We start from the raw sequence: 115,343 nt of genomic DNA, 5'->3' as shown, positions 1-115,343 counted from the left end.
GCTTGACGTAGTAGCCGCCGGCCAGCTCGCCACCGAGATCGTTTCGGGCTCCGCCGGCCAGCACCTGGGCGCCTTCCTGCCGACCGATATCGAGATAGGCGAGGATCTTTTCGAGCTGTTCGCCGGAGGCCTGAGCGCCGATCATCGTCGCCGGATCGAGCGGGTTGCCCTGCTTGATCGCCTCGACGCGCTTGACGGCCTTCTCCATGAAGCGTTCGTAAATCGATTCCTGCACCAGTGCGCGGCTCGGGCATGTGCAGACTTCGCCCTGGTTGAGCGCGAACATCGCAAAGCCTTCCAGCGCTTTGTCGAGGAAGGCGTCATCTTCGGCCATGACGTCGTCAAAGAAGATGTTGGGCGACTTGCCGCCGAGCTCCAGCGTCACCGGGATGAGGTTCTGGCTGGCGTACTGCATGATCAACCGGCCGGTGGTCGTCTCGCCGGTAAACGCGATCTTGGCGATGCGTGGGCTTGTCGCCAGCGGCTTGCCCGCTTCCAGGCCGAAACCGTTGACGATGTTGAGAACGCCCGGCGGCAGCAGGTCGCCGACGAGTTCGGCCCAGACGAGTATCGAAGCCGGCGTCTGTTCGGCCGGTTTGAGCACGACGCAGTTGCCGGCGGCCAGCGCCGGCGCCAGCTTCCATGCCGCCATCAGGATCGGGAAGTTCCACGGGATGATCTGGCCGACGACGCCGAGCGGTTCGTGGAAATGATAGGCGACGGTGTCGTGATCGATCTCGCCGATCGAGCCTTCCTGGGCGCGGATGCAGGAAGCGAAGTAGCGGAAGTGGTCGATCGCCAGCGGAATGTCCGCCGCCATCGTCTCGCGGATCGGCTTGCCGTTGTCCCAGGTCTCCGCGCGTGCGAGCAGTTCCAGATTGTCTTCCATGACCTGGGCGATCTTCATCAGGATGTTGGAGCGCTCGGTCGTGGACGTCCGCGCCCATTTGTCCTTCGCGGCATGGGCCGCGTCGAGCGCGGCATTGATGTCGCTTTCGTCCGAGCGCGCGACCTCGCACAGTTTCCCGCCCGTCACCGGCGTGATGTTCTCGAAATACCTGCCACCGATCGGCGCGCGCCATTGCCCGCCTATGAAGTTGCCGTAGGTGAGCTTGAACGGCGACTCGACGATCTTCTGATGCAGCATGTGATCCTCCCTTGATCATGTCCCGCCTGCAGCGGATGTGGGAAGTCTGCTTGCGTTTCCGTCGCCCGAACAGCCGGGCAGTTCATGCGGGCCGCCCATCCTGTCGCAGGTTTGAAACAGTTCTGCGGGGCAATGCAGGGCGCGGGCCGGTCGAAGGCGAAGCGCTCTGGCGGGCAAGGTGCGGATGCGCGCACCGTTGCGAGAATGGCGCGCCGGCGGCTGCCGAGCGCGTCAAATGCCCGCTGCACATTAACATCGGCGAAGATGACCGCTACTCTGTCGTCAGTCGCCACCACATACGAACAGTCAAGGCCGGAACAAGGTCGCAGCCGGCCTGACAAAACTCTTGCGCCCGCGCTTCCAGCCGACAATCGGCTCGGCCAGTCCACCGAACACTTCTGCTTCATCAACGCCGTCCATGACGACCAGATCGGCCGATGCGCCTGGGGCAATGCCGTAGCCTTCAAGTCTCATCAGGCGGGCGGCGCTTTCGGTGATCATGTCGAAGCAAGCAGGAAAGCCTTCAGGCCCAATGTGCGATACGTTGGCGTAGAGGTTCGCCATGCGAAGAAGCGAACCGTCGCCATAGGGCGTGAACGGATTGAGGATGTTGTTGCTGGCAACCGAGACCGTGACGCCTCTTTCCGCCAGCAGATGGATCGGGGCGATGCCTCGCGGGGCGCGAAACGCCGCTTCGCGTCCGTTAAGATAGAGATCGGTGGATGGAAGTGCCGTGACCGCCACGCCAGCCTCTGCGAGGCGAGCGATTTGTCTCGTCAGAGTTTCACCATCCATGGCGGCCAGTTTCGTGGCGTGACCCACCGTCACGCGGTTCTGCCACCCGGCCCATTCAGTGAGATTGCAGATGTCGCTGAGATGGGACCAGCTCGGGTCGAGGTCGAAATCGAGGTGGAAGTCGAGATCCACATCATGCGCCACAGCCATCGCGAACAGTTTCTTCATGTGCAGCTGTGGATCGCTGTCCGTGTAAGGGCAGCCGCCGAGAAGGTCCGCCCCTTGCGCCAGCGCCTGCTCCAAGAGTTCCTCCGTCCCGGCATCATTGATGAGGCCTTCCTGCGGGAACACGCAGATCGACAGGTCGAGAGCAAAGGCATAGTCCCGCTTCAACCGCTTCATCGCCTCGAAGCTGCGCAGCCCGACCCTCGGGTCCACCTCGACATGCGTGCGCATGTGCATGGTGCCCTTTGCGATCGCCATCTCCAGCGTGCGGGCGCCACGGGCGTAGACATCGTCCACCGTATAGTCCGCCTTCATACGGGAGACGGCGGCGATCGCGCCCTTCAGCCCTCCCCCGGTATTGCCGCAGCGGCAGAGCAGGCAGGATTTGTCGAGATGCACATGGGTATCGACGAAACCGGGCAGGACCAAACGGCCCCCGATCGCCTCATCGCGCCGGCCCGCGCCCGCCGCTATCTTCCCGATCGCCGAGATCCGCCCGTCGTTTACGCCGATGTCCTGCAGTGAGGCGTGGCCCCGGATACGGGCGTCGCGGAAGACGAGATCGAAGGAATCTGAAGATGACATATTGCAACTCGATGCATGATTTGCGTAACAATAGATGTATGCACTTTTAGGGTAATATTCGCAACAGAATTGGGGATTTCCATGGATGAGACCACGCAGCGCGATCTGCAGGCGGTGAAGGAATATCTCGACGCCTCGATGACGCCCGATCCGGTCCGCGCCGCAACCTATGTTGCGCCGAGCTTCATCTGCCGCTTCACCGGCAATCGCGTCTTCGACAAGCCGAGCGGTCCGACCAGCTTCAATGCAGCCCGCTACAAGTGGGTGAAGAAGCGGATCGAGCGCTATGACGTCGTCCCGGGGAAGACGGAGACGATCGTCTACAGTCTCGGCTATCTCTATGGCGAATGGCCGGATGGTACGCCCTTCGACAACAATCGCTATATCGACCGCTTCACGGTGCGCGACGGACTGATCCTCGATACGGACGTGTGGAACGACAGCGCCGAGTGGATACTCGATCCGTCCGTGGCGCGATAAAACGGAAGCGAAGGGCCCTTGGGCCCCTCACTCCGCATAGGGTGCCAGGATATCCATGAGGTCGCGCGGCTTGGCGCCCGAGCTTTGCAGGAGGGCGCGGGAGGCGACGGCCTCCAGATGTTCCACCATCATCGCCTCCGCCTTCTCGGCCGGGCCGGTGCGGATGGCCTCGATCAAATCCAGATGTTCGCTGACGGCGCAGTCCGATGAATGGGGGCGGCCGAAAGCGGCCAGCGACAGGCCGGCGCGATAGCAAATCTCGGTCACATAACGGATCAGGATCGGCTTGCCGGTCATCTCGGCAAGAAGGACGTGGAATTCGGTCGCAAGTCGGATAGAGGCGCCTTCAGGCCCGTGCCGCGCGCCATGTTCGGCATCGACGACCGCTTTTAACTGCCTGGCCTGCGCATCGGTCAGCTTTCCGGCCAGCCGGCGCACGACCTGCCTTTCGAGATCCAGGCGGATGTCGAAAATATCGCGCGCATCCTCGAATGACGGTGTGGCGACCACTGCGATGCGGTTGCGCCTGAGATCGACAAGCCCCTCGGCGGCCAGTTGGCCCAGCGCATGGCGGGCGATGGTGCGGCTGACGCCGAAACGCTCGCCGAGCGAATCCTCCGGCAGGCGGTCGCCGGGCAGAAGTGCGCGTTCGATGATGGCGCGGCGCAGTGCCGTGCAGATCCCGGCGACACGATCGCCCTCACTTCTCGCCGAACGCTTCTCTCCTGCCATAACCGCACCTTTCGTCTGTCATCTCGATAAGCGACGCGCGGATAAAATTCAACTCGCCCGATTGCTGCATTTGAGTGCAATTCGGCCGAAATATGCTCAAAACAAATGCATGCAATAAATGCATTCACTTTTAATCTCGTGATTCTCCGGCAGATATCGACATATGTTTGCATAGTACAGAACATGGCATGCCTATTGCATGCACTTTGTGAGACCTCTTATCATGGTGACTTGATGCAGACCGACCTTCGCCAGACGACTTCCGCCCCTTCCCCGCCCGCCGTGGAGCTGTCACAGGCCGCCGTGTCATTCGGCCGGCAGGACAAGGCTGTCGTCGCGCTGCAGGAGACCAGCCTTCGAATCGCCAATGGAGAATTCGTCGCGCTCGTGGGCCCTTCGGGCTGCGGCAAGTCGACGATCATGCGGCTGGCTGCCGGCCTGCTGCAGCCGACCAAAGGCGCGGTGATCGTCGGAGGGCGGGAGGTCAGCGCCAAGGCGCTGCGCATCGGCATGGCCTTCCAGAACCCGACCATGCTTCCCTGGCTGACGATCGAGCGCAACGTCATGCTGCCGCTCAGGATCGTAAAACCTTTCCGCTCTGAGTACCGCGCCAAGAAGAATGGTGCGTTCCGCGACCGTGTGCGTGCGCTGCTTGCCGATGTCGGGCTCGACAAGTTCGCCAACCATTACCCGTGGCAGCTTTCCGGCGGCATGCTGCAGCGCGCCAATCTCTGCCGTGCGCTCGCGCACGAACCGAGCCTGCTTCTGCTTGACGAGCCTTTTGGTGCGCTCGACCAGTTCACCCGCGAGGAACTCTGGGGGACGATGCAGTCGCTCTGGATGAAGCGCAGGCCGACGGTTCTTCTGATCACCCATGATCTGAAGGAGGCCGGTTTCCTTGCCTCCCGCATCTGCGTCATGAGTGCGCGGCCGGGCCGCATCATCGATGATAGCGCCGTCGATTTTCCCCGTCCCCGCACCGTCGAGATGACCTTCGAGCACGATTTCGTCACGCTGAACCAGCGCCTGCGCGAACTGATCATCGATGCCCGGTCCGATACCGCGATCCAGGGAGCCTGACCCATGAGCTACGAATTGCGCCGCCGCCTCTGGGCCGCAGCCCTCATTGTCGCCTTCTTCGGCCTGTGGGAAATCCTCTGCCTCGCGCTGCAGGCCTCCGATCTTGTCCTGCCGCGCCCCAGCCAGGTCTTCGACACGCTGGTCGACCGTTTCCCCGTCCTCGTGCCGCATATCATCCAGACTCTCTGGACGACGATGGTAGGCTTTGTACTCGGCGTTGCCGTCGGCGTCGTCATCGGCGCGGCGATCGGCGTGTCGCGCACGGCCTATGATACGGCCTATCCGCTGCTGATCGGCTTTTCGTCCATTCCCAAGGTGGCGGTCGTGCCGATCTTCGTTCTCTGGTTCGGCTCCGGCTCGGTGCCAGCGATCCTGACCGCGCTCGCCATGTGCTTCTTCCCGATCGTCGTCAATATCGCGACCGGGCTCGCGACCACGGAGCCGGAACTCGAGGACGTGCTGAAATCGCTCGGCGCCAGCAAGCTCGACATTCTCTGGAATGTCGGTCTCCCGCGCACCATGCCCTTCTTCTTCGCTTCGCTGAAGATCGCCGTCACCTTCGCCTTCGTCGGCTCGGTGCTGTCGGAAACGGTCGCCTCGAACCGCGGCATCGGCAACGTCATGATGTCGGCTTCGTCCAATTTCGATGTGCCGCTGGTCTTTGCCGGTCTCTTCATCCTCGCCCTTTTGGGCGTGCTTCTCTACGTCGCCTTCTCGCTGATCGAGACGCGCGTCACCGGCTGGGCCACCCGCCGCCAGGATTTCACTGCCGCCTGACAATCAACGCCAAACCGAACGGAGCCAGACATGCTGAAGAAACTACTAACGACGCTCACCGTTAGCCTTTGCCTGGGCGGCACCGCCCTGGCTGATACGGATATCAAGTTCACCCTCGGCTGGAAGACGCAAGGCTCGGATGCCCCCTTCCTGCTCGCCATGCAGAAGGGCTATTTCAAGGAAGAAGGCCTCAACGTCACGATCGACCAGGGCGAAGGCTCGGCCGCCACCGTCACCCGCATCATGTCGGGCGTCTACGATGCAGGCTTCGGCGACATCAACGCCATCATCCAGAATGCCGCCACCCGCCCGGACGAAGTGCCGGTCATGGTCTACCAGCTGTGGAGCAAGCCGCCCTTCGCCATCGTCAGCAAGAAGGAAACCAACATCACCAAGCCGGCCGATCTGGAAGGCAAGAAGCTCGGCGGCGCGCAGGGCACGCCCACCACCCGCCTCGTCACCGTGCTCGGCGCGATCAACAAGGTCGACATGACCAAGGTCGCGATCGAGAACATGGGACCGAACCTGCAGGAACCGATGCTGATCAAGGGCGATATCGACGGCGCACTTGTCTTCAACATCACCAGCTGGTTCAACCTCATCAACAACCGCCAGGATCCGGCCAAGGACTACAACTGGCTTTCCTTCGGCGATTACGGTCTGGATCTCTATGCCAACGGCATGATGGTGTCGCAGAAGCTCGTCAAGGAAAACCCGAAGGCCGTCGAAGGACTGGTACGCGCCGTCAACAAGGCCGCCAAGGAAATCGCCGGCAATTCCAAGGCCGGGATCGACGCCGTCATGGCCTATGACAATCTCGCCAAGGAAGAGCTCGAGCTGGCGCGCATGAAATTCTCCTACGAGAACCTGATCGTCTCGCCGGAAACCGACAAGCTCGGCCTCGGCGATGTCGATGACGCCCGCCTCGCCCGCTCGATCGATATCGTCGCCGAAGGCTATCAGCTTCCGTCCAAGCCGAAGGTGGAGCAGATCTTCACGCGTCAGTTCCTGCCGCCGCTGGCCGAGCGCAAGCTCGACTACAAGATCGACTGATCGGCGGAGATGCGCAACCCTGGCCGGATATTTCCGGCCGGACTTTGAAGAGAGAAATGTCATGTCGCCACATGTGCCGCAACCTGCCCTCCCGGGAATGGTCACCAGTCCACACCCCTTGGCGAGCGAAGCCGGCGCAGCGGTGCTCAGGCGCGGCGGCAACGCTATTGAGGCTGCCGTCGCGGTCGCCGCGACACTCGCGGTGGTCATGCCACATTTTTGCGGTCTGGGCGGCGATGCTGTGTGGCTCGTCGCCGATAGAGAAGGCCTCCGCCGGTCCTTCCTCGGGATAGGACAGGCCGCGGAGGTCCTTCCCGATTTCGAGACGGCTATCCCGCTGCGCGGCCCCTCTTCCATGCTCACCACCGCCTGCGCGGTGGACAGTTGGGGGCATGCTTTGGCTTTCGGGCAGCAGCATTGGCAGGGGCGCGAGCTGTTCTCTGATCTTCTCGCTCCCGCTATCGCTTTGGCGGAAAATGGATACCGGCCGAGCCGCTCGCAGGATTTCTGGCTCGAATTCAGACGCGCCGAGATAGCCGGCTGGCCGGGATTCGCATCCGCATTTGATTATCCCGCAAGCAAGGGCATCTTTACGCAGAGCTCGCTTGCGCAAACGCTTCGCCATATCGCCGAGCATGGCCACCGGTCCTTCTACGAGGGAGAGCTGGCGAGACGCCTCGGCGGTGCAATGGCCTCGGTGGGGTCGCCGCTCACAGCTGCCGACCTGCGGCTGACCCGCACGCGCGATGCCGAACCCGTGTCGCAGGACTATCGCGGCGTAACGCTGCTCGCGCCCCCGCCCCCGACCCAGGGGATCTCGACACTTATGATCCTTGGCATTCTGTCCCGGCTGGATTTGGCGGCACTACCGCCGTTAAGCGCAGCGAGATACCATCTGCTGGTAGAAGCCGTGAAACAGGCATTCCTCGATCGCGAACACATCTCCGACCCGGATTTCGCCGGCGGCAACGCCCACGGCTTTCTCGACCCGATGCGGCTTGAGGAAAAGGCCCAGGCCATCGACCGCGAGCGGGCGCTCGCCTGGCCGCATCCTTACCGGCATGGCGACACGGTCTTCTTTGCAGCAACCGACGAGCAGGGACGCTGCGCAAGCGTGCTTCAGAGCACCTATTTCGACTGGGGCAGCGGCGTGGTCGTCGGCGATACCGGGATCATCTGGCAGAACCGTGGTGCCGCGTTTTCGGTCGCGCCCGGCCATCCGAACGCCATCCGGTCGGGGAAGCGGCCGTTCTACACCCTTAACCCCGGCATTGCGTTCAAGGACGGATCGCCCCACCTGCTCTACGGAACTCAGGGGGCCGATGGCCAGCCGCAGACATTGTCGCTGCTGCTCACGGGCCTGCTCGACTACGGCATGACGCCCGCCCAGGCTCTGGCCCAGCCTCGCTTTCTGCTTGGGCGCACCTTCTCCGACAGTCACGACAGCCTGAAGGTCGAGCAGTCGCTTGGCGAATACACCATCGCGGAACTCGCTGCACGCGGGCATGACGTCTTCTCGCTTCCGGCACTTTCGCCGATTTTCGGCCAGGCGGGGATCATCTGCTTTCAGGAGAAAGGAAAGATCGTTGGCGCCCACGATCCGCGTGGTGAAGGCGTCGCCATTTCTGTATAGGCCGATGTCACGTTGTTCCAGGGAAGCCAGATGCCGGCTTTTGGCGGTGAACTCATGTAATTGCAGCCGGCACGGCTCTCGACTGCCCCATTGGGCGGAGCCGGTGAATGTGAGTGGCGAGGGCTGAGTAGCTCTGGTGCGGCGGCACCATGCCCCTTTAATGTTCAGGGCGTCAAATGAGGAACGAGCAACCGGGCCGAGATGGGGCGACGCTCGCAGCGCGGTCAGTGCAGGTCGAGCTTCTTCAGCTTCCGATGCAGGGTGGCCCGGCTCATCCCAAGGGCCTGCGCGGCGCGGGAGATGTTGCCGTTGGTCCGCGACAGCGCACGCACGAGCGCCGCCTTTTCCGCTTCGGCCAGCTCTTCGCCGGCCGCGGCAGTTCCCTCCTGCAGGGCATCGGCGGCCGCCACGCCGGCGGCAATCCGGCGGTCGTCGAGCTTGAGCGCCAGACGCGCGGCGCGGGTTGCGCCGACCACCAGGTCGTGCCGGTCGACGGCAAGAAGAGCGGCAGCCGTATTCGCTCCGGTGGGTAGCATGATGAAGCGCGCGCCGGAGAACGCGCTGCGGAAAAGGTTCACCTCGATGCGCGTTGCCGCATCGCGAACCGCCTGCGACAGGATCGACAGCGTCATCTCGTCGACGTCGTCGCGGCAGGTGGAAATGTCGAGTGCTGCGGCAAGCTGGCCGCGATGGTCGCGGATGGGCGCCGTCGCGCAGCAAAGCCCGATATTGGAGGAGAGGAAATGCTGGTGTCGGAAAACCGTAACCGGTCGATCGTCGGCAAGCGCGGTCCCGATGCCGTTAGTCCCCACGCTGGCCTCGGTCCAGATCGATCCGGTCCAGAGGCCGAGGTTCTGGAATTCCCTGTCGTCGCCGCGTGCGCCGCGACGCTCGAGCGCCACGCCGCTGCGATCTGTCAGAAGTACGCAGTAGCCGGCCTTTCCGAGCAGGGCGAAAAGCCGGTCGAGTTCATCGACGGCAATGGCAACCAGTTGTCCGGATTCTGCCTGGGCCAGTTCGAATTCGCGGGATGTAAGGCGCAGGGGCGTGCGGTCCTCCTCCGGTGCAAGTCGATGCACCGTCATGCAGCGCTGCCATGAGGCGACGATCGGCGAACTCGCGGCAGCCGATCCCTGAAGCGCAGACGTATAGACGTGCTCCACATGCGCAGAGTGTCCCGGCATTGGCTCCTCCCTGAACCGGGGCGGATTGTGGCGCAATCGGAATTCCGACGCAACAACTGCCCGTCGATCATCTGCCGGGCATCGGCGATAACTGTCGCAACATTGCGACAGTCGGGCCACGAGCATCCGGGCGCGTTGGCCCGTCAGTCCGTGGCGCGACGCCTATCGGCGCGGACCGCCGCGTTCCTTCACCATGTTGACCAGCCGGGTGAAGACGGCGTCGGTCTGGCGTACGCCGTCGTGCTCGTATTCGTTCGTTACCCAGGTCTCGACATTGCCGACATGCCGCGCCGTCTCCAGCGACAGGCCAGCATCGACATACATGTCGTCGAAATAGACGGCAGCGGCGACGGGCACCTCGTTGGCTGCCAGTCGTTCGGGATCGTAGAGGCGGCCAAATCGCGGGCGGGCCGCAAGGGCCTCGGCTGCGGCCTGGAACGGGCGCAGCGAGCGGATTTCGGAGAACATCCACGGATACATCATCTCGCCGGTCAGGAGCAGCGGCCGGCACGTGTCGGCGAAGGCTGGATGTTCGGCGCGGATGCGCTCGGCTGCCCAGCCGGTTGCGCCGTCGCCCTGGCCGTAGATGCTTTCCTGCAGGACGGCGAAGAGCGGGTTGGCGTCATAGGCGGTGAGCGTCATCACCGAGGCGAGAAAATGGTCGGAAAGCCGGTCTTCTGACGGGCCGGAGAAAGCCTCGTCCATCAGCCAGTGAATGCTCTCGAAGCCGGGCGCCATGCCGAGGTCTATGCCGATCGTCTGCAGCCGGCGCACCGTCAGCCGGTCGCCATCCGGAAGGCGGACGTCGTTTGCCGCGATGAAGTCGGCAATACGGCCGATCCGCTCCCGGTCGTGCGGATAGCGGAGGTAGTAACGCGCATTCTTCTCCGCCACACGCGGATAGGTGAGGCGATAGATGTCGTCGGCCGTTGCCTGCAAGCCCGAAAGCCCGCCGGTGACATAACAGGCTGCAAGACCTTCCGGCGCGTTGGAAAGGTAGGTCAGCGTGAGGAAGCCGCCGTAGCTTTGGCCGAGCGTCTCCCATTTCACGTCGCCGAACACCGTCTTTCGCAGGTGTTCGCAGTCCGCGACGATGCTGTCGGCGCGGAAGTGGCAGAGGTAGTCGGCCGCGTCCATTCCGCTTTCAAAGCCTGCCATGGTGGCGCTCTCGATGCGCGTGCTGCGGCCCGTGCCGCGCTGATCGATGAGCACGACCCGATGGGTCTTGAGGGCGTGCGCGAGCCAGCCCGGCCCGCCGCCGGCAGGCCTGGGAGACTTGCCGCCCGGCCCGCCCTGCAGGAACAGAAGCAAAGGCAACGTCTCGCCTGCCTTCGTCGGGTCGCACACCTCGCGGGCAAAGACCTCGATCGTCGCCCCTCCCGGGTCCGACCAGTCGAGCGGGACCGTGACGAGGTGGTCGCGAATGAACATTCTTGGAATTGTATAGTGGCGGACGGACAAGGGCGGCTCCTCGATCTGTTCGTGCGCCGGAAGCCAGACGCCGGCGGACTTTCAGACGGCTCTATCCCACAGCCAGGCGGGCGCTGTCACCGGCTTTGCCATCAAATGTTGATGCAGGCTGTACGGGGATGGGCTCCGGCGAGCGGTTCGTAGTGCGTGCGCAGCGTCCGCTCGTCCCGCTTCACTATGTGCAAGGCGTCGCCGCGCTCCGTCAGCGCGGTTAGCTCACGCAGGACGAGCGCATGGGAGATGCCGAGAAGGCGGGAGAACGTGCGGCTGTCGTTGGCAATCCCGAGTTCCAATGCGGTAAGGATCGCCGCCTGTATGGGGGTCCGCTGCGTATCCTGCCCCCGCTTCTGTTCGACGAGAGCGAGAAAGGCCTCCGCATCGTGGTGATGACCGCTCACGCGGCCTCACGTTTGCGGAAGGAGACCATGATCGACTTTGAAGTCGGCGTGTCGCTCTCTTCCCCGGCGCTGCCGAGCGGTACGAGTACGTTCAGCTCGGGATAATAACCGGCGATGCTGCCGCGCGGAATGTCGTAGGGCACGAAGCGGAAGTCGCGGGCCACCCGCTCGATGCCGTCGTCATGGTCCCCGACGACGTCGACGCGCTCGCCCGCCGAGGCGTTCAGGGCTTTCAGGTCGTCCGGATGGATGAAGATCACCTGCCGCTCGCCATAGACGCCGCGATAGCGATCGTCGAGGCCGTAGACGGTCGTGTTGTACTGGTCGTGCGAGCGGAAGGTCTGCAGGGCAAACCGCCCCTGCCCCTTTCGCGCCCGCTGGTGCACCGTTTCCTGTGGCAAAGGCCCGGAGGCAAAAGACGCCTTGCCCGCCGGTGTATTCCATTCCCTGTGCGCTGCAGCGTTGCGCAGGTGAAAGCCGCGTGGCTTGCGCAGACGCGCGTTATAGGCTTCGAAGCCCGGTATCGTCGCCTCGATCAGATCGCGGATGCGGTCGTAGTCTTCCGCCAGTTCGCGCCAGTCGACCACTCCGCTGCCGACCGTCGCTTCGGCGATGCCCGCGATGATGCCGACCTCGGAAAGAAGATGCGGCGAGGCCGGGCGATTGATGCCGGCCGAACCATGCACCATGCTCATCGAATCCTCGACGCTGATCAGCTGGGAATTTCCGGCCGAGTTTATGTCCATCTCGGTGCGGCCGAGGCACGGCAGGATGAAGGAGACCTCGCCCGGCATCAGATGCGAATGGTTTGGCTTGGTTGCGATGTGGACTGTCAGCTTCAGCTGGCGCAGCGCCCTCTCGACGAGGGCGCTGTCGGGTGTGGCGCGGGCGAAATTGCCGCCGAGGCCGATGAAGGCCTGCGCCGACCCGTCGAGCATGGCGCCGATGGCGGCAAGCACATTATGCCCGTCGGCGCGGGGTACTGCGAAGCCGAACCTCTTTTCCAGTGCGTCGAGAAACGCGGCGGGTGGCTTCTCGTTGATGCCGACGGTACGGTCGCCCTGCACGTTGGAGTGGCCGCGAACGGGGCAGAGGCCGGCGCCTGGCTTGCCGATATTGCCGCGCAGGAGCATGAAGTTGGTGATCTCGCGGATCGTGGCGACGGAATGAATGTGCTGGGTGACGCCCATCGCCCAGGTGCAGATCACCCGCTCGGCGTTCATGTAGACGTCCGCCGCCTGTTCGATTTCCTGCCGGGTCAGCCCCGACTGATCCTCGATCTCGGCCCAGCCGGTCGCTTCCACGGCGCTGCGGTAGTCGGCCAGCCCTATGCAGTGTTCGGCGAGGAAGTCGTGGTCCAGCACGGGCGGAAGACCGGCGGCGACTGCCGTGTCCTCGGCCGCGAACACCACCTTGGCCATGCCGCGAACCGCGGCCATGTCGCCGCCGAGCTGCGGCTGAAGGTAATGGCTGGCAATGTCGGTAGAGCCGCCGCGCAGCATCTCGATCTTGTCCTGCGGATCGGAAAAGCGTTCGAGACCGCGTTCGCGGATGGGGTTGAAGACGACGACGCGCGCACCGCGCCTGGCCGCTCGGCGCAGGTCTCCGAGCATGCGCGGATGGTTGGTGCCCGGATTCTGGCCGATCACGAAGATCGCATCCGCCTTTTCAAAGTCCTCCAGCAACACGGTGCCCTTGCCGACGCCGATGGCCTGGCGCAGCGCCACCCCGCTTGCCTCGTGGCACATGTTGGAGCAATCGGGAAAATTGTTGGTGCCGTAAATGCGCACGAACAGCTGATAGAGATAGGCCGCCTCGTTGCTCGCCCGTCCGGAGGTGTAGAATTCCGCGCGGTCGGGGCTGTCCAGCCGCTTCAGGATACTGCCGATCTCGGCGAAGGCTTCTTCCCAGGCAACCGGCAGGTAGCGGTCGCTTGCCGGGTCGTAACGCATGGGATGCGTGAGGCGACCGTTTGCCTCGAGCTCGTAGTCGGTCAGCTGACGCAGCGCCGAGACGGTGCTGGTCGCGAAGAAGTCCGGTGTGGCGCGCTTCTCGGTCGATTCCCAGGCGACGGCCTTTACGCCGTTTTCGCAGAACTCGAAGGAAGAACCGTGTTCGGGGTCACCCCACGCGCAGCCGGGGCAATCGAACCCGTCGGGCTGGTTCGCCTTGAGCATGGTGCGCGCGCCGGACAGCGGCGTACCGCTTTCAAGCAGCCGCTTGCCGCAGCTCTTCAATGCACCCCAGCCGCCAGCGGCCGATGACTTCTTGCCGATAAATCCTGTGTCCATTCCTCCTGTATTGACGATCGCCAAATTAGGTCAAGCGGGCTGACCTAATCGCATGATAGGAATGTTCTATCAATTTCATGCGTTGCCGGGTTCGAAACCGACAGAGGATGCCGTTGTTCGCGCAGTCAACCAGGCGCACGGCACCAGGACTTCGCCACGCGTCGAGGCAGCCCAGGAGGGATCGTCAGGCCAGCGAACGCAGGATGATGCAGACGCAGACGGTCGTGAAGATGATCGGCAGAGCATAGCGGATCTGCGCGCGGACTTCCGCGGTAAGGCAGGGGTTTGTGCGCGCGCCGGGCAACTTTTCGTGGGTCATCAGCAGGTCGACCAGCAGCACGAAGATCAGGTAGAAATAACCGAGCGAGATCATGAAGGCGATCGGCGAATTGACCGACATGCTGCCGGGGAAGCTGCCTTCGAACGTGAAACTGAGCGCGGCCAAAGCCAGCAGAGCGCTATAGGTAATGCCGATCGTGTCGGAAAAGGTCGTTCGCGAGGCCCAGAGAATGAAGAGCGACACCGTCAGCACGGCGACGAATGGCACGAAGATCCTGAGAAAATAGCGCGGCCAGGCGCGTTCGACGACGATCTTTGCGCTGGCCCGAACGAAGGGGCGGGCGTTCCAGCCGTAGAACGTTTCCATCGCAGAACGCATCGATGTCGCCGTCCAGTCCGAAGCGGTCAGGGCTGCGGCGAAAGTGGAGAGTTCGCGGTCGCGGTCGTCGACGACGAAGACGACCTCGTCGGCCGGATACGCCTCCGATACAAAGGGAAAGACAAGTGTCTGCCGATCGAAGGGAAAGGCGGAGAGATCGCTGATAATGCGGAAATCCGCTTCCAGGTGACGGATCAGGACGACTGCCCCGTCCGAGAAGACAGACAGCGATGTCGTCTCGTTGCGCGGGTCGTTGATCAGGTTTTCGATCAGCAGCCGTGGCGTCCAGATCGTCTTGAGCACGCGCCTGGCCTCGTCGCCGGTGAAATCCCGGCGGCTTGAGCCGGTGGCGATCGGATCGAAGCGCTGCGTCCGGTCGTGCCAGCGTGCGGTGTACTCCAGCGACGCTGAGATCTCGCCGGCGGTTTCGGAGATCTTGACGACATCGAGCAGCCGCACGGCGAGATTGACCCGTATCGGCAGGGCAGCCCCTTGAGGCAGATCGGCAGCCTGCACAAGCGCCGCCGACCACAGGGCAACAAGGAAGGCCGCGCCCGGCAAGATGATGGCCAGCAGGGGACGAATGGCCCACGTCACCGGCGGTTCTCCGCGCGGAGGCTGAGAGCGGGTGGCGGCTTTCCAGCTCCTGCGGCATCCCGAACGGCCTGCTGAAGCTCGCGGAACTCCGGAACACTGGAGAGGCCGTCGGCTTGGTCCAAGCCCTCTCCGTCACGAAGCTGAGCTGTCAGCCGCTGCAGCGGTCGAAGCAAGAGCCCGCGGAGGACTGCCATAACGGTGGAGAAGACGACGAGAAAGCCGACGACGCAGACTGCGGCAATTGTGACAAGCGAGCGCGACAGATGGCCTTCCAGCTCGGTCAGGTCCCGGGTGACGACGATCGTGCCGATCATGCGGCCGCTGAAGTCGAGAAGGGGCCGGCCCATCATGCCAAGCGTCTGTCCGCCGATCTCGACCTTTTCGAGATAGGAATCCCGCGACAGGCGGACCTGCCCGCCGTCGCGCAGGCGCTGGAAGAGCCCGGTATCGGTGGCGGCCTCCATCTTCAGTCCGGTCTCGGCGCTCGCCGTTCCGTCCTCGGAGACGCCCGCCGACGCATCGAGGAACAGCGCGAAGTCGGCTCCGGTCGCAGCCTTTGCCAGTTCGGTGAGCGATTTCAGGTCGACGCCGACCTCGACGGTGCCCACGAGCTGCTCACCATCCATGAGGGCGGAGACCGCGCGCAGGCTGAGGCCGCGGACACCGAGCTCCAGTCCCTTGCGCAGCCGGCGATCGTGATTGACGGCGACGATCATGGGCCGGAAGCGGGAGAGATCCTGCCCGAAATTGTCTGGCTCCCAGACGCGCAGAAACGACTTCATGTCGGCAGTGTGAAAATGCAGCACCTCGACGCCTGCAAGGTTGCCGAGAAGCTCGAGCGTGGGACGGCTTTTCGCCACAAGGCTTTCACGATCCCCTGCCCTCATCAGCGATGCGACCTCCGGATCGCGGGCAATCGTCTCGGCCTGGGTCGCCGAGAGCGTGGCGGCCTGATCCATCGCTGTCGCAAGGACGAGTGCCGTCACCTCGATCTCCCGCGTCTGAGCGTCGGAGAGCAAGGCGCGCTCGTCGCGCTGCAGGGCCCATCCGCCAATGGCAAGCGTCAGGGCGATCAGGGCGGCCGCGGCAAGGGAGAGCGATTTGTCGAGGGTCATGCGGTGTTCCGGCGAAGCTGGCGGAACGCGCCGCCAATTCAAGGGACCATAGGCACGGCCGATCGGCGGGTAAACGCGCCCGGATTTGGCCTGCGTCTCAATTCGTTGGCATTCCGTCTCAATTGCAAGCCTGCCCGTTCCCGCCGATCGACACGGGGCGGCACGCGCGAATAGAGATTGCCAGACCCTCGCCGCACCTGCCTTTCCGCACAGAGGAATGCAATGAAGATCCGTCTTGCAGCCGTAACGATCGCGCTTGCCCATTCGCTGCCGGCCCTGGCCGGGAATCCGGTGCTCTACGAGAAGCCGGCGGCTTCGATCGCCGAGTGCCACGAGACCCTGGCGCAGGTCGCCCCGGATTGGCGCGAAAATGCAAACTTCAAGATCAAGCCCATGACGGATGGCCGCGAACAGGTCTTCCATTGCCTGCCCGACGGCGTTGCGGAATGGATTTGCAATCCCAAGGCCGGCAGGATCAATGTCGCCGTGCTGATCGGGGGAACGGTTGCGGCATGCAGGGCGGTGACGCCGGGTGTCCCGGTAACGATCACAACGTCGATGGTGCCGGGCTGAAGACCGGCGCCCGCCGCTTCAGGTCGTGCCGATCGCCGTGATCCAGTGGCGGAGCAGGCTGCCGCCCTCTTCAATGCCGTTTGGCGCAGCTTCCGGCGGCAGCATCGCGGCCATCGTCCGCGCGTCACTGGGCGTCATCCCGTAGCGCGCCTTGAAGGCGCGGATGAAGGCGGACATGTCAAAGAATCCGTGCGCATAGGCGATTTCGGCAATCGTCCGGACCTCGATGCGCCGGGAGGTCAAGGAGCGAAAAACCCGGACGAGGCGGCGATTGCGAATGTGGCGGGCCACCCCTTCCAGCGGTTCGAACAGGCGGTAGAGCGCTGCCCGGGAAAGGCCCATTTCGCGGCAAATCAGGTCGGGGCCGAGGTCGGCGCGGCCGAGGTTGTCGTCGATGTAGCGGCAGACGCGGACGAGAACGGAGGCCGATATGCTACGCTGCACGTCTTCCCGGCTGGCGGTTGAGAGCGCGAGGCTCGCCAGCAACTGGCCGGTGGCCTGCGCCACCATTTCCGTCTCGCCGGCGCCGATGCTGTGGCGTTCGCGCCACGTCGTGGCGAGATGCGATGCAAACAGGCGCGCCGCGGTGGTGTCTGCCATGAGCACCCTGTCGTGCAGGCGATCAAGATCGACCTCGCTGTCGGATATCAGCGCGCGAGGCACTGCGACCGTGACGTTGCGGCAGTGCTGGGTCGTGGTGGCGATGGTCCGCGTGAGGTCGCTGATGAAGATGTCGCCCGGCCGCGAAACGATCTCGCGCCCGCCGACAATACGCACGTCGGAACCTTCGGTGATCATCTGCACGAGGACGAGTTCCAGCCCCGTCTGCGCGACCTTGCGCTCGTTCCGCTCGTATCGGTAATGCGCGCCGGTCATGCCGGCGAGGCCGAGGATCATCCGACCGATCTGGGCGCTGTGGAACTGCACATCGAAGGTCGCGGTCTCCGCCTGGTCGGTCATCCAGGCGTCGAACACCGGAGCGCAAGCGTACTCAAATACCGCGAAGGACGCCCCGCCCTGGGCCGCCCCCGCGGTAATCGCAATCTCGGGTGGTTGGATATGCTGTTGCATGGATGGAAGCGCGGTGCGGATGATCGCACTACCGTTAACGCATAAAGCTTAACAAGCGAAGCGACATTCGGCAGACGCCGCGCGAAAACAGCGCCTTACGCCAATTCCTTGCCCGACGCGCGAAAAGGCCCGCCTGTGGAGGCGGGCCTTCTTGCTGGCCCTTCGGCCGGTCTTCCCTGGGAGGAATTATTCTGCTGGTTGCAGCGAGGGAACAGGGGTCTGCTCTTCCGCCGGCCGTCCTGCCAGCGCCTCGTTGAGCTTTTCCACGTCCAGTTCGTTTTCCCAGCGAGCCACGACGATGGTGGCGACGGCGTTGCCGACGAAGTTCGTCAGCGCGCGGCACTCCGACATGAACCGGTCGATGCCGAGGATCAGCGCCATGCCTGCGACCGGAACGGACGGCACGACGGAAAGCGTCGCAGCGAGCGTGATGAAACCGGCGCCGGTGATGCCGGCAGCACCCTTGGAACTCAGCATCGCGACGAGCAGCAGCAGGATCTGGTCGCCGATCGACAGGTCGATGCCGACAGCCTGCGCGATGAAGAGCGCTGCGAGGGTCATGTAGATGTTGGTGCCGTCGAGGTTGAACGAGTAGCCGGTGGGGATCACGAGGCCGACGACCGAGCGCTTGCAGCCGGCGCGCTCCATCTTCTGCATCAGCCCTGGCAGGGCGGCCTCCGACGACGAGGTGCCGAGCACGAGCAAAAGCTCTTCCTTGATGTAGCGGATGAGCGCCACGACGGAGAAGCCGTTGTAGCGGGCGACTGCTCCGAGCACGACGAACACGAACAGCAGCGAGGTGATGTAGAAGGTGGCGATCAGGAACGCCAGATTGGCGACCGAACCGATCCCGTACTTGCCGATGGTGAAGGCCATCGCGCCGAAGGCGCCGATCGGTGCAGCCTTCATCAGGATCGCCACGAGCCGGAAGATCGGCGCGGTCAGCGCGTGGAGGAAATCGACGACCGGCTTGCCGTGGTCGCCCACCATTCCGAGCGCGATGCCGAACAGGACGGAGAAGAACAGCACCTGCAGGATATCGCCATCGGCGAACGCGCCGACGATCGTCTGCGGGATGACGTTCATCAGGAAGCCGGTGATCGTCGATTCATGCGCCTTGGCGGCGTAGCTCGATACCGCATTGGCATCTAGCGTCGCCGGATCGATGTTCATGCCGGCGCCGGGCTGGACGACGTTTGCCACTACCATGCCGACCACAAGGGCGAGCGTGGAAAACGTCAGGAAGTAGATCATCGCCTTGCCGGCTACGCGGCCGACCTTCTTCAGGTCGGACATGCCGGCGATGCCGGTCGCGACCGTGAGGAAGATCACCGGAGCGATAATCATCTTCACCAGCTTGATGAAGGCGTCGCCGAGCGGCTTCAGGCTGGCGCCGAATTCCGGATAGTAGTGGCCGACCAGCATGCCGGCGATGATCGCGACGATGACCTGGAAATAGAGGTGCCGGTAGAAAGGCAGCGGCGCGCGCGGTGCCTCTGATGCAGATGCAATGTTCATGATGTCCTCCTTCGTGCCCTCACCACTATTGGCTCTTCCCGGGGCGGATGGCTGGTATGGTCGGGAGGTCAGCAAACGGCGTGCCAGAATGCGAAATGTTGCAATAAGACGTTGAATATAAACAATTTCAGCGATTGCTTGTTATGACGCTCTAGGTGATAATGTGCGAAAGTCCGCACAAATCATCTTGAGAAATGTGCGGATTTGTGCTCAGAATGGCGGATGATCGAGGCCATCTCATCCATGTTCGCCGGGTCGCGCCGGTGGATCAGGCGGACGTGGCTGCTCTTTGCGTTGATTGCGCTCGTTCTCTTCCTCGCGACGGTGCATTTCGCGGGGATCTATGGGCGGGCTTCAGCCCTGTCCTCGCTGGAGGCGCAGGGGCGTGCCGAGGCGAACCTTAAGATCTCCCTGCTTCGCGCCGTGCTCGAGCGCCCGCGCGCGCTGCCCTTCGTGCTGTCGCTTGACCGCGACGTGCAGGAAACCCTGGCGTCCGGCGATGCGACCAGCCGGCAGGCGCTGGACCGGAAGCTCGAGGATCTGGTGGTCGGGACCAGCGCGTCGGTGCTCTACGTCATCGACACGACGGGCGTTGCCATTGCCGCCAGCAACTGGCGCGAGCCGACGAGCTTCGTCGGCATCGACTATTCCTTCCGCGAGTACTTTTCCAAGGCGATGAAGGACGGTACGGCGGAGCATTTCGCCCTCGGCAACATCAGCAAGCGCCCCGGGCTCTACATTTCCCATCGCGTCGGCCCGGCCGAGGCGCCACTCGGCGTCGTCGTCGTCAAGATGGAGTTCGACCAGCTGGAAAGCGCCTGGCGCGACACGCAGCGCCCCTCCTACGTCACCGACGCAAACAATGTGGTGCTGATTACGAGCATTCCATCCTGGCGTTTCATGACGACGATGCCGCTGCCGCCGGAGAGGCTGGCGGCCATTCGCCGAAGCCTGCAGTTCGGCGAGGCGCCATTGGTGCCCCTGCCCTTCGCGCAGGTCGAGCGGCTCGGAGACGGAACCAGCGTGGTGCGCACAGTGCTTCCGGGGAGCAAGGCGGAGGATTACCTTCGGCTCGTCGCCCCGGTGGCTTCCACGCCGTGGCAGTTCGAGTATCTGGCGCCGATCGACGCGGCGGTTGCGGCGGCCGAGCGGGAGGCACGGCTTGCCGCCCTCCTCGGGCTTGGCGGACTGCTTCTTGCGGCAGCGATTTGGCTGCGCCGGCGAGAGGGGCTGATTGCGGCACGCGTGCGCGAGCAGCGGGCGCGCGAAGATCTCGAACGGCGTGTGATCGAGCGCACCGCCGATCTCAGCCTTGCACGCGATCGGCTGCAGGCGGAGATTTCCGGTCACCGCGCCACCGAGGCCCAGTTGCAGACGGTGCAGCAGGATCTCGTCCATGCCAACCGGCTGGCGATCCTAGGGCAGGTCGCTGCCGGCGTTGCCCACGAGATCAACCAGCCGGTCGCGACCATCCGCGCCTATGCCGACAATTCGAAGGTCTTCCTGGAGCGGCAACAGACCGTCCCGGCGATCGAAAACCTCGAACTGATCGCCGGTCTGACGGAGCGGATCGGTGCGATAACCGCCGACCTCAAGGCGCTGGCGCGCAAGGGCCGCGCGGAGGCCGCGCCCGTTGCGCTGGCGGACGTTATCGACGGCGCGGTGATGCTTCTGCGCAGCCGCTTCACCGGACGCCTGGAGCGGCTCGCAATCGAAATGCCGCCGCCTGGTCTGGAGGTGATGGGAAACCGGCTGAGGCTCGAGCAGGTCTTCATCAATCTCTTCCAGAACGCGCTGGAGGCGGTTGAGGACCGGCCGGACGGGCGCGTCGGCGTCACCGTCTGTCAGGCGGACGGCGAAGTCGTGGTCGCCGTCGAAGACAATGGTCCCGGCATTGCGACGGAAATCCTCGATGTTCTTTTCGAGCCCTTCAACACCTCCAAGGAGAAAGGCCTCGGCCTCGGCCTCGTCATCTCCAAGGACATCATTGCCGACTATGGCGGGCGCATCGAGGTGGAGAGCGGGGCAGACGGAGCGCGCTTCCGCGTACATTTGCGAAAGGCTGGAAAATGAGCGCCTCAACACCGGTGATGCTCGTCGACGACGACCGCGACCTGCTGCGGGCGACCGCGCAGACGCTGCAGCTCTCAGGCTTCGACGTCGTGCCGCTGTCGTCCGCGGCAAAGGCGTTGCCGGCGATCGACGCAGGCTTCGAGGGGGTGGTGGTCTCCGACATCCGCATGCCCGGCATGGACGGTCTGGAGTTCTACAAGCGCATCCGGGCCATCGACGAGGAGATCCCTGTGATCCTGGTGACGGGCCACGGCGATATCCCGATGGCCGTGAACGCCATCCGCGACGGCGTCTATGATTTCATCGCCAAGCCTTTTCCGGCCGAGCAATTGAACCAGTGCGTCCGACGTGCGGCGGAAAAGCGGCGGCTGGTCATGGAGAACCGTCGCCTGCGCGAGGCTGCGAATGCTGCCGGTGACGATCTTCCGTTGATCGGCCAGACCCCGGCGATGGAGCGCCTTCGCCAGACCCTGAGGCAGATCGCCGAGACCGATGTCGACGTGCTCGTGACCGGAGAAACGGGCAGCGGCAAGGAGGTCGTCGCCCGCCTGCTGCATGACTGGAGCCACCGGTCGGGCGGCAATTTCGTGGCACTGAACTGCGGGGCGCTGCCGGAACAGATCATCGAAAGCGAGCTCTTCGGCCACGAGCCCGGCGCCTTTACCGGCGCCCAGAAGAAGCGCGTCGGGCGGATCGAGCATTCGAGCGGGGGAACGCTGTTTTTGGACGAGATAGAAAGCATGCCGCTTTCCGCCCAGGTGCAGATGCTGCGGGTTCTCGAAATGCGCGAAGTCACGCCGCTCGGTACCAACGAGGTCCGGCCGGTGAACCTGCGCGTCGTCGCTGCCGCCAAGGTCGATCTCGGCGATCCGTCGCAGCGCCGGACATTTCGCGAAGACCTCTATTACCGTCTCAACGTGGTCGCCGTCACCATTCCGCCATTGCGGGAGCGGCGGGAGGACGTCCCGTTGCTATTCAGCTATTTCGCCGAGCGCGCGGCACGGCGCTTCGGGCGTGCGGTGCCAAAGCTGTCGCCGGCGACGGCGAGGCATCTGGCCGAGCACGCCTGGCCCGGCAATGTGAGGGAGCTTTCGCATTTCGCCGAGCGTGTCGTCCTGGGCCTCGAGCCTGCGGCTACCGCAGCGAATGTGCCGGCCTCCGGCGATGGGCCGCCCGAAACCCTTCCCGAACGGCTCGAAAGTTACGAGGCGAAGATCATTCGCGAGACGCTGCGCTCGTTCGAAGGCAACGTACAGCAGACCGTCGCCGCCCTCGGCATTCCGCGCAAGACGTTTTACGACAAGCTCCAGCGCCACGGGATCGTTCGCAGCGACTTCGCCGGCAAGGCGCCGTGAGAACGCCGCGGACATGCTGGCTGAACGCTGTGTTCACCGCGGCAGGCATTCTTTTGCCGTGCTGCGCAGGCGCGCGCTCTTGCAATAGGTGGCTGTCTGGACCTATGTTGGAGACGTTCTCAGGGCGGGGTGCAATTCCCCACCGGCGGTATCGGGAGAAATTCCGGAGCCCGCGAGCGCTTCCGGTCCACAGCCGGAAGGTCAGCAGATCCGGTGAGAGGCCGGAGCCGACGGTATAGTCCGGATGGAAGAGAGCAACGCGGCAGGCGCTTTCCGTGTGAAGGCTGCCGATGCTTGTTCGCCCAAGGGATTTTCGCTCGCTTGCGAGCGGTACAAAACGGCCAGTTCGCTGGCGGACCCTTGAAAGGCTACGGAAATGACGCTTTCGAAAATTGAAGATGCGATCGCAGCAATCGGCCGCGGCGAGATGGTTGTGGTCGTGGATGACGAGGACCGGGAGAACGAAGGCGATATCGTCATCGCCTCGCAGACCGTAACCCCCGCCTCGATCGCCTTCATGATGAACCATGCGCGCGGGCTGATCTGCGTGTCGATGGAAGGCGCGCGGCTTGATGCGCTCGATATCCCGTTGATGGTTCCCAACAATACCGATTCCCACAAGACGGCGTTCACGGTGTCGGTCGACTACCTTCCGACCACGACGACCGGCATTTCCGCCGCCGAGCGTGCGGCGACCGTCCGCGCGCTCGTGGACGAGGCGTCGAAGCCGGAAGATTTCGCGCGACCGGGCCATATCTTCCCGCTGCGGGCCAATCCACACGGCGTGCTCGGCCGGCCGGGCCACACCGAGGCTGCCGTCGATCTCGCCCGCCTGGCGGGACTTGCGCCTTCCGGGGTGATCTGCGAGATCGCCAACGACGACGGTACCATGGCGCGCCTGCCACAGCTGAAGGCGTTCGCCGAAAAGCACAACCTTCTTCTCGTATCGATCGAGGACCTGATCTCCTATCGCCGGCGGATCGAAGCCGCTGAGGTCGAGATCCGCTCCGTGGCCTGAGGGACGCTGATCCGAAGCTCCGCCCGCCGGCACGTTTCGGCGGGTGACACCAGCTTTTCACGGCCGCAGCACCATTTCGGCGCCGAGAAGCGCGAGCCCGAGCAGGAAGAACAGGCGGAACGTTTGCGGGCTGACCCTGTCGCGGACGCGCTGGCCGACCCACATGCCGGCCAGCGCGGGAACCACGGACAGCAGCGACAGCACCAGATTGTCGGCACGAAATGCGCCCCGCCAGATGAGTGCAGCAGCCAGAGCAACGGTCGACACGGTGAAGGACAGGCCGAGCGTCTGGACGAGCTCGTCCTTCTCGAGTTCGAGCGACTGGAGATAGGGCACGGCCGGGATCACGAAGACGCCCGTCGCACCCGCGACGAGGCCGGTCGCAAGACCGGCGGCCGGCGAGAGCCACCTCTCCAACATCGGCGGTACTCGGATCTGACGAGCCAGCAGCGTATAACCCGCATAGATGACGAGTACGCCGCCCAGCGCCTTCGTGGTGGCGTCCGTATCGCCGCTCGCCAGCATCGCGGATCCGGCCAATGTGCCTGCGACGATCGCCACCATCATGCTGCGGAAGCGGCGAACCAACGGGCCGAGGCCCGGGCCGGTTGCCAACTGCCAGACATTGGTGACGAAAGAGGGAACCAGCAGCAGTCCGGCGGCGGCAAGCGGGGAGATCAGCGCTCCGAGCAGTCCCATCGCCACGGTGGGCAGCCCCATGCCGGTGACGCGCTTCACGAAGCCCGCGGCCGCGAACGTGATGAAGGCGACAGCAGGGAGAATGAGCGGATCGACGGTCATGCGTCGTGGATAGTGCATTCCGGGCGCCACGCAATGCGGAAGAATCGCAGCTAGCCTTCGGCTGGTCCGAAGGCTAGGCGTGCGTTATGCTGCCGCCCATGCGCTTCGACCTGATTGACCTCAAGCTGTTTCTCGCCGTGGTGGACGCCGGCAGCATTACCCGTGGCGCGGTGGACTGCGGCCTTTCGCTGTCTGCCGCCAGCGAACGCCTGAGAGACCTGGAAGCCGATGGCGGCGTAGCACTACTGGAGCGCGGGCGGCGCGGCGTGACGCCGACAAGGGCGGGCGAGGCGCTTGCCCATCACGCCCGCCTTATCCACCGTCAATTGGGGCAGATGCGGGGCGAACTTGCCGAACACGCGGCAAGCGTGCGTACGACGGTCCGGCTGCATGCCAACACGGCGGCGGTGGCGGAACTGCTGCCGCCGCGCCTCGCGCCCTGGATGGCGGCGCATCCGCGGGTCGATGTGGAACTGAAGGAGCGGCAAAGCAACGAGATTGCCCGTGCGGTGCGGGCGGGCCTTGCGGAGATCGGCATCCTCTCCGATGCCGTCGACACGTCGGGTCTCACGCTGCGGCCGTTCGCCGTCGACCGGCTGGTCGTGGTCGCAGCGCCGGACGATCCTTGCACTGCAGAAAAGGCTCTTTCCTTCTCGCGGATCATCGATCGGCATTTTGTCGGTCTTGCCAGCGGCGCGCTGCAGGATCACATCGAACTGCAGGCTGCCAAGGCGGGATACAGGCTTAGGATGCGCCTGCGCGTGGCCAATTTCGAGGGCATTTGCCGCATGGCGGCGGCAGGCGTCGGGGTTGGCATCGTCCCGGAGACGGCCGCGCGCCGGCATCGCGGAACACCGAAGCTGGCAATCGTCCGGCTCACGGACGATTGGGCGGTCCGCCGGCTTGCGATCTGCACCCTGTCGCAGGAGGAACCGGCTGCCCCCGCCCTGGATCTCGTGGAGCATCTCGCAGCCTTTCCACCCTCTTCGCGCGGCAGATAGTCAAATCGGCAGCCGAGCTGGAGGGGGTTAACTGAACAATCTCGTCCCCTCACTGGGTCCCAGACATTGCGGCGTCTGACGCTGCGGTGCAGCGACGATTGTCTCTTGCCATGTTGAGTGAATTGCGTATCACTAAACATATTGCTCAACATGGCGGAGTGAGGGCCGTGCCGGGCATGGAGGTGCAGGGAGTTTTCCGAAGGGCGGCGTGGGGCTTCCTTTCGAATCTGGGAGGATTTCATGAAAACGATGTGCAGACCCCTTCTTGGGGCAACGATGGCGCTTGGCCTTTCGACGGCCTTGCCGAGTCTGGCGCAGGCCGACGAACTGACGCTCTGCTGGGCGGCCTGGGACCCGGCCAATGCGCTGGTCGAACTGTCGAAGGACTTCACCGCGCAGACCGGCACGCAGATGAAGTTCGAGTTCGTGCCCTGGCCGAATTTCGCCGACCGCATCCTCAACGAGCTGAATTCCGGCGGCAAGCTCTGCGATCTCCTGATCGGCGACAGCCAGTGGATCGGGGGCTCGGCCGAGAACGGCTACTACGTCAAGCTCAACGACTTCTTCGACAAGGAAGGCATCAAGATGAGCGACTTCGCCGAAGCCGCCGTCAATGCCTATTCGACCTGGCCGAAGGGAACGCCGAACTACTGGGCGCTGCCGGCCATGGGCGATGCAAACGCCTGGTTCTACCGCAAGGACTGGTTCAGCAAGCCGGAGATCCAGGCCGAGTTCAAGGCCGCGACCGGCCGCGACCTGGCGGCGCCGACCACCTGGGATGAGTTGCTGGAAACGGCCAAGTTCTTCAACGGCAAGGAGATCGACGGCAAGAAGGTGTATGGCGCGGCGATCTTCACCGAGCGGGCCTCGGAAGGCATCACCATGGGTGCGACGCAGGCGCTCTATCCCTACGGATTCAAGTACGAGAACACGCCCGGCAAGTACGACATGGACGGCGCGGTGAACTCGGAGGGCGCGATCAAGGGACTGGAGGCCTACAAGGAACTCTACAAGTGCTGCACACCTCCTGGCTACACCGACGCCTATATGGGCGAGACGCTCGACGCGTTCAAATCCGGCCAGGCGGCGATGGCGATGAACTGGTTCGCCTTCTTCCCCGGCCTTGCCAAGGATGAGAACGTCGGCGGCGACAAGATCGGCTTCTTCGTCAACCCGAAGGAGGCGACCGCGGCCTCGACGCTCGGCGGACAGGGCATCTCGGTCGTCGCCAACACCGACAACATGGACGGTGCGCTGGCCTACATCAAATGGTTTGCCCAGCCGGACGTGCAGAAGAAGTGGTGGCAGCTCGGCGGCTATGCGGTGCACAACGACGTGCTGAACGATCCCTCCTTCAAGGACAGCCAGCCCTTTGCGGCCGACTTCCTAGTTGCCATGAACCAGGTGCAGGACTTCTGGCAGGAGCCGGCTTACGCCATCCTGCTTCAGTCGGCGCAGAAGCGGTTCCACGACTATGTCGTGGCCGACCAGGGCACCGCCAAGGAGGCGCTCGACGGGCTGGTCAAGGACTGGACCGAGATCTTCGAGGACGAAGGGAAACTCTGATTTCCTCCCGGTGGGCCGCCCGGCGCCGTCCGGGCGGCCCCGCCGCAAGCGACCTCCCCGAGCTTCAAGGTAAAGTCCGTGATCAATTCCGATACGACCATTCTGGAGAAGGAGCCGGAACGGGCCGCGGCGTCGACGCCCGTGTCGCTCGCCCGGCGCATCGGCGGCCTCTCCGATCGGGCCATCGCCTGGCTTTTCATCACGCCCACGATCGCGCTGCTTCTGGCCATCAACATCTTTCCGTTGATCTGGGCGATCCGTCTCTCTTTCACCAACTACCGTGCCAACCGGCCGAACGCCGTGCTGGAGAACGTCGGCCTGCAGAACTACCAGCGGGTGCTGACTGATTCAGACATCTGGATCGCGATGCAGACGACCGCCCATTTCGTTTTCTGGACGATCCTGCTGCAGACGCTGATCGGTTTTTCGCTGGCCTACCTGATCGACCGCAAGTTCCGCGGCCATGCCTTCTGGACGACCGTCATCCTGATCCCGATGATGCTGTCGCCGGCCGTGGTCGGCAACTTCTGGCGGTTCCTCTACCAGCCGCAGATCGGCCTCTTTAACTATATCGTCTCCTACATCACCGGCGTGCCGCCGTCCTCGTTCGAGATGCTCGGCTCCGTGTCGCTGGCGCCCTGGTCGATCATCATCGTCGATACCTGGATGTGGACGCCCTATGTGATGCTGATCTGCCTGGCGGGTCTTCGCTCCATCCCCGACTACATCTACGAGGCGGCGGAGGTGGACCGGGCGTCGGCCTGGCGTCAGTTCTGGTCGATCACCATCCCCATGGCGCTGCCCTTCATCATGCTGGCGGTGCTCTTCCGCGGCATCGAGAACTTCAAGATGTTCGACATGGTGATGCTGCTCACCGGCGGCGGGCCTGGTTCGACCACGGAAGTCGCCTCGATCACGCTCAAGCGCGAGGCCTTCGAGAGCTGGCGGACGGGGCGTGCCTCGGCCTTTGCCATCATCCTCTTCGTCGCCGTCTTCGGGCTCGCCAACATCTACGTCAAGGCACTGAACAGGGTGAAGCAGAGATGAGCAACGCCACTTCAGCCCATTCCGTCGTCGAGCCGAGTGCAACGACCAAGCGTATCGCCGGCATCATCGTCGTGGTCTATGCGATCGTCACCATGGTGCCGCTGGCCTGGATCTTCATGACCAGCTTCAAGTCGCCGCCGGATTCGATCAGCTACCCGCCGAAGCTCGTCTTCACGCCGACGCTGGAAGGCTACTGCAATCTCTTCACCACCCGCACCCGCCAGACGGCGGAATACATCGAGTCCTTGGGGCCGCCGCAGTCGACCTGCGACGAGATCACCCGCAGCCGCAACATGGTCATCGCCGGCCCCTCGAACTACTGGCCGCGCTTCACCAATTCCATGGTGATCGCCTTCGGCTCGACCTTCCTCGCCGTCTTTCTCGGCACGCTCGCGGCCTACGGCTTTTCGCGCTTCCGCGTGCCGCTCGCCGACGACCTCCTGTTCTTCATCCTGTCGACGCGGATGATGCCGCCGATCGCCGTCGCCATCCCCATCTACCTGATGTACCGCGAACTCGGCCTGTCGGACACAGCGCTCGGCATGATCCTGCTCTACACGGCGGTCAACGTCTCGCTCGCCGTCTGGCTGCTCAAGGGCTTCATGGACGAGATCCCGCGCGAGTACGAGGAGGCGGCGATGATCGACGGCTACACGCGCCTGCAGGCCTTCCGCAAGGTGGTGCTGCCGCAGGCGACGACCGGAATCGCCGCCACCGCCATCTTCTGCCTGATCTTCGCCTGGAACGAGTATGCCTTCGCGGTGCTTTTGACGTCAGGCTCGGCGCAGACCGCGCCCCCCTTCATCCCGACCATCATCGGCGAGGGCGGCATGGACTGGCCCGCGGTCGCCGCCGGCACGACGATCTTCCTCGTCCCGATCCTCGTCTTCACCATCCTGCTGCGAAAACAGCTTCTGCGCGGCATCACCTTCGGAGCGGTGCGCAAATGACAGTAGAGACCTCGCCACTGCCCAAGAAGAAGCGTCCCTTCTTCCTTCGTCGCGGGCCGATGGAGAATATCGCCACCGCGCTGATCGCGCTCGGATTCTTGATGCTGTTCCAGCCGTTCGCGCTGGTGCTCTACACCTGGTCGCTGGTGACGCTTCTCGCCGGCACCCTCATGTTCATCGTCGTCTCGAAGTTTCCGGAGTAGGCAATGGCGGAGATCAGAGTTGAAAACCTGCGCAAGCAGTTCGGCGATTTCGCCGCGGTAGAGGATTCCACCTTCACCGTGCAGGACGGGGAGTTCCTGGCGCTGCTCGGGCCGTCGGGTTGCGGCAAGACGACGACGCTGCGCATGATCGCCGGGCTGGAACTGCCGACCAGCGGCAAGATCCTGCTGGATGGCGAGGACGTCACGTTCAATCGGGCAAGTGCCCGCGACATCGCCTTCGTCTTCCAGCTTTTCGCGCTCTATCCGCATATGAACGTGCGCAAGAACATCGGCTTTCCGCTGCTCTCGCAGGGCGTACCGAAGGCGGAGATCAAAAAGCGGGTGGAGGAGACGGCAAGGCTCCTGCAAATCGGTCACATCCTCGACCGATCCGTCTCGGGCCTTGCCGGCGGTGACCGCCAGCGCGTCGCGCTCGGCCGCGCGATCGTGCGCCGGCCGAAGTGCTTCCTGATGGACGAGCCGCTCGGCACGCTGGATGCGGAATTCCGCGAGGTGATGGTTCACGAACTGCGCGAACTGCATAACCGCATCCATGCCACCACCGTCTACGTCACCCACGACCAGCACGAGGCGATGGCCATGGCCGACAAGATCGCCGTCATGAACCACGGCATCATCGAACAATACGGCACGCCGCAGGAAATCTACGCCCGCCCGGCCTCGATGTATGTTGCCGACTTCATCGGCTCGCCGCCGATGAACTTCCTTCGCTTCCATTCCGGCCTGGAAAACGGTTCCACCAGCGTGACGGTCGGCGAAGTCCCGGTTCGCGTGCCGCAGGTGCATGTGGTGCGGGAGCCGGGCGAGCTTGCGCTCGGGGTTCGACCCGAGCACGTCCGCTTCAGTGAAGCGGCCCCCTTGCGCGGCGCCATCTACGGCAGCGAGTACCTCGGCACCAACCAGATCGTCTCGGTCGAGACGGCGCAAGGCGTGTTGAAGGCGCGCGTGCCAGCAGACCGGGATTTCGCGATTGGCGAGAATGTCGGGCTCGAGCTCGACAGCGAGAAGCTGTCGCTCTTCGATTGCGCCTCCGGCAAGGCCGTCCCCTCTTCTCTCTATGCGGAGGCCCGTCATGGCTGAGATCACGCTCGCCGGCATCAGCAAGGCCTTCGGCGAAACACAGGCCGTCTCGAACGTCAACCTGACGGTGCGCGACGGGGAGTTCGTCGTGCTGCTCGGACCGACCGGTGCCGGCAAGACCACCACGCTGCGCCTGATCGCCGGGCTGGAGAAGCCGGACAGCGGGCGGGTGACCATTGCCGGCCGCGACGTGGTCGGCGAAGCTCCGGCGAGCCGCGACGTCGCCTTCGTGTTCCAGCAGTACTCGCTCTATCCGCACCTGACGGTCTACGAAAACCTCGCCTTCCCGCTGCGCTCGCCCGCGCGGCGGCTGCCGGCCACCGAAATCGACGGACGTGTTCGCGAGGTGGCGAAGATGGTGCGCATCGACCACAAGCTGGAAAACCGCTCGACACGCCTTTCGGGCGGCGAGATGCAGCGTGTGGCGATCGGCCGGGCGCTGGTGCGCAAGCCGGCGATCTATCTGATGGACGAACCGCTGTCCTCGCTCGACGCCAAGCTGCGCGGTGAGCTGCGGCTGGAGCTCAAGCGGATCCAGAGCGAGCTCGGCTCGACGCTGCTCTACGTCACCCACGACCAGATCGAGGCGATGACGATGGCGGACCGGATCGGCATCCTGGCAGAGGGCAGGCTGGTGCAGATGGGCACGCCGCGCGAGATTTACAGCAACCCCGCCAATCTGCATGTCGCCGCCCGCCTCGGCCAGCCGCACATCAACCTGATTCCGGAAGGCCTCCTGCCGGGGGGCAGCGCGCCGGCCGGCACTAAAACCATCGGCGCGCGCACCGAGCATCTGGAGATCGCGCGTTCCGAGCGCGGCAATGCCGAGATCGACTGGATCGAACATCTGGGCGACCAGAACCATCTGCATATCAAGGTCGGCCAACACAGGCTGGTAACGCTGGCCGACCCCTATCTTGCCATCGGTCGGGGCGACCGGATTGATCTGAAACTTCGCAACCCGCTCTATTTCGATGCCGGCGGACAGCGGCTGACGTGACATCGGACGACGCCGCGGCAAGCCCGGCGTCGTCTGCGAACCGAACCTTCCGCACGGCCAGCCGTTGAAGGCCGTGCAACGAACGACAGGACGGATGGTCAGGATGAAGCATTTCTTCAACCGCAGGGAAGACATCGTCACCGAGGCGCTCGACGGTCTGCTGCTCTCGACGCCGGAAGGGCAACTGGCGCGCCTCGACACCTATCCCGCAATCAAGGTGATCGTCCGCGCCGACTGGGACAAGTCGAAGGTCGCCGTCATCTCCGGCGGCGGCGCCGGCCATGAGCCCTCCCACGCCGGCTTTGTCGGTAAAGGCATGCTGACGGCTGCGGTCTCCGGCGAGATCTTCGCCTCGCCCAGCGTCGATGCGGTCCTGACGGCGATCCGCGCCGTGACGGGCGCCCCCGGCTGCCTGCTGGTGGTGAAGAACTACACTGGAGACAGGCTGAACTTCGGCCTGGCCGCGGAAAAAGCGCGCGCCGAAGGTTTCAGGGTCGAGATGGTGATCGTCGCCGACGACATCGCCCTTCCCGACCTGCCGCAGCCCCGCGGTGTCGCGGGCACCCTGTTCATCCACAAGATCGCCGGTCACATGGCCGAAGCCGGCGAAGAACTGGACGCGATAGCCGTGGCTACACGGGCGGCCGCCGCCGACATCGTCTCGCTTGGCATGTCGCTCTCGACCTGCTCCATCCCGGGGCAGGCGCACGAGGACCGGCTCGGCCCGAACGAAGGCGAGCTCGGCCTGGGCATTCATGGCGAGCCGGGCGCGGAGCGGATCGCGCTGCAGCAAGCGGCGGCGATCGTCGCCACGATGGTACAACGGCTTGACGGGATGATGCCGGCTGGCCGGCGCCACGCGCTTCTGATCAACAATCTCGGCGCCGTGCCGCCGCTGGAAATGGGCCTGATCGCCAAGGCCGTGCTCGATTCGTCGCTGGCCGACCGGGTCGATCTGATCCTCGGCCCGGCTCCGCTGATGACCGCGCTCAACATGAATGGGTTCTCGCTGTCTCTGATTGCGCTCGACGAGGCCCGCGCGGCGGCTTTGACGGCGCCCGTTGCACCTCGCGCATGGGTGGAGCCCGTGCGACGGCATGCGCTTTCCGTGCTGCCGGCGCCAAAGGCGGTCACCGCTGTTCCTGCAGGCTCGAATGGGCGGAGCGAGGTTACCGGAGATGCCGCCGCCGCCCGGGTCGTCGAAGCGATCTGCAACAGGCTGATTTCGCTGGAGGCGGATCTCAACCGGCTCGACGCGCGCACCGGGGACGGCGACACCGGATCGACGGTCGCGACCGGCGCCCGCAGCGTGCTTGCGCTCTTGCCGAAGCTGCCACTTGACGACCCAGCCGCGACCTGCGGCGCGATCGGCGATACCCTGGGCACCAGCATGGGCGGCTCCAGCGGGGTGCTGCTGTCGATCCTGTTCACGGCTGCGGGAAAGAAGCTGGCCGATGGCGGCGACTTCGCGCAGGCGCTCTCGGCCGGGCTGGAACGGGTGACCTTCTACGGCGGCGCCGTGCCGGGCGACCGCACCATGGTCGATGCGCTGGCGCCGGCGGTCCGGGCGCTGGCGAGCGAGGGTCTTGCGGCTGCCGCTCAGGCGGCGCGGCAGGGGGCCGCCGCCACCGGGTCCATGATGCGGGCCAAGGCGGGTCGTTCCGCCTATCTCGCCGCGCGCGATCTGGAGGGCGTGCCGGATCCGGGTGCGGAAGCCGTGGCCGCGGCTTTCGAGGCAGCTGCAGGGGCGCACGTCTGACAGGTGGAGGGATGAGTGCACGGGGATCGTTCGACACTTGCCGGCCTGATAGAGGCGTGCCGCGAGGCGATCGCCGCGAATGCCGAGCACCTGTGCGCGCTCGATCGGGCAATTGGCGACGGTGATCACGGCACGAACATGAAAAGAGGCTGCGAGGCCGTCTATGCGGAGCGGGACGAGCTTGATGCGCTGCCGCTGGCGCGCGCGCTGGAACGGATCGGAATGACGCTGGTGATGACGGTGGGCGGAGCCGCCGGCCCGCTCTACGGAACGCTGCTGATCGAGATGGGCCGCAGGATGGAGGGCGGGCGCGCCTGCGACATGCTGGTGCATGCGCTGCCGGCGGCCGTGGACGCGGTCGCGCGACGCGGCCGGTCGCAGGCGGGCGAAAAAACCTTGCTCGACGTGCTTTACGCGGTTCAGTCAGAGGTACTAAAGCAGGAGCCGCCGGCGCGGATTGCGGCAGCCGCCGGCATGGCGGCGCGGGGCACGATCGCGATGAAGGCCATGCGCGGGCGTGCCGCCTTCCTGGGCGACAGGTCGATCGGACATATGGATCCCGGGGCCTGCAGTTGTGCACTTTTGACGGATACGATCTGTCGCTACATCGGGGAGACCCAATTCGCATGAAGGTCAATGGTGCACATGTCGGCATCGTCATCGTGTCGCATTCGCCGCTCATCGCGCGCGGCACGGCGGACATGGTGCGCCAGATGGTCGGCGACAGCGTGCCGCTCGCATGGTGCGGCGGCAACGCCGACGGCGGCCTCGGCACCAATGTCGGGGATATCGTGGAGGCGATCTCCGCGGCCTGGTCGGAAGCGGGCGTGGCGGTCTTCGTCGATCTCGGCGGGGCCGAAACGAACAGCGAAATGGCGATCGAAATGCTTGAGCCGGCGCGGGCGCGGCGCGTGCTCATCTGCAATGCGCCGCTGGTGGAAGGCGCTGTGATGGCCGCTGCCGAGGCCTCCGGCGGCGCGGCTCTCGCCCGCGTCGTCGCGACGGCGGAGGAGCTTTCTCCATGACGCGGCGCGTGAGCCAACCGGAGGGTTCGTTGCCTACGAACCGTGCCGTCTGCGCGCGGGTCGAGGTGACCCACGACATCGGCCTTCACGCCAGGCCGTCGGTCGCCTTCACGCGTCTGGCCAAGTCTTTTCCCTGCGCGATCGGTGTCGAAGTCAACGAAGACGGCGTGTGGCTGAACGGCAAGAGCATCGTCAAAATCATGGGCGCCCGCATCCGCAAGGGCTTCGTCCTTTCCATCAAGGCGGACGGTGCCGGGGCAGACGAGGCGGTGCGGGCGCTATGCGCCCTCGTCGAGCGCAATTTCGACGAGGAGAAGCCGCATGCCCGAAGCGCTTAGGCTGGCCGGGCGTGGAGCCTCGCCGGGACGGGCTCGTGGTCCTGCCCATGTAGCTGCCGCCGTTGCGCCGAGCGGAGGGCAGGGCGAGGTTCCGACCGACCGCGACGTCGAGAGGCTGGCCGATGCCGTCAACGGCACGATCGACCGGCTGCGCGCACTCGCCGAGACCGCAGACTTGCAGAGCGGTGCCATTCTGGAATTCCAGATCGAGATGCTGCGCGATCCGGCGATCGTCAGGCCGAGCTTCGCGCGCATCCGCGTGGGCGAGAGTGCTTCGCGTGCCTGGGTGGCGTCGATGGACGAATATGTCCATGGCTTCGAGGCGTCGGAGGACGAACACATCCGGGCCAGAAGCAGCGACATGCTGGACATTCGCAACCAGGTGCTTGACATGCTGCTCGGTCAGGTGCCCGCGGACTTTCCGAAAGGCTCGGTATTCGTCGGCCGCGATATGGCGCCCAGCCAGTTTCTGGCGCACGACTGGTCTGCAGGCGGAGCCATCGTCCTTTCCGGCGGCAGTACGGCCAGTCATGTGGCGATGCTGGCACGAAGCCGCGGCGTGCCGATGGTGGTCGGGCTGGGCGAGTTTGCCATCGAAGACGGGACGAGACTTTTTGTCGATGGTGAGGAAGGCCTGGTCGAGCGCGACGAAGGAACGTTGCGACTCGCCGCCAACGAGAACGCGGCCGCCATCGGCGCTCCGGCCCCGCCGCCTCGTGAGCACGCACCGACCGAACCGGGGCGGACGGCGGACGGCGTGCTCGTCCAGGTGATGGCGAATATCGGCCATCCATCCGAACTGCGTGGGCTTTCGCCCTCGGCCTGCGATGGCATCGGGCTCTTCCGCACCGAGTATCTGGTGACGTCGCCCCGCGATTTCGACGACGAAGACCGGCAGGCACGCTACTATTCCGAGGTTTTGGCTTGGGCCGCGGGGGCGCCGGTAACGATCCGCCTCTTCGATTTCGGCGGCGACAAACCGCTTCCGCGCGCCTCCGTGGACCCGGCATCCTATCTCGGCCTACGCGGCATCAGGCTGCTGCTGGCCCGGCCCGACATATTGCGGGTGCAGGTGCGCGCCCTGATGCGCGCCGCCCCTTATGGCAATCTTCAGGTACTGGCGCCGATGGTGACGTCGCCTGATGAGCTCGCGCAGACCATGGAGATTTTCGCCGATGAAGCCGAAGATCTGGCGATGCGGGGCACCGCGCATGGCATGCCGCCGCTCGGCATCATGCTGGAAGTGCCGGCTGCGGCGCTGATGCCGGAGACTTTTGCCGACGCTGCGTTCTTCTCCTTCGGGACCAACGATCTCGCGCAGTATCTCACAGCCGCGGCACGTGGCGAGGCAGCCGTTTCCCACCTGCACGAGGCCTCCACTGCAGCGACGATGCGGTTCCTCTCGCATACCGTTCCCGCAGCGCTGGCAACCGGCAAGCCGGTCGGGCTGTGCGGTGACCTGGCGACGGAGCCGAGCCTGCTGCCAGAGCTGCTGTCGTTCGGCTTCCGCGCGTTTTCGATGCCGCCGACGCGCATGGCGCTTGTGCGCGAGACGCTTGCGCGCATGAACGCGGATGGCAGCAAGGCCGGGAGCTGAGATGGCACGCGAGACAAGCGACGATGCAACGGTCGCCTACAAGGCGATCCTGGCTGATATCATCGACAGCCGGCCTTCCGGCACGCGCCAGCGGCTGGCCGCCGCCTTGGGCAAGCACCGCAGCTTCGTCACGCAGATCACCAGTCCCGGCTACCCGACCCCCCTGCCCGCCCGCCACCTGGCGACAATCTTCCGGGTTTGCCACATGAGCCCGCCGGAGCAGGAACGATTTCTGACGGCCTACGAGCAGGCGCACCCCGGCAAGCTGCCCGAAGTCGCCGCCACCGACGGCTTGCGCACATTGTCGCTGATGGTGCCGGATCTGGGGGACGAACGGAAGAACAGGCAATTCGACGAGGCGGTGTCGGAGTTCATCGCAAGGCTTGGCGGCCTGCTTTAGGCGAGCGCCGGCCGGCGGACGGCTGCCGCTTGAGGTGGAGGGCGGGCTTGATCTAGGATCGTGCCTGCGCGGAGGAGGAGCATGAAGAAGTTCATGAACCGGGCGGACCAGATCGTTGCCGAGAGCCTGGAGGGTTTCGTGCGGGCTCACGACGACGTGCTGACGTTCGGCAACGGCAGCCGCAATGTCCGCCGCCGCCAGTTGCAACCCGGGAAGGTTGCCGTCATTTCCGGAGGCGGTGCCGGACATGAGCCGATGCATGCGGGGCTGGTGGGGCACGGCATGCTCGATGCGGCCTGCGTCGGCCATGTCTTCACCTCGCCGACGCCGAACCAGATCCTCGACGCGATCGCGGAATGCGATACCGGTGCGGGGGTGCTGCTGATCGTCAAGAACTACGATGGCGACGTGATGAACTTCGACATGGCGGCCGAAATGGCGATCGAAGCCGGCCACCGCATCGAGACGGTCATCGTCAATGACGACATCGCGGCCTATGAGGCGGCGCGCAGTTCGGGACGGCGCGGCGTCGCGGGCACGCTGATCGTCGAGAAGACGGTGGGGGCAGCGGCCGAGGCCGGGCACTCGCTTGAGGAGTTGAAGGCGCTCGGGGCGCGGACGGTCGCTGCGACGCGCAGCATGGGGGTCGCGCTCAGGGGGGCGACGGTGCCGGAATCCGCCCGCCAGACCTTTTCGCTCGGGCCGGACGAGATGGAGCTGGGTGTCGGCATTCACGGCGAACCGGGTCGGTCGCGGATCGCGTTTCGGGACGCGGATGCGATTGCGGCACTGATATGTGAAGAGCTCTTCGCCGAACTCGCGGCTCCGCGAGACAGCCGGACGCTGCTCTTCGTCAACGGCTTCGGTGGCACGCCGGTTTCCGAACTCTATCTGATGTATGGCGCCGTTCGAAAGCTGGTGGAGGCGCGGGGCCTTGTCGTTGCGCGATCGTTGGTCGGCACCTATGTGACGTCGCTCGACATGGCCGGACTTTCCGTGACGTTGTCGGTCCTGGACGCCGATCGCCTGAATTTCTGGGATGCGCCGGTGGCCGCGCCGGCGCTTCGCTGGGGGTGTTGAACCCGTCGGGGCGGTCGCCGGCTACTTGTTGTAGAGCGAGCGTGACCGCTCCAGGTGCTTCAGGATGGCAGCCTCGGCGCCGTCCGCATCGTTGGCGGCGAGGCGAGCGAGAATCTCCTCGTGCTCGACCAGCGTGAATTTCTCCTTGCCGGTCCAGATCAGCATGTCTGTGTGATATTCCCTCAGCCAGGCCAGCATCGCTTCACTGACGGCGATGAAGATGGGATTGCCGGAAATCTGCGCTATGCGTGTGTGGAACTGCATATCGGCGGAGATGAAGGCTTCGGCGTCTCCGAGCGACGCGCGCTGTTGCTCGATGATGGCGTGCAGTTCGGCGATGTCGCTCTGCTTCGCCCGCTGCGCCGCTTCCCGCGCCATGCCGCGTTCGAAGAAGATGCGCGCGCTTTTCAGGTGCTCGAGGCTGTCGGTCGATTGCGACAACATGATCTTGGCGGTCAGATCAACCTGGCGGAAGATCGATCGCGCGGTGACCTTCTGCACCTTGGCGCGCTCGCCGTGCGAGATGTTGACGAGCCCCATGTTGGCAAGCGACTGCATGGCCTCGCGGATGGCAGGCCTGCCGACGCCGAAGCGCTCCATGAGAACCCGCTCCGAAGGCATTTCGTCACCGGGCTTCAACTCGCCGGAAGTGATCATACGCTCCAGTCGGTCGAACACTTCGTCGGAAAGCTTCCGACGAACAATCGGTTCGCTGACCTGGATCATGGCGTCTCGCTGTCTCAATCTTGCCTCCCCTGCGGCGCCGCCCGTCATAAGTGCGGAGGCGCTGCAACACATTCGATGTGCGCCTGACTGTCCCTGAATCGACATCGACCTTGAGGGGCCAAGCGCTAGCACTTTCGCAGACGGACGGCAAAGGACAGCGGTGGATATCCGGCCGCCCGGAAATTTTCCGTTGCAGAAATTGGAATACTCATTATACCAGATCACGAGTTGACGCCATGGCAAAGTGACGTGGCGAGGAGGAGCAACGGCAATTTCATGATTACGCTGACCTACCGCATCGAGACGCCCGGCAGTGTCGCGGCGATGGCGGACAAGATCGCCAGCGACCAGTCGACCGGTACATTCGTGCCTGTCCCCGGAGAGACCGAGGAGCTGAAGCAGCGTGTCGCGGCACGCGTTCTGGCGATCCGGCCGCTGGAGGAGACGTATGCGCCGACATGGCCGGAAGTGGCCCCCGGCGTGAAGCTGAACCGGGCCGATGTCGATATCGCCTTTCCTCTGGACGCGATCGGAACGGATCTCGCCGCCCTGATGACGATCGCCGTAGGCGGCGTCTATTCAATCAAGGGCATGACCGGCATCCGTGTCGTGGACATGAAGCTGCCGGAAGCCTTTCGCGGTGCCCATCCCGGGCCGCAGTTCGGGATCGAGGGGAGCCGGCGTCTGGCGGGCGTCGAGAAGCGCCCGATCATCGGAACCATCGTCAAGCCCGCCCTCGGGCTGCGTCCGCACGAGACTGCCGAACTCGTGGGCGAATTGATCGAGTCCGGCGTCGACTTCATCAAGGACGACGAGAAGCTGATGAGTCCCGCCTATTCGCCACTTGCCGAGCGTGTGGCGGCGATCATGCCCCGTATCCTTGATCACGAGCAAAAGACGGGCAAGAAGGTGATGTACGCTTTCGGCATCTCGCATGCCGACCCCGACGAGATGATGCGCAATCACGATCTCGTCTTGAAGGCGGGTGGAAATTGCGCCGTCGTCAACATCAATTCGATCGGCTTCGGCGGCATGAGCTTTCTGAGAAAGCGATCGGGCCTTGTGCTGCACGCTCACCGCAACGGCTGGGACGTGCTCACGAGGGCTCCCGGCGCTGGCATGGACTTCAAGGTCTATCAGCAGTTCTGGCGCCTCCTCGGCGTTGACCAGTTCCAGATCAACGGCATCCGGATCAAGTACTGGGAGCCGGACGAAAGTTTCGTCGAATCGTTCAAGGCGGTCAGCGCGCCGCTCTTCGATTCCTCCGATTGTCCCTTGCCGGTCGCTGGTTCCGGCCAGTGGGGCGGGCAGGCGCCGGAGACCTACCAGCGGACAGGCCGCACGACGGATCTGCTCTACCTCTGTGGCGGCGGCATCGTCAGCCATCCGGGCGGACCGGCGGCCGGCGTACGCGCGGTGCAGCAGGCCTGGCAGGCCGCGGTGACGGACATCCCGCTTGAAGAATATGCGAAGGACCACCCCGAACTTGCCGCCTCGCTCGCAAAGTTTGGCGGCGGCAAGGAGTAACTGGAATGAGCAGCCCCCTCGTCAGCTACTATGGCGACGATTTTACCGGTTCGGCCGACGTGATGGAATCGCTTGCCTCGAACGGCATCGAGACGGTCCTGTTTCTCGGGATTCCGGACGCCGGCATCCTCGAGCGCTTCAAGGATTGCCGTGCGATCGGCATTGCTGGCACCTCTCGCAGCGAGACGCCGGAATGGATGCAGGAGCACCTCGTTCCGGCCTTTGGCTGGCTGAAGTCGCTCGGAGCGGCGATCTGCCATTACAAAGTCTGCTCCACCTTTGATTCCAGCCCGCGTGTCGGCAACATCGGCAAGGCGATCGAGATCGGCAAGGCCCTGTTCGGTCAGCCGGCCGTGCCAGTGATCGTGGGCGCTCCGCAACTGCGGCGCTACACCGCCTTCGGCCATCTCTTCGCCGCCTATCAGGGGCAGGTCTACCGCATCGACCGCCATCCGGTGATGAGCCGCCATCCGGTCACGCCGATGGACGAGGCCGACCTTGCGCTGCATCTCGGAAAGCAGACGACCCTCCCCGTCGCGCTCGCCGATCTGGCGACGATTGCGGCTTCCGATGCCGATGCGCGTGTCGATGCGATCCTTGCAGGTGATGCCGGCATCCTGATCCTTGATGTGGATTCGACCGAATCCCAGGCGGCTGCGGGCCGGCAACTGTGGCGGCTCAAGCAGGACGGCGGCTATTTCGTCGCGGGGTCGTCCGGGGTCGAATATGCCTTGCTCAGTGCCTGGCGCCAGAGCGGCGTCATCGGCAACCCGGTCGAATTTGCCGAGCCCGGCAAGGTCGAGCGGTTGGCCGTAGTATCCGGCAGCGTCTCGCCTACGACGGAAAGACAGATCCGCACGGCGATCGCCGACGGTTTCCAGGACATCGACCTCGACCCCGTCTCGCTCGTCGGCGAGAGCGGCGACAGGGCGATCGAGGAAGCCGTGGCGTCGGGACTCGAGGGGCTGAAGGCAGGGCGGAGTGTTATCCTGCACACCGCGCTCGGACCAGCCGCCGACCGCGGATCGGAAATCGACCGCCTGCCGGGCGCCCGCCATCGGCTCGGCCAGGCGCTGGGAACGATCCTTCGCCGCCTCGTCGAGGTCGAAGATCTCTCGCGCGCCGTCATCGCCGGCGGTGACACGTCGAGCCATGCCCTGAAGGAACTGCGCGTCGAGGCTTTGACGACGCTTCTGCCGCTGCCGCAGACGCCCGGCTCGCCGCTGTGCACCGCCCATGGCAGCCATGCGCCGACGGACGGCCTGCAGATCGCGCTGAAGGGCGGTCAGATCGGCACGGACGGCTACTTCGCGCAGATCCGCGATGGAAGGAGAGCTTGAACGAGAAACTCGGCACGGCGGCCCGGCTGCATCGGCCAGGATGCCTTAACTTTACCGCGCATGTAATGGCATGGTGATTGACTCATCATACCAGTTACGCTACCAAATCTAAAACACCTTGAGGTGAGGAAACATGACTGCAATTGCTCTCTTCGGCGCCGGCGGAAAAATGGGTTACCGGCTCGCCAAGAACCTGAAAGGCTCGCGCTTCGACGTGCGGCATGTCGAAGTCAGCGATGCTGGCAAAGCGCGTCTTAAGGACGATCTCGGCCTTTCCTGCGTCTCTGCTGATGATGCGCTGAACGGTGCCGAGGTCGTGATCCTCGCGGTGCCGGACACGGCGATCGGCAAGGTTGCGGCCGGCATCGTCGACAAGCTGAAGCCTGGCACGATGGTCGTGGCGCTCGACGCAGCAGCCCCGTTCGCCGGCCACCTGCCCGAGCGTGCCGACCTCACCTACTTCGTCACGCACCCCTGCCACCCGCCGATCTTCAACGACGAGACGGATCCGGCGGCCAAGCGCGACTTCTTCGGCGGCATCGCGGCCAAGCAGCACATTGTCTCCGCCCTGATGCAGGGTCCGGAAGAAGCCTATGCGCTGGGCGAGGAAATCGCCAAGGTCATCTGGGCGCCGGTCATGCGCTCGCACCGCGTCACTGTCGGGCAGATGGCGATGCTGGAACCGGGCCTGTCGGAAACCGTCTGCGCCTCGCTTCTGGTCGTCATGCGCCAGGCGATGGACGAGTGTGTCCGCCGCGGCGTCGACAAGGAAGCCGCGCGCGACTTCCTGCTCGGCCATATGAACGTGCTCGGCGCGGTCATCTTCGAAGAGACGCCGGGCGTCTTCTCGGATGCCTGCAACAAGGCCATCGAGTTCGGTATCCCCGCGCTGATGCGGGACGACTGGAAGAACGTTTTCGAACCTCAGGAGATCGCCGAGAGCATTCGTCGTATCACCTGATGCCCTCAGGAGGGGCCTTCGGGCCCCTCCCCTTTCGCCCCGATGAGGACGGGGCTGGACGTTTCATACTGGGAGGAAAACCATGAAACTGACCCGCAGACTGACCCTTGCCGCCTTTGCCGGAGCCCTGGCGCTCGGCACCGCGATGCCGGCCTACGCCGCCGACCTGATCGCGATCATCACCCCCTCGCACGACAACCCGTTCTTCAAGGCTGAAGCCGTCGGCGCCGAGGCCCGCGCGAAGGAGCTCGGCTACGAGACGCTGGTCCTCGTCCATGACGACGACGCCAACAAGCAGTCGCAGCTGATAGACACCGCCATCGGCCGCGGCGCCAAGGCGATCATCCTCGACAACGCCGGTTCGGAAGCCTCGATCGCCGCCGTCCAGAAGGCCAAGGACGCGGGCGTGCCCTCGTTCCTGATCGACCGCGAGATCAACGCTACCGGCGTGGCCGTGTCGCAGATCGTCTCCAACAACTACCAGGGCGCCCAGCTCGGGGCGGAAGAATTCGTCCGCCTGATGGGTGAGAAGGGCAACTACGTCGAGCTGCTCGGCCGCGAAGCCGATCTCAACGCTGGCATCCGCTCCAAGGGTTACCACGACATCATCGACGAATATCCGGACATGAAGATGGTCGCCCAGCAGTCGGCCAACTGGAGCCAGACGGAAGGCTACTCCAAGATGGAGACCATCCTGCAGGCCAACCCGGACATTCAGGGCGTCATCGCCGGCAACGACACGATGGCCATGGGCGCGATCGCAGCCCTCCAGGCCGCCGGCCGCAAGGACGTCATCGTCGTCGGCTTCGACGGTTCCAACGACGTGCGCGACTCGATCAAGGCCGGCGGCATCAAGGCCACCGTCCTGCAGCCGGCCTATGCGCAGGCACAGATGGCTGTCGATCAGGCAGACACATACATCAAGACCGGCAAGGGCCCGGCCGAAGAAAAGCAGCTGATGGATTGCGTGCTGATTACGGCCGACAATGCCGATCAGCTCGAGACCTTCGCGCTGAAGGACTAAATCCTCCCAGGATAGGCTGCGGGGTGGAGCGATCCACCTCGCGGCCGCATAATTTTATGACGGAGTGAGTTTCCATGCCATTCATCCGGACTGGGACGCTGACCGCTGTGGTCGCGCTCGCGCTGGCTTTGTCGGCTTGCAAGATCATCAAGACGCCAACGGCGGAAGAAGCGGCCGAAGCCGCAAGCGGCGGGTTCAATCCCGAACGGCAGGCAAGCGAGCTCTGGGAGCCGAAGGTGCTCCCCTACCTTGACCAGCGAGCCGGCAACTTCCAGGAGGTTGCTGCGCTGGCGGGCAGCGATGCCGCTGCCGCAGGCGCCAAGTACGGTCACAAGGAAGAACAGGGAAGTGCGCCGTGGACGTTCGCGGCCAAGGTGTCGGGCACGGTCGTCAAGGCCGAGACTAAATCGCGCGCTGCCTACCTCGACACCGATATCGATGGTGACGGCAAGGCCGATGTGCGCATCCAGATCGGCCCGGTCATCAAGGGCACGGCAATCCGCGACAGCCTGAACTTCGTCAATTTCAACGAGTTCAAGAACCAGATCCAGTGGGCGGAATTCGGCAAGGCCTTCAACAACCACCTGAACGCGGTGACGCTGGACAAGCTCCCGCGCGAAGGGCTGGAAGGCAGGAAGGTCGAAGCCGTCGGCGCCTATCCGCTTCCGGCGAAGGGACAGCTACCGCTTCTGACGCCGGCGACAATCACGATCGGGGATTGAGATGGCGGAGATCGAGGAAGGGGACATCATCCTCAAGCTGGACGACGTGACGAAGGTCTATTCCGGCATCGTCGCCGTCAAGCATGCAAACCTTGCCCTGCGGCGCGGCGCCGTGAACGTGCTGGTCGGCGAGAACGGCGCGGGCAAGTCGACGCTGATGCGCATGATCGCAGGCGTGGAGAAGCCTTCCCTCGGCCGCATCCTGCTGGAAGGCAAAGAGGTCGAGTTCAACTCTCCGGCCGATGCCCAGAAACACGGCATCGGCATGGTGTTCCAGGAACTCAACCTGTTCGGCAATCTTTCGGTCGCCGAGAACATCTTCGCCACCCGCGAGATCGTGCGCGGCGTGCGCGGCATTGACCACAAGGCACAGGTCGAGCGGGCCAATCACTATCTCGACAAGCTGGACGCGGGCATCAGCGCTGAAACGATGGTCGAAGACCTGCCGATCGGGCAGCAACAGCTGGTCGAAATCGCGAAGGCCATATCCCTCGACACCCGCATTCTCATCCTCGACGAGCCGACGTCGGCGCTGTCGGCCGCGGAAGTCGACATCCTCTTCAAGGTCATCGGCGAGTTGAAGGCGCAAGGCGTCGCGATCGTCTACATCTCGCACCGGCTGGAAGAGCTGATGCGGATCGGCGACTACATCACCGTGCTGCGTGACGGCCAGATCACCGGCCAGGCGATGGTGAAGGACATCGATACCAAGTGGATCGTCCGCTCGATGATCGGTTCGGACGCCAAGGACTTCGCCAAGTCGGTCGATCACAAGCTGGGCGGAGAGGCCTTCCGCGCCGAGGACATCAGCCTGCCGCGCAAGACAGGCGGCCTTGCCGTCGATCACGTCTCGATTTCCGTCCGTGCCGGCGAGGTGCTCGGCATCTACGGCCTGATGGGGGCCGGGCGCAGCGAGTTCTTCGAATGCGTCATGGGGCAGCATCCGCACTCCACCGGCAGGATCTTCGTCGGCGCCAAGGAGATCATCGAGCGGGACACGCCGGCGCGGATCAAGCGCGGCCTTGCGCTTATCCCGGAAGACCGCCAGCGCGAGGGGCTCGTACAGGTTCTTTCCATCGCCGCAAATCTCACGCTTGCAAGTCTGCAGAAACTGACCCGTTTCGGTTTCCACATCAGCGGCCAGCGCGAGCAGGCTGCCATCAGGGAGGCCATCAACGACCTCTCGATCAAGGCGCCGAACCCGGAATTCGACGTCACCTCCATGTCCGGAGGCAACCAGCAGAAGGTGGTTATCGGCAAGGCGCTGATGACCAATCCGAAGGTTCTGCTGATGGACGAGCCGAGCCGCGGCATCGACGTCGGCGCCAAGGCGGACGTCTTCCGCACCATGCGTCGCCTCGCGGGCGAAGGTCTGGCCATCCTGTTTTCGACGTCCGACCTCGAAGAGGTCATGGCGCTCTCCGACCGCATCGCGGTGATGAGCAACGGAAAGATCACCAAGGTCATCGATCGGGCGGAGGCTACCGAGGAGATGATCGTCAAGGCCGCATCGGAAGGCCATAAATCGACAAGGGAATTCGCCTGATGACCACGGTAACCACGACCCAGAACGCTCAAGCAGGCGACGGCGGTTCGATGCTGCTGACGCTGATGAAGCTGCGCACCTTTATCGCGCTTTTCGCCGTCATCGCCTTTTTCTCCATCTTCGCCCCGAACTTCCTGTCGACGGCGAACATCATCCTGATGTCGAAGCACGTGGCGCTGAACGCCTTCCTCGCCATGGGCATGACGTTCGTCATCATCACCGGCGGCATCGACCTTTCGGTCGGTTCGATCGTCGGCCTGTGCGGCATGGTGGCGGGCGGCCTGATCCTACACGGCATCGATCTGCAGATCGGGTACACGGTCTATTTCAACATCGTCGAGGTGGCGATCATCACCCTTCTGGTCGGCGTCGCGATCGGCGCGGTCAACGGCCTTCTGATCACCAAGCTCAACGTTGCACCGTTCATCGCGACGCTCGGCACGCTCTATGTCGCGCGCGGCTTCGCCCTGCTGTCGTCGGACGGCCAGACCTTTCCGAACCTCGTCGGCAACCCGGATCTCGGAACAACCGGATTTGCCTTCCTCGGTTCCGGCCGCATCTTCGGCCTGCCCGTGTCGGTCTGGATCCTCGTCGTCGTCGCGCTTGCCGCCGCCTATATCGCGAAATACACGCCGATCGGCCGCCAGATCTTCGCCGTCGGCGGCAATGAACGCGCCGCCCGCATGTCCGGCATCAAGGTCGACCGGGTGAAGATGTTCGTCTACATGTTCTCCGGCTTCTGCGCCGCGATCGTCGGCATCGTGATTTCCTCCGAACTGATGGCGTCGCATCCGGCCACCGGCAACTCGTTCGAGCTGAACGCCATTGCGGCGGCTGTGCTCGGCGGTACGTCGATGTCGGGCGGACGCGGCACCATCGGCGGCACGATCATTGGCGCCTTCGTCATCGGCATTCTCTCTGATGGCCTGGTGATGATGGGCGTTTCCTCCTTCTGGCAGATGGTCATCAAGGGTATCGTCATCATCGTCGCCGTCGTGGTGGACCAGGCGCAGCGCCGGCTGCAGCAGCGGGTCGCGTTGATGCAGCTCGCGAAGAAGGACTGATCGCATGGCAGGACTACGTGGTGCCCTCATCGGCTGCGGCTTCTTTGCCGTCAACCAGATGCACGCCTGGACCGATGTCCCGGATACGGAAATTGTGGCGATCTGCGATCGCGATCCCGAACGGCTGAAGCTCGTCGGCGACCAGTTCGGCATCGAGCGTCGCTACAGCGACGCGGCCGAGATGTTCGGCGATGGCGGCTTCGACTTCGTCGATATCGCCACCACCGTCCACAGCCACCGCGCGCTGGTGGAGATGGCTGCGGCGCACAGGATTGCGGCGATCTGCCAGAAGCCGTTCGCCAAGACGCTGACCGATGCAAAGGCGATGGTCGCCGCCTGCAAGGCTGCGGGGGTGCCGCTGATGGTGCATGAGAACTTCCGCTGGCAGACGCCGATCCAGGCGGTACGCAAGGCGCTCGACGCTGGTGCGATCGGCACTCCGTTCTGGGGCCGCTTTTCATTCCGCTCCGGCTTTGACGTCTTTTCCGGTCAGCCCTATCTCGCCGAAGGCGAGCGCTTCATCATCGAGGATCTCGGCATCCATACGCTCGACATCGCCCGCTACATCCTCGGCGACGTAACGCGCCTGACGGCGCGGACGCGGCGGGTCAACCCGAAGATCAAGGGCGAGGACGTGGCGACCATCCTGCTCGACCACGAAAACGGCGCAACCTCCATCGTCGACGTCAGCTATGCGACGAAACTCGGCACGGAGCCCTTCCCCGAAACGCTCGTTGAGCTCGACGGCACAGACGGGACGATACGGTTGTCGCAGGGCTACCGGCTGGAGATCACCAATGCGGACGGGACGACCGCTTACGATGTTTCGCCGCAGCTTCTCTCCTGGGCCTCGCGGCCCTGGCACAACATCCAGGAGAGCGTCTTTGCGATCCAGCAGCACTGGGCCGAACGCCTGAGAAACGGCGGCGAAACCTCCACTTCCGGGGCGGACAATCTCAAGACCTTTGCGCTGGTTGAGGCGGCCTATGAGAGCGCTGCTTCGGGCGGTGCGGTCGATATCGAAGCGATGCTGAAATGAACGCAGATCCGTTCCAGCTCTACGGCACGAAGGAGGCGGAAAAGCCTGCGGTACGGCTTGCGGCGGGGCGGCTTGCAGCCGATCTCGCGGACGGCAATCTCCGCACCATAACCTATGGCGGCGTCGAGGTCCTGCGCGCGGTTTCCTATCTCGTGCGCGATCCCGATTGGGGAACCTACAGCCCCGGGATCGAGGATCTTTCGATCGCCCGATCGGAGGGCGGCTTCACCGTCACCTATCGCGCGCAATGCGATGGTCCGGAGGGCACGAAGCTGTCGATCGACGTGCGCATTGTCGCCAGCGAAAGTGAGCTGACCTTCGAGGCAGAGGCAACCTCTCCGACCGGGTTCGAGACGAACCGTTGCGGCTTCTGCATCCTGCATCCGATCATTGGCGTTGCAGGCAGCCCCGTTGTCGTCGAGCACGTCGACGGCAGGCGTGACGAAACCCGCTTCCCCGATCTCATCGAGCCGTGGCAGCCCTTCAAGGACATGCGCGCGATCACGCATACCGTGGTTGCCGGTGTTTCGGCGGAATGCCGGATGGAGGGGGATACGTTCGAGATGGAAGACCAGCGCAACTGGTCCGACGCGTCCTACAAGACCTATGTCCGGCCGCTCGCCCTGCCGTGGCCCTACAGAATTGACGCGGGTGATACCGTGCGCCAGCGGATCGTGCTGGCCATCAAAGACAGGCGTGCGGCGACCGTCCCGGTGGCGGAGCAGGCCGCCGGAGCCGTTGTCGTCGAAGCGGGTGAACGGACCGGCCGAATGCCTGCGATCGGTCTGGTCGTGACCCCGGAGGAAGCGCGCACGACGCTTGCCGCCCATGCGCTCCTGGCGGAGATCGCTCCGCAGGAGTTGCTGTTCCATTTCGATCCCGCTGCCGGACACGGCAGAACCGCACTATCCGATTTTGCTGCTGTTGCCGGCATTCACGGCGGCCGGAAGACGCTGGAAATAGCCCTCCCCTGCCGGGCAACGCCGGCCACCGAGACTGCAGAGATCGCACGGCAGATGCGGGAAGCCGGCTTCCGGCCTGACGCGATCCTGATTTCGCCTGCCGCCGATCGGCAGTCGACGCCGCCGGGCAGCAAATGGCCCGAGTGCCCTCCCCTCGAAGAGCTCTACGCGGCGGCGCATGCCGCATTCCCCGACATCCGCGTCGGCGGCGGCATGCTCAGCTATTTTACCGAGCTGAACCGCAAGCGGGTGCCCGCTGAAGCCCTTTCCTTCGTCTCCCACTGCACAAATCCGATCGTGCACGCAGCCGACGACCTGAGCGTGATGCAGACGCTGGAGGCGCTGCCCTTCATCACCCGCTCGGTAAGAGCGATCTACGGCGACAAGCCTTACCGGATTGGGCCATCGACCATTCCGATGCGCCAGAACCCCTACGGCAGCCGGACGATGGATAATCCGCGTCTCGGGCGTGTCCCCATGGCGAACCGCGACCCCAGGCATAATGGGATGTTCGCGGAAGCCTTCGCACTGGGTTATGCGATCGGGGTGCTGGATGCCGATCTGGAATGCCTCACGCTTTCCGCGCTCACCGGCTCGTTCGGCCTCGTCGCGCAGGATGGCGAGCCGATGCCGGCTGGAGCGACGCGGCCGCTGTTTCGAACGGTGAAGATGTTGTCTGAGCTTGCCGCACGGCCCTGGCAGCAATGCCGGTCGTCGGCGCCGTCGGACGTACAGGCGATGATCGCGCAGTCTGACGGTGGCTCGCGCCTTCTGCTGGTCAATCTCACCCCACGCGAGCAGACTGTTGAACTCCGCGCGTTTCAGCGTGAGGCGGGAACGGATGGGCCCCAAGTCGTGCTCGGCGCCTATGCCACGAGAACCATTCCCTTGCCGGGATAGACCGGACTGTCCCGCGCTGGTACTTCGGCCTTCCCCGCATGAGGGTTGAGGACGGTCGGGCGGCCGTTCGTCGCTCAAGGCGCGGTATCCGGTGCGCCGGCCTGCGTGCTGGCTCCCAGCTCTTCTGCCCCGGGGTCGGCGCTACAGCCAAATGCGCGGGTCCCTGCTTGCCTGCTGCGCCTGTCGTTCTATTTGCTCGTGGAACGGAGGGCGCCGCATGGCAGACGGAACAAACGCATACCGCAATCTGGAGGTGCCGAGCCTGCAGGGGGCGCGGCCCAACATGCCGACGCTCCTGACTTTCGTCGGCGGCGTGGCGATGCTCTATCTCGCGCGCGATGTCTTCCTGCCGATCGCGATTGCGCTTCTTCTCACCTTCGCTCTGGCGCCGGTCGCCACCGCCCTGCGCAGGGCTGGGTTCCCGCGCCTGCTTGCTGTGATATCGACAGCGCTCATGGCGTTTTCGCTGATTGCTGTCGTCAGCCTTGTCATCGCCCTTCAGGTGACCAATCTGGCGCGCAACATACCGGCCTACCAGTCCAATGTCGTGACGAAGATCGAGGCGATGCGCGAGGCCGGTTCAGGCACCGGAATAGTGGGACGGCTTTCAGCGATCTTCGAGCGGATCAGCCGGGAGATGAGCCGGTCGGAAACGGCGGCGCCGGACGGTGAGGCGGCCACGCGCGCGGAGCCGGTGCTGGTCGAGATCTACGCGCCCGATCACCCGATCCAGGTCTTGACGAATTTGATCGCTCCGCTGATTGCGCCAGTTGCGATGGCCGGCCTCGTTATTGTCGTCGTTATCTTCATGCTGCTGGAGCGCGAGGACTTGCGCGACCGGTTCATCCGGCTTGTGGGCTATGGCGATCTTCACCGGACGACCGAGGCGCTGGAGGATGCGGGCACGCGCGTCGGACATTACCTGCTCATGCAGCTCGTCGTGAACGTGCTCTACGGCGTTCCGGTGGCGATAGGCCTCTGGCTGATCGGAATTCCGAATGCGATTCTATGGGGCCTCCTCGCCATCATATTCCGGTTCGTCCCCTATATCGGGCCGATCATCGCGATGATCTTGCCGCTGTTTCTGGCCGTTGCCGTCGATCCCGGTTGGTCGATGCTGGTGTGGACGGCGCTTCTTTTCGTGGTCATGGAACTTGTGATCAACAATGTCGTCGAGCCGACCCTCTATGGCTCGAAGACCGGTCTGTCGCCGCTTGCGATCATCGTGTCTGCGATCTTCTGGGCGTGGATCTGGGGCCCGGTGGGGCTGGATCTGTCGACGCCTTTGACCGTCTGCCTGGTGGTTCTCGGCACGCATGTTCCGCAATTCGGCTTCCTGCAGGTGCTCTTCGGCAGTGACCCGGTGCTCGCGCCGCATGCGCGCCTCTACCAGCGGCTGCTCGCGGGTGATCCGGATGAGGCCACGGACCAGGCCGAAGAGATGCTCGAAGAGGACTACCTCATCGACTACTACGACAAGGTCGCCATTCCCGCGCTGATCCTGGCGGAGCGCGACCGTGCCCGTGGCGTGATGAGCGAGGAGCAGCGCCTGCGGCTGGCCGAAAGCGCCATGGCGCTCGTGGCCAACATGGGAGACATTGCCGCGCAGGAGGCGGACGACGATGACGGCGAGAGCGTGCTGACCGACGACGAGACGGGCGACACGGGCGCCGAGGCGCTCTCCGGCAAGGGGGCTCGCATTCTCTGCGTCGGCGGCCGCGGCGACCTCGATGACGTGACGGCGGCCATGCTGGCGCAGGTACTTTGCGTGGAAGGGGCGGATGCGAAGGCGGAGAGCTTCCGCCAGATCGACCCCTCCCACATTCGGGCCCTGCCGGTTGCCGATCTCGACACGATCGTGCTTTGCTACCTCAATCGGGAATCGACGCGGCAGGCGCGTTTCGCGGTGCGTCGCTTCAAGCGGATCAGCGCGGGCCTGCGCGTCGGCGTGGTGATGTGGAGTGAGGCCGACGAACAGAAGGCGAAAGGTTCCGCTGGCGCAGTGCCGTCAGGTATCGCGCTTGACGCTGACTTCCTCTGCGCCGGGATGACGGAGGCGGCAATTGCAGCGCTGACGCAGGCACCTGCGGTCCCGCTGGCGCCGCCGGAGAAGATCCGCAGCAGGAAGCGGCTGGTGCCGGAACGCGCGAAGGTGGTTAGCCTCCGATGATGACGGGCACCCGCTGGAGGGCCTGTTCCTCGGCGGGTGGCGGAAGGCAACACTTCGCCGTCCCTCCCCTCTTTCGTGCCTGCGCTTGGCGGCACTTGCTGCACATGTTTTGTGCCGCTGGCGGTCGCGCGGCGGTCGATGTGAACGGCGAAGCTCGACTTGTCTCAATGACGATGCGTGCTGGCAGGCAGCCAGCTTGTTTCTCCCCTCCCCTTCTGGCACTTGGGTGTTCCCCTTTTGTTCGGACCGCGTTGAACGCGCTCTTTACTTTTCGTTAACGATAAACTGTTTGACCAGACGCGCAAATCAGTTGAAAACGGTCGCGACGGAATTTTCCCGACTTTCCTCAATTAACCGTCGGACAATCATGGACAACGTTCTCAGACAATCTCCCGACCTGCCCTCCTCGGCTGACCGGATTATGCGGCATTCGCAACTCCTCTCAGTTCAACTGCAGAACCTCCGCCAGCAGATGTATCCCCCGGAGGCGATGAAATCGCTCCGAACGTTTTCGTCGAAGGATGCGGCCGCCTTGCTTGGCATTGCCGAATCCACCCTGCGCCAGATGTCGCTGGATGGCGAGGCGGTGATTCCGGACCGGCAGGACAACGGCCGCCGCGTCTACACGCTGCCGCAGCTGAACGAAATTCGCGCCTACCTGGCCAATCGTCGTCCGTCGGAGGGGCTGGATTTCCTTCCGCGCCGACGCCCTGGCGACAAGCTGCAGGTGCTGGCGATTGCGAACTTCAAGGGCGGATCGGCCAAGACCACCACGACGGTGCACCTGGCGCACTACCTTGCCCTGCAGGGGCTGCGCGTCCTGGCGATCGATCTCGATCCGCAGGCGTCGCTCTCGACGATGTTCGGCTACCAGCCGGAATTCGACGTAGATGCCAACCAGACGCTCTATGCGGCGATCCGCTATGACGAGAACGAGCGCGTTCCCCTCTCCGCGGTCATTCGCAGGACATATTTCGATGGCGTCGACATCGTGCCGGGCAACCTCGAGCTGATGGAGTACGAGCACGAGACCCCGCAGGCGATCGCCAAGGGCCTCTCGCGCGGCGAGGGCATGTTCTTCCGCCGGCTGAAGACGGTGCTTGCGGAGGTGGAGGACAATTATGACGTCGTGCTGATCGACGCGCCGCCGCAGCTTGGCTACCTGACGCTGGGCGCACTCTATGCGGCGACCGGTCTCCTCATCACCGTCCACCCCGCCATGCTCGACGTGGCTTCGATGAACCAGTTCCTCGCGATGACGAGCGATTTGCTCGGCGTCATCGAGGACGCGGGTGGCTCGCTGGAGCACGACTTCATCCGTTACGTGCTGACCCGCCACAATCCGCATGACGTGCCGCAGGTGAATGTGGTGGCGCTGCTGCGGTCCCTGTTCGGCCAGGACGTGCTGGCTGCTTCGGTGGTCGATACGACGGCGATCGCGAGTGCGGGCCTGGAGAAGAAGAGCCTGTACGAGATGACCCGCGGAAGCGTCGGTCGTGATACGCTGAACCGTGCGCTCGAATCGGTCGATGCCGTCAACGCCGAAATCTTCCGTCACATCAAGACAGTCTGGGGACGCAAATGAACAGCGCCAGTGATCGCTCCAAAAGAATGAAAGCCATGTTCGGCGGCATCAATCCCGAGGAGCTTGCCGCTACTGTGGCGCCCTCCCCGCTGTCGCAGGCCGGCCGTCGCGTATCCTCCGGCGCCGTGCGGTCGATGCAGGACTCCTTTTCGGCGATCGAAGACGAGAATACGCGCCTCCGCGACCAGCTTGCCGCTTCCGAGGCGGTGGTGGAGATTGCGCCGGATCAGATCGAGCCGTCCTTCGTGCGCGATCGGATGGAGGATCAGGTCGACCCCGGTCTCGCCGATCTCGTGCGCAGCATCGACGAGCATGGGCAGCAGGTGCCGATCCTCGTCCGTCCGCATCCGGTTGCGAACGGTCGCTACCAGATTGCCTACGGCCATCGCCGATGGAAGGCTGCGGGCCAGTTGAACCGTGCAGTGAAGGCGATCGTCCGACCGCTTTCGGACGACGCGCTGGTTATTGCGCAGGGCAAGGAGAACAGCGAACGCAAGGATCTGTCCTTCATCGAGCAGGCGCTGTTTGCACAGGAGCTGAAGGAGCGCAGCTTCGACCGCCAGACGATCGCGGCCGCCCTGGGCCGCAGCGAGGACAAGGGCTTGGCCTACATCTCGATCCTGACGTCGCTGGCTAGCAACCTGTCGATGGAGATCGTTCGCAAGATCGGACCTGCACCCAAGACCGGCCGCCCGAAATGGGAAAAGCTTGCTGCGCATTTTGTCGACCGCAAGCTTCCGGCCGCGCGTTCCTCGGCGGCCAATGGGCTGATGTCTTCCGAAAAGTGGCTCGCCGCAGACAGCGATGCACGCTTCTCGATGCTGCTGTCGCTGCTGGACGCGAAGGAGAAGCCTGCGCCCGCGAGGAGCATTATCAAGGGCGGGGCAGGGCAGGAGGCCGTTGCAATCGAACGGGCGGGACAGGTGACCCGTTTCGCGGTTGACGAGCGTCAGAATCCGGGCTTTGCGGAATGGCTGGCACGGGAGCTACCGTCACTCGTGACGCGCTTCGAACAGGAGCGCGGCTAAAGGTCTGCGGGCGAGGAGCCCCTCCTCGCCCGGTTGCGGCAGGCCGTGAGTCCGATTCCGCCGCGCGGCACAAGGGCTGAGTCTGTAAAACGCCCCTATTCCACTGAAAATAAAGCGAAAAATTCTACGGCGTATCAACTGTAACACCAAGGGCCGCGCAAATGGCCGATCGGGCTGTAAATGACCTTCACATCGTTGCCTCCGGGCGCCGCCTCGATGAGCGACACGTCCGAATTGCGACAGGCATGTGTCTTCATGTGGATACCAAGGCCTTGAATTTTCTTACTAATCGATTTGATATCGTTTCAATCGATTTGGGTTAAACTGTTTTGCCGGTGGGGCTGTTGCGTGGCCCGTCGCTTCTGTGATTAGTGCCAAGCATCATGGTAATCCGACTGGAAAAGGGAGATACGGAATGGCGTTGATTACAATGCGGCAGTTGCTCGATCATGCTGCGGAGAACGATTACGCGCTGCCTGCGTTCAACGTGAATAACCTTGAATACATCCAGGCCGTGATGCGCGCCGCCGACGCGACCGATTCGCCGGTGATCCTTCAGGCAAGCCGCGGTGCGCGCGCCTATGCCGGTGACGCCTTCCTGCGTCACCTGATCCTCGGTGCTGCCGAAGAATATCCGCATATTCCTGTCTGCCTTCACCTCGACCACGGCGATCAGCCTTCGACCTGCATCTCGGCCATCACTAACGGCTTCACGTCGGTGATGATGGACGGATCGCTGCTGGCCGACGGGAAGACCGTGGCAAGCTACGAATACAACGTCGACGTTACCGCCGAAGTGGTGAAAATCGCTCATGCGGCCGGCGTCTCCGTGGAGGGCGAGCTTGGATGTCTCGGCAACCTCGAGACCGGTGCCGGCGACAAGGAAGACGGCCACGGCTTTGAGGGAAAGCTGTCGCGTGAGGAACTGCTGACCGACCCGGACCAGGCACTGGACTTCGTCAGCAAGACCGGTGTGGATGCTCTGGCCGTCGCCATCGGCACCAGCCACGGCGCCTACAAGTTCACCCGCGAGCCGGACGGCGAGATCCTCTCGATCGAGACGATCGCCAGGATCAACAAGAAGCTGCCGAACACGCATCTCGTCATGCACGGATCGTCTTCCGTTCCGAAGGAGCTTCAGGACCTGTTCAATAGCTATGGCGGCCAGATGAAGCCGACCTGGGGCGTGCCGGTCTCGGAGATCCAGAAGGCGATCCCTCTCGGCGTGCGCAAGGTGAACATCGATACGGACCTGCGCCTGGCGATGACGGGCACGATCCGCAAGAGCTTTGCCGAGGCCCCGGAGAATTTCGACCCGCGCAACTACCTGAAGCCTGCGACCGCGCTGATGGCGGAAGTTTGCAAGGAACGCTTCGAGGCTTTCCGGACGGCCGGCAAGGCCTCCAAGATCCGCGTGAAGCGGCTTCCGGATATGGCAAAGTTCTACGCGTCAGCAAAGTAAGCTTACGCTCGACGACGAGGAGAGGCGGGTTTCCCTGCCTCTTCCGCGCCTGCCTCCCTCCAAGCGGGCCTCTTTGGGGCGCGGTGTCGGCCTGAGAGGGGAGGGCGTGGTGCTCCCCGAGCGCGGCTTCAACATACCGTCGCGCCGGCCTGCGGCTCTAAGACCACCTATTTTGGGCTGCCCCGATTATGGTTAACAGTTGGTAGAGAAAGTGATTGCCCGATTCTCTTTCATAACCTGGCGCCATCCGCATTAAATCAATATCTTAACCGCCCGTTCAATTGTTCCCGCTTCCACCAAAATTGTGGGTGGTGGCGGCGCATGCGTGCCTGCCTTGCTTCCCTGATGGATGCGCCGACGAGCGATCTGCCCGACCGGGCGTCGCGCGGACGCTCCGGTCGCGCGGCCTGATCGGCGCAGAACGCCGGGTGAAGCCTGTAGCCGGTCAGGCGTGGACGGCGGCTACCAGTCGGCGGCAGGCGTCTGTCAGGCGGGATTCCTGAAGCAATGCGCCCCCGATGAGGTACATGACGTCGTTGCCGTAGGCATCGCGCATTTCGGGCACACGGGCGACGGTCATGCCGCCGCCCGGGGCGGGGACGATAGCCTTCCGGCCCCCCATGTTCACCGCGCAGGCGGCTGCGATCGACAGGCATTCTTCGCGGGTGAAGCCGAAGCGGCCGCCGAAATTCGGGTAGATCACGGCATCGGCGCCCATCAGGCGGTGCAACGTGCCGTAGAAGGTCCGGTGCGAAAAGCCGCAATCGGGAGAAACCACGTTGGCGCCGGAAAAGGCCGGATGCGAGACAATCGGCAAAGTGAAATCCGGATCGGCAGCAAGGGCGCGCACGACATCGTAGCCGGCGAGCGCCGGCGCGAGCATGACGCCGCCGGCCCCGCATTCCTGCGCCTGCCTTGCCCGCTCGATAATCGCGGTTGCAGGGCCGGTGATGTTGGGAACGAAGCTCGTTCGGCCACCGCTTTTCGCATTTGCTTCACCGACGGCCTCGACGCAGGCTTTTAGCCGCTCGCCGAAGGGCGCGGGCTTCTGATCGACGAGACCGTGGTCGTCCTTGACATAATGCATGCCGCCCAGCGCGAAATCACGGGCGAGGCGGGCAAGCGCCACGGTAGGCAAGCCCACCGGCTTGATCGCCGACATCAGCAAAGGCTCTTCGCCGATGCCGGCGCGCGCGCGCAAGCCGGCGATGCCGTGGCGAGGGCCCTTGCAGAGAGCAAGCAAGCCAGGCGAGAGGCCGATATCCTCCACCTTGAGGCCGGGCTTGATCGAGCTGTTGCCGAAGACGATGTTGAGGAACTGCAGGAAGTCGCCGCCGACGTCGTCCTCCGAATAGGAGATGGTCGCGAGATAGCCTGCCCGGCCTTCCGGGTCGTTCTGCATGTCTTCCAGACGGCCGAGGATTTCGTCTTCGACATAGCCTTTCGGTACTACGCTCCGCGGGATCTCCACGGTCTGCTCCAGCGCGATATCCAGTGCCCGCGCCTTCGCCTCCGCCTGGTCGGCGGCACGCACGAAATAGGTAACCGTGAAGCGCTCTGCCATCAGAGGGCCTCGGCTTTCTGGGCGGAATGCACATGGTCGAGGCGAACTTCTGCCAGTTCCTCCTCGCCGATGGCGAGTTGCCTGGCGATGAGGGCTTCGATGGCGGCGACGAGCGCGCCGGCATCGAGCCCGTACTTCTTCATGAGATAGGGTTTCGAGGCGCCATGGGCGAAGGTGTCGTTCAGGCCGAGACGCTTGAGACGGATGCCGAGCCCTTCTTCGGCGAGGATTTCGGCGACCAGCGAGCCGAGGCCGCCGACGATGGTGTGGTTCTCCAGCGTGACGACGCCCTTCTTGCCGTGCGCGGCTTTCAGGAGGCCGTCCCGGTCGAACGGCTTTAAAGTCGATGCATGCAGATGGTGGATGCCGACACCGCGTGCCGCGATCGGCCCGGTGGCGCGCAGCGCCTCTTCCGTGCACACGCCGGAGGAGACGACGAGGATGTCGTCGCCCTCCGAGAGCGTGCGCAGCCGGTTGAATTCGAAGGGAGTCGCGAAGAGACGGGGCACCTCGCCGCGCAGGACGCGCACATAGACCGGGCCGTCGATGCTGTCGGCGACTTCGAGCACGGTTTCGACTTCCGTCGCATCACCCGTTTCGAGGATCGTCATGTTCGGCACGGCGCGCAGCACGGCAATGTCCTCGATCGCCTGGTGGGTGATGCCGCCGGGCGTGGTGATGCCGGGCAGGAACCCCATCAGCCTGACCTTGCGGTTGGAATAGGCGATGGAATTGATCAACTGGTCGTAGGGCCGGCGATAGAGAAAGACCGAGAAGGTATGGATGAACGGACGGTATCCCTGCATGGCAAGGCCGCCGGCGAAGGAGAGCATGTTCTGCTCGGCCATGCCGAGCGAAAGGAATTGTTCCGGATGCCGGTCGCGAAATCCATCGACTTCGCAGGACGAGGTGAGGTCGGCGGAGAGGCAGAGCACTTCCGGCCGTGCCGTGGCGAAGGCCTCGAAGGCCTTTCCATAGGGGCGGTTGACGATTTCGACCATGGTCAGGCCCCTTCCATCGCGGTGGGATCGATGCCGAGTTCGGCGGCAAGTGCTGTTTGCATTTCCAGCCGTTCGTCCGCGCTCTTGAAGCGGACATAGTGCAGGCGCGGAAAGCGCTTCTTCAGGAACACCATGCCCTGGTAGGGCGAGGTGTTGGCGAGGATGACCAGCGGTTTGCCGGCTTCGGCGCTTTGGGCTGCTGCACGCAGAGCGCTGAGATCATGACCATCCACCGAGCGGCAAGTGACACCGAAGGCGGAAACGCGTGCGGCGAGATCACCGAGATCGAGCACCGTGGACATGGCGCCGTCGCATTGCTGGCGGTTCACGTCGACGATGACGCGGATATTGTCGATCTTGTGATAGCTCATCGCCGCTAGGCATTCCCAGGTCTGGCCTTCCTGGAACTCGCCGTCGGACATGTAGACCCAGACCTTGCCGGGCTCCTTCTTCCTCAACCGGGCCCAGGCGACGCCCGACGCCATGGAAAGGCCCTGCGCCAGCGAGCCCGTTGTCACTTCCATGCCGGGGCTGTGCTCTGCGCCGATCATCTCGACCGAGCCGCCGTCCTTGTTGAAATGATCGAGCGCATGTTCATCCATGCGTCCGGTCTCGATCAGCGCGGAGTAGATGACGAGCGCATAGTGGGCGGGCGAGATGAAGAAGCGATCGTAATCCGGACCGACAGGGCCGTGGTAACCGGCGCCCGTGAAGGCATTCGGGTTGTGCGCGGAGGGCACGCCGCGGAAGGGCAGCGGCTCCTTCGGCAAGGTCGGCTCGCCGAGATTGAGCAACTCGTTATAGAGCAGGGCAAGGCTTTCGGCGGCCGAGCAGGCTTGGCTGAGATAGCCGCCATTGTGCTTCATCGTGTGGAAGAACACGCGCCGGCGGATGCCGAGCGCGATCTCATCGGTGGATTTTTCGTTGGGCAGGCTCATCGTCTCAGCTCCGTTCCGGGAAGAGCGCCTTCAGGCCTTCGGGTGACGGCGTGGCGATGCCGCGCTCCGTGATAAGGCCGGTGATGAGGCGCGCGGGAGTGACGTCGAAGGCGGGGTTGGCGGCGGGGCTTCCCTCAGGGGAGATGCGCACGCTGGCAATCGAGCCGTCGGCGGCGCGGCCCTGTACGAAGCTCACCTCGTCGGCGGTGCGTTCCTCAATCGGGATTTCCTTGACGCCATCATGCACCGTCCAGTCGATGGTGGGCGAGGGGAGCGCGACATAGAATGGTACGCCGTTGTCGCGCGCGGCGAGCGCCTTGAGGTAAGTCCCGATCTTGTTGCAGACATCCCCGTTCGCCGTCGTGCGATCTGTGCCGACGATTACCATGTCGATATCGCCATGCTGCATGAGATGCCCGCCGGCATTGTCGACGATCAGCGTGTGTGGCACGCCATGGCCGTTCATTTCCCAGGCGGTGAGATAGGCGCCCTGATTGCGCGGCCGGGTTTCATCGACATAGACGTGGACCGGAATGCCTTCTTCGGCGGCCATATAGATTGGCGCAGTCGCTGTGCCGTAGTCGACGGTCGCAAGCCAGCCGGCGTTGCAATGGGTAAGGATGCGCACAGGCTCGCCGGGCTTCTTTTGGGATGCGATCTTGCGGATGACATCGAGGCCGTTCGCGCCAATGGCGCGGTTGAGTTCGACATCTTCCTCCGCGATCTCGGCGGCGCGCCTGTAGGCGGCGGCCACCCGTTCACCCTCCGGCAGCGGGCGAAGGTGCTCGCGCATAGCGTTCAGCGCCCAGCGCAGGTTGATGGCGGTGGGGCGGGTTTCGTTCAGCTCTTCCCAGACGGAATCAATATGGGCGTCGGAGGGATCCTTCGCCATGGCGATCGCAACGCCATAGGCGGCGCTGACGCCGATCAGAGGCGCGCCGCGCACCCACATGTCCCTGATGGCGACGGCAACGTCGTCCACGGTCTTGAGCGTGACGACCCGGAATTCGTGCGGCAGCCAGCGCTGGTCGATGATGTCTACGGAGCGGCCGTCTTCGTTCAGCCAGATCGTACGGTAGTGGCGTTCTCCGACTTTCACGCGAGAATCTCCTTTTCAAGACGCTCCACCGTCTCGCGGATGTTCCGCAGGCTGTGGATGCGCTGCCGGTTGACGGTCAGGTGACGCCCGAGCTTCAACGCCTTGCTTTCGCAGGACGCACGGCGGTCGGGGTCGGCGATGGTTTCGAAATCTGCATTGTGGGCAAGGCCGAGGATGCGGCGGTGGATCTCGATGCCGGCAAAGCCCAGCATCTCGCGCCAGATTTCGTCGATGACGATGTCGAGCGCCTGCTCGGCGGCGAGCGGATCCTGGCGGTCCTCGAAGAGGCTTGCCTGATAGAGGATGCCCCTGCGTTCGGTGCGCCAGAGGTTCGCGAATTCGGCGCGGAACGTCTCCCACAGCGTGTCGATCGTATCGAGCAGGTAGGCGCGCATGCTGTCGCGTGCGCCGGGTGCGGCCTCGTGGCCGGCCTGCGAAAAATAGCTCATCCAGAAATTGGCGATCAGCATGCCGACGTCGAAGCTGATCGGGCCGTAGAAGGCGAACTCCGGATCGATGATGCGCGTGTCGTCGTCCGTGACCATGACGGAGCCGGTGTGCAGGTCGCCATGGCAGAGGGTTTCGGCCTTGGCGGAGAACAGGTGCTTCAGCCGCTGCGCCTCCACCTTGAGGTCGCGGTCGGCGCGCAGTTCGGCAACGAGCGGGTCGAGTTGGGGCGTGGTGTGGCGGTTGAGCGACGCTTCGAAATAGGGATCTGAGAAAACCAGATTTTCGGTGATGTCGCAGAGTTCGACATTGTCTGAGAACAACGCCACATCCGCCTTCTTGTCGCGCGTCGCCATGGAAAGGTCGGAGCCGCGGAACAGCGTGCGGGCAACGAACAGGCCGAGGTCGCGGCCGATCTTCGGCAATTCGCGCCCGTCGATCAACGCACGGCGCAGGATGACGTGTGGCGTCAGGTACTCCATCACGATGATGGCCTGCGCCTCGTCGAAGAACAGGATTTTGGGAACCATGCCCGGGTCGCGCTCGGCCTGGCGCTTCAGCGCGTGATACTCAAAGAAGGAGCGCTTGAGCGGCAGCGGCCAGCTCTCGCCGACGAGGCGCACGTAGGGCAGTGCCTGCTTGACGATCACCGCCCCTGTCTCGCCCCTGACGATAAAGACGAGATTGAGGTTGCCGTCACCGACTTCCTTGATGCTCCAGCGGGACGAATCGTCGCCGACCTTCTCTTTCAGGGCGGCGTTGCCGCCGAGCCGAACCGGCAATGTCTCTGCGCTCAGCGCCTCGAAGACGTGGCTGTCCATGATGCTTTCCTCCTGCACATGGGGCCGCCTCCACCGCTGGCCGCCATGCTGTCTCTGCCAACAGCTAAGGCATCATTCTGTCAAATGTCAACGTCCTTGACATTTGATGAGAGCCTATCCTAACGTGGCGTCAATGGGAGGAGAGAATGAGCGAACAGGCAGTGTTTCGCATTGAGAGCGTGCGCAAGTCCTTCGGGCCGGTAACGGTACTTCAGGGTGTGGACCTCGACCTCAAGGCAGGCGCAGTAACGGTCTTGATGGGTGCCAACGGCGCCGGCAAATCCACGCTCGTGCGCATCCTCTCAGGCGTCTATACGCGCGATGCCGGCAAGATCACGCTTGCCGATGCGGCCTTTGATCCGGCAACGCCGGCCGAGGCGATCCGCGCAGGCGTCGTGACCGTGCACCAGAACATCAATGACGGCGTCGTCGCCGATCTCGATGTCGCGACCAACCTCACGCTTGACCGGCTGAACGGACGCGGCGCGCGGCTGCTCTTCAATCCACGGCGGGTGCGGCGCGAGGCAGCCGCCGTCGCCTTCCGCATGGGCCTCGCCATTGATCTCGCCGCCGACATCAACGATCTCACGCTTGCCGATCGCCAGATGGTGGCGATCGCGCGCGCCATGGCGCATGAGCCGAAGGTGCTGATCCTCGACGAGCCGACCTCCTCGCTCTCCAGCGCGGAGGCGGACCGACTGTTCGAGCTCGTCGATCGCCTGAAGGCACGCGGCGTCGCCATTCTCTATATCTCGCACCGGATGTCGGACATCCGCCGCCTTGCCGACAGCATCGTGTCGCTGCGCGACGGCCGCATCACCGGGCGTTTCGAGGGGTCGGAACTCGACTATGAAGGCGCGGTCAATGCCATGCTCGGCCGGAAGGTGTCCGCCGGCGCCGTTGCCGTGCGCCAGGCGGGCCGTCCGGTCTTCAGCGTGCGCGGCCTCAAACTCTCCGAACAGACGCGGCCCTTCGATTTCAATCTGGGGGAAGGCGAGATCGTCGCCGTCACCGGTCTGGTCGGTGTGGGCAAGACGGCGCTGGCCGAAACGCTTTTTGGCGCCCATGCCCCGGCAGCCGGTGAAATGATGCTGGACGGCGCGCGCTATGCGCCGAAGACGACCGGGCAGGCGATTGCCCGTGGTGTCTTCCTTGTCGCCAAGGATCGCGCGATCAGCGGCATCGTGCCGGATTTCAACATCTACGAGAATATCAGCCTGCCGTTCCTGCGCCGGCTTTCCTCCCTCGGCATCGCCAGCCGCCGGGCGGAGAAGGCGAAGGCGCGCCAGCAGATTTCCTCGCTCGGCGTCGTCTGCCGCAGCGAACGCGACGAGATGCAGACCCTTTCGGGCGGCAACCAGCAGAAGGTCATGGTCGGCCGCTGGCTCTCGGAGCCCTCGCGCCTGCTTATTCTCGACGAGCCCTTCCAGGGCGTCGACATCGCCGCTCGCCGCGATATCGGCGAGAAGCTGCGGGCGTCCGCGTCCGGGCGAACCACAATTCTCTTCCTGACGGAACTCGATGAAGCCTTCGAGGTCGCCGACCGCATCCTCGTGATGTCGGAACAGACCATCGTCGGTGAGCACCGCAATGCCGACATCGATGTCGAACGGCTGCTGTCCGAGATCGCCGGTCAATTCTAACAACGGGTCAGCGCATGATGATGAGTGAACAGAGCAAATCCGCTACCACCGGCGCCGTCCCGCCGGCCGGCCTCAACATCCGGGACACGGCGATCAAGTACGGCTTCCTCGTGCTGCTCGCCGGCATGGTGCTCTATTTCTCGGTGGTCACCGGCGGCTTCGCCTCGCCGCAGAGCGCGGTGTTCATCCTGCAATCCGTCTCGATCACGGGCATTCTGGCGCTGGGTGTCACGGCCACGCTCGTCGTCGGCGGCTTCGACCTTTCCATTGGCTCCGTTGCCACGACCGCCATGATGGCCTCGTCCTATGTGATGGTGGTGATGGGCGGCGACGCGGTGACGGCGACGCTCGTCTGCCTTGCGGTCGGCGTGCTCGTCGGTCTCATCAACGGCATCATCATCGTCTACATGCGCGTGCCGGATCTGCTGGCGACGCTCGGCATGATGTTCCTGTTGCTCGGTCTCCAGCGCATCCCGACCGAGGGGCGCTCGATTGCCACGGGAATGACGCTGCCGGATGGTTCGACGGCAACAGGCGCCTTCAGCCCGGCCTTCCTGGCGCTCGGCCGGCACCGCTTCGATCTGATCCTGCCCAATCTCGTGCCTGTCTCGGTGGTGGTGCTGATCGTGCTTGCGATCGTCATCTGGTTCTTCCTCGAATACACTCGCTTCGGCCGCATGATGTATGCCGTCGGCTCCAACGAGCGTGCGGCAAGCCTCGCCGGCGCGCCGGTCAATGCCTACAAGATCTCGGCCTACATCATCTCCGGCGTCTTCGCCTCGATCGGCGGCATCCTGCTTGCGGCCCGGCTGGGACGCGGCGACATCGCCTCGGGCAACAACCTGCTTCTCGACGCGGTCGCCGCAGCGCTCATCGGTTTCGCCGTGCTCGGGGCCGCCAAGCCGAATGCCTTTGGCACGGCCATCGGCGCGCTGTTCGTCGGCATCCTCCTGCAGGGCCTGACGATGATGAACGCTCCGTACTACACCCAGGATTTCGTCAAGGGCGCCGTCCTCGTCATCGCCCTGATCTTCACCTTTGCATTCTCGAAAAGAGGCAAACGCTGAGTGTGGGAGCGCTCGGCGGATAATGAACGTTCACCAGTGGAGGAGACTGAAATGAACCTTACGCGCAGAACCCTGGGCAAGATTACGCTCGGGCTGATGGGTGCGGCGGCATTCGCCGTGCCGTCCCTTGCCGCCGATATGCCGAAACCCTTCGACAAGCCCGGCGATGTGAAGATCGCGCTCGTGCGCTATCTTTCGACCGGCGACTTCTTCCAGTCCTACCTTGCCGGCGTGGAAGCGCAGGCCAAGGCGCTCGGCGTCCAGCTACAGGTCCTGGACAGCCGCCAGGACGCAGCACTGCAGGCGGACATGGTCGACCAGGCCATCGCGCTCGGTGTGGATGGCATCATCATCCAGCACGGCCTGACGGAATCGATGAAGGAAGCCGCGCAGCGTGCGGTCGATGCGGGCATCAAGGTCGTCGCCTTCGACGTGAACGTCGAGAACGACAAGATCCCCCAGGTCGAGCAGTCCGACCGTGACCTGGCCCGTCTCGCGCTCGAGCAGGCGGTCAAGGACAACGGCGAGAGCTTCAAGGCCGGCTACGTCTATGTCGCCGGGATCGCGCCGCTCGACCGTCGCGACGAGACCTGGAAGGAGTTCAAGGCGAAGTACTCGGGTATCAAGGAAGCCGCCCAGTTCGGCACGATGGACAACCCGATCGCCAATTCCGTCGCCAACCAGGCGCGTTCGGTGATTTCCGCCAACCCCGACATAACCGTGATGTTTGCCCCCTATGACGAATTCGCCAAGGGCGTGAAGATCGCCGTCGACGAAGCGGGCCTGTCCTCCAGCGTGAAGATCTACTCGGCCGACATCTCGACCTCTGACATCGCTGCCATGCGCGAATCCGGCTCGGCCTGGGTTGCCACCGCTGCGACGAACCCGGCGGTGGTCGGCCAGGTGTCGGTGCGTTCGCTCGCCATGTTGCTTGCCGGCGAAGACCCGGGCAAGCAGGTCATCGTTCCCCCCACGCTGATCACGCAGCAGGATCTCAACGATCAGGACATCAAGAACATGGAAGAACTTGGCGCGAAGCTGCCGCAGTTCGCCCATGCCGATGTCGCCATGCCGGCATGGATGCCGAAACCCTGATTTGTCGGGTGAGGGAATGAAGAAGGGGCGGTCCATCGGGCCGCCCCTTTTTTATGTCCGGTGGAGCGGGCGGAGCAGCTTGCCTGCCCCGCCAGGAAACTCACCGCATCGCGGCAGCGATGTTGCCGCCGTCCACGGTGGTCACGTCGGCGGTGGTGCGTTCGGCAAGTGCTTGGTGCACGAAAGCGCGGGCAACGTCGTCTGCTGTGACCTCGAGGCCGAGCAGGTTGCCGCCCATGTACTCCTTGACGGAGAGGCCGCGGGCCGCTGCGCGGTTGGCGATCATCTCGTCGTTGAGCAGGCCAGAGCGGATGCGATCGGCATTGACGGCATTGACGCGGATATTGTCGGCGCCATGTTCCAGCGCGTACTGACGCGAAAGGAAGAGTGTCGCCGCCTTCGGCAGGCCGTAGGCGCCGAATTTCGCGCCCGGATTGACCGCCTGCTTTGAGGCGTTGAAGAGCAGCACGCCGCCCGTCTGCTGCGCCTTCATGATCCGCACGGCGTTCTGCGCCACGGTCTGATGGGCGAAGAAGTTCAGCTCGAAGCTCTTGCGCAGCAGCGCGTCGTCCATCGTTGCGATCGGGCTTTCCCAGGCGGCCCCGGCGTTGGAAACGACGATGTCGACGCCACCGAAGACGGCGATCGCCTTGTCGAAGGCGGCGCGCACCGAGGCGGGGTCGGTGATGTCGCAGGCAATGCCGATGGAGTTGTTGCCGGCCGCCTGGGCAACCGCCGCCGCCTTCTCGCCATCGAGATCGAGCGCAACGACATGTGCGCCCTCGGTCGCAAAGGCCTTGACGACGGCTGCACCGATGGCGCCGGCACCGCCGGTGACGACCGCGACCTGCCCGGTGAAGGGTTTCGGTTTGGCACCCGCCAGCTTCGCCTGCTCCAGCGACCAATATTCGAGGTCGAAGAGATCGGGTCGGCTGACTGGCTCGAAGCGGCCGACGGATTCGGCATCCCGTGCCGCCTCGATCCACATCTCGCCGACGTCGACGGCGATCGTTGCTTCCTTGAAGGTTCGCCCGTGGCCGAACATGCCGAGACCAGGCACCAGCGTCAGGCGCGGCATGGGGTCGAGCATGATACGCTTGACGTCGTCACGGGCGTCGTTGCTGCGGAAGTAATCGGTATAGTCGGCGGCAAAGGCAGCCACGCGTTCGTCGATGACAGCGCGGTAGCCGGCGAGATCGTCCTTTGCCGGTGCCGGCAGTACCATCGGACCGGTCTTGATGCGGATGGAAAGATCGGGCGTGGAAACTCCGCGCGCAGCCATGTCGGCAACCTCCACCGCATTGACGAAGTCGAGAATGGCGGGTGACGTGCGGAAGACGTTGACCATGCGGTCATAGCGACCTTCGCTCTTGCAGACGGCGACGGCGCCGCGCAGCATGGGGGAGATGTCGTTGGCGCCTGCCAGCGAAGCGGGCAGGGCGGCCGGCGTGAAGGGGGTGCGGCCGTTTTTCCTAATATGGTCTTCGGCGACCGTGACGTAGTGGATCATCCGGTCATAGGCCTCCTTCGCGGTGTCGGCGAAGGTGAAGATGCCGTGCTTGTCGAGAATAAGTCCCTCGACCGTCGGGTCCTGTTCGAACACCTCGGCCGCAGCCTTGGCCAGCGCGAAGCCGGGCATGATATAGGGCACGAAGCCCATCCTGTTGCCAAAGAGGTCGGTGCACATCTCCCGGCTCTTCGACTGGTCGGCGATAGCGAGAATGGCGGTCGAATGCGTGTGGTCAACGAATTTGTGCGGCAGGAAGGCATGCAGCAGCGCTTCCACCGATGGGTTCGGCGCGGCGGGGTCGATCAGGTTGGCGCGCAGCAGCGTCACCATGTCCTCGTCCGAGAGCTTTTCAAGCTTGCGGCTCTTCAGCAGCGGGGCGATCTTGACGGCGGGCAGGCCCGGCGGCTCGATCGTGCCCATGTCCCAGCCGCTGCCCTTGACGCAGAGGACGGCATGGGTGTCACCCACGAGATCGGTCACCTCGGTTTTTACGGAGGTGTTGCCACCGCCATGCAGCACCAGCCGCGGTTCACCGCCGAGCAGTCGTGTCGTATAGGTGCGCAGCGCCAGGTCGCGGTCGACGCCCTTTGCGGCATAGCCTGCGACGACCTTTTCCGCCTCGTCGTCGCGCCAGAGATTTTCCATCGTGTTACAGCCTCCCGATAAACCGGCCCAGCCGGCATCGGCGGACCTAGATATGCTGGCTCAAGCCTTGCTCGAACCGGTCTTTCCAAGCCCTTCCCGGGTCCAGCGTTCAAGGACCCGTCGCGCCATCGAGGTGGTGATGACGAGATGCGAGGCAAAGCCGCCCTTCAGCGCTGCCATCAGCGGCTCAAACTTGTTGTCTTCCTGCACGACGAGCATGCGTTTCCTGATCGCCCGGATGGATTCGAGATCGGCGGAAATACAGCGGCGGTTGTGGTTGCAATCCAGCGACTGGCCGTCGTGATCGATCAGCTGGCCGGCGATGACACCGGCGGCACCCTTCTCGCCCATCGCATGCATGTCGGCGGCCGAAAGCGCGCCACATTTGACGAGATGGCTGTCGTCCTCGATGCCGCCGACGGAATAGAGCGCGAGATCGCAGTGCGAAATGGTCGCAAGCTGTTCCTTGATAACGGGTTCGCCGCGCAGTTCATCGGCGAGGCGCTCGGAGGAGAGGACGAGCGGCGCATAGAAATTGATACCTTCCGCATTAAGGCGGCGGGCGATTTCGGTGGTGCACTGGTCCGGCCGGTAAGAGTATGGCGCGCCAAGGTTGCCGCAGAGCTGCACGACGGTAACGCCGCGCAGGTCCGCAAACGGCATGACGTCGGCGATGTGGTAGACGGTGCGGCCCCATGCCACACCGACCCGGTCGCCCTTGTTGAGGAGTTCGAGGAAAACCGAAGCAGCAACGACGGGCATCTCCGCTGCCGGATCCATCGCCTGTCGGTCTTCCGGTACCAGCCATGCCGTGTTCAGCCCCGTCGCGTCTTCAAGCTCCCGGGCAAGCACATCGTCGGAGAAGAGTTCCGAAGAGGTTGAGATGGTAACGATCCCCATCTCGCGTGCCTTGCGCAGATACATGGCGATGGAGGCGCGCGAGATCTCCAACCGTTGGGCGACTTCGTCCTGGCGTAGTCCGTGGTTGTAGTAGAGCCAGGCGGCCTTGTGAATGATTTGATCGTTGGCGCGGATGGGCATATGAGTCTTTCGTAGATCGTTTTGACATTATTCATCAACACTGACAAAAGTCAATCGACCCTGGCGCGAGATGCGCGGTCTCGTCGTTTCGCAGCAGACGCATCATGTGCTGGTCTTGCGAGAGAGTTATCGCGTGGTCGATCAGATCGTCGCTTCCTCCGCTATCGCTAATCGTTTGCCCATGGCGTCTCGTACTCGCCATCGTGCTTGACGAGACGCAACTGACGTATTAATAGTGACGAAATAAGAAAATCGTCATTCGAAACGAAGGGCTGAATCGGACATGGCCGGAGCAATGGAGACTGTCGCAGATGCCGCGCGGCAGGAGAACGTGGCCCGTATTCTCGATGCAGCCGAGCGCCTGTTCCGGCACTATGGCTACTCGAAGACGAACGTGGCCGACATTGCCCGTGATCTCGGCATGTCGCCCGCCAATATCTATCGTTTCTTCGCCTCGAAGGCCGAGATTCACCAGGCGCTCTGTGCGCGGATGCTTGATGGCGTTTATGCCGTGGCACTGGAAATCTGCCGTTCGAAGGAAAGTGCGGCCGACCGCCTTCGTCGCTACAGCCTGGCCCAGTATCGGCTTACCGTCGAGATGATGATGGACCAGGAAAAGGTCCACGAGATGGTCGTCGTCGCTCTGGAGCGAGATTGGCATGTCATCGACAAGCATATCGACCGAATGAACGCGCTCCTTGCCGAAGTCATCCGCGAAGGAATTGCAGCCGGAGAGTTTCCCGAGCAGGACGCCAATGTTGCAGCACGTTGCTTCGGAGCGGCGACCGTGACGATGTGCCATCCGCAAATGGTGGCGCAGTGTCTGGCGAAGGAGAACCGCGCGACACCCGACGAACTGATCGATTTCGCGATCAGGGCACTGAAGAAGTAGACAGGCGGCCAAGCCGCCATCCGACACATTGCTATTCAATCAGGAGTGCGAACAATGTTTTCGCCGAAGGTCACACGCGTGCCTATTTCGTTGCCAAGCATGGTGATGCTGATGGCTCTTGGTCTCGTCCTTTCCGGGTGCTCGGAGGAAAAGGTCGAGACGAAGGAAATTGTCCGGCCCGTCAAGGTCGTAGTGGTTGCGGACGCCGGCGAAGCACCAAAACTCGAATATTCCGGCTCGGTCAAGGCCCGGACCGAGATGAACCTCGGCTTCCGTGTGGCCGGCAAGATTACAGAGCGGCGCGTCAACATCGGCGATCGTGTGCAACCCGGCGACTTGCTGGCCCGCATCGATCCGACGGACTACCAGCTCGCCGTGAAGTCGGCACAGGCCAACCTCGTCGCCGCAGAGAAGCAGGTGGAGACGGCCGGGCTCGCCAAGGCTCGTGCCGAGCAGCTTTTCGCCAAGAACGTCACCTCCAAATCCCAGCTCGAAGAAGCAGCGCTTGCGCAGGAGCAGGCAGTCTCGACGCGAGACGCGGCGATTGCCTCCCTAGACCAGGCCGTCAACCAGGTGCGCTATACGGATCTCACATCCGAGCAGAGCGGCATCGTGACGGCCGTCAATGCCGATATCGGACAGGTGATCGGTGCAGGATCGCCCGTGGTGGCCGTCGCCGTCGACGGCGAGAAGGAAGCGGAAATCGCCGTACCTGAAATGGACATCGCCAAATTCCGGCCCGGCCAGGCGGTCACGGCGCGGTTCTGGTCGGACGAGGGGCTCGTGCTGGACGGAAAGGTCCGTGAGGTCGCGGGCAGCGCAGACCGGCAGTCGCGTACCTTTGCCGTGCGCGTCAGTCTCCCGAACGACCAGCGGGTGCTTCTTGGCATGACGGCCACGATAGAAACAACCGGCGAGGTCGGACGCCGTCCCATTTCCGTTCCCCTCAGCGCGCTTTCCGAGAAGGAAGGTAGGAAGATCGTGTGGGTCGTCAAGCGTGAGACCGGGACGGTACATGCCCGCGAGATCGCTGTCGCCGACTTCAGCGGCGACGGTGTCAACGTTATGCAAGGCCTTCAGCCCGGCGACATCGTGGTTGCCGCCGGTACGCAGTTCATGAGCGAGAATCTGAAGGTGAAGCTGCCGGCGACCGAAGCGTTGTCTGCCCGGGCAGAAACCGACCAGATCATTCGCTGACCCCGACATCGACAGAACGGAATGACGCCATGAGTGCCTCGACCTCCGACCGCAAGCCGTTCAACCTCTCCCGTTGGGCGATCGGCCATCCGAGCATTGCCCGCTTCCTCTTTGGCCTGATCATTGTCACAGGCGTTCTGGGCCTGATGCGCATGGGCCAGAAGGAGGATCCGGACTTCACCTTCCGCATCATGGTGGTCCAGGCGATCTGGCCGGGCGCCTCCATCGAGGAGATGCAGGACCAGGTGGTCAACAAGATCGAGCGCAAGCTGCAGGAAACCCCCCATCTCGATTGGGTGAAGTCCTATACGCGCGCCGGCAGCGCGATCATCACACTCCAGGTCCAGGGCGACACCGATGCCGCCGACGTCGCCGACGCGTTCTATCAGGTCCGCAAGAAGGTGAGCGACATCTCCGGCGAACTGCCGGAAGGCGTGCTCGGCCCCTATTTCAACGACGAGTTCGGCGACACCTTCATCACGCTGCATTCGCTCAGCGGCGACGGCTACAGTTATCCCGAGCTGAAGCAGTTCGCGATCCAGGCGCGCGACATGCTGCTGACGACACCCGGCGTCGAGAAGGCCGTCATCATCGGCGACCAGCCGGAGAAGATTTATGTGGACGTATCCTCAAAGGCGCTGGCCGAGCGCGGGCTAACGATCGTTGACCTGCAAAACGCCATCAAGGGACAGAACAATGTCGACCCGGCCGGCAGCGTCGATACCGGCACGCGGTCGGTCCGCATCTCCGTCGAAGGCGGTGTCGATCGGGCAGAGGACATCCGCGAGCTTCGCCTGCGCACCGGCAGCCAGGTGATCCGTCTCGGCGATATCGCGACCGTCACTTCCGGCCTCGAGGACCCCTACCAGCGCAAGTACCGCTTCAACGGCCACGACAGCGTGCAGCTCGGCGTAGTTATGGCCAAGGGCTTCAACGTTACCGATGTTGGAAAGGCAGTCGACGAAACCTACGCCAGGTTCGAAAGCAGCTTGCCCTATGGGGTCGCCGTCGACCAGATCTCCAATCAGCCCGAGGTCGTCACCGAGGCGATCGGCGAATTCATGAAGGCGCTCGGCGAGGCTCTCGTCATCGTGCTGGTGGTGTCCTTCCTGTCGATCGGCTGGCGCTCGGGCCTGGTGATCGCGATCGCCATTCCGCTGGTGCTCGCCGCCACCTTCGCCATCATGTACGAGCTCGGCATCGACCTGCAGCGCATCTCGCTCGGCGCGCTCATCATCGCTCTCGGCCTGCTTGTCGATGACGCGATGATCGTCGTCGAGATGATGGAACGAAAGCTGGAGGAGGGCCTCGATAAGGTCGAGGCGGCGAGCTTCGCCTACTCATCGACTGCCTTTCCGATGCTGACCGGCACTCTGATCACCACCGCCGGCTTCATTCCCGTCGGGTTCGCGGAATCGACCGCCGGCGAGTATGTCCGCTCGCTGTTCTTTGTCGTCGGCATCGCTCTCGTCGTCTCGTGGTTCGTCGCCGTGTATTTCACCCCATGGCTTGGCCACATGATCCTGAAGCAGCGCGCGCATGCGGGCGAGCATCACGACGTTTTCGACACCCGCTTCTACAAGCGGTTGCGGGCTACCGTCGGCTGGGCGGTGCGCCATCGCGTCGCCGTGCTCCTGCTGACGCTCGGCACCTTCGCAACCAGCCTCTGGGCTTTCCAGTTCATTCCGCAAAACTTCTTCCCGCAATCGTCGCGGCCGGAGATCCTCGTCGACCTGTGGCTGCCGGAAGGCACCAGCATCAAGGAGGTCGAAAATCAGGCGAAGGCGCTCGAGGCCCGGATGATGGACGACCCGGACAAGCGCTTCATCGCCACCTATATCGGCGAAGGCGCGCCGCGCTTCTTCTTGCCCCTCGACCAGCAGTTGCGCAATCCGAACTTTGCCCAGCTTCTCGTCATGGCCAACGACGAGCCCGCGCGCGAGAGGCTGATCGTCAAGCTCAGAACCGTCCTTGCGGAGGAGTTCCCCTCGATCCGCGCGAAGGTTGATCGCCTGTTCCTCGGGCCGCCGACCGGCTGGCCGGTGCAGTTGCGCGTGATGGGGCCCGACCGCCAGGAGGTGCGTCGCATCGCCGATGCGGTGAAAGCGAAGTTCCTTGAGAATCCTCTGCTCGGCGCCGTCCATGACGACTGGCTGGAACCCGTGCCGGAGATGAAGCTGGTGATCGACCAGGACCGCGCCCGCGCGCTGGGCGTCACCTCGCAGCGAATCCGCCAGATGCTGCAGGCAGCCATGGCCGGGGTGCCGCTCGACGATTTCCGCGACGGCGAGGAAACCGTATCGATCGTCGCCCGCGAGCCCGATTCCAACCGCCGCCTGCTGTCGGCCGTCAACTCGATCTATGTTCCAACCGATTTCGGCGGCTTTGTCCCGGTATCCCAGGTCGCCAAGGTCGTCCCGGTGCTGGAGCAGGGCATCGAATGGCGGCGCGACCGCCTGCCGACGATCACCGTTCGCGCCACCCTGCCGGATGGCGTCCAGTCGAACGACATGACGATGAAGCTCTATGACGAGTTGAAGGGCCTGCGCGACGGGCTGGCTCCCGGCTACAAGGTCGAGATCCAGGGCGGTGCCGAAGACGCGGCCGAAAGCCAGGCCTCGATTGCGGCGAAGGCGCCGATAATGCTGCTCGTCATCGTCCTGCTGCTGATGGTGCAACTGCAGCACTTCGGCAAGGCGATGCTGGTGCTCGCCACCGGTCCGCTCGGAATCATCGGCGCTGCCGCCGCACTTCTGATCAGTGGAGCGCCTTTCGGCTTCGTGGCGATCCTCGGCGTCATCGCGCTGCTTGGCATCATCATCCGCAACTCCATCATCCTCGTCGACCAGATCGACCAGGACATCGCCGCCGGCATGGAGCGCTCCGAGGCGATCGTGGGCGCTGCCGTGCGGCGCTTCCGGCCGATCATGCTGACGGCGCTGGTGGCGGTTCTGGCGCTGATCCCGATCTCGCGCGGCGTCTTCTGGGGACCGCTCGCCTACGCCATGATGGGCGGCATCCTGGTCGCCACGGTTCTGACCATCCTGGTCCTGCCGGCCGCCTATGCGCTCTTTTTCGGCAGGGAGAAGAAGCGCCCGGTCGATGCGCCGCTTGTGGACAGTGCTGCTGGCGGGGACGGCGAAGTTCGGACGCTTCCCTCCCCGGTGGCTATCGCGGCCGAGTAGCAGGCGGGAGCCATGGACCGAATCTGTTCAAGGTCGCGTTGTTTGCCGCGCGATCAGTTCCACCGGCACGACATGGGCATGTCCCGAAATATCGGAGGGGTCAGTTTCCAGTATCGACGCGACTGCGCTGACAATGGCGCTCACCGGTTGGCGGATGGTCGTCAGCGCGTGCGAGGGCCATCCGGCTTCTTCGATGTCGTCGAAACCGACAATTCCGATCTCTGCCGGCACGTCCAGACCCAGGTCGAAACGGCACGTGTTGAGAAAGCCAAGTGCGATGCGGTCGGTGGTGCAGAAGACGCCGTCCACCGCGTTGCTTGTTCGTAACTCCCGCGCAGCATCGCGACCGCTTTCATAGCCCCCGTCGCCGCCCAGCCAGTGTCGTACCGTCAGGCCGTGCTCTGCCGCAGCCTCAACGAAACCCTGTGCGCGGCGGCGCTGGCTTGGCGTGTCGGATGCCCCGCGTACGACGGCGAGGCGGCGATAGCCCCGTTCGATCATGTGGCAGGCTGCAAGCCTGCCCCCGGTACGGTCGTCTGTCTGGATGATGTCTACGTTCCCGCTTTCCTGCACCCGGTTGATGAGGATGGTGCGCTGGCGGCTCTTCAGACATTGCTCGACAAGCTTCTCGGATGGCGCGCCCGACAGGATGATGACTGCCTTCACGCGATATTCGAGTACAAGGTTCATCATCGCCGCTATGTCGCGCCGTGCGCCGCTATTCAGAAGAAGAGTCTGCAGCTCCCGGTCCGCCAACATCGCGCTGAGGGCATCGATCTGCGTGGCGATGAAGGGCTCTGACAGCCTGGAGGCGAGGATCGCCACAAGGCTGGACTCCGAGGTCAGCAGCGACTTCGCCAGCCGGTTGATCCGGTACCCCATCTCTTCTGCGGCCAGCAGCACCTTTTCCCGCACTTCGGGGGACACATAGGCGCCGGGGGTGAAGGTGCGTGACACCGCCGAGCGCGACACGCCCGCCCGGTCCGCCACCTGCGCTGACGTCACAAAGTTTCTCTTCATCTTCCCCACCCAAGGTTCGATCGCCGTGCTCCGTCGTCATAAAACTGAAGCACGGCGTTCCTATTGTGCACACGAGTGCAGATGGCGCAACGGCTGAGAGACAATGCGGTTGCGGCGGATACGGGCAGGATACGGAGTGCTATGGTTTCGATCGCTCTCAAGCGAATTACGAAGGATTTTGCGAAGAAGCGCGTCCTGGACGATGTTTCGTTGCAGGTCGAAAACGGAGAGTTCGTCGCCATTCTTGGACCGTCCGGTTGCGGCAAGACCACCATGCTGCGGCTGATCGCCGGGTTCGAGCAGATGAATTCCGGCACGATCCATTTCAATGACGAAATCATCGCTTCGCCGGAAAAAAATCTGCCGCCGGAAAAGCGCAATGTCGGCATCGTTTTCCAGAACTATGCGCTGTGGCCACATATGAATGTCGAGCAGAATGTCGGCTATGCGCTGAAGATCGCCGGTGTGTCTTCCGACGAACGACGCAGGCGGAGCCTTGATGCGCTCGCCACCGTCGCCATGGAAAATTTCGCCGGGCGGGCGCCGGCCGATCTCTCCGGCGGCCAGCGGCAGCGCGTGGCGCTCGCCCGCTGCCTGGCGGCAAATCCCTCCGTCATGCTGCTCGACGAGCCGCTTGCAAATCTCGACGTCCATCTGCGCGCCTCGATGGAACGCGAGTTCTCCGATTTCCATCGTCGCACCCGTGCGACGATGATCTACATCACGCATGACCAGTCGGAAGCGATGGCGCTGGCGGACAGGATCGCGGTGATGGACGGCGGCCGTGTCATGCAGTTCGCGCGCCCGCACGAGCTTTACCGCGAGCCGCGGAACGAGATGGTGGCGCGCTTCATCGGCAATGGCCTTGTGCTGCCGGTTGCCGATCTTCAGCGCGGTCGTGCCGATGGAACGGTCAATGTCGATATTTTCGGTCACCGCAGCGAAGTGCGCGCTCGCAAGGATCAGGCAAGGCTCGCCGGTGCGAGCATCGGCGTGCATCCGGACGATCTGAAGCTGGCCGACAGCCCCGCCGAAGGTTTTGCCGCCGAAGTGGAGCGCATCACCTATCGCGGCAGCCATGTGCAGGTCCATTTTCGTCCGCGCCACGCGCCGGATCTGTCGCTCAGTCTGCACGCTTCTCACGATCGACGCGTCTCGGCGGGCGACACGATTTCAGTTTGCGTCGGCGATGGCTGGGTCATCCCCGAGGCGGCTTGACCTCCACCTTTTCCAACATCCAATCAAGGAACATCTCATGCGTCTTCTCTCCACCCTCGCGCTCGTCCTCATGGCGGGGACGGCAAGCGCCGAAACGATCACGCTCTACACCTCCCAGTCTCCGGAAATCGCACAGCAGACCGTCGATGCCTTCCAGGCAAAGTACCCGGACATCAAGGTCGAGTGGACCCGCAACGGCACCAGCCAGCTGCTCAACATCCTGCGCGCCGAAATCACGGCCGGTGACGTCAAGCCGGACGTGCTGCTGGTTGCCGACACGATCAATCTCGGTCAGCTCAAGGCGGAGGGCCGTCTGATGGCCTATCCGGAAGCCAAGGTCGACGGTTACGACGCCGGCACCTACGACAAGGACAAGACCTTCTTCGGCACTAAGATCATCTCCACCGGCATCGCCTACAACACGCAGACCGCTCAGCCGGTCGAGACCTGGAACGACCTTCTCGTCGAAGCCAACAAGGGCCAGATCGCCGTTCCGAGCCCGCTCTATTCGGGCGCGGCTCTCAACCACCTGCACAGCGTCATCGACGTCGACACCATCGGCTGGGATTTCTACAAGAAACTTGCCGAACTCGACATCGCGCCTGAAGGCGGCAACGGCCCGGCGCTCAAGGCTGTCGCAAGCGGGCTTGCCAAGTACGGCATCATCGCCGATGCCGACGTGATCCGCGCCAAGGCCAGCGGTTCGCCGGTCGACCTGATCTTTCCGAAGGATGGCGTGTCCTTCATCACCGAGCCGGTCGCCATCATGTCCACGGCGAAGGAGCCGGAAGCCGCCAAGCGTTTCGTCGACTTCCTCCTGTCCAAGGAAGGCCAGGAACTGGTCGCCAAGCAGGGCAACCTGCCGATCGACGCATCGGTAGCGCCGCCTGCCGGTTTCCCGAAGCTCTCCGAGATCAAGCTCCTGCCGATGGATGCCGACAAGGCCGTCAAGAACGACCAGGACGTGCGCAAGCAGTTCACGGACGTCTTCGGCGGCTGATCCATGACAGATATCGCGGCTGTGATGCCAAGGGAGCGCCGGCCTGCGCCGGCGTTCCGCCTTGGTCCCGAAACGCTCACGCTCGGCATTCTCGCCATCTTCGTGGCAACGATCTCGCTGGCACCGCTCGGCCGTCTGGCGCTGACCGCCATCGCCCCGGATGGCACGCTCGATCTCGCCGGTACATGGAGCGTCCTTGCGCGGCCGCGTGTCTTCACGGCGGCGATGAATTCTCTTTACGTGGCTCTGGCGTCGACGCTGCTTGCCGTCGTGCTGGGCAGTGTCGCAGCCCTTCTGACGGTGCATGGCAATATACGCTTCAAGGCCGCATGGGTTTTCGGTTTCGTCCTGCCGCTGATGATCCCGCCGCAGGTCACGGCACTTGCCTGGGTGCAGGCCTTTTCGCCGACCAGCCCGGTCCTCGGCCTTTTTGGCCTGGCCATGACACCCGGTGCGCGGCATCCGTTGTTCTCGGCCGGTGGCATCATCTTCCTACTCGGTATCTACAATGCACCGCTGGTGTTTCTCACCGTGCGTGCGGCGCTGCGCCGACTGCCGGCCAACCTTGCCGAAGCCGCCCGCGCATCGGGCGCCGGAAACCTCCAGCTCATCTTTACGGTGCTGCTTCCGCTTGCCCGGGCCGGTATCTTCGCCGGTGCGGCCATCGCCTTCGTCTCGGCGATCGGCAATTTCGGCATTCAGGCAATGCTCGGCATTCCCGCCCGCTTTCCGACCCTCATCACCCTGATCTACCAGCAGCTGAACAGCTATGGCCCGTCCGGACTGTCCGACATGGCGGCGTTGTCCATGCTGCTGTCGCTGATTACGGTGATCGCGCTTGGCCTCAGCAACTGGCTCGGCGGCCGAGGCGACGTGCGCGTGGAGGAGGGTGGGCGACCGGCGGAAATAGGCCTTGGACGCTGGAAAATGCCGGTGGAGGCCGGCGCATGGCTCTACCTGGCGGCGACCTTGCTGCTACCGCTCTCCGCCCTCTTCGCCACCTCGCTGGTGAAGGGTTTCGGGCAGCAGCTCGGCTGGGACACGCTGACGCTGACCAACTACGTCAATGCGCTGTTCCATCACGCCTCCATCCGGGACGCGTTTGCGACGAGTCTCCTTCTGACCGTGACCGCCGTCCTGCTCCTCAGCGTCATTTCGCTTGTGCTGGCCTATTTCATCAGCTGGAAGAAGGGCGCCCTCGTGCGGCTGATTCAGATGGCGGCCGAGCTTTCCTATGTCCTGCCGGGGATTGTTCTCGGCGTCGCCATGATCCTGTTCTTCCTTCGTCCATTGCCGCTTGTGGGCTTCAGCATCTATGGCACGGTCTGGATCATTCTGGCCGCCTACCTCTCCAACTTCCTGGCGCTGTCGCTGCGCCCGCTGCTGGGCGGGTTCTCCCAGATCGACCGGTCGCTCGAAGATGCGGCGCGCGTGGCCGGCGCCGGCTTCTTCCAGCGCATGCGAGACATCATCCTGCCGATGCTGGCGCCTGCCGTCATCGCCGGTGGCATCATCGTCTTCATGTCGGCGCTCAACGAAATCCAGGTGTCGATCCTGCTCGTATCCTCCAGCGCGCGCACCATCGGTCCGATGATCGTCTTCCTCGAGGAAGGTGGCTCCTCGACGCTTGCCGCAGCAGTCGGCTGCCTGATGATCCTGATCGTCCTTGCGCTGATGGGAATCGCCTCGCTATTTGCCGGTCGCCTGCCGAAGGGAGCGCTGCCATGGCGCGATTGACGGCAATCAGTGGGTTGGGCGGCAAGCTTCCCGCTGCCTTCCTGCTGGAAGTGGGCAAAAAGCGCCTGTTGCTCGATCTGGGCGAGGGGCCGGAGCCGGGCGTTTTTCCTGACGTGAGTGATCTGGGCGAGATCGATGCGATCTGCCTGTCGCATGCCCATGTCGATCACGCCGGCGCGCTGCATCTGGCCGAAAGAATCGGCAATCCACCGCTCTATGCGACACGCACCACGTTCCGGCAGATCGGCATCGACCCTTTTGTCGATGAGCGCTGTCGTCTCCTGCCGGAACAGGGGCAGACGAGCGTGGAAACAGTTCCCGTGTCCGTCGGACGCTGCGGTCATGCACCGGGCGGCATCTGGCTTCATTTCGCCATGGACGGCGGTGTTCTCTATACAGGCGACTGGAGCATGGAATCGCAGCTCCTGCCGTTCGACATGCCCCCGCAGGCCGAGCTCATCGTTACCGATGCCTCCTACGGCGACAGGCAGACGAGCCTTTGCGACCAGATCGACGCCATTGCCGCCTTCGCGGGACAGGGCGCGGTGCTGCCGGTTCCCTCGAGCGGGCGTGGGCCGGAAATGGCGCTTGCCCTTGCCGCGCGTGGGCTGCCAGTGAAGGTCGACGCACAGATACGCAATGAAATTGCGTGCCTTGCGGAAATGGCCGAGACGCTCGGAGCGCAGATGCGGGATAGGCTCAAGGGCCTGCTTTGTGACCTGCCGGAGATGAGCGAAGCGGACTGGCGGCCGTCCGACATTCTCATCGTCACCGAAGCAAACGGGGAGGCGGGCGCCGCCGCGAACCTTGTGGCGAGAATCGACGAAGGTTTCCGTTTCATTTTTTCAAGCCATGTCCCGCATGGCACGCCGGCGGAGCGGCTGATTGGCGAAGGGAGGGCGGTCTGGTTCGGCTGGAACGTTCATCCCCGGCTTGACGATGTGCTTCATCTGGCGGACATGACCGGTGCACGCCGTGTCATGCCGGTCTTCGTCGGGCCGAAGGCCATGACGCTTCTGGCCGAGAGACTGGGGGACCGCCTCGTGCTCGACACATCCGTCGAGACCTATGCTCACCAATCCCTGAACCATGGAAATGCCGCATGAACGTAAAGCCGCACACCGCCAACCTCACCGAAGAACAGGAAGACGAGCTTGCCGTTCTCTTTCCCGTGCTGGAACAAACCGGCTCGCACGGACTGACATTGTTCATCGGCAACAGGGTCGCAGCAGAAAATCCTGTTCTCCTGCAGGCGAAAAACATCACCTCGACAATGAACCTCGCGGTCAATATCGAGATCGCGCCGCTCTCGCTGCCGGACGGCACGCGTGTTCGCCGCACGCATATCGGACTGATCGACGGGCCAGGCAACACCCCCGAACACCTGCTGGCGGCCGCCTTTGCAATCTCAGGTATCGTCGAACAGGAGAGCCCGGGAAAACCGCACTATCCGGCGCACCGTCGCGGCAATCTTCTGGTTCACTGCCGGGGAGGGCGGAGCCGTTCCGCAACGGCGATCGCACTGTATTTGCACATGTATCATGCCGATCGGTTCGAAACGATCGAGGCCGCCGTCGACCATGTCAGGCGCGCGCGGGGGCTGGACACGACCCAGCCGCAGCCCGCCATGCTTGAGATGGCGCGAGCCGCATGCGGGATGATCGCCGCGTTTCGCCGGCGAGACGCTTTTTGACGAGGCGAACTGCTGGCCATCAGTTCAGAAAGTCTCCCGATGCTTTTTTAGGCCGGGCTAACGCCAACGGAGGTCGCGTCCTGAAAGTGATGTGGCTTGCTGCTGTCCCGCCCGCGACGCCAGTGGACCTTCAGGCCCTAAGATCAGCGCCCGGTTTGCTCTCATGGGCGGCGGCCCGGACGGCTCATCTCAAGCGGCATCGGAGAAGACGAGGTGGCTGGATGGGTCGGCAAGCGCCAGGAAAGCGAGAAGGTCCTCGCGCGAAAGCGCTGCGCATCCCGCCGTCGGCGTGTAGCCGGGTCGGGCGATATGCAGGAAAACCGCACTGCCCGCACCCGGGACTGGCGGATCGTCATTGTGACCCAGCACGACAACGATGTCGTAGATATCGTCCTCCATCCAGAGTTCTTCGTGGCTTGCCGCAAAGGGCAGCCTTATCTGCCGATTGTATTCCGGGTGCGAAGGAGCGTCACACCAGCCGTCCAGGCGGTCAATGGCAGACACGGGAAAGGGGGACGCCGGCTGGGCGATCCTGTCGGCGCGGTAGAAAACCCGGCGGATCGGCCAGCGCCCGATCGGGCTCGCGCCGTCGCCTTCGACCTTCTCTCTTGCCGCGCGCAACCCGCCACGGCCGATGGCGCAGCGCCAGCGCTTATCTCCATACGTCGCCTGCCAGCCATCTCCGTCACGGGATACGATCAGATCCAACTCCAAACTCCTTCCTTGAACTTGCGCCGCCCCCCGACCAGCGACCTGGGGAGGCCGCCGCAGTCGTGCCATACCGCCCCTTCGCTCGGGACCGATCGCCTGGGTATGGGGTCAGCGCGTACCAGCATCCTGATGGTGGGGTTCACCGGTCGGAATGTCGCCGGCCAGCATCGGTCTTTCGCATTTCCCGGATGCGGATCGGGCCGGGGAGCTGCCGAATCAAAAGTATCTTATAGAGAGGATCCGGATTGGAGAAATCTCCTCGGTCGTTCCCGCCCAGCCATTCGCCAGAGAAGTATGCTCTCCTCGCGATCGGCAAAAAGTGCGCCACGCGGTTGGCCATTCCCCGCCGGATGTTGATTGCCTTTCCGACTGCGGCGATAGTTCGCATCTATCGAAATTACAGAATTTATCTATTTCATTTATGGGGGTCGCCTGTCTATGTTGCGCCGCGAAGGCGAGCTTTCGCTTTGCAGCAATTCGTACAGGAGATCCCTATGTCCGTCCTCAACACCACCATCAAGCCATTCAAGGCGCAGGCCTTCAAGCAGGGCAAATTCATCGAAGTGACCGAAGCCGATATCCAGGGCAAGTGGGCGATCTTCTTCTTCTATCCGGCCGACTTCACCTTCGTCTGCCCCACCGAGCTTGGCGACCTTGCCGATCACTACGGCGAACTGCAGCGTCTCGGCGTGGAGGTGTTCTCCGTCTCGACGGACACGCATTTCTCCCACAAGGGCTGGCACGACGCCTCCGAAACGATCGGCAAGATCGAATATGCCATGATCGGCGATCCGACCGGCACGATCACCCGGAACTTCGAAGTGATGCGTGAAGGCGAAGGCCTTGCCGACCGCGGCACCTTCATCGTCGATCCGGACGGCGTGATCCAGGCCATGGAAATCACCGCAGAAGGCATCGGCCGCAACGCTGCCGACCTGCTGCGCAAGGTCAAGGCCGCGCAGTACGTGCGCGCGCATCCGGGCGAAGTCTGCCCGGCCAAGTGGGAAGAGGGCGAAAAGACGCTTGCCCCCTCGCTGCACCTCGTCGGCAAGATCTGACGCAACGCCATGAACGAACAGCCGCCCCGACCATTCGGGGCGGCGAGCCAAACTTGCCGTGCCTCCTCCCAAGACCGCGGCCGCGATATTCCTGAATTCCCGGAGTACCAGATGCTCGACGACAATCTCAAAGCCCAGCTCAAAGCCTATCTCGAAAAGCTCGTCCGGCCAGTCGAGATCGTCGCCTCGACCGACGACAGCGCGAAGTCCGGCGAGATGATCGCGCTGCTGGACGATCTGGTCGCCCTCAGCGACAAGATCACCGTAAGCCGGCGCAGCGGCGACGGCGAGCGTGCGCCATCCTTCGCCCTGAACAGCCCCGGCCACGATATCAGCTTGCGTTTTGCCGGCATTCCGCTCGGGCATGAGTTCACCTCGCTGGTGCTGGCGTTGCTGCAGGTCGGCGGGCATCCACCGCGCACAGAGCAGGCGATCATCGACCAGATCCGCGAGCTCGACGGCGACCTGACCTTCGAGACCTATTTTTCGCTGTCGTGCCAGAACTGCCCGGATGTGGTGCAGGCACTGAACCTGATGGCCGTGCTCAACCCGCGCATCAAGCACGTGGCGATCGATGGCGGCGTCTTCCCGGCCGAAGTCGAAAGCCGCCAGGTGATGTCTGTCCCGACCGTCTATCTCAATGGCGAGATCTTTGCGCAGGGCCGGATGGAGATCGAGGAGATCGTTGCGAAGCTCGACACCAATTCGGCCGCGCGGGCGGCGGAGAAGCTCAACGAGCGCGAGCCTTACGACGTGCTCGTGATCGGCGGTGGCCCGGCGGGCGCGGCGGCCGCGATCTATGCGGCACGCAAGGGCATCCGCACCGGAATTGCCGCGGAGCGTTTCGGCGGCCAGGTGCTAGACACGATGGCGATCGAGAATTTCATCTCCGTGCGCCACACCGAAGGCCCGCAACTGGCAACCTCGCTCGAGGCGCATGTGAAGGATTACGACGTCGACGTCATGAACCTGCAGCGCGCCGAAAAGCTGGTGCCGGGAACGGATCATGTTGCGGTCGAACTCGCCAACGGCGCCACGCTGCGCTCCAAGACCGTGATCCTCTCCACCGGCGCCCGCTGGCGGCAGATGGGCGTTCCCGGTGAGGACCAGTACCGCAACAAGGGTGTTGCCTACTGCCCGCATTGCGACGGGCCGCTGTTCAAGGGCAAGCGCGTCGCGGTGATCGGTGGCGGCAATTCCGGCGTGGAGGCTGCGATCGATCTCGCCAACATCGTCAGCCATGTGACGCTGATCGAGTTCGACGGCAAGCTGCGCGCGGACGACGTGCTGCAGCGCAAGCTTCGCAGCCTGCCGAACGTCGATGTTCTGCTCAATGCCAGGACGTCGGAGGTTCTGGGCGACGGCAAGAAGGTCACCGGCCTCGTCTACGAGAACAGGATTGCCGGCCAGCGCCACACGCTTTCGCTCGAAGGGATCTTCGTGCAGATCGGCCTCTTGCCGAACACCGAGTGGCTGAAGGGGACGGTGGAGCTTTCCTCGCGCGGCGAGGTTGTCATCGACCATTCCGGCCAGACGTCTGTGCCCGGCGTGTTTGCGGCAGGCGACTGCACCACGGTTCCCTACAAGCAGATCGTCATTGCGGTCGGGGAAGGGGCGAAGGCATCGCTCTCGGCGTTCGATCACCTGATGCGGACTTCGGCGCCGGATACGGACAACGCCAAGGCCGCGTGATCGATCGGCGCGCCAACCCTTGGACGCGGCGCTTAGCTGTATGAACGGTCGCGCTCGGCGCCCGCCGGACCGGATCCTGCGGGCGCGCCTGCGTGCGAAGGAATGATGCTGCCATGACCCTGCGCGAGCTGGAATATCTCATCGCCCTTGCCGACCACCGGCATTTCGGCCGGGCGGCCGAGGTCTGCCGGGTCAGCCAGCCGACGCTTTCGACGCAGATCCGCAAGCTGGAGGACCATCTCGGAGCGGCGTTGATCGAACGCACCCCGCGTTCGGTCATGCTGACCCCGTTCGGCCGCGATGCCGTGGCGCGGGCGCGGTGCATCATGGGGGAGGTCGAGGAAATGCGGCGGGCAGCACTGAGCTGCCGCAACCCGGAGATGGGATCGCTTCGGCTCGGAATCTTCCCGACGCTCGGGCCCTATCTGCTGCCGCACGTCGTGCCCCGCCTGCGGGAGCGCTATCCGCAGCTCGAACTCCTCCTTCTGGAGGAGAAGAGCGAGAACCTGCTTGCGCGCCTGCGCGAAGGCAAGCTCGACGCGGCCGTGTTGGCGCTGCCGCTCGAGGATGAGCGGCTGCAGGTGGAGTTTCTGTTCGAGGAACAATTCCTGCTGGCCGTGCCGGCGAGGCACGCGTTGGCGCGCCGCGATACGCTCGCGCTGAACGAACTCGGCGGCTACGACCTGATGCTGCTGGAGGAGGGGCATTGCCTGCGGGACCAGGCGCTCGACGTGTGCCGCGTCTCGGGTGCAGCCGAGCGGGCGTCGTTCCGCGCTACCAGCCTTGAGACATTGCGCCAGATGGTCGGGGCGGAGGTGGGGATGACTTTGCTTCCCGAGCTCGCCACCCGCAGCCCCGCGTCGGCGCAGATAAGCCTGTTGCGGTTCAGCGATCCGGCGCCGAGCCGGCGTCTGGCGCTATGCTGGCGCCGCAGCTCGGCGATGAGCCATTTCCTGAAGCAGATGGCGGCGCTGCTCCGCGATGTTTCCGCAGAGCTTCTTTCTGATGGTGAGCACAACCCCACCTGAAACGCCGGCAGGTTTAGCCGGCACTCTCCCGCCGTGCGAGCTTGCCCTCCTCTGCCTTGTAGAAATACTGGCTGGCAACGAGCCAGCCCTTCAGCGGCCGCAGGGGCGGAATGCAGGTCAGAAGCATGAATGGCGCAGTGACCAGCAAGTGCACCCAAAGGGCTGGCGAGAAGGTGACCTCCAGCCACACGCCGAGCAGCACGCTGGGAACACAGGCAAAGCAGATCACGAAGAACGCCGGCCCGTCGGCCGGGTCGGCGAAGGAATAGTCGAGCCCGCAGGCCTCGCAGGAGGGACGCAACGTCAAAAAGCCGTCGAACAGATGGCCTTCCCCGCAACGCGGACAACGGCCACGAACGCCGGTTTGCATCGGCGGCAGGGCGGGATATTGCATGGACATGATCGTATGTCTCCGTCAAATTTGAATGCATACTAACATATAATGAATGCATTCAAATCTGCGATAATGTCGCAGCGTGACCGGTGGCGGGCTAAGTCCGTCGGGTCAGAAGAACGATCCGGTCATCTCCGGCGGTCCCGCAAGCGCATGGGACATGAACCCGAGCGAACTGGCGAGGCGGTCGCGGCCGATCGGCCCGCCCAGGCACACGCGAACTGTTTCCGGCGCGGGGCCTTCGACCGTGAAGGCGTCGCTCGACACGACACCAAGGCCGGACGAGCGCATGTGTGCGGTGAAGTTCGACCGGTTCCAGCCATTTCTCAGCGTCAGCCAGATATTGAAGCTTTGGGGGGAGGCGCGATATGTTTCTGCCACCAGCAGGCTGGCTGCAATTTCCTGCCGGTGAGCGGCTTCGGTCCGGACAAATCGCAGCAGGTCGTCGGCCGTGCCGTCCTCGATCCAGCGCGTCAACAGCGCGATGTTCAAGGGCGAGGCCATGACGTTGGCGGCGCGCATGGCGGCGACGAAGGGCCAAGCCGCCTTCGTTGCCGGCGCTAAGACATAGGCAAGCCGGAGACCGGCGCCTATGGACTTGGACAGCCCGGCAATGTGCCAGGTGAGGTGCGGCGCGAAGGCGGCGAGCGGCGGAGGCGCATCGGGGGACACGAAACCATAGGCGTCGTCTTCCACGATCGGAATGCCGAAGCGGTCCGCAATGGCGGATATCGCTGCCCGGCGCGCGTCGGGCACCGTCAGCGTTGTCGGGTTCTGCAGCGTCGGATTAAGATAGAGGGCTTTGGGGGCTTTGTCCCGACACGCTGCTTCCAACGCATCGGGCAAGATGCCTTGTTCGTCCATTGGCAATCCCGCGATCTGCAGGCGCAACTGCGCGGCAATGGAGCGGATGCCGGGATAGGTGATCTGTTCCGACAGGATCGTCTCGCCGGGCTTTGTCAACGTGCCGACGACCGCCAGGAGCGCCGGATGCGCGCCTGGTGTGATGAAGATTCGCTCAGTCGGTGCGGAGACGCCGCGGCGGGTCAGCCACAGGGCCGCCGCCTCCTTGTCCATCGCGCCGCCCCCGAACTCCTGATAGCGCAGCAGCGGCACGAGATCGGCGGCGACCGCCCCAAGTCCCGCGCGCATCCGATCCAGCAAGCCGGGATCTTCCGGTTCCGGCGGCAGGTTCATCGAAAGGTCGGCGGCTGCGGCGCGACGAGGATCGGGATCGAAGGTGCCGATGTCGCCATGCCATCCCTTGTGCGGCGTGCGCCCGGTCACGAAGGTGCCCCGGCCGACCTGCGTATCGACCAGGCCGCGATTGCGTGCCTCGACGTAACCGCGCGCAACCGTGGTGAAGTCGATGTTCAGGCGGCGCGCAAGCTCGCGCTGCGGCGGCAGCCGGTCACCGGCTGCAAGCGTGCCCTCGCGCAGGTCCATCTCGATGAGATCGGCGATGGCAATGTAGCGCGGGCTGCTGCTGCGGGTGAGGTCGGGAAGCCAGTCGGTCATTGCTGCGCCCTTGGGTCGTGCCGTACAAATTGACTGTATATTGTTGCATCGCGCGGCTGTCATCCGCGAACTTGCCGCGCAGAAGGTCAGGGGAGGGGCACTGGCAAGTCCCGGCTATCGGGAAAGCCGGTTCTCGTCGTCGATGAGACGCAGGCGCGACGGGGCGCTGTCGCTCCAGGACCAGAGCACGAGGTTGAGATCGCTGGTCGTGGCGCCTGGGGCATAGCTGCGCACCAGCAGGCCGAAAAAGCCTTCCTGCGCAAGGCGTCGGGCGAAGCTCTGGGTACGGGCTTCGCCGACATGCCTCATCTGATCGCGCCATGTCGTATCGGCGAGGCTCGTGGCGTCCATGCCGAACGCTGCAAGCCCAGTTTCGTCGCGGCTGTCGAACACGTGGTCGATGTCAGCCTCGTAGGAGACCAGCGTCGTCGGCTGGAGATTTCCGACCTGGTTGGCTTCCCGAAGCGCAATCATGACGGAGAGCGAGGTGTACAGCGCGGGCACGCCCTTCGCATTGAACCGGCCGCCATACAAGGCGGCGCCGCGGCCGGAGAGCGGCTGGCGGGCATAGACCGGGTTCAATGCGCGATAGAGCATTCCGACGTAGTGCAAGGCTGCGATCCTAGGCGTGGATGCCGGCGTCGACCGCGTCGATATATTCCAGCACCTCGTCGGCACGGCCGCTCTGCACCAGTTGCATGGCCGTCTGCCCGGAAAATCCGGGCAGGGGCTCGGAGCGATACCAGGCATAGGCGATGAGGGCCGAGCCGAAGCGGACCTCGACCTTGTTGACGATCTCGATCATCTCGCGCAGGCGTCGCTGGGTCCGGTCAGACTTCACCCGGTCCTTGCGCTGGATGGCATCCCTGCCAAGGCCTGCCGTGCGCGCGACCTCTTCGCTTGTGGTGCGAAAGGCTTCCGCGATCTTGCGCGGAGCGAACAAACCGTTGTCCGCATACTGGGCGAGTCCCATCCGTTGCTCCTGCAATGTCTTTAATTCAGACGCAATGTAGCGTCAATTGGTGCGGCATTCAATATGGAGAGGGGTCGGATGATCGGTTCGCGGGGAGAACATGGCTGCAGCGGCCATGGTGGCACGCTTTGCTCGAAATGCTACCGCGCACCCAGTTTTCCCAAGAAAGGATCGCGGCTCGGCCGCTGTCAACGTCGCTTGATCCGTATGACGTAGACTTCCCCGCGGTCCTCCGGCGTCAAATACACCCGGGCGCCCCGCGGGATGTCGCCAATCCCGTCGAGCGCATGGCCCGCGAAACGCCGTTCCGCCAGTGTGGCCGTGGCATTGTTGTTGAAGACGATCAGCGTCTCGTCCGTCTCGCCGTCAATCGCGATCGATCGGTCGAAGACCAGCTGTTCGATCCGGTGTTCGAACTGTCCCCGCCGGGTCATGACGTTAAGATCGGTCGTTTCGCCGCTGACGATCGACGCCGTGACGTCCGCTTCGCCATCGAACGAATGAGGACCTGCCTCGCGGGTCAGCAGCGTGTCGCCATCGGCCGCGTGCAGGACGATACCGGCCCCCTTGAGAACCGCAATCGTGCGATCGACGCCCTCAAATCGCGAGAACGGGCCGGGCTCGTTCACGGTTGCCATGCTGACGCGCCAAAGGAACTCCGGATGGACGGCGGGGTCCGAGTAGACCGCGATTTCGCGTGTCACGCCGCCCCCGTTCTTCCAAGGGGTGGCCCGTTGATCCTCGTAGCGCAGAATTTTCACGGGGCTCCTCCGTCAGGACTGGCCCTCCGGCTGGAGGGCCTTCGTGCTCGCTCATCAGTTGCCGAGGATGCCCGGCAGGTGGAGACCCTTGTCCCTGGCGCAGTCAAGCGCGATATCGTAGCCGGCATCGGCGTGGCGCATGACGCCGGTCGCCGGGTCGTTCCACAACACGCGCTCCAGGCGCCTGGCCGCATCGTCGCTGCCGTCGGCGCAGATCACGACGCCGGAGTGCTGGGAAAAGCCCATACCGACGCCGCCGCCATGATGGAGCGAAACCCAAGTGGCGCCCGAGGCGGTGTTGAGCAGGGCGTTCAGCAGCGGCCAGTCGGATACGGCATCCGAGCCGTCCTTCATCGCTTCCGTTTCGCGGTTGGGCGAGGCGACGGAACCCGAATCGAGGTGGTCGCGGCCGATGACGATCGGGGCCGAAAGCTCCCCGCTCTTGACCATGTCGTTGAAGGCCAGCGCCAGGCGGTGGCGGTCGCCGAGGCCGACCCAGCAGATGCGCGCCGGCAGACCCTGGAAGGAAATCCGCTCTCGTGCCATGTCCAGCCAATTGTGCAGGTGCTTGTTGTCCGGCAGCAGTTCCTTCACCTTGGCATCGGTCTTGTAGATGTCCTGCGGATCGCCTGAAAGGGCGGCCCAGCGGAAGGGACCGATGCCGCGGCAGAACAGCGGGCGGATATAGGCCGGCACGAAGCCCGGGAAGGCGAACGCGTTTTCCAGGCCCTCGTCCTTCGCCACCTGGCGGATGTTGTTGCCGTAGTCGAGCGTGGGCACGCCGGCATCCCAGAAGGCGACCATGGCCTCGACATGCCTCTTCATTGAGGTGCGGGCGGCCGCCTCGACAGCCTTGGGATCGCTTTCGCGCTTGGCCTTTGCCTCTTCGACCGTCCAGCCGATCGGCAGATAGCCGTTGCGTGGATCGTGCGCGGAGGTCTGGTCGGTCACGATGTCAGGACGCGGCCCGCCAGCCTTCATGCGTTCGACCAGTTGCGGGAAGATTTCCGCGGCGTTACCGAGCAGGCCGACGGATTTGGCCTCGCCGGCCATCGTCCACTTGTCTATCAGGGCCAGCGCCTCGTCGAGCGTCTTCGCCTTTTCATCGACGTAGCGGGTGCGCAGGCGGAAATCGATGCGTGTCTCGTCGCACTCGACGGCCAGGCAGCAGGCGCCGGCCATCACAGCGGCGAGCGGCTGGGCGCCACCCATGCCCCCGAGGCCGCCGGTGAGGATCCACTTGCCCTTGAGATCGCCATTGTAGTGCTGGCGGCCCGCCTCGACGAAGGTCTCGTACGTGCCCTGCACGATGCCCTGCGTGCCGATGTAGATCCACGAACCGGCAGTCATCTGGCCGTACATGGCCAGCCCCTTCTTGTCCAATTCGTTGAAATGGTCCCAGGTGGCCCAGTGCGGCACGAGGTTGGAATTGGCGATGAGAACGCGCGGCGCATCCTTGTGCGTCCGGAACACGCCGACCGGTTTGCCGGACTGGACGAGAAGCGTCTCCTCCTCGGTCAACGTCTTCAGGGTCGCGACGATGCGGTCGAAATCCTCCCAGGTGCGGGCGGCGCGGCCGATCCCGCCATAGACGACCAGCTCATGCGGGTTCTCGGCGACATCCGGATCAAGATTGTTCATCAGCATGCGCAGCGGCGCTTCGGTCATCCAGCTCTTTGCGTTGAGCTCGTTTCCGCGCGGTGCGCGAACGTCGCGGATATTGTGGCGTGGGTTCGTCATGACGTCTTGCTCCAGAAATTATTTCGCAAGTTCGGGCGCCAGGCGCTCGATACCGGAAAGGATGTCCTTGAGATGGATGCGCAGGCGCGCAGCCTTGTTCGCTTCGTAAGCGAAAGGCGGTGCCTCGGTCGAAAGATGGGTGGATTGCGCCAGCTCCATCTGAATGGCATGAACGCCCAGTTCCGGTCGCCCGTAGTGCCGGGTCGTCCAGCCGCCCTTGAAGCGGCCGTTGAGAACGCTCGTGTAGCCGCTTGCAGCCGCCGTGACCTCGACGGCGGCGCGCTCGATCGCCGGATCACAGGTTGCGCCCTTGTCGGTGCCGATATTGAAATCGGCAAGCCTGCCCTCGAAGAGGAAGGGTATGTGCGAGCGGATGGAATGGCAGTCGTAGAGAATGGCTATGCCGTGGATCGCCCTGACCCGTTCGATCTCCGCCGCGAGCGCTGTGTGATAGGGGGCGTGGAAGGCCGCGGTCCGTGCGGCGATATCCTCCATCGTAGGCTCGGCGCCATCCCTCCAGATCGGCTTGCCGTCGAAATCCGTCTCCGGCACAAGGCCGGTCGTGTTCTGGCCCGGGTAGAGACTGGCGCCCGACGGGTCCCGGTTCGCATCGATGACGTAGCGATGAAACGTCGCCCGAACCGTTGTCACGTCGGCAAGCAGGCCGTCGTAAAGCTCGTGAATATGCCAGTCGGTATCGGCCAGTACCCGCCCGTTGTCGTTCAGGCGCTCCCAGATGTCCGGCGGGACCTGCGTTCCGGTATGCGGCAGTCCGAGAATGACCGGTGACGTGCCCTGTTTGACCTCGAAGCTCTCCATTCCCTCAACCCTCCAGTACCGGCAGGATGCCGTCGGAAATGGAGGCGGCGAGCGCGCCGGATGCAACGAGATTGGTCGCGGCGGCCAGGTCCGGCGCCATATAGCGGTCCCCTTCGAGCGTGGGGACCGCCGAACGCATCACCGCGACGGCCTTCTCCAGCTCCGGGCTGGTCTTGAGCGGCCCGCGCAGCTCGACGCCCTGCACGGCCGCCAGCGCCTCGATGCCGAGAATACCGAACAGGTTTTCCGTCATGGCCAGAATGCGGCGCGCACCGTGGCAGGCCATCGACACGTGGTCTTCCTGATTGGCGGAGGTCGGCGTCGAATCGACCGAGGCCGGATGCGACATCTGCTTGTTTTCGCTCATCAGGGCTGCCGAGGTGACTTCGGCGATCATCAGACCCGAGTTCAGGCCCGGCTTCTTCGACAGAAATGCCGGCAGGCCATAGGAAAGGGCGGGATCGACGAGAAGGGCGATACGCCGCTGCGCGATTGCGCCGATCTCGCATATGGCGAGCGCCATCTGGTCGGCGGCGAACGCCACTGGCTCCGCATGGAAATTGCCGCCCGAAACGACCTCATTGTCGGAGAGCACGAGCGGATTGTCAGTAACCGCATTGGCTTCGATTTCCAGTGTCCGGGCGACCGAGCGCAGAAGATCGAGGCAGGCGCCGTCGACTTGCGGCTGGCACCGGATGCAATAGGGGTCCTGTACCCGTTCGTCGCCCTCGATATGGCTTTCGCGGATCTCAGAGCCTTCGAGCAACCGGCGCAGGGCTGCGCCAGCGTCGATTTGGCCCCGGTGGCCGCGCAGGGCATGAATGTCGGGATGGAAGGGCGCAGACGAACCCATGGCCGCATCGGTGGACAGAGCACCGGTGACCAGCGCCGTCTGGGCTGCGCGATGGGCGCGGAACAGGCCGGCGAGCGCCAGCGCCGTCGAGGTTTGCGTGCCGTTGATCAGTGCGAGCCCTTCCTTGGCTGCCAGCACCACCGGCACCAACCCGGCCTGGTCCAGGGCCTGGCGGGAGGCCATACGCTCGCCATCGAAGAAGGCCTCGCCTTCGCCCATCATCGTCGCCGACATATGCGCCAGTGGCGCAAGGTCGCCCGAAGCGCCGACCGATCCCTTTTCCGGGATGACAGGGATGACGCCCCTCTCGAGCATCCCCTCGATGAGCCGGATAAGATCTATGCGGACGCCGGAAGCGCCGCGGCCGAGAGAAATGAGCTTCAGCGCCATGATCAGGCGCACGACGTTTTCCGGCAGCGGCGCACCTAGCCCGCAGCAATGCGACAGGATCAGGTTGCGTTGCAGGGCGGCGAGATCGGCGCTGTCGATCTTGATCGAGGCGAGCTTACCGAATCCGGTGTTAATACCGTAGACCGGCGCATTGCCGGAGGCGATCTCGGCGATCCGCGCCGCACCCTTCAGCACGGCGGCGTCGAAGGACGGGTCCAGCCTGGCCGAGCCGTTGTTCCAGTAGATGTCGGCGAGTTCGGCGAGTGTGACCCGACCGGGATGAAGGGTGATCGTCATCTTATACCTGTTGCCCTCGGAAGATGCGGGAATGGAGAGGATTGAAGCCGATGCGGTAGACGAGCTCCGCCGGCCGCTCGATGTTCCAGATCGCGAAATCGGCCGACTTTCCGACCTCCAGCGTGCCGATCTCGCCGAGAAGCCCAAGGGCGCGGGCCGCCTCGCGGGTCGCACCGGCAAGGCACTCGTCCACCGTCAGGCGGAACAGCGTCGCGGCCATGTTCATGGCGAGGAGCATCGAGGTCAGCGGAGACGTGCCGGGATTGCAATCAGTCGCGATCGCGATCGACGTGCCGGCGTCGCGGAGCAATTGCACCGGCGGCTTTTGCGTTTCGTTGATGGCGTAAAAGGCGCCGGGAAGCAGCACGGCGACGGTACCGGCCCGTGCCATCGCCTCTGCGCCCTCCGCATCCAGATATTCGACGTGGTCGGCTGATAGCGCGCCATAGGAGGCTGCCATTTTCGCCCCGCCGAGATTGGAGAGCTGCTCGGCATGCAGTTTCACCGGAATGCCGAGCGCCTTTGCCTTGTCGAAGACGACACGCATCTCATCCACGGAAAAAGCGATTCCCTCGCAAAAGCCGTCCACCGCATCAACGAGACCCTCCGCCTGTGCCTTCTCCATGCCGGGCAGCACAACACTGGTGATGTAGTCGCCATTGCGACCCTTGTATTCGACCGGTGTCGCATGCGCTGCGAGATACGACGTGACGACGCGGACCGGCCGGAGCTTTTCCAGGGTGCGTGCGGCGCGCAGCATGTTGAGCTCGCCTTCGATGGAAAGCCCGTATCCGGATTTGATCTCGACGGTCGAGACGCCTTCGGCAAGCAGGGTGTCCAGCCTTGGCAGGGTCGCCGCGACGAGGCCGTCTACGGAGAGCTCATTGGTCGCCTTGACGGAGGAGACGATGCCGCCGCCCGCGCGCGCCACCTCTTCATAGGTGGCGCCGGCAAGGCGCATCTCGAACTCCATCGCTCGGTCGCCGCCGAAGACGAGGTGCGTATGGCAGTCGATCAGCGCCGGCGTGATCCACCGACCGCCGCAATCGACGATCGCTAACTCCGCCTTCAAATCCTTGGGAAGATCGGACGCAGCACCGGCGAAGACGATCACGCCGTCCTTTGCGGCGAGCGCGCCCTGCTCGACGATTCCCATTCCTTCGGAGCCTTCTGCGAACGTCGCAAGGCGAGCGTTGGTCCAGAGGGTGACGCCGGGATGGCTGTTGGAAGTATCAGAGGAGATGTCGGCCAAGTTTTCGCTCCCGCACATCGATTGCGCCTTTCCTTGCGTCAAAACATGTATATACATATTAAGCGCCTGACAAGAGCAATTTTCGGCGTCATGTTCCGTCCGGGAATGGATTGCCGCAAGGGGAGATCGCACGACGATGACGAAATCAGCTGCCACGACGCTTCACGCGGCATCGGCGCTCTTGCCGGAAGGCTGGGCTTCCGACGTGCGCCTGACGATGGATGAGGATGCCGTTTCCGCCATCGAGATCGGCGTCGAGGCTGGGGCTTTCGATCAGCGCCACGCGGTTCTCGTTCCGGCCATGGGCAATCTGCACAGCCATGCCTTCCAGCGCGCGATGTCCGGTCTGACGGAGCTGCGCGGTCCGGCCGAAGACAGCTTCTGGAGCTGGCGCAACGTCATGTACCGCTTTGCGTTGAAGATGACGCCGGAGCAGGTCGAGGCGGTCGCCGCCGAACTCTACATGGAAATGCTCGAGGCCGGCTTCTGCCGCGTCGGCGAGTTCCACTACCTGCACCACGATCAGGACGGCAAGCCCTACGCCAACATCGCCGAGCTCGCGGAGCGTGTTGCCGCGGCAAGCGCGGATACGGGAATCGGCCTCACCCTTCTGCCGGTCTTCTACGCGCACTCCGGCTTCGGCGGCGCCGCACCGATCGACGGCCAGCGCCGCTTCATCAACTCGCTTGAAAGCTACAGCCGTCTGATGGAGGCCTGCCGCAAAATGCAGCCAGGTCTCGCCGGAATGCAACTCGGCATTGCTCCGCACAGCCTGCGGGCCGTCACGGCCGAGGAACTGACGGCCGTCCTGCCGCTGGCCGCCGGCGGGCCGGTCCATATCCATGTTGCCGAGCAGACGAAGGAAGTGGAAGACTGCATTGCCTGGTCCGGCGCCCGCCCCGTGGAATGGCTGCTTTCGAATGCGCCGGTCGATGAACGCTGGTGCCTGATCCATGCCACGCACCTGACGAAGAAGGAAACAGCCGATATGGCGGCGAGCGGGGCGGTGGCGGGACTTTGTCCGATCACCGAGGCCAATCTCGGCGACGGCACCTTCGCGGCACCCGATTTCCTGTCCAGCGGCGGCCGCTTCGGGATTGGATCGGATTCCAACGTGTTGATCTCGCTGCCTGCAGAGCTGCGGCAGCTCGAATATTCGCAACGCCTCTCGCTACGGGCCCGCAACGTCATCGCCGCGCCGAACGGTTCGACTGGCCGGCGCCTCTTCGAGGCGGCCGTAGCCGGCGCAGGCGCGGCACTGGCGTCGAGGACGGGGCTTGCGGTGGGCGCGCCGGCAGACATCGTCGCGCTCGATGCGTCGGGGGCGCCCTATCTCGCGGGAGACGAGCTGATCGACAACTGGATCTTCGGCGGCGACGTCGCCGTCGATACGGTCTGGGCCCGCGGAAAGCGGCAGGTCGTTGGCGGCAGGCACATCGCTCGCGGCGAAATCCGCAAGCGCTTCGTCGGCGCGATGCGGGCGCTGATGGCTGGCTGACGCCTGCCATCAGGGTCGCGCAACTTTGCCACCCGCTTCGCAGTTCCTATGCGGCACCAGTCAGGATCTTCTTCAGCCCGTTGACGTCGAGCGGCACGGGATTGCCGCCGGCGCACGGATCGGCGACGCCCATGGTCGCAACCTTGTCCACGTCGATTTCCGTCAGGCTCATGCCCGACAGCTTCTCAGGAATGGAGAGGTCACCGCGCAGTTCGACGATCCAGTCGACCACACCTGTCGCATCCTTGCGCGGCAGGTCGAGGAAACGGGCGAGCAATTCCAGCTTGTCTGCGATTGCAGGTGTGTTGAATTCGACCACATAGGGCATCAGCACGGCATTCAGCAGGCCGTGGTGGGCGTCGTGGAGCGCGCCGAGCGGGTGGGCGAGCGCGTGGATGGCGCCGAGGCCCTTCTGCAGGGCGACGCAGCCCATGCCCGACGCGATCAGCATCTGTCCGCGCGCCTCGAGGTCGTCACCATGATGAACGGCGACCGGAAGCCATTTGCGGATGAGACGTAGCGCATTGAGCGCGATACCTTCGGCCATCGGGTGGAAGGAGGGCGCGCTGAATGCTTCCAGCGCATGCGAGAGCGCGTCCATGCCGGTGGCGGCGGTGATGTGTGACGGCAGGCCGACGGTCAATTCCGGGTCCATCACGACGACGTCGGGCATCATGCGCGGATGGAAGACGATAACCTTGCGTTTTTCTGTCTCATGCGTGATCACTGAGGAGCGGCCGAGCTCCGAACCCGTCCCGGCGGTCGTCGGGATCGCGATCACGGGAACGAGGTTTTTCGTCTCGGCGCGCTTCCAGTTGTCGCCGATATCCTCCAGATCCCAGATCGGTACCGTCTGCCGCGCCATGAAGGCGATGGCCTTTGCCGCATCGAGCGCGCTGCCGCCGCCGATCGCGACCACCAGATCGTGATTTCCGCCGCGGAAAGCCGCAACGCCGTCAGCGACATTGCCGCCCGTCGGGTTGGGCTTGACGCCGGAATAGAGCGCGACCGGCAGGCCCGCGGATTTCAACGCTTCGACGGCGCGCTGAACCGGATAGAGATCCTTCAGGCCGGCATCGGTGACGACGAGCGGCCGGCTGCCGCCGAGTTCGCGAACCATTTCGCCGAGGCCGGCAATACGGCCGTTGCCGAAGCGTACGGCGGTCGGGAAACTCCAGTTGGTGGTTGTCGCGGGCGTATCGAGGGGCATGGCAGGAACCTTGTTTTCAGGAAGCAAGATTGCCGGAGGACTGACGCTTCAGCGCACGCCGGCGAAGGAATTCGGCGGTGACGACAAGCAGCAGGGCCGGCACGAGATTGAGGGTCGCCAGCGCCGGATAGATCGGCGATGAGCCGACAGCGATTCCGCTGTAGACGAAAATCGGCAGCGTGCGGGCGGTTCCGGCGAGCGAATAGGAAATGTAGAAATTTCCCCAGGAGAGAAGGAAGGCGAAGATGGCGGCCGAGAAGATGCCCGGCCACAAAAGCGGGAACGTAACCTCGCGGAAGACCTGCCAGCCGTTCGCCCCGGCATCGCGCGCCGCATCCTCCAGCGTCTCGTCGAAGCCGTAGACCTGCACGGCCACGACGACCAGCGCAAACGGCGTGATGTAGACGACGTGCCCGATGATGACGGTGAAGAGGCCGTTCGAAAAGCCGAGCCAGCTGCCGAGCACCGAGAACCACAGGAGCATGACGACGCCAAGCAGCAACTGAGGGAACAGCAGCGGCGCGAAGGTGAGCGCGCGGAACGCGGCCTGCATGCGGAACCGGTAGCGAATCCAGGCGACGGCTCCGGCGGTGCCCAGCACGGTGGCGAAGAGCGTCGAGACCGCTGCGACCACCGCCGAGTTGCGGACTGCCGGGAGGAAATCCGGCTTGCTGAACAGTTCGCCGTACCAGGCGAGCGAGAAGCTCTCGATGGGCAGCGTCAGCACGCGGCTCGAGGTAAAGGAGAACGCGACCAGCGTGGCGATGGGAGCATAGAAGAACAGCAGCAACAGGACCACCGTTCCGACAAGCAGCGTATCGACGAGTGCGTTGCGAAGGCGCTGGGCGTTCATGCAGGCCTCCCGGGAGCAGAACGGCGTCGCAGCGCGAAAGCGGACGAGAGCGCCAGCATCAGCGCGCCGATGACGATGAGCACCATGGTGAGTGCGGCACCCAGCGGCCAGTTCACACGCGTTTCGAAGCTCTGGCGGATGAGTTCGGAGGCAAGCGGCGCCGTGCCGCCACCCAGAACCTTCGGTTCCAGGAAGGCGCCGAGGCTGAGCACGAAGACCAGCACCGCACCGGAATAGAGCCCAGGACGCGACAGTGGCAGCGTCACTTCGAAGAAGGTCCGCAGACGGGAAGCCCCGGCATCATAGGCCGCAAGCACAAGATCGCGATCGATGCGCACCAGAGACAGGTAGATGGTGAACATCGGGTAGGCCACGAGGTTGTAGACCATGCCGATCATCGTTCCGGCCGGCGTAAACAGGAGGTTCAGCGCGTCAGCCGGAAAGCCGATGTGCATCAGCAGCCAGTTCGCCACACCGTTCTTGTCGAGGATGAGAATCCAGCCAAAGGTCTTGAGGACCGCATCGGTCAGGAAGGCGAAGATGATGAGGATCTGGATCTGTGTCTTGAAGGTTTTCAGCCGGGTAGCCAGCGCATAGGCGGCCGGGAAGGCGATGGCAATGCAGATTGCCACGCACACCAGCGCCATGACGACCGTGCGCACCATGATCGTCCAGTAGTGCGGTTTGGAGAAGACCTCCGTCCAGATCTTGAGGTCCCAGCTCCAGGAGAGGCGGTAGTACTGCGTGGTCTGGAAGGTCAGCACCGCAGTCATCACGAGCGGCACGAGGAAAAAGGCGATCATGACGACCGCAAGCGGCGCCACGGCAGCGAGCAGGACCGGATCCCTCCAGTATTTGTCTTCGATCTTCATGCTCACTCCGACAGAAGGAAGGCCTGGGTTGGATCAAAGCCGATGCGGACCGTCTCGCCGACGCGGGCCGGCAGCACGATCGAGCCGGCGAGATCGACGATCACGGCCGCCTCGAGGCCGGGCACGCGAATGCGGTACTGTGTCGAGGAGCCCTTGATGAAATACTCCTCAACCACGCCCTCCAGCGTCCATTCGCCGGCTTTGGCATCGTTGCGGACGATGCGGATGCTCTCGGGCCGGACGAGCAGCGCGGTTCCCTTTTCGGACAGGGACGGTGCGACATGTTCCGTTGCGATTTCAGCGCTGGCGCCGGGGGTCAGGGGGGAGGTGACCTGCACCCCGCTAGCCGTTAGGACGGCGGCGACGGGCAAGAAATTGGTCTCGCCGATGAAGCCGGCGACGAACATGTTGGCCGGACGATAGTAGATGTCGGCCGGGGTGCCGACCTGGACCACATGGCCGCCGCGCATGACGCAGATTCGGTCGGCAAGCATCATCGCCTCTTCCAGGTCGTGCGTGACGAGCACGAAACTGGTGCCGAGCTCGCGATGCAGCTTCTTCAGCTCGGCCTGGAGGGATTTCTTCAGCTTGGCGTCGAGCGCACTCATCGGCTCGTCGAGCAGGAGCACGCCGGGCCGGGACACCAGCGCGCGGGCCAGCGCCACGCGCTGTTGCTCTCCCCCGGAAAGCTGGGCCGGATAGCGCTGGAGATAGTCCGGCCTGAGATGCATTAGGTCGAGCATCCCGCGCACGCGGTCTTTCGTCTCCGCCACCGGCACCTTCTGCAGCTTCAGCGGAAAGCCGATGTTCTCTGCCACGGTCTTGTGCGGGAAGAGGGCGAGCTTCTGGAAGACCATGCGCGTCGGACGGCTTGCCGCCGGGACGCCGCGCATGTCTTTTCCTTCGATTTCCAGGCGGCCGTCGGTCGGTTCCTCGAATCCGGCAAGAATCTTTAGAAGCGTCGTCTTTCCGCAACCGGAAGGGCCGACGAGTGCTACGAATTCGCCGGCGCCGACCTGCAGCGAGACGCCGTGAAGCGCGCGCGCCGAACCGTAGTCCTTCACAATCCTGGCGGCGTCGATGATGGGGCTGACCAAGCTCGATGTCCTTGATATCTGCAACGGGTATGGACAGGCCGGCCAAGGAGGGCAGGCCTGTCGGGTTCGATACGCTCAGGTTCAGCGGGCGGCGAGTTCTTCCTGCCAGATCGCCAGCATGTCGTCGATGTTCGGCGCGACCGTGTGGAACTGGCTGTTGTCCCAGGCCGTCCACATATAGTCCATCTGCAACGCCTTCTTCTCTTCTTCCGAGAACAGCGCTTCGGCCTTGCTGTTGGGTACCAGGTTGCAGGTTGCGTCGGTGATAGCGAGCTGCTTGGCCACGTCCGGCGAAACGATGTATTTCAGGAAATCGGCTGCGACCTGGGTGTTCTTGCCGTTGTCGATCAGGCCGGTCGCTTCCATCCAGATGATGCCCTGCTTCAGGCCGTCCTTCGGTTCGGGGACGATGGACTGGATGTAGTCATGGCCCTTGATGCGCAGCGATGAAGTGCAGTACGTGCCGCCGCCGATCAGGGCGCGGAAGGAGCCGTCGAGGAGGCCCTTCTGCGCGACGGCAAGGTCGGCAACGATGGCGCGGGTATTCTTGAAGGCCGCGCGCAGAACCTTGCGCACTTCATCGAGCGCGGCCTGATCGAGTTCCTCGTAGGGGTTGACGCCGGCATAGAGCGCGAGCGGCATGATCGGCCAGTCACCCCAGTCGAGCAGGCAGATCTTGTCCCGGAAAGCCGGGTCGAAGACCGGCGCATAGCTGGACCAGGTCTCCAGCTTGTCGAACTTGGTGTTGACGGTCGGGCCGACCCAGCCCCAGCGCGTCGGAAGGCCCGTTGCCTTGCCTTCGAACTGCAGCGGTTCGAACGGGGCGCGGAACTGCGGGTAGAAATCCTCGTACTGCGCGGCGAAATCCTTGTCGTCGATGAAGCGGCAGAAGCCGGCCGGTCCCATGCGCTGGATCCATGGGCTGTCGGAGGAAACGAGGTCGAAATCGCGAGACGCGCCGGCCGCGAGCTTGGCGAAGCCACCGGCCGAGTCGGTGATCAGATCGATTGCGATCGATACGTCGTTCTTCTTCTGGAAAGGATCGAGGATGCTGGGGGCGTTGTAGCCTTCCCAGCACATGTAGTTGAGGCTCTCGGCCGCCGATGCGCTGCCGCGCGATGCGAGGAAGCCGCTGCTTGCTGCTGCGATGCCAAGGCCGAGGCCGCCCATGCCCTTGAGCACCGAGCGACGGCTGGCCGTGCCTGTCATGGTTTCTGCTGTTCCCTTTTTCATTATCTTTCCCTTCCTTCTTCGATCGTTGTGACGGCGCTCAGACCACTCCCAGATAGCGTCTGACTTCCCATTCGCTCACCTGCCGCTGATATTCGGCAAATTCGACGTCGCAGTTCTCAGTGAAACTGTCGACGAAGTCGTCGCCGAACAGCGCGCGGGCGGTCTTGCTGGCCCGCAGACGGGCCGAGGCCTCGTGAAGGTCGCGCGGGAAGACCGCTTCCGGCGCGGGCCTTGCTGCGTAGAAATCCTCCGCGCTGCCGGGCGGTGGCTCGATGCCGTCGCGAATGCCGGCCAGGCCGGCGCCGAGCAGCATGGAGAGCGCCAGATAAGGATTGGTATCGGCGGACGGAACGCGGAATTCGATACGGGTGCTGGCCGGCTGGTCGTTGATGACGCGCACGGCAGCCGTGCGGTTCTGTACGCCCCAGTTCGCTGCCGTCGGCGCCCATGCGCCGGGCACCAGCCGCTTGTAGGCGTTCACCGTCGACGAACACATTGCCAGCAGTTCCGGCATGAGCTTCAACAGGCCGCCGAGGAAGTGCCGTGCCGTGACGCTGATTCCGTCCGGCGCGGACGGATCGGCAAAGACTGGATTGCCGTCCTGGTCGCGCAGCGAAAGATGTAGGTGGCCGGACTGGCCGGACAGCTTTGGCGACAGCTTCGACATGAAGCTGACCGTCTTGTTGTTGCGGGCGAAATAGGCGCGGGCGAAGTTCTTGAACAGCATCGCGTCGTCGGCCGCCTTGATGCCCTTGGCATAGGTCAGCGGCGCTTCGAAGCAGCCGGGGCCAAGCTCGGTATGCATGGCGTCGATCGCCACACCCATGGTCGCCATCGCCTGTTCCAGCCCCGAAAGGAGATCGCCATGGAGCGCGGAGGTCTGCAGCGAATAGGTGCGGTTGCCCTGCGCGAAATGGGTCAGATCGCGGTATTGCTTGGCCCGCATGCTCTCGGGCGTTTCGTCGAAAACGAAAAACTCAAATTCGAACGCGGCGAGGACGTCGAAACCGAGTTCGGCGGCGCGCTCCAATTGCGCCAGACAAACGTTTCGCGGGGTGCGCCGGCCGAATTCGCCATCGAAGTCCGCAAGGCAGAGCGCGGTGTTGGCCGCGAACGGATAAGTCCGGATCGTATCGTCGAACAGCTTTGCCGGGCGATCGACGAAGGAGCCGTCGCGATAGGTGTTCTCCGCGATATCCCAGAAATAGAGGACTTCGCAGAAGGGATAGCCCTGCTCGGCAAGCTTGACGGCCTTGTCGGCCGAAACCAGCTTGTCGCGGAATTCACCTGCCGGGTCGACCATGCCGATGTGAACGGCGCGTGCACCGATTTCCTGAAGTCTGGTTTCGAAGGTGGACGGAGTTCTTGACTTGGACATGGCTTGTTTCCCGACGTGTGGGGTAGCCTAGAGTTGAGCCCTGTGGCATGAAAATATCCCCTTGGGGATAGAAGGGCATGCGTGGTCTGCGCCCGAAGGCTATCGGGGACGCGAAGGGGCATTTCTTGGACAAAGGGTTTGCGGCGTGGAACAGCGCGGTCGCCACGGCCATGGAAGCGGTCGGCACCAACGCCTTCGGCAAACGGCTGGAGGCCGCGCTCGCCACCATCGTGGATTTCGACATCCTGATGGTATTCGGCTACAGCGGCGCCGACAAACCGGTCTGCTGTTACCACAACATCGATACGCTGCGCGCCCGCACCGTCATCGACGCCTACATCTCCGGGCCCTATCTGCTCGACCCCTTCTACAGCGCTGCGATGGATCGCAAGGGGGGCGGCATTCTGCGGCTGAAGGACATGGCGCCCGACCATTTCTTCAGCTCCGAATATTATCGGCGGCACTATGTCCTGACCGGCATCCGCGACGAGATCGGAATTCTGTGCCGCCCAGCGAACTGGGCGGGGGTCGTCTTCAGCTTTACGCGCCCAAATACCTCCCCCGCCTTCGGCCGCAAGGACCTAGCCTCGATACGGGATGCCGAGCCTTTGCTGCGCGCGCTTGGTGAAGGGCACTGGGGCTCGGCGGACCACGCGCCGGTGACGGCGCGGCCGTCCGCTGCACACGACCCGATCAACGAGACCTTGAGCCGGATGACCAATGGAATACTGACGCCGCGCGAGGTCGAGATCACCTCGCTGATCCTGCGGGGACATTCGAACGCCTCGATTGCGGAAACGCTGAAAATCGCGCCCGGCACCGTCAAGATCCATCGCAAGAACATCCATCAGAAGTTGAACATTTCCAGTCAGGCGGAACTTTTCGGACTGTTTATCCAGCAAATGTCCTCGGGTCTGTAGATTCTAAGGGCCGGTTCGATTGATCATGACCATGCTGCCGGATCCGGCCTCGGCCAGACTATCGGTTGCAACAATTCGTTTCGGTTCTGGAAGGCGCTACGCTACATCAGCCGGAAAGCGAGAGAGAGGGCGGACCAAACGTGACGGACAGGAATGGCAAGGACGCGACCTTGCATCAGCGCATCTTGAGCGACATCGAGGGCAAGATCGTTTCCGGCGAATGGCCGCCGGGCCACCGCCTGCCGTTCGAGGTCGATCTCGCTGACCAGTATGACTGCTCGCGTATGACCGTAAACAAGGTAATGACCCAGCTTGCCAAGGCTGGGCTGATCGAGCGACGCAAGAAATCCGGCACCTTCGTCAAGCAGCCCCAGGCGCAATCGGCGGTCCTCGAGATCCACGATATCGAGGCAGAGGTGAAGTCGCTGAACCTGCCCTATACGTTCCAGGTCACGCGGCGCTCCATGCGAACGGCTTCGGCGGAAGATGTGCGCCGCTTAGAGGTGCAAGGAGGCGCGAAGCTGCTTGATATCGTCTGCACGCATTTTGCCGGGCCCCGTCAATTCTGCGTCGAGGAACGCCTGATCAACCTGGAGAACGTGCCCGAGGCGGGCGAAGCCGACTTCAAGGAGGTTTCGCCCGGTCGCTGGCTTTTGAGCCAGGTTCCGTGGAGCACGGCCGAGCACCGCATCCAGGCGGTCGCCGCCTCCGCCGAAATGGCTGCGCTTCTGGGTGTTGCGCGCGGTGCGGCCTGCCTTGTCGTCGAACGTCGCACCTGGAGCGGCCTCGGCCCCATCACCCAGGTCCGCTTCACCTATCCGGGCGACAAACATGCGCTCGTTGCCAGGTTTACTCCGGCCTCGCAGTAGGACCCTCAGGTAAGAGTAAGAGGGGTGGACTACCGGCCGGCGCGGATGGCTTCGAGCGCGGCCAGGAAGTGGTCGTTTTCTTCCGCCGAGCCGATGCTGGCGCGAATAAAAGCGTCGAAGCCAGGCTGCTTCCAGGGCTTGACGATAACGCCACGCTTCAACAGCTCCTCCGCAACGGCGGTCGAGTTCCCGCGCGCATCGAAGAAGAGGAAGTTGCATTTCGACGGCGCGACGCGATAGCCGGACGATTCCAGGGTTTCTCGGACCCGTTCGCGCTCGCCAATCGCGTGTTCGACCGAAAGGCGCAGATGGCCCTCGTCTGCCAGGGCGACAATCGCCGAAGCCTGTGCGATAGCGTTCGTGTTGAATGGCGTTCGCGCACGATCGAAGAACGAGCAAAGATCTGCGCCGCTGGCGATCCCGTAGCCGATGCGCAGGCCGGCAAGGCCATAGGCCTTCGAGAAGGTGCGCAGCACGACCCAGTTTGCGCCCGTTTCGCCCAGCAGGTCGACCGCGGAGGGGTAATCCTCGCCTGCGGCATATTCCGCATAGGCTTCGTCGACGACGAGAAGCGTTTCGTCGTCCAGGGCCTCGATAACCGTCTTGAGCCCCGCCGGGGACAGCCAGCTTCCGACGGGGTTCATCGGGTTCGAGAACATCAGGATGCGCGGCTTGCGGCGTGCGGCGGCGACAAGTGCGTCGAGATTGATTTCCAGATCGTCGCGCACGGTCACGCGCTCGACGATGCCGCCCATCAGTGTCGCATAGTCCTCGTGCAGCGGAAAGGACGGATAGAGCGTTGCAACCGTGTCGCCGGGACGCACGACCGAGCGGCAAACGACCGCAATCAGATCCTCAGAGCCATTTCCTAGAATGACCTGCCCGGTGCCGACGCCGAAGTGTCCGGCAATCTCTGCGCAGAGGGCGCGACCCTGCGGATCGGGATAGAGTCGCGCGAGATCGCCGATGTCGGCAAAGAGCTTCCGCAACCGGGGCGAGGGGCCGAGGGGGTTCTCGTTGGAGCCGAGTTTGGCGATACGATCCACTTGATAACGTGTGCGGACCTCTTCCAGCGTCAGCCCGGCATTGTATGGTGCGAGCGAACGGACTTCCGCGCGGATGGTGCTCGAAACGTCGGCCATATTGCATACTCCATGGGAAGCGATTTTGCTCCAAGTCATAGGGCAGGAATCGACTCCTGTATATATGTATAGACATTATTTCGGGAAAGTGTTGTCATCCCACGGTGGATTATAAAGGAGCAGCCATGACCCGCCCCAACTTCGATCTGACCGGACGCCTCGCCCTTGTCACCGGCGCCAGCCGCGGCATCGGCCAGTCGATTGCCGTTGCCCTGGCCGAGGCCGGCGCGGATGTCGCCGTGACGGCGCGCAAGGTCGAAAATCTTGCTGAAACGGTGGCGCTGGTCGAGAAGGCGGGGCGCAGATGCATCGCGCTCGCCCAGGACGTGAGCAACGTGGAATCGTGCCGGGCGGTGACGGCCGCAGCCGCCGATCAGTTGGGTGGGCTGGATATCCTCGTCAACAATGCCGGTTTTGAGAACGTGCAGCCGTCGCTGGACCTCGACGAAGCGATCTGGGACACGATCCTCTCGATCAACCTGAAGGGTTCCTTCTTCTGTGCGCAGGCGGCTGGCCGCATCATGGCAAAGCGTGGCGGCGGCGCGATGGTCAACCTTTGCTCGTTGACGTCCTATGTGGGCGTGCCGACGGCTGTGCCCTACGGTGCCTCCAAGTCCGGTCTCCTCGGCATGACGCGGGCGCTTGCGACGGAATGGGCTCCGCACGGCATTCGCGTCAATGCGATCGCGCCCGGGTACTTCCGTACCGCGATGACGGAGGTATTCTATCAGGACGAGGACTGGCAGTCCCGAATGCTGTCGCGGATTCCGCAGGGCCGCTTCGGCGGGGAGGGGGACATAGGCGGTGTCGCCGTGTTCCTCTGCAGCGAGGCGGCGGCCTATGTGACGGGGCACTGCATACCCGTCGACGGCGGCTACCTCTCCTCGATCTGAAGTCATCACGATCGCGCTATTCGACAGCACAGTTGCGGAAGACTGCGCCTTCACCCTTCCAACGCGCTTGCCTTTTTCGCTTGCTGCGGCAAAGACAGAACCTGGATTGATGGCGTATTTTGCATCTGCACAAATTGTGTGCGTCTTTTGTGCAAGTGCAAAATTTACGCAATTGTCGTTGACGGTGGCCGGCTCAATATGTATATACATCATCCATCCCGCTGGCGGATGGGAGTGTCTGCCGGTCGGATGAAACGAGCCCTTGACCTGGTGGCGCCATGCGCCGCAGGTGAGGGAAGAGCAGGGGAATGACATGGGCATTGTTTCCACCGATCTCCACAAGGCCGGCGCGATTGCCGTCTCCGTCAAGGATGTCGGAATGGTCTTCGGGAATGTCCATGCCGTCAGAAGCGCGTCTTTCGATCTGCCGAAGGGAAAATTCCTGACGATCCTCGGGCCTTCCGGTTCCGGCAAGACCACCCTTCTGCGCATGATCGCCGGTTTCGACAAGCCGACCAGCGGCGAGATTTTCATCAACGGCCAGCCGGTCAGCGCGGTGCCGCCGCACAAGCGTGCGATTGGCATGGTGTTCCAGAAGCTGGCGCTTTTCCCCCATATGACGGCCGCCGAAAACGTCGCCTTTCCGCTGAAGATGCGCCGTCACGATGCCCGCACGATCGGCGAGAAGGTGGAGCGCTACCTGGAACTCGTCCGCCTCGGCGGCTATGGTGGCCGGCGGATCAACGAGTTGTCGGGTGGTCAGCAGCAGCGCGTCGCGATCGCTCGCGCCCTCGTGTTCGAGCCGGATCTGCTCCTCCTCGACGAGCCGCTGGCCGCACTCGACCGCAAGCTGCGCGAAGAGATGCAGCTAGAATTCCGGCGCATCCAGAGGGAGCTCGGGGTCACCACGATCAATGTCACGCACGACCAGCGCGAGGCGCTGGTGGTGTCGGATGAAGTCATCGTCATGGATGGCGGCGAGATCCAGCAGAAGGCCCAGCCCGTGCATGCCTACCGCTCGCCGGCCAACGCCTTCGTCGCCAATTTCATCGGCGTCACGAATTTCATCGACGGCAAGGTGTCGGCGATTTCCGGCTCGACGGTGAGTGTCGAATCGAATGGTCAGGTTCTGGCGGGTGTCGTTGCCGCTGATGGCGCTCCGCTCGTCGACGGTTCCGCCTGTTCCGGTGCCGTCCGCGCCGAGCAGATCCGCATCGCTTCTGCGCGTACCGCGCTCGAAGGTCTGGAAACGATTGTCGAGGGACAGGTCACCGATTCCATTTTCGAAGGCGAGCGGATGGTCTACGAGGTGACGGTGCCGGCGCTCGGTGGCGCCATCCTTCGCGTGTTCGACCACGATCCGGTATCGCACCTGCAGTTCGGTCCGGGCGAGAATGTCCGGCTCGGGTGGAATGCGAAAGACATGCATGTATTCAAGAAGTGACCGCTGCACGGTCCATTCAGAGGAGAACATATGATGCCGAATGATAAGATCCTGTCCGCTCAAATCCGCCGCCGCACGCTGCTCGGCTCCATGGCCGCCGTCGGAGCGTCTGCCGGCCTGTCGACGCTCGGCGTCAGCAAGGCTTTTGCGCAGGAGCCTGAGAAGCCTTCCGAAATCATCGTGCGCGCCTGGGGCGGCAGCTGGGTCGATAGCCTGAAGGCCGGCGTTTCCGACAGCTTCACCAAGATGACCGGCATCGCTGTTCGCCACGACCTGACCGAGGACAACGAGATCCAGCCGAAGGTCTGGGCCGCTGTCGCACAGGGCCGCGTGCCGCCGATCCACATCAACTGGGACACGACGACGAACGCGACCAAGTCGGCGCTGCGCGGCGTGACCGAAGATCTCTCCGACCTGCCGAACCTGAAGAACACCACCGATCTCGCCAAGCCGGTCGGCCTCGACGGCTATCCGATCGTCAACACCTACGGCTACGTTTACGTTCTCGCCTATCGCCCGTCGGCTTTCCCCAACGGCGCGCCGAAGTCCTGGAAGGACCTGCTCGATCCCAAGCTGAAGGGCCGCATCGCGCTCTATAACGACGGCATCGGCTTCCATTTCCCCGCACAGGTTGCCGGCGGCGGCAAGCTGGAGGACATTCCTGGCAACATGCAGCCGGCATGGGACTTTATCGCGAAAATCAAAGAACAGCAGCCGCTGCTCGGCGAAGATCCGGATTTCACCACCTGGTTCCAGAAGGGCGAGATCGACGCCGCCTGCACCATCTCCACCAATGCGCGCGAAGCCAGGAAGAACGGCATCGAGCTTGCATGGGTTGTGCCGGAGGAAGGCGCCAAGTTCGATACGGATGGCCTCTGGATTCCCAAGGGCCTGCCGGAGAACGAGCTTTACTGGGCCAAGCAGTACATCAATCACGCGCTGACCAAGGAAGCCCAGCAGGTCTGGCTCGACGGTCTCGGTCTGCCGGGCGTGGTCCCGGGCCTGACGCCGCCGGCCGATCTCGTTGGCGATCCGTCCTACCCGACCACCGAAGAGGACTTCAAGCATCTCATCCGCATCTCTTCGAAGGTGCAGGTCGAGAACGAGAGCCAGTGGTTCGCCAAGTTCAAGGAAATCATGCAGGGCTGAGGCCCCGCCCGCCCGTCGCTTCCCCTCTGGCGGCGGGCCTTCTGTTTGCATTGCGAGGATCGGTACCCATGCGCCATTCCCGTGCCGCATATCCGCTGACGTGGCGCGTCATGGATGTGCTGGAGCGCCTTGCGGCCGCCGTATGGCCGTCAAGTTTCCAGCGAGGCCTTCCCTATCTCATGCTGCTGCCGGCGGTCGTGCTCGTGGGGCTTCTGGTCCTCGGGCTGATCCAGATCGGCGACTCCAGCCTTAGAACGCTGGACACCAGCACCTTCATGATGTCGGAGAACTACACACTCGCGAACTATCAGCGCGCGCTCAGCGAGAAGTTCTTCGCCACTGTTGCCGGACGCAGCCTCGTGGGGGCGGTGATCGTCACTGTCGTCACGCTGATCTTCGCCTTTCCCTACGCGTATCTGATGGTGCGCACACCGTCCTCGGCCCTGCGCAAGTTCCTGCTCGTGGCGCTCTTCCTTCCCTTCTTTATCGGCCAGGTGGTGCGCGCCTATGGCTGGTTGATCATTCTCGGCAACCAGGGAATGGTGAACGAGGCGCTCGGCCTCGTTGGCGTGCCGCCGATGCGCCTTCTCTACAATTACCCCGCCGTGCTGTTCGGCCTCGTACAGTACATGCTTCCCTTTGCGGTTCTGATGCTGGCACCTGCTTTGACTGCTATTCCGGCTGAGCTGGAATCGGCGGCAAGTTCGCTGGGTGCCGGCTGGGTCCGCACCTTCCGCCACGTCGTGCTGCCGCTTGCCCGTCCCGGCCTCGTCGGCGCCGGCCTCGTTGTCGTTACGCTGTCGCTGACCGATTTCGCCATTCCGGCGATCCTGGGTGGCGGCTCGCAGGACTTCATCGCCAACGCCATCTACGACCAGTTCTTCCGCACCTCGGACCAGGGGCTCGGTGCCACGTTGTCACTGCTGCTGGTCGCCGTCGGCTCCATCCTGGTCGGCGTCGTCTTCATGCTGTTCGGCGCCGGCACGCTTGCCATGGGAGACGAACGCAAATGACCGGGAGCCGCAGCAAGTCCATCGTCATCTGGGCGTTCGTCATAACGGCTCTCGTCATGCTGTCCGCACCCACCGTCGTCGTGCTGGGGGCGTCTTTCACTGCCGGAAACATCATCACCTTTCCGCCGGAAGGGCTGTCGCTGAAGTGGTACGGCGCCATCGCGCAGGCGAGCGACCTTCGGCAGGCCTTCGTCCGGTCGCTGATCGTTGCGACGATCTGCACGCTGATCGCGATCCCTGTCGGAACGCTGGCCGGCATCGCACTTTCGAAGTACCGCGTCCGCTTCGCCCGTACCATCCAGATCTACCTGCTGTTGCCGTTCACCATTCCGTTGATCGGATCGGGTATCGGCATGATGCTGGTGTTCGGTGAGATGGGCGCGCTCGGTAAGCTTTGGCCCGTCGGGATTGCGACCTGCGTGATCAACCTGCCCTTCATGATCTGGGCCGTCACGGCCAGCGCCTCCAACCTCAGCCCCGACCTGGAACTGGCGGCCGCCAACTGCGGCGCCCCGCCGCTGCAGCGGTTTCTCTACATCACCCTCCCGGCTGTTCTGCCTGGCATCATCACCGGCTCGCTGTTGATGTTCATCCTGGCCCTCAACGAGTTCCTGGTCAGCCTGCTTCTGGTGGATGCGCGCAGCGTCACCCTGCCGGTGCAGATCTACAATTCGATCCGCTCCATCATCACGCCGGACCTCGCCGCCATCTCCGTGGTCTTCATCGCCTGCGCAGGCGTTGCGATCGCGCTTCTGGACCGCCTTGTCGGTCTCGACATTTTCCTCAAATCGAAATGACCCCTTGGGGCCGCTCATCAAGGACACGACGATGACTGACGTCTCTTTCTACGAATATTCCAAGCTGACCGCCGATGAGAAGGCGGCGCTGCTGCGCCGCTCGGAGACGGATATTTCCAGCTTCATCGAAAAGGTGGCGCCCATTCTCGAGGCGGTGCGGACAGAGGGCGACAAGGCGCTGGCCCGTTTCGGCCGTGAGCTCGACAAGGCAGATGTCACCGAAGCGAACCTGAAGGTGACGGAGGCTGAGTTCGATGCAGCGTTCAAGCTCGTCGACGACAGCGTTGTCGAGTCCATCAAGTTCGGGATCGACAACATCCGCCATTTCCACGAGGAGCAGAAACCGGAGGCCATGTGGCTGAAGGAGATCCGCCCGGGTGCGTTCGCAGGCGACCGTTTCACCCCCATTCAGTCGGTGGCGCTTTATGTGCCGCGCGGCAAGGGTTCCTTCCCTTCGGTGACGATGATGACGTCCGTGCCGGCCGTCGTTGCCGGCGTGCCAAACCTTGCGATCGTCACGCCGCCTGCGCCGGATGGCTCGGTCGACGCGGCAACGCTGGTCGCAGCCCGTCTCGCCGGCGTCGAGACCGTTTACAAGGTCGGCGGCGCACAGGCGGTCGCGGCAGTCGCCTACGGCACGGAGACCGTCAAGCCGGCGCTGAAGATCGTGGGCCCCGGCAGCCCCTGGGTCGTCGCTGCCAAGCGCTCGCTCTCGGGCGTCATCGATACCGGCCTGCCTGCCGGCCCCTCGGAAGTGATGATCCTTGCAGACGATACGGTGCATGGGGGGCTCGCCGCGCTCGATCTCCTGATCGAGGCCGAACACGGCCCGGATTCCTCGGCCTACCTCGTGACGCACAGCCGCCGCGTTGCCGAAGAGGCAATCGCCGCGCTTCCCGAGCACTGGAGCAAGATGACAGAGCAGCGCGTCGGCTTCTCCAAGGCCGTTCTGACCGGAAAGACGGGTGGTGTGGTGCTGACCTCGTCGATCCAGGAGAGCTATGAGTTCGTCAACGCCTATGCGCCCGAGCATCTTGAACTACTCTCGACCGAACCCTTCATCCATCTCGGTCATATCACCGAAGCTTCCGAGATCCTGATGGGAACGCATACGCCGGTCAGCATCGCCAACTTCTCGCTTGGACCGAATGCCGTGCTGCCGACGAGCCGCTGGGCGCGGACCTTCGGGCCGCTTTCGGTCACCGATTTCGTCAAGCGCAGCTCGATCGGATACGTCACCGCTCCGGCCTATCCGGAATTCGCGAAGCACTCCCACAATCTCGCACTCTACGAGGGCTTCTCCTCACACGCGCTGGCGGTTTCGCCTGTGCGCGACGCCTATCTGAAGAAAGGCGCGTGACCGATGAAGGCCGTGCGGCTGCATGATGCGCTGGACCTGCGGGTGGAGACGGTGGACGCTCCGTCGTCCCCGCCGCCGGGCCATGTCAATCTCCGGGTGCGGGCGGCCGGCATCTGCGGCTCCGACCTTCATAATTATCGCACCGGCCAGTGGATCAGTCGGCGCCCGTCGACGGCGGGGCACGAACTTTGCGGTCGCGTCACCGCGATCGGCGAAGGGGTCAGCCACCTTGCGATCGGCGACGTGGTCGCAGCCGATTCGCGGATGTGGTGCGGTGAATGTGCCGCCTGTCGCAGTGGCCGCAGCAATGTCTGCGAAAAGCTGGGTTTCATTGGCGAGGTCTGCGACGGCGGCTTTGCCGAGGAGGTCCAGCTGCCGGCCCGGCTGCTCGTTCGCCACGACGCCGGTCTTTCGCCACGGGTCGCTGCCATGGCGGAGCCGCTCGCCGTCGCGCTCCACGCCATCCGGCGGCTCAATCCGCCCGAAGGCGAGCCGGTGCTGGTTGTCGGATGCGGTACCATCGGCGGGCTCGGCGCGCTTCTGCTGTCGCAACTGCGCAATGGGCCCTTGCTGCTCGCCGATCTCAACGCCGAGCGCGTCGAGATGGTGGCCGACGTGACCGGTGGCGTGCCGGTGGCACTCGATGCCACTGCAATCGACGCTGCGCTTGATGGAAAAAGACTACGTTTTGCGCTCGATGCCACGGGAAGCGTGCCTGCCATCGCCAAGGCGATCGACCTCCTCTCCGGCGGCGGCGCGCTGGCACTGGTCGGCATCAGCCACGGGAAGCTCGATTTCGATCCAAACATTCTGGTCGAGCGCGAGATTTCGCTGGTCGGATGCCACGCGTTCGTCGACGAGTTGCCCGAAGCCGTTGCGATGCTGCCGGGCCTCGAACCTTCGCTCACGCGCTTCTCCGAGGTGCTGGATACGCTCGATGCGGTGCCGGACGCCTATGAACGTCTCCTCAAGGGCGGTGGTTCAAGGCTGAAGACCATCGTCGAGATATCGGACTGACGCGGCCGCATGCCCCCAATACCAGGACTGGAGCTCCCAGCATGACCAAGCCCGCCAGCCGTACCGCCGAGATAAGGATGCACGCGAAGGACGCCGATGGCGCTGCAGAGGCAATGCTTGCCGACCTGCTGCGCGATCTGTTTGCGATCGAGCCGTTCAACCTCGCCATCAACCACGACCAGTACAGCTTGAATTCGCTGAACGGATTTTTCGACACCGTCGACGGCCAGTTCTTCTTCAAGTTCCATCAGGAAGAGGGCGAGGAGGCGATGACCGGCGAATACTATCGTGCCGACATCCTGGCGCGCGCCGGTCTGCCGGTGGACCAGCCGGTGCTGATGTCCGTCCTGCCGGGCGAACAGATCCTTGTCTACAAGCGGCGCACCGATCCGCGGTTCTCCGATGTGCTGCGGGCGCTCGATCTGGAGCATGACGCGCAGAAGGCGGCGCGCGCCGTCGCCGCCGAGCGAAAGCTCAACGAAGCGGTGCTCGACGTCTACCTGAAGACGCTGCATCCAGTGACCCCGCAGGAGGTTTCCGCCGAGCCCGTCCACCGGCTGTTCTTCGAGCGGCTGATCGACCCGCCGGCAGGAAGCTATCCGGGCGGCCGGCTTGCAAGCTTCTATGTCGGAAAGGACTTTGCCTTTCCCGGCGCCACGCTGGACTGGGAGGCGCTTTCCACCAGCCGCTTCGTCGTCAACGGGGTGGAGTATCGCGATACCGTCGGCCAGTTGTTCGACGAGGCTTTCGAGCGCCTGCAGCCTTCACGGCTTGCCGATGCGGGTGGCGTCACGGCGCATGGCGACGCGCACAACGCCAATGTCTGGTATCGGGAACGGGGCGGCGAGGCGACGCTTTCCTTCTTCGACCCAGCCTTCGCCGGCGAACACATTCCCACCCTGCTGGCCGAGGTGAAGACGACCTTCCACAACATCCTCGCCCACCCGCTATGGCTTTACGACCCGGCGCTGGCCGCCGAGCGGTACGAGGCGAGCGCGGCATATGCCGACGGCGTTCTTCGCGTGTCGAGCTCGTGGGAGCCAAGCCCGGTCCGCCGGCAACTGCTGGACGTCAAGGCGCAGGCCATGTGGCGGCCCCTGCTTGGGGAACTGGCGCGCCGCGGCATGTTGCCGGCCGACTGGCGGCGCGTGATCCGGCTCGGTCTGTTTCTCTGCCCGACGCTGGTGATGAACCTTCGTGCGTCGGCCACCACCCACCACAATCCGGTGTCCTCGGCCATCGGCCTGTCGATGGCGGTGATGGCCGGTAGCGAGCCCGTCGCAGGCGATGACATGCTTTCGCGTTTTTTCGATGCGATCGATCCCGGGCGCGCCTGACGGCGAGATGCCGGTTTGCCTGTCGTGATTGGAAGCCGGGTAGGAACGGTCCTCTGCGCCGCCGCCGCATTCTCCCTTCTCGGCTTGTCGATGCTCAATCGCCACTCATGACGACGCTTCAACCTCGATTTACCTATTGAGGATAAGAAGGGACACCGCCATAGATGGCGTAGCACTTCCCCAAACCCGGGTGTCCCATGTCAGAGACTTTCGATTCCGATATCTTCAATCTTGCCCCGACGGCGATGTGGATAGAGGATTTCAGCGAGGTCCAGGCCCTCTTCGACATATGGCGCTCGCAGGGCGTGACGGACATCAGGGCATTTCTGGGGGAGGACCAGAGCCGCGTCGCGGAGTGTTCCCGGCGCATCAGGGTGCTGGACGTGAACAGAAAGACGTTGGAACTCTTCGAGGCCGATGACATCGACCATCTGCGTGCCAACCTGTCGACCATTTTTCGCGACGACATGCTCAAGACGCATGTGATCGAGCTGGCCAAGCTTTTCGATGGCGAACGCGTCTTCGAGAGCACCACGTCGAACTACACGATCTCCGGCCGCCGCCTCGACATCCAGCTTCGCGGGGCCGTTCTGCCCGGCTACGAGGCTTCGCTTGGCAAACTGCTCCTGACCACCGAGGACATCACGGCGCGCGAGGATGCGCGTCGGGCGGAGGCCGAGCAGCGGCGGCATGCGGAGGGCATTTTCGAACACTCGCCGGTCTCCTTGTGGATCGAGGATTTCAGCCGGATCAGGGCGCTGCTCGAAGACATTCGAGCCCGCGGCATCGTTGATTTTCGCACCTTCATGGACGTTCATCCCGAGTTCGTGCGCCAATGCATGAGCGAGATTCGCGTCATCGACGTCAATCGCGCAACGCTTGAGCTGTTTTGCGCCACCGAGCGCAACGAGCTGCTGCAACGTCTGCGCGAGGTCTTCCGCGACGATATGGAGAAGCCATTCCGGGAGCAGCTCATGGAGCTGTGGAACGGAAACCTCCACCATCATCGCGAAGTGGTGAACTATGCGCTTGATGGCACCGTGCGGCACATCCTGCTGCATTTCTCCGTGTTTCCAGGTCACGAACGCGACTGGACGCGCGTACAGGTGGCGCTCACCGACATTACGGCGCGCAAGAAGGCGGAGGCCTATCTCGAATATCTCGGCAAGCACGATGTCCTGACCAAGCTCTATAACCGAGCCTTCTATGCCGAGGAGATCAATCGCCTTGAACGGAAGCTGCTTCGCCCCGTCTCGGTGATCATATTCGA

General features: G+C 63.8%; 100 protein-coding genes and 1 riboswitch (2 of these 101 running past the window's edge). Of the genes, 62 read left to right on the top strand and 38 right to left on the bottom strand.

All coding sequences use genetic code 11. The annotated features are described in order from the left end of the window. On the bottom strand, positions 1-1,147 hold the 5' portion of the coding sequence (gene adh / locus CRO48_RS04140; RefSeq protein WP_097136579.1) for an aldehyde dehydrogenase. Its footprint begins 362 nt before the window's first position; the window shows 1,147 of its 1,509 coding nt (coding positions 1-1,147); its start codon is at positions 1,145-1,147; its stop codon lies off the left edge, out of view. 306 nt (positions 1,148-1,453) lie between these two features. Then, a complete protein-coding gene (locus tag CRO48_RS04135) occupies positions 1,454-2,692 on the bottom strand; it encodes an amidohydrolase family protein (RefSeq protein WP_097136578.1) in 1,239 nt (412 codons plus the stop codon). A gap of 81 nt (positions 2,693-2,773) precedes the next feature. Between CRO48_RS04135 and CRO48_RS04130 the strand changes: the two genes are divergently transcribed. After that, positions 2,774-3,172 carry a hypothetical protein gene (locus CRO48_RS04130; RefSeq protein WP_097136576.1) on the top strand — a complete coding sequence of 133 codons (399 nt, stop codon included), beginning with the start codon at positions 2,774-2,776 and terminating at the stop codon, positions 3,170-3,172. A gap of 27 nt (positions 3,173-3,199) precedes the next feature. Here the strand turns inward: CRO48_RS04130 and CRO48_RS04125 are convergent, their stop codons facing one another. Then, positions 3,200-3,904, bottom strand: a complete 705-nt coding sequence (locus CRO48_RS04125) for a GntR family transcriptional regulator (RefSeq protein ID WP_097136574.1) — start codon at positions 3,902-3,904, stop codon at positions 3,200-3,202. Between the two features lie 234 nt (positions 3,905-4,138). Between CRO48_RS04125 and CRO48_RS04120 the strand changes: the two genes are divergently transcribed. From CRO48_RS04120 to CRO48_RS04105, 4 genes are all read left to right on the top strand, one after another. Next, positions 4,139-4,984 (top strand): ABC transporter ATP-binding protein, encoded by an 846-nt coding sequence (locus CRO48_RS04120; protein ID WP_097136572.1) that lies wholly within the window; start codon positions 4,139-4,141, stop codon positions 4,982-4,984. 3 nt (positions 4,985-4,987) lie between these two features. Beyond that, entirely contained in the window at positions 4,988-5,761 is a 774-nt protein-coding gene (locus tag CRO48_RS04115; RefSeq protein ID WP_097136570.1) for an ABC transporter permease, read from the top strand. 30 nt (positions 5,762-5,791) lie between these two features. Continuing rightward, entirely contained in the window at positions 5,792-6,814 is a 1,023-nt protein-coding gene (locus CRO48_RS04110) for an ABC transporter substrate-binding protein (protein WP_097136568.1), read from the top strand. A 97-nt stretch (positions 6,815-6,911) separates the two neighbouring features. After that, positions 6,912-8,447, top strand: coding sequence for a gamma-glutamyltransferase family protein (locus tag CRO48_RS04105; RefSeq protein WP_097136566.1), 1,536 nt, complete (start codon positions 6,912-6,914; stop codon positions 8,445-8,447). Between the two features lie 224 nt (positions 8,448-8,671). Here CRO48_RS04105 and CRO48_RS04100 read toward each other — a convergent pair whose 3' ends face one another. The 6 genes from CRO48_RS04100 to CRO48_RS04075 form a co-directional block, all read right to left on the bottom strand. After that, positions 8,672-9,631 (bottom strand): helix-turn-helix domain-containing protein, encoded by a 960-nt coding sequence (locus tag CRO48_RS04100; protein ID WP_097136563.1) that lies wholly within the window; start codon positions 9,629-9,631, stop codon positions 8,672-8,674. Positions 9,632-9,793: 162 nt separating this feature from the next. Beyond that, positions 9,794-11,062: an alpha/beta fold hydrolase gene (locus CRO48_RS04095; RefSeq protein ID WP_097136561.1), complete on the bottom strand. Its 1,269-nt coding sequence runs from the start codon at positions 11,060-11,062 to the stop codon at positions 9,794-9,796. 131 nt (positions 11,063-11,193) lie between these two features. Continuing rightward, on the bottom strand, positions 11,194-11,499 hold the full coding sequence (locus CRO48_RS04090; RefSeq protein WP_097136558.1) for a hypothetical protein: 306 nt from the start codon (positions 11,497-11,499) through the stop codon (positions 11,194-11,196). Beyond that, positions 11,496-13,790, bottom strand: a complete 2,295-nt coding sequence (locus CRO48_RS04085) for an FdhF/YdeP family oxidoreductase (protein ID WP_097136557.1) — start codon at positions 13,788-13,790, stop codon at positions 11,496-11,498. Before CRO48_RS04085 ends, CRO48_RS04090 begins: the two co-directional genes overlap by 4 nt. A gap of 184 nt (positions 13,791-13,974) precedes the next feature. Next, positions 13,975-15,045: a ligand-gated ion channel gene (locus CRO48_RS04080; protein WP_097136555.1), complete on the bottom strand. Its 1,071-nt coding sequence runs from the start codon at positions 15,043-15,045 to the stop codon at positions 13,975-13,977. Further along, the gene (locus tag CRO48_RS04075) at positions 15,042-16,160 is read right to left on the bottom strand and encodes a cache domain-containing protein (protein WP_176526647.1); all 1,119 of its coding nucleotides are present in this window, start codon (positions 16,158-16,160) and stop codon (positions 15,042-15,044) included. Before CRO48_RS04075 ends, CRO48_RS04080 begins: the two co-directional genes overlap by 4 nt. Before the next feature lie 222 nt (positions 16,161-16,382). Here CRO48_RS04075 and CRO48_RS32050 point away from each other — a divergent pair, with 222 nt between their 5' ends. After that, positions 16,383-16,733, top strand: a complete 351-nt coding sequence (locus CRO48_RS32050; protein WP_176526646.1) for a hypothetical protein — start codon at positions 16,383-16,385, stop codon at positions 16,731-16,733. A gap of 18 nt (positions 16,734-16,751) precedes the next feature. Here CRO48_RS32050 and CRO48_RS04070 read toward each other — a convergent pair whose 3' ends face one another. Then, complete coding sequence (locus CRO48_RS04070) at positions 16,752-17,804, bottom strand: AraC-like ligand-binding domain-containing protein (protein ID WP_097136551.1); 1,053 nt, start codon at positions 17,802-17,804, stop codon at positions 16,752-16,754. 186 nt (positions 17,805-17,990) lie between these two features. Continuing rightward, entirely contained in the window at positions 17,991-19,322 is a 1,332-nt protein-coding gene (locus tag CRO48_RS04065) for a dicarboxylate/amino acid:cation symporter (protein WP_097136549.1), read from the bottom strand. A gap of 222 nt (positions 19,323-19,544) precedes the next feature. Here CRO48_RS04065 and CRO48_RS04060 point away from each other — a divergent pair, with 222 nt between their 5' ends. The 3 genes from CRO48_RS04060 to ribB all read left to right on the top strand — a co-directional run bounded on the left by CRO48_RS04060 (position 19,545) and on the right by ribB (position 23,768). Continuing rightward, positions 19,545-21,395, top strand: a complete 1,851-nt coding sequence (locus CRO48_RS04060; protein WP_097136547.1) for a sensor histidine kinase — start codon at positions 19,545-19,547, stop codon at positions 21,393-21,395. Next, complete coding sequence (locus tag CRO48_RS04055; protein ID WP_097136545.1) at positions 21,392-22,750, top strand: sigma-54-dependent transcriptional regulator; 1,359 nt, start codon at positions 21,392-21,394, stop codon at positions 22,748-22,750. Before CRO48_RS04060 ends, CRO48_RS04055 begins: the two co-directional genes overlap by 4 nt. Before the next feature lie 111 nt (positions 22,751-22,861). Next, positions 22,862-23,010, top strand: a riboswitch (FMN riboswitch). 116 nt (positions 23,011-23,126) lie between these two features. Further along, a complete protein-coding gene (ribB, locus tag CRO48_RS04050) occupies positions 23,127-23,768 on the top strand; it encodes a 3,4-dihydroxy-2-butanone-4-phosphate synthase (protein ID WP_097136543.1) in 642 nt (213 codons plus the stop codon). 57 nt (positions 23,769-23,825) lie between these two features. On the opposite strand, the gene CRO48_RS04045 is transcribed toward ribB, so the two are convergent. After that, positions 23,826-24,587 (bottom strand): sulfite exporter TauE/SafE family protein, encoded by a 762-nt coding sequence (locus tag CRO48_RS04045; RefSeq protein WP_245423417.1) that lies wholly within the window; start codon positions 24,585-24,587, stop codon positions 23,826-23,828. A gap of 68 nt (positions 24,588-24,655) precedes the next feature. Between CRO48_RS04045 and CRO48_RS04040 the strand changes: the two genes are divergently transcribed. The 14 genes from CRO48_RS04040 to dhaK all read left to right on the top strand — a co-directional run bounded on the left by CRO48_RS04040 (position 24,656) and on the right by dhaK (position 37,636). Next, entirely contained in the window at positions 24,656-25,570 is a 915-nt protein-coding gene (locus CRO48_RS04040; RefSeq protein ID WP_245423416.1) for a LysR family transcriptional regulator, read from the top strand. 240 nt (positions 25,571-25,810) lie between these two features. After that, the gene (locus tag CRO48_RS04035; protein ID WP_097136539.1) at positions 25,811-27,136 is read left to right on the top strand and encodes an ABC transporter substrate-binding protein; all 1,326 of its coding nucleotides are present in this window, start codon (positions 25,811-25,813) and stop codon (positions 27,134-27,136) included. 99 nt (positions 27,137-27,235) lie between these two features. Next, positions 27,236-28,183, top strand: a complete 948-nt coding sequence (locus tag CRO48_RS04030) for a carbohydrate ABC transporter permease (protein ID WP_407071889.1) — start codon at positions 27,236-27,238, stop codon at positions 28,181-28,183. Then, positions 28,180-29,133, top strand: a complete 954-nt coding sequence (locus CRO48_RS04025; RefSeq protein ID WP_097136537.1) for a carbohydrate ABC transporter permease — start codon at positions 28,180-28,182, stop codon at positions 29,131-29,133. Before CRO48_RS04030 ends, CRO48_RS04025 begins: the two co-directional genes overlap by 4 nt. Further along, complete coding sequence (locus CRO48_RS04020) at positions 29,130-29,336, top strand: hypothetical protein (protein ID WP_097136535.1); 207 nt, start codon at positions 29,130-29,132, stop codon at positions 29,334-29,336. Before CRO48_RS04025 ends, CRO48_RS04020 begins: the two co-directional genes overlap by 4 nt. A 3-nt stretch (positions 29,337-29,339) precedes the next feature. Further along, complete coding sequence (locus CRO48_RS04015) at positions 29,340-30,437, top strand: ABC transporter ATP-binding protein (RefSeq protein WP_097136533.1); 1,098 nt, start codon at positions 29,340-29,342, stop codon at positions 30,435-30,437. Then, positions 30,430-31,437, top strand: coding sequence for an ABC transporter ATP-binding protein (locus CRO48_RS04010; protein ID WP_097136531.1), 1,008 nt, complete (start codon positions 30,430-30,432; stop codon positions 31,435-31,437). The genes CRO48_RS04015 and CRO48_RS04010 overlap by 8 nt, the downstream gene beginning before the upstream one ends. 103 nt (positions 31,438-31,540) lie before the next feature. Next, positions 31,541-33,196, top strand: coding sequence for a dihydroxyacetone kinase subunit DhaK (locus CRO48_RS04005; protein ID WP_097136772.1), 1,656 nt, complete (start codon positions 31,541-31,543; stop codon positions 33,194-33,196). A gap of 15 nt (positions 33,197-33,211) precedes the next feature. Continuing rightward, positions 33,212-33,826 carry a dihydroxyacetone kinase subunit DhaL gene (gene dhaL / locus CRO48_RS04000; protein WP_097136529.1) on the top strand — a complete coding sequence of 205 codons (615 nt, stop codon included), beginning with the start codon at positions 33,212-33,214 and terminating at the stop codon, positions 33,824-33,826. Continuing rightward, positions 33,823-34,221, top strand: coding sequence for a dihydroxyacetone kinase phosphoryl donor subunit DhaM (dhaM, locus tag CRO48_RS03995; RefSeq protein ID WP_097136527.1), 399 nt, complete (start codon positions 33,823-33,825; stop codon positions 34,219-34,221). The genes dhaL and dhaM overlap by 4 nt, the downstream gene beginning before the upstream one ends. Beyond that, complete coding sequence (locus tag CRO48_RS03990; protein ID WP_097136525.1) at positions 34,218-34,559, top strand: HPr family phosphocarrier protein; 342 nt, start codon at positions 34,218-34,220, stop codon at positions 34,557-34,559. The genes dhaM and CRO48_RS03990 overlap by 4 nt, the downstream gene beginning before the upstream one ends. Further along, positions 34,543-36,156: a putative PEP-binding protein gene (locus CRO48_RS03985; protein WP_097136523.1), complete on the top strand. Its 1,614-nt coding sequence runs from the start codon at positions 34,543-34,545 to the stop codon at positions 36,154-36,156. The genes CRO48_RS03990 and CRO48_RS03985 overlap by 17 nt, the downstream gene beginning before the upstream one ends. A gap of 1 nt (position 36,157) precedes the next feature. Beyond that, positions 36,158-36,556 carry a hypothetical protein gene (locus tag CRO48_RS03980; protein ID WP_097136521.1) on the top strand — a complete coding sequence of 133 codons (399 nt, stop codon included), beginning with the start codon at positions 36,158-36,160 and terminating at the stop codon, positions 36,554-36,556. An 81-nt stretch (positions 36,557-36,637) separates the two neighbouring features. Then, positions 36,638-37,636: a dihydroxyacetone kinase subunit DhaK gene (dhaK, locus tag CRO48_RS03975; protein WP_097136519.1), complete on the top strand. Its 999-nt coding sequence runs from the start codon at positions 36,638-36,640 to the stop codon at positions 37,634-37,636. Between the two features lie 21 nt (positions 37,637-37,657). Here dhaK and CRO48_RS03970 read toward each other — a convergent pair whose 3' ends face one another. Next, complete coding sequence (locus CRO48_RS03970) at positions 37,658-38,362, bottom strand: transcriptional regulator NanR (protein ID WP_097136517.1); 705 nt, start codon at positions 38,360-38,362, stop codon at positions 37,658-37,660. A 276-nt stretch (positions 38,363-38,638) separates the two neighbouring features. On the opposite strand from CRO48_RS03970, the gene oiaX reads away from it, so the two are divergent. From oiaX to fba, 13 genes are all read left to right on the top strand, one after another. Beyond that, positions 38,639-39,889, top strand: a complete 1,251-nt coding sequence (oiaX, locus tag CRO48_RS03965) for a 3-oxo-isoapionate-4-phosphate decarboxylase OiaX (RefSeq protein WP_097136515.1) — start codon at positions 38,639-38,641, stop codon at positions 39,887-39,889. Between the two features lie 5 nt (positions 39,890-39,894). Then, on the top strand, positions 39,895-41,229 hold the full coding sequence (locus CRO48_RS03960; protein WP_097136513.1) for a four-carbon acid sugar kinase family protein: 1,335 nt from the start codon (positions 39,895-39,897) through the stop codon (positions 41,227-41,229). 133 nt (positions 41,230-41,362) lie between these two features. Further along, positions 41,363-42,190, top strand: coding sequence for a phosphogluconate dehydrogenase C-terminal domain-containing protein (locus CRO48_RS03955; protein ID WP_097136511.1), 828 nt, complete (start codon positions 41,363-41,365; stop codon positions 42,188-42,190). A gap of 82 nt (positions 42,191-42,272) precedes the next feature. Beyond that, positions 42,273-43,214: a D-ribose ABC transporter substrate-binding protein gene (locus tag CRO48_RS03950; protein WP_097136508.1), complete on the top strand. Its 942-nt coding sequence runs from the start codon at positions 42,273-42,275 to the stop codon at positions 43,212-43,214. A 74-nt stretch (positions 43,215-43,288) separates the two neighbouring features. After that, positions 43,289-43,936: a DUF2291 family protein gene (locus CRO48_RS03945; RefSeq protein WP_097136506.1), complete on the top strand. Its 648-nt coding sequence runs from the start codon at positions 43,289-43,291 to the stop codon at positions 43,934-43,936. Position 43,937: 1 nt separating this feature from the next. Next, complete coding sequence (locus CRO48_RS03940) at positions 43,938-45,482, top strand: sugar ABC transporter ATP-binding protein (RefSeq protein WP_097136503.1); 1,545 nt, start codon at positions 43,938-43,940, stop codon at positions 45,480-45,482. Beyond that, positions 45,482-46,546, top strand: coding sequence for an ABC transporter permease (locus CRO48_RS03935; RefSeq protein WP_097136501.1), 1,065 nt, complete (start codon positions 45,482-45,484; stop codon positions 46,544-46,546). Before CRO48_RS03940 ends, CRO48_RS03935 begins: the two co-directional genes overlap by 1 nt. A gap of 4 nt (positions 46,547-46,550) precedes the next feature. Next, entirely contained in the window at positions 46,551-47,585 is a 1,035-nt protein-coding gene (locus CRO48_RS03930) for a Gfo/Idh/MocA family protein (RefSeq protein ID WP_097136499.1), read from the top strand. Beyond that, complete coding sequence (apnL, locus tag CRO48_RS03925; RefSeq protein WP_097136497.1) at positions 47,582-49,447, top strand: D-apionate lactonase; 1,866 nt, start codon at positions 47,582-47,584, stop codon at positions 49,445-49,447. The genes CRO48_RS03930 and apnL overlap by 4 nt, the downstream gene beginning before the upstream one ends. A 217-nt stretch (positions 49,448-49,664) precedes the next feature. Next, positions 49,665-51,617 carry an AI-2E family transporter gene (locus CRO48_RS03920; RefSeq protein WP_097136494.1) on the top strand — a complete coding sequence of 651 codons (1,953 nt, stop codon included), beginning with the start codon at positions 49,665-49,667 and terminating at the stop codon, positions 51,615-51,617. Positions 51,618-51,984: 367 nt separating this feature from the next. Then, positions 51,985-53,202: a plasmid partitioning protein RepA gene (repA, locus tag CRO48_RS03915; protein ID WP_097136492.1), complete on the top strand. Its 1,218-nt coding sequence runs from the start codon at positions 51,985-51,987 to the stop codon at positions 53,200-53,202. Further along, positions 53,199-54,230 (top strand): plasmid partitioning protein RepB, encoded by a 1,032-nt coding sequence (gene repB / locus CRO48_RS03910; RefSeq protein ID WP_245423415.1) that lies wholly within the window; start codon positions 53,199-53,201, stop codon positions 54,228-54,230. Before repA ends, repB begins: the two co-directional genes overlap by 4 nt. A 415-nt stretch (positions 54,231-54,645) precedes the next feature. Further along, on the top strand, positions 54,646-55,692 hold the full coding sequence (fba, locus tag CRO48_RS03905) for a class II fructose-bisphosphate aldolase (protein WP_097136488.1): 1,047 nt from the start codon (positions 54,646-54,648) through the stop codon (positions 55,690-55,692). A gap of 445 nt (positions 55,693-56,137) precedes the next feature. Here the strand turns inward: fba and CRO48_RS03900 are convergent, their stop codons facing one another. Genes CRO48_RS03900 through mtnK form a run of 5 tightly spaced genes read right to left on the bottom strand, consistent with a single transcriptional unit; the run spans position 56,138 to position 61,562 of the window. Next, on the bottom strand, positions 56,138-57,256 hold the full coding sequence (locus CRO48_RS03900) for a RuBisCO large subunit C-terminal-like domain-containing protein (protein ID WP_097136486.1): 1,119 nt from the start codon (positions 57,254-57,256) through the stop codon (positions 56,138-56,140). Then, positions 57,256-58,257 carry a transketolase family protein gene (locus CRO48_RS03895; protein WP_097136484.1) on the bottom strand — a complete coding sequence of 334 codons (1,002 nt, stop codon included), beginning with the start codon at positions 58,255-58,257 and terminating at the stop codon, positions 57,256-57,258. Before CRO48_RS03895 ends, CRO48_RS03900 begins: the two co-directional genes overlap by 1 nt. 2 nt (positions 58,258-58,259) lie before the next feature. After that, entirely contained in the window at positions 58,260-59,195 is a 936-nt protein-coding gene (locus CRO48_RS03890) for a transketolase (protein WP_097136482.1), read from the bottom strand. Between the two features lie 4 nt (positions 59,196-59,199). After that, entirely contained in the window at positions 59,200-60,294 is a 1,095-nt protein-coding gene (gene mtnA / locus CRO48_RS03885; protein ID WP_097136480.1) for an S-methyl-5-thioribose-1-phosphate isomerase, read from the bottom strand. Next, on the bottom strand, positions 60,291-61,562 hold the full coding sequence (mtnK, locus tag CRO48_RS03880) for an S-methyl-5-thioribose kinase (protein ID WP_097136478.1): 1,272 nt from the start codon (positions 61,560-61,562) through the stop codon (positions 60,291-60,293). Before mtnK ends, mtnA begins: the two co-directional genes overlap by 4 nt. 146 nt (positions 61,563-61,708) lie before the next feature. On the opposite strand from mtnK, the gene CRO48_RS03875 reads away from it, so the two are divergent. Genes CRO48_RS03875 through CRO48_RS03865 form a run of 3 tightly spaced genes read left to right on the top strand, consistent with a single transcriptional unit; the run spans position 61,709 to position 65,367 of the window. After that, positions 61,709-63,205: a sugar ABC transporter ATP-binding protein gene (locus CRO48_RS03875; RefSeq protein WP_097136477.1), complete on the top strand. Its 1,497-nt coding sequence runs from the start codon at positions 61,709-61,711 to the stop codon at positions 63,203-63,205. Positions 63,206-63,222: 17 nt separating this feature from the next. Beyond that, entirely contained in the window at positions 63,223-64,272 is a 1,050-nt protein-coding gene (locus CRO48_RS03870) for an ABC transporter permease (protein WP_176526654.1), read from the top strand. 51 nt (positions 64,273-64,323) lie between these two features. Beyond that, on the top strand, positions 64,324-65,367 hold the full coding sequence (locus CRO48_RS03865) for a substrate-binding domain-containing protein (protein WP_097136475.1): 1,044 nt from the start codon (positions 64,324-64,326) through the stop codon (positions 65,365-65,367). 100 nt (positions 65,368-65,467) lie between these two features. Here the strand turns inward: CRO48_RS03865 and CRO48_RS03860 are convergent, their stop codons facing one another. Further along, positions 65,468-67,522 carry a bifunctional aldolase/short-chain dehydrogenase gene (locus CRO48_RS03860; protein WP_097136473.1) on the bottom strand — a complete coding sequence of 685 codons (2,055 nt, stop codon included), beginning with the start codon at positions 67,520-67,522 and terminating at the stop codon, positions 65,468-65,470. A 60-nt stretch (positions 67,523-67,582) separates the two neighbouring features. Beyond that, positions 67,583-68,563: a sugar-binding transcriptional regulator gene (locus CRO48_RS03855; RefSeq protein ID WP_097136471.1), complete on the bottom strand. Its 981-nt coding sequence runs from the start codon at positions 68,561-68,563 to the stop codon at positions 67,583-67,585. 295 nt (positions 68,564-68,858) lie between these two features. Between CRO48_RS03855 and CRO48_RS03850 the strand changes: the two genes are divergently transcribed. Genes CRO48_RS03850 through CRO48_RS03840 form a run of 3 tightly spaced genes read left to right on the top strand, consistent with a single transcriptional unit; the run spans position 68,859 to position 73,837 of the window. Beyond that, positions 68,859-69,455, top strand: a complete 597-nt coding sequence (locus tag CRO48_RS03850) for a TetR family transcriptional regulator (RefSeq protein WP_245423414.1) — start codon at positions 68,859-68,861, stop codon at positions 69,453-69,455. 54 nt (positions 69,456-69,509) lie between these two features. Beyond that, positions 69,510-70,652, top strand: a complete 1,143-nt coding sequence (locus tag CRO48_RS03845; RefSeq protein ID WP_097136467.1) for an efflux RND transporter periplasmic adaptor subunit — start codon at positions 69,510-69,512, stop codon at positions 70,650-70,652. 29 nt (positions 70,653-70,681) lie between these two features. Beyond that, positions 70,682-73,837: an efflux RND transporter permease subunit gene (locus CRO48_RS03840; protein WP_097136465.1), complete on the top strand. Its 3,156-nt coding sequence runs from the start codon at positions 70,682-70,684 to the stop codon at positions 73,835-73,837. Positions 73,838-73,864: 27 nt separating this feature from the next. Here the strand turns inward: CRO48_RS03840 and CRO48_RS03835 are convergent, their stop codons facing one another. After that, entirely contained in the window at positions 73,865-74,857 is a 993-nt protein-coding gene (locus CRO48_RS03835) for a LacI family DNA-binding transcriptional regulator (RefSeq protein ID WP_097136463.1), read from the bottom strand. A 141-nt stretch (positions 74,858-74,998) separates the two neighbouring features. On the opposite strand from CRO48_RS03835, the gene CRO48_RS03830 reads away from it, so the two are divergent. The 5 genes from CRO48_RS03830 to CRO48_RS03810 are packed head-to-tail and all read left to right on the top strand — an operon-like array spanning position 74,999 to position 80,505. Beyond that, complete coding sequence (locus CRO48_RS03830) at positions 74,999-76,075, top strand: ABC transporter ATP-binding protein (RefSeq protein ID WP_097136461.1); 1,077 nt, start codon at positions 74,999-75,001, stop codon at positions 76,073-76,075. A 37-nt stretch (positions 76,076-76,112) separates the two neighbouring features. Continuing rightward, the gene (locus CRO48_RS03825) at positions 76,113-77,075 is read left to right on the top strand and encodes an ABC transporter substrate-binding protein (RefSeq protein WP_097136458.1); all 963 of its coding nucleotides are present in this window, start codon (positions 76,113-76,115) and stop codon (positions 77,073-77,075) included. Between the two features lie 3 nt (positions 77,076-77,078). Continuing rightward, the gene (locus CRO48_RS03820) at positions 77,079-78,812 is read left to right on the top strand and encodes an ABC transporter permease (protein WP_097136456.1); all 1,734 of its coding nucleotides are present in this window, start codon (positions 77,079-77,081) and stop codon (positions 78,810-78,812) included. After that, positions 78,800-79,918 (top strand): MBL fold metallo-hydrolase, encoded by a 1,119-nt coding sequence (locus CRO48_RS03815; RefSeq protein WP_097136454.1) that lies wholly within the window; start codon positions 78,800-78,802, stop codon positions 79,916-79,918. Before CRO48_RS03820 ends, CRO48_RS03815 begins: the two co-directional genes overlap by 13 nt. After that, positions 79,915-80,505 (top strand): dual specificity protein phosphatase family protein, encoded by a 591-nt coding sequence (locus tag CRO48_RS03810; protein ID WP_097136452.1) that lies wholly within the window; start codon positions 79,915-79,917, stop codon positions 80,503-80,505. The genes CRO48_RS03815 and CRO48_RS03810 overlap by 4 nt, the downstream gene beginning before the upstream one ends. 189 nt (positions 80,506-80,694) lie before the next feature. Here CRO48_RS03810 and CRO48_RS03805 read toward each other — a convergent pair whose 3' ends face one another. Beyond that, on the bottom strand, positions 80,695-81,213 hold the full coding sequence (locus CRO48_RS03805) for a L,D-transpeptidase family protein (protein WP_097136449.1): 519 nt from the start codon (positions 81,211-81,213) through the stop codon (positions 80,695-80,697). Positions 81,214-81,710: 497 nt separating this feature from the next. Here CRO48_RS03805 and ahpC point away from each other — a divergent pair, with 497 nt between their 5' ends. The 3 genes from ahpC to CRO48_RS03785 all read left to right on the top strand — a co-directional run bounded on the left by ahpC (position 81,711) and on the right by CRO48_RS03785 (position 84,994). After that, on the top strand, positions 81,711-82,274 hold the full coding sequence (gene ahpC / locus CRO48_RS03795; protein WP_097136444.1) for an alkyl hydroperoxide reductase subunit C: 564 nt from the start codon (positions 81,711-81,713) through the stop codon (positions 82,272-82,274). Between the two features lie 111 nt (positions 82,275-82,385). Beyond that, complete coding sequence (ahpF, locus tag CRO48_RS03790; RefSeq protein WP_097136442.1) at positions 82,386-83,966, top strand: alkyl hydroperoxide reductase subunit F; 1,581 nt, start codon at positions 82,386-82,388, stop codon at positions 83,964-83,966. 113 nt (positions 83,967-84,079) lie between these two features. Continuing rightward, positions 84,080-84,994: a LysR substrate-binding domain-containing protein gene (locus CRO48_RS03785; RefSeq protein ID WP_097136440.1), complete on the top strand. Its 915-nt coding sequence runs from the start codon at positions 84,080-84,082 to the stop codon at positions 84,992-84,994. Between the two features lie 13 nt (positions 84,995-85,007). Here the strand turns inward: CRO48_RS03785 and CRO48_RS03780 are convergent, their stop codons facing one another. From CRO48_RS03780 to hutI, 9 genes are all read right to left on the bottom strand, one after another. Further along, on the bottom strand, positions 85,008-85,394 hold the full coding sequence (locus CRO48_RS03780; protein WP_097136438.1) for a DUF983 domain-containing protein: 387 nt from the start codon (positions 85,392-85,394) through the stop codon (positions 85,008-85,010). Between the two features lie 105 nt (positions 85,395-85,499). Further along, positions 85,500-86,906 (bottom strand): aminotransferase-like domain-containing protein, encoded by a 1,407-nt coding sequence (locus CRO48_RS03775; RefSeq protein ID WP_097136436.1) that lies wholly within the window; start codon positions 86,904-86,906, stop codon positions 85,500-85,502. A 114-nt stretch (positions 86,907-87,020) separates the two neighbouring features. Further along, positions 87,021-87,518, bottom strand: coding sequence for an RES family NAD+ phosphorylase (locus tag CRO48_RS03770; RefSeq protein WP_097136434.1), 498 nt, complete (start codon positions 87,516-87,518; stop codon positions 87,021-87,023). A gap of 10 nt (positions 87,519-87,528) precedes the next feature. Next, a complete protein-coding gene (locus CRO48_RS03765; RefSeq protein ID WP_097136432.1) occupies positions 87,529-87,879 on the bottom strand; it encodes an MbcA/ParS/Xre antitoxin family protein in 351 nt (116 codons plus the stop codon). A gap of 188 nt (positions 87,880-88,067) precedes the next feature. Then, positions 88,068-88,640, bottom strand: coding sequence for a HutD/Ves family protein (locus CRO48_RS03760; protein ID WP_097136429.1), 573 nt, complete (start codon positions 88,638-88,640; stop codon positions 88,068-88,070). Positions 88,641-88,694: 54 nt separating this feature from the next. Beyond that, the gene (gene hutU / locus CRO48_RS03755; protein WP_097136427.1) at positions 88,695-90,380 is read right to left on the bottom strand and encodes a urocanate hydratase; all 1,686 of its coding nucleotides are present in this window, start codon (positions 90,378-90,380) and stop codon (positions 88,695-88,697) included. A gap of 18 nt (positions 90,381-90,398) precedes the next feature. After that, on the bottom strand, positions 90,399-91,199 hold the full coding sequence (gene hutG / locus CRO48_RS03750; RefSeq protein WP_097136425.1) for an N-formylglutamate deformylase: 801 nt from the start codon (positions 91,197-91,199) through the stop codon (positions 90,399-90,401). Positions 91,200-91,203: 4 nt separating this feature from the next. Next, positions 91,204-92,739 (bottom strand): histidine ammonia-lyase, encoded by a 1,536-nt coding sequence (gene hutH, locus CRO48_RS03745; RefSeq protein WP_097136422.1) that lies wholly within the window; start codon positions 92,737-92,739, stop codon positions 91,204-91,206. A gap of 1 nt (position 92,740) precedes the next feature. Continuing rightward, positions 92,741-94,048 carry an imidazolonepropionase gene (gene hutI, locus CRO48_RS03740; protein WP_245423413.1) on the bottom strand — a complete coding sequence of 436 codons (1,308 nt, stop codon included), beginning with the start codon at positions 94,046-94,048 and terminating at the stop codon, positions 92,741-92,743. A gap of 79 nt (positions 94,049-94,127) precedes the next feature. On the opposite strand from hutI, the gene CRO48_RS03735 reads away from it, so the two are divergent. Next, complete coding sequence (locus CRO48_RS03735) at positions 94,128-95,489, top strand: formimidoylglutamate deiminase (RefSeq protein WP_097136417.1); 1,362 nt, start codon at positions 94,128-94,130, stop codon at positions 95,487-95,489. Between the two features lie 46 nt (positions 95,490-95,535). Here the strand turns inward: CRO48_RS03735 and CRO48_RS03730 are convergent, their stop codons facing one another. The 6 genes from CRO48_RS03730 to CRO48_RS03705 form a co-directional block, all read right to left on the bottom strand. Next, on the bottom strand, positions 95,536-96,699 hold the full coding sequence (locus CRO48_RS03730) for an iron-containing alcohol dehydrogenase (protein WP_097136415.1): 1,164 nt from the start codon (positions 96,697-96,699) through the stop codon (positions 95,536-95,538). A 16-nt stretch (positions 96,700-96,715) separates the two neighbouring features. Next, on the bottom strand, positions 96,716-97,552 hold the full coding sequence (locus CRO48_RS03725) for an ABC transporter permease (RefSeq protein WP_097136413.1): 837 nt from the start codon (positions 97,550-97,552) through the stop codon (positions 96,716-96,718). Next, positions 97,549-98,424, bottom strand: a complete 876-nt coding sequence (locus CRO48_RS03720; RefSeq protein ID WP_097136411.1) for an ABC transporter permease — start codon at positions 98,422-98,424, stop codon at positions 97,549-97,551. Before CRO48_RS03720 ends, CRO48_RS03725 begins: the two co-directional genes overlap by 4 nt. A 2-nt stretch (positions 98,425-98,426) precedes the next feature. Further along, on the bottom strand, positions 98,427-99,521 hold the full coding sequence (locus CRO48_RS03715) for an ABC transporter ATP-binding protein (protein WP_176526644.1): 1,095 nt from the start codon (positions 99,519-99,521) through the stop codon (positions 98,427-98,429). A gap of 81 nt (positions 99,522-99,602) precedes the next feature. After that, entirely contained in the window at positions 99,603-100,754 is a 1,152-nt protein-coding gene (locus CRO48_RS03710; protein ID WP_097136407.1) for an ABC transporter substrate-binding protein, read from the bottom strand. Positions 100,755-100,791: 37 nt separating this feature from the next. Further along, positions 100,792-102,132, bottom strand: coding sequence for a glutamine synthetase family protein (locus CRO48_RS03705; protein ID WP_097136405.1), 1,341 nt, complete (start codon positions 102,130-102,132; stop codon positions 100,792-100,794). Positions 102,133-102,257: 125 nt separating this feature from the next. Here CRO48_RS03705 and CRO48_RS03700 point away from each other — a divergent pair, with 125 nt between their 5' ends. Both CRO48_RS03700 and hutC read left to right on the top strand, forming a co-directional pair. After that, positions 102,258-103,052, top strand: coding sequence for a helix-turn-helix transcriptional regulator (locus CRO48_RS03700; protein ID WP_176526643.1), 795 nt, complete (start codon positions 102,258-102,260; stop codon positions 103,050-103,052). A 140-nt stretch (positions 103,053-103,192) separates the two neighbouring features. After that, positions 103,193-103,921: a histidine utilization repressor gene (hutC, locus tag CRO48_RS03695; RefSeq protein WP_097136401.1), complete on the top strand. Its 729-nt coding sequence runs from the start codon at positions 103,193-103,195 to the stop codon at positions 103,919-103,921. Between the two features lie 29 nt (positions 103,922-103,950). Here the strand turns inward: hutC and CRO48_RS03690 are convergent, their stop codons facing one another. Further along, positions 103,951-105,063 carry a histidinol-phosphate transaminase gene (locus tag CRO48_RS03690; RefSeq protein ID WP_097136399.1) on the bottom strand — a complete coding sequence of 371 codons (1,113 nt, stop codon included), beginning with the start codon at positions 105,061-105,063 and terminating at the stop codon, positions 103,951-103,953. A gap of 125 nt (positions 105,064-105,188) precedes the next feature. On the opposite strand from CRO48_RS03690, the gene CRO48_RS03685 reads away from it, so the two are divergent. The 9 genes from CRO48_RS03685 to CRO48_RS03645 all read left to right on the top strand — a co-directional run. Next, positions 105,189-105,956, top strand: a complete 768-nt coding sequence (locus CRO48_RS03685; RefSeq protein WP_097136397.1) for an SDR family NAD(P)-dependent oxidoreductase — start codon at positions 105,189-105,191, stop codon at positions 105,954-105,956. 313 nt (positions 105,957-106,269) lie between these two features. Continuing rightward, positions 106,270-107,400, top strand: a complete 1,131-nt coding sequence (locus CRO48_RS03680) for an ABC transporter ATP-binding protein (RefSeq protein WP_097136396.1) — start codon at positions 106,270-106,272, stop codon at positions 107,398-107,400. A gap of 33 nt (positions 107,401-107,433) precedes the next feature. Beyond that, the gene (locus CRO48_RS03675) at positions 107,434-108,549 is read left to right on the top strand and encodes an ABC transporter substrate-binding protein (RefSeq protein WP_097136768.1); all 1,116 of its coding nucleotides are present in this window, start codon (positions 107,434-107,436) and stop codon (positions 108,547-108,549) included. A gap of 68 nt (positions 108,550-108,617) precedes the next feature. Further along, positions 108,618-109,562 (top strand): ABC transporter permease, encoded by a 945-nt coding sequence (locus CRO48_RS03670; protein ID WP_097136394.1) that lies wholly within the window; start codon positions 108,618-108,620, stop codon positions 109,560-109,562. Continuing rightward, positions 109,559-110,359 carry an ABC transporter permease gene (locus CRO48_RS03665; RefSeq protein WP_097136392.1) on the top strand — a complete coding sequence of 267 codons (801 nt, stop codon included), beginning with the start codon at positions 109,559-109,561 and terminating at the stop codon, positions 110,357-110,359. The genes CRO48_RS03670 and CRO48_RS03665 overlap by 4 nt, the downstream gene beginning before the upstream one ends. Positions 110,360-110,390: 31 nt before the next feature. Beyond that, complete coding sequence (hisD, locus tag CRO48_RS03660; RefSeq protein WP_097136766.1) at positions 110,391-111,719, top strand: histidinol dehydrogenase; 1,329 nt, start codon at positions 110,391-110,393, stop codon at positions 111,717-111,719. Between the two features lie 3 nt (positions 111,720-111,722). Further along, entirely contained in the window at positions 111,723-112,736 is a 1,014-nt protein-coding gene (locus CRO48_RS03655) for a zinc-dependent alcohol dehydrogenase (protein WP_097136390.1), read from the top strand. 41 nt (positions 112,737-112,777) lie between these two features. Beyond that, the gene (locus tag CRO48_RS03650; RefSeq protein ID WP_097136388.1) at positions 112,778-114,073 is read left to right on the top strand and encodes a hypothetical protein; all 1,296 of its coding nucleotides are present in this window, start codon (positions 112,778-112,780) and stop codon (positions 114,071-114,073) included. Positions 114,074-114,270: 197 nt separating this feature from the next. Continuing rightward, a protein-coding gene (locus CRO48_RS03645) for a sensor domain-containing diguanylate cyclase (RefSeq protein WP_097136386.1) crosses the window boundary here: on the top strand, positions 114,271-115,343 show its 5' portion. 397 nt of this gene lie beyond the right edge of the window; only the first 1,073 of its 1,470 coding nucleotides appear in the window; the start codon lies at positions 114,271-114,273; its stop codon lies beyond the right edge, outside the window.

This window comes from Rhizobium subbaraonis (assembly GCF_900220975.1).
Taxonomy (GTDB): Bacteria; Pseudomonadota; Alphaproteobacteria; order Rhizobiales; family Rhizobiaceae; genus Mycoplana; species Mycoplana subbaraonis.
This window is presented reverse-complemented; position numbering and strand designations above follow the sequence as displayed.

Bases quoted from the DNA above. Each gene is read 5' to 3' on its own strand.
- CRO48_RS03900 (WP_097136486.1), bottom strand. From the start codon at position 57,256: ATGGCAGAGCGCTTCACGGTTACCTATTTCGTGCGTGCCGCCGACCAG.
- CRO48_RS03710 (WP_097136407.1), bottom strand. From the start codon at position 100,754: ATGAAAAAGGGAACAGCAGAAACCATGACAGGCACGGCCAGCCGTCGC.
- CRO48_RS04005 (WP_097136772.1), top strand. From the start codon at position 31,541: ATGAAGCATTTCTTCAACCGCAGGGAAGACATCGTCACCGAGGCGCTC.
- CRO48_RS03810 (WP_097136452.1), top strand. From the start codon at position 79,915: ATGAACGTAAAGCCGCACACCGCCAACCTCACCGAAGAACAGGAAGAC.
- CRO48_RS03935 (WP_097136501.1), top strand. From the start codon at position 45,482: ATGACCACGGTAACCACGACCCAGAACGCTCAAGCAGGCGACGGCGGT.
- CRO48_RS03665 (WP_097136392.1), top strand. From the start codon at position 109,559: ATGACCGGGAGCCGCAGCAAGTCCATCGTCATCTGGGCGTTCGTCATA.
- CRO48_RS04020 (WP_097136535.1), top strand. From the start codon at position 29,130: ATGACAGTAGAGACCTCGCCACTGCCCAAGAAGAAGCGTCCCTTCTTC.
- CRO48_RS03815 (WP_097136454.1), top strand. From the start codon at position 78,800: ATGGCGCGATTGACGGCAATCAGTGGGTTGGGCGGCAAGCTTCCCGCT.
- CRO48_RS03835 (WP_097136463.1), bottom strand. From the start codon at position 74,857: ATGAAGAGAAACTTTGTGACGTCAGCGCAGGTGGCGGACCGGGCGGGC.
- CRO48_RS32050 (WP_176526646.1), top strand. From the start codon at position 16,383: ATGAAGATCCGTCTTGCAGCCGTAACGATCGCGCTTGCCCATTCGCTG.
- repA (WP_097136492.1), top strand. From the start codon at position 51,985: ATGGACAACGTTCTCAGACAATCTCCCGACCTGCCCTCCTCGGCTGAC.
- CRO48_RS03985 (WP_097136523.1), top strand. From the start codon at position 34,543: ATGCCCGAAGCGCTTAGGCTGGCCGGGCGTGGAGCCTCGCCGGGACGG.
- CRO48_RS03670 (WP_097136394.1), top strand. From the start codon at position 108,618: ATGCGCCATTCCCGTGCCGCATATCCGCTGACGTGGCGCGTCATGGAT.
- dhaM (WP_097136527.1), top strand. From the start codon at position 33,823: ATGAAGGTCAATGGTGCACATGTCGGCATCGTCATCGTGTCGCATTCG.
- CRO48_RS04105 (WP_097136566.1), top strand. From the start codon at position 6,912: ATGGTCACCAGTCCACACCCCTTGGCGAGCGAAGCCGGCGCAGCGGTG.
- CRO48_RS03705 (WP_097136405.1), bottom strand. From the start codon at position 102,132: ATGTCCAAGTCAAGAACTCCGTCCACCTTCGAAACCAGACTTCAGGAA.
- hisD (WP_097136766.1), top strand. From the start codon at position 110,391: ATGACTGACGTCTCTTTCTACGAATATTCCAAGCTGACCGCCGATGAG.
- CRO48_RS03890 (WP_097136482.1), bottom strand. From the start codon at position 59,195: ATGAGCCTGCCCAACGAAAAATCCACCGATGAGATCGCGCTCGGCATC.
- CRO48_RS04130 (WP_097136576.1), top strand. From the start codon at position 2,774: ATGGATGAGACCACGCAGCGCGATCTGCAGGCGGTGAAGGAATATCTC.
- CRO48_RS04055 (WP_097136545.1), top strand. From the start codon at position 21,392: ATGAGCGCCTCAACACCGGTGATGCTCGTCGACGACGACCGCGACCTG.
- CRO48_RS03825 (WP_097136458.1), top strand. From the start codon at position 76,113: ATGCGTCTTCTCTCCACCCTCGCGCTCGTCCTCATGGCGGGGACGGCA.
- CRO48_RS03960 (WP_097136513.1), top strand. From the start codon at position 39,895: ATGAGCAGCCCCCTCGTCAGCTACTATGGCGACGATTTTACCGGTTCG.
- CRO48_RS03970 (WP_097136517.1), bottom strand. From the start codon at position 38,362: ATGATCCAGGTCAGCGAACCGATTGTTCGTCGGAAGCTTTCCGACGAA.
- CRO48_RS04070 (WP_097136551.1), bottom strand. From the start codon at position 17,804: ATGCAACAGCATATCCAACCACCCGAGATTGCGATTACCGCGGGGGCG.
- CRO48_RS04100 (WP_097136563.1), bottom strand. From the start codon at position 9,631: ATGCCGGGACACTCTGCGCATGTGGAGCACGTCTATACGTCTGCGCTT.
- CRO48_RS04035 (WP_097136539.1), top strand. From the start codon at position 25,811: ATGAAAACGATGTGCAGACCCCTTCTTGGGGCAACGATGGCGCTTGGC.
- CRO48_RS03765 (WP_097136432.1), bottom strand. From the start codon at position 87,879: ATGGGACTCGCCCAGTATGCGGACAACGGTTTGTTCGCTCCGCGCAAG.
- CRO48_RS04110 (WP_097136568.1), top strand. From the start codon at position 5,792: ATGCTGAAGAAACTACTAACGACGCTCACCGTTAGCCTTTGCCTGGGC.
- CRO48_RS03980 (WP_097136521.1), top strand. From the start codon at position 36,158: ATGGCACGCGAGACAAGCGACGATGCAACGGTCGCCTACAAGGCGATC.
- CRO48_RS03780 (WP_097136438.1), bottom strand. From the start codon at position 85,394: ATGTCCATGCAATATCCCGCCCTGCCGCCGATGCAAACCGGCGTTCGT.
- hutU (WP_097136427.1), bottom strand. From the start codon at position 90,380: ATGACGAACCCACGCCACAATATCCGCGACGTTCGCGCACCGCGCGGA.
- ahpF (WP_097136442.1), top strand. From the start codon at position 82,386: ATGCTCGACGACAATCTCAAAGCCCAGCTCAAAGCCTATCTCGAAAAG.
- CRO48_RS04010 (WP_097136531.1), top strand. From the start codon at position 30,430: ATGGCTGAGATCACGCTCGCCGGCATCAGCAAGGCCTTCGGCGAAACA.
- fba (WP_097136488.1), top strand. From the start codon at position 54,646: ATGGCGTTGATTACAATGCGGCAGTTGCTCGATCATGCTGCGGAGAAC.
- CRO48_RS03955 (WP_097136511.1), top strand. From the start codon at position 41,363: ATGACTGCAATTGCTCTCTTCGGCGCCGGCGGAAAAATGGGTTACCGG.
- CRO48_RS03820 (WP_097136456.1), top strand. From the start codon at position 77,079: ATGACAGATATCGCGGCTGTGATGCCAAGGGAGCGCCGGCCTGCGCCG.
- CRO48_RS04125 (WP_097136574.1), bottom strand. From the start codon at position 3,904: ATGGCAGGAGAGAAGCGTTCGGCGAGAAGTGAGGGCGATCGTGTCGCC.
- CRO48_RS04025 (WP_097136537.1), top strand. From the start codon at position 28,180: ATGAGCAACGCCACTTCAGCCCATTCCGTCGTCGAGCCGAGTGCAACG.
- CRO48_RS04045 (WP_245423417.1), bottom strand. From the start codon at position 24,587: ATGCACTATCCACGACGCATGACCGTCGATCCGCTCATTCTCCCTGCT.
- CRO48_RS03680 (WP_097136396.1), top strand. From the start codon at position 106,270: ATGGGCATTGTTTCCACCGATCTCCACAAGGCCGGCGCGATTGCCGTC.
- CRO48_RS04095 (WP_097136561.1), bottom strand. From the start codon at position 11,062: ATGTTCATTCGCGACCACCTCGTCACGGTCCCGCTCGACTGGTCGGAC.
- CRO48_RS03725 (WP_097136413.1), bottom strand. From the start codon at position 97,552: ATGAACGCCCAGCGCCTTCGCAACGCACTCGTCGATACGCTGCTTGTC.
- apnL (WP_097136497.1), top strand. From the start codon at position 47,582: ATGAACGCAGATCCGTTCCAGCTCTACGGCACGAAGGAGGCGGAAAAG.
- CRO48_RS03940 (WP_097136503.1), top strand. From the start codon at position 43,938: ATGGCGGAGATCGAGGAAGGGGACATCATCCTCAAGCTGGACGACGTG.
- oiaX (WP_097136515.1), top strand. From the start codon at position 38,639: ATGATTACGCTGACCTACCGCATCGAGACGCCCGGCAGTGTCGCGGCG.
- CRO48_RS03875 (WP_097136477.1), top strand. From the start codon at position 61,709: ATGAGCGAACAGGCAGTGTTTCGCATTGAGAGCGTGCGCAAGTCCTTC.
- CRO48_RS03950 (WP_097136508.1), top strand. From the start codon at position 42,273: ATGAAACTGACCCGCAGACTGACCCTTGCCGCCTTTGCCGGAGCCCTG.
- dhaK (WP_097136519.1), top strand. From the start codon at position 36,638: ATGAAGAAGTTCATGAACCGGGCGGACCAGATCGTTGCCGAGAGCCTG.
- CRO48_RS03685 (WP_097136397.1), top strand. From the start codon at position 105,189: ATGACCCGCCCCAACTTCGATCTGACCGGACGCCTCGCCCTTGTCACC.
- CRO48_RS04120 (WP_097136572.1), top strand. From the start codon at position 4,139: ATGCAGACCGACCTTCGCCAGACGACTTCCGCCCCTTCCCCGCCCGCC.
- CRO48_RS03735 (WP_097136417.1), top strand. From the start codon at position 94,128: ATGACGAAATCAGCTGCCACGACGCTTCACGCGGCATCGGCGCTCTTG.
- CRO48_RS03895 (WP_097136484.1), bottom strand. From the start codon at position 58,257: ATGGTCGAAATCGTCAACCGCCCCTATGGAAAGGCCTTCGAGGCCTTC.
- CRO48_RS03840 (WP_097136465.1), top strand. From the start codon at position 70,682: ATGAGTGCCTCGACCTCCGACCGCAAGCCGTTCAACCTCTCCCGTTGG.
- CRO48_RS04065 (WP_097136549.1), bottom strand. From the start codon at position 19,322: ATGAACATTGCATCTGCATCAGAGGCACCGCGCGCGCCGCTGCCTTTC.
- CRO48_RS03845 (WP_097136467.1), top strand. From the start codon at position 69,510: ATGTTTTCGCCGAAGGTCACACGCGTGCCTATTTCGTTGCCAAGCATG.
- CRO48_RS03690 (WP_097136399.1), bottom strand. From the start codon at position 105,063: ATGGCCGACGTTTCGAGCACCATCCGCGCGGAAGTCCGTTCGCTCGCA.
- CRO48_RS03850 (WP_245423414.1), top strand. From the start codon at position 68,859: ATGGAGACTGTCGCAGATGCCGCGCGGCAGGAGAACGTGGCCCGTATT.
- CRO48_RS03920 (WP_097136494.1), top strand. From the start codon at position 49,665: ATGGCAGACGGAACAAACGCATACCGCAATCTGGAGGTGCCGAGCCTG.
- CRO48_RS03720 (WP_097136411.1), bottom strand. From the start codon at position 98,424: ATGAAGATCGAAGACAAATACTGGAGGGATCCGGTCCTGCTCGCTGCC.
- hutI (WP_245423413.1), bottom strand. From the start codon at position 94,048: ATGTATATACATGTTTTGACGCAAGGAAAGGCGCAATCGATGTGCGGG.
- CRO48_RS03785 (WP_097136440.1), top strand. From the start codon at position 84,080: ATGACCCTGCGCGAGCTGGAATATCTCATCGCCCTTGCCGACCACCGG.
- CRO48_RS03830 (WP_097136461.1), top strand. From the start codon at position 74,999: ATGGTTTCGATCGCTCTCAAGCGAATTACGAAGGATTTTGCGAAGAAG.
- CRO48_RS03930 (WP_097136499.1), top strand. From the start codon at position 46,551: ATGGCAGGACTACGTGGTGCCCTCATCGGCTGCGGCTTCTTTGCCGTC.
- repB (WP_245423415.1), top strand. From the start codon at position 53,199: ATGAACAGCGCCAGTGATCGCTCCAAAAGAATGAAAGCCATGTTCGGC.
- mtnK (WP_097136478.1), bottom strand. From the start codon at position 61,562: ATGGACAGCCACGTCTTCGAGGCGCTGAGCGCAGAGACATTGCCGGTT.
- hutH (WP_097136422.1), bottom strand. From the start codon at position 92,739: ATGACGATCACCCTTCATCCCGGTCGGGTCACACTCGCCGAACTCGCC.
- CRO48_RS04085 (WP_097136557.1), bottom strand. From the start codon at position 13,790: ATGGACACAGGATTTATCGGCAAGAAGTCATCGGCCGCTGGCGGCTGG.
- CRO48_RS03860 (WP_097136473.1), bottom strand. From the start codon at position 67,522: ATGGAAAATCTCTGGCGCGACGACGAGGCGGAAAAGGTCGTCGCAGGC.
- CRO48_RS04075 (WP_176526647.1), bottom strand. From the start codon at position 16,160: ATGACCCTCGACAAATCGCTCTCCCTTGCCGCGGCCGCCCTGATCGCC.
- CRO48_RS03655 (WP_097136390.1), top strand. From the start codon at position 111,723: ATGAAGGCCGTGCGGCTGCATGATGCGCTGGACCTGCGGGTGGAGACG.
- CRO48_RS04060 (WP_097136547.1), top strand. From the start codon at position 19,545: ATGATCGAGGCCATCTCATCCATGTTCGCCGGGTCGCGCCGGTGGATC.
- CRO48_RS03870 (WP_176526654.1), top strand. From the start codon at position 63,223: ATGATGAGTGAACAGAGCAAATCCGCTACCACCGGCGCCGTCCCGCCG.
- CRO48_RS03990 (WP_097136525.1), top strand. From the start codon at position 34,218: ATGACGCGGCGCGTGAGCCAACCGGAGGGTTCGTTGCCTACGAACCGT.
- CRO48_RS04135 (WP_097136578.1), bottom strand. From the start codon at position 2,692: ATGTCATCTTCAGATTCCTTCGATCTCGTCTTCCGCGACGCCCGTATC.
- ahpC (WP_097136444.1), top strand. From the start codon at position 81,711: ATGTCCGTCCTCAACACCACCATCAAGCCATTCAAGGCGCAGGCCTTC.
- ribB (WP_097136543.1), top strand. From the start codon at position 23,127: ATGACGCTTTCGAAAATTGAAGATGCGATCGCAGCAATCGGCCGCGGC.
- CRO48_RS03945 (WP_097136506.1), top strand. From the start codon at position 43,289: ATGCCATTCATCCGGACTGGGACGCTGACCGCTGTGGTCGCGCTCGCG.
- CRO48_RS04040 (WP_245423416.1), top strand. From the start codon at position 24,656: ATGCTGCCGCCCATGCGCTTCGACCTGATTGACCTCAAGCTGTTTCTC.
- CRO48_RS03730 (WP_097136415.1), bottom strand. From the start codon at position 96,699: ATGCCCCTCGATACGCCCGCGACAACCACCAACTGGAGTTTCCCGACC.
- CRO48_RS03650 (WP_097136388.1), top strand. From the start codon at position 112,778: ATGACCAAGCCCGCCAGCCGTACCGCCGAGATAAGGATGCACGCGAAG.
- CRO48_RS04015 (WP_097136533.1), top strand. From the start codon at position 29,340: ATGGCGGAGATCAGAGTTGAAAACCTGCGCAAGCAGTTCGGCGATTTC.
- CRO48_RS04115 (WP_097136570.1), top strand. From the start codon at position 4,988: ATGAGCTACGAATTGCGCCGCCGCCTCTGGGCCGCAGCCCTCATTGTC.
- CRO48_RS03675 (WP_097136768.1), top strand. From the start codon at position 107,434: ATGCCGAATGATAAGATCCTGTCCGCTCAAATCCGCCGCCGCACGCTG.
- CRO48_RS03865 (WP_097136475.1), top strand. From the start codon at position 64,324: ATGAACCTTACGCGCAGAACCCTGGGCAAGATTACGCTCGGGCTGATG.
- hutG (WP_097136425.1), bottom strand. From the start codon at position 91,199: ATGGAGAGCTTCGAGGTCAAACAGGGCACGTCACCGGTCATTCTCGGA.
- CRO48_RS03855 (WP_097136471.1), bottom strand. From the start codon at position 68,563: ATGCCCATCCGCGCCAACGATCAAATCATTCACAAGGCCGCCTGGCTC.
- CRO48_RS03775 (WP_097136436.1), bottom strand. From the start codon at position 86,906: ATGACCGACTGGCTTCCCGACCTCACCCGCAGCAGCAGCCCGCGCTAC.